This window comes from Streptomyces sp. NBC_00086, assembly GCF_026343255.1.
Taxonomy (GTDB): Bacteria; Actinomycetota; Actinomycetes; order Streptomycetales; family Streptomycetaceae; genus Streptomyces.
Window position 1 is genome coordinate 8,080,903 of sequence record NZ_JAPELZ010000001.1, and the last position, 111,452, is coordinate 8,192,354.

Annotated in this window: 105 protein-coding genes and 2 pseudogenes (2 of these 107 only partly in view); 44 read left to right on the forward strand and 63 right to left on the reverse strand. The window is 72.4% G+C overall.

Annotation, left to right across the window (positions count from 1 at the left end):
- From OG276_RS36510 to OG276_RS36520, 3 genes are all read right to left on the reverse strand, one after another.
- Positions 1-758, reverse strand: partial view of a glycosyltransferase family 2 protein gene (locus OG276_RS36510; protein ID WP_323182399.1) — the 5' portion only. The gene continues 151 nt to the left of window position 1, outside the view; the window shows 758 of its 909 coding nt (coding positions 1-758); it begins with the start codon at positions 756-758; its stop codon lies beyond the left edge, outside the window.
- A 58-nt stretch (positions 759-816) separates the two neighbouring features.
- Complete coding sequence (locus tag OG276_RS36515; RefSeq protein WP_266912216.1) at positions 817-2,238, reverse strand: Ig-like domain-containing protein; 1,422 nt, start codon at positions 2,236-2,238, stop codon at positions 817-819.
- A gap of 205 nt (positions 2,239-2,443) precedes the next feature.
- Positions 2,444-2,953, reverse strand: a complete 510-nt coding sequence (locus tag OG276_RS36520) for an FBP domain-containing protein (protein ID WP_266912218.1) — start codon at positions 2,951-2,953, stop codon at positions 2,444-2,446.
- 71 nt (positions 2,954-3,024) lie between these two features.
- Between OG276_RS36520 and OG276_RS36525 the strand changes: the two genes are divergently transcribed.
- The 3 genes from OG276_RS36525 (at position 3,025) to argG (ending at position 6,452) form a co-directional block, all read left to right on the forward strand.
- Positions 3,025-3,594, forward strand: a complete 570-nt coding sequence (locus OG276_RS36525) for a TetR/AcrR family transcriptional regulator (protein WP_266913430.1) — start codon at positions 3,025-3,027, stop codon at positions 3,592-3,594.
- Between the two features lie 73 nt (positions 3,595-3,667).
- Positions 3,668-4,843 carry a GDSL-type esterase/lipase family protein gene (locus tag OG276_RS36530; protein WP_266912220.1) on the forward strand — a complete coding sequence of 392 codons (1,176 nt, stop codon included), beginning with the start codon at positions 3,668-3,670 and terminating at the stop codon, positions 4,841-4,843.
- Between the two features lie 160 nt (positions 4,844-5,003).
- On the forward strand, positions 5,004-6,452 hold the full coding sequence (gene argG, locus OG276_RS36535; protein WP_266912222.1) for an argininosuccinate synthase: 1,449 nt from the start codon (positions 5,004-5,006) through the stop codon (positions 6,450-6,452).
- Positions 6,453-6,571: 119 nt separating this feature from the next.
- Here the strand turns inward: argG and OG276_RS36540 are convergent, their stop codons facing one another.
- Positions 6,572-6,850 (reverse strand): DeoR family transcriptional regulator, encoded by a 279-nt coding sequence (locus OG276_RS36540; RefSeq protein WP_266912224.1) that lies wholly within the window; start codon positions 6,848-6,850, stop codon positions 6,572-6,574.
- A 186-nt stretch (positions 6,851-7,036) separates the two neighbouring features.
- Between OG276_RS36540 and OG276_RS36545 the strand changes: the two genes are divergently transcribed.
- A complete protein-coding gene (locus tag OG276_RS36545) occupies positions 7,037-7,813 on the forward strand; it encodes a GntR family transcriptional regulator (protein WP_266912226.1) in 777 nt (258 codons plus the stop codon).
- 5 nt (positions 7,814-7,818) lie between these two features.
- On the opposite strand, the gene OG276_RS36550 is transcribed toward OG276_RS36545, so the two are convergent.
- Positions 7,819-8,382, reverse strand: a complete 564-nt coding sequence (locus OG276_RS36550; RefSeq protein WP_266912228.1) for a GNAT family N-acetyltransferase — start codon at positions 8,380-8,382, stop codon at positions 7,819-7,821.
- 134 nt (positions 8,383-8,516) lie between these two features.
- Here OG276_RS36550 and OG276_RS36555 point away from each other — a divergent pair, with 134 nt between their 5' ends.
- Together OG276_RS36555 and OG276_RS36560 are read left to right on the forward strand one after the other, a co-directional pair.
- A complete protein-coding gene (locus OG276_RS36555) occupies positions 8,517-8,723 on the forward strand; it encodes a hypothetical protein (RefSeq protein WP_266912230.1) in 207 nt (68 codons plus the stop codon).
- Between the two features lie 23 nt (positions 8,724-8,746).
- Positions 8,747-9,100 carry a VOC family protein gene (locus OG276_RS36560; RefSeq protein ID WP_266912232.1) on the forward strand — a complete coding sequence of 118 codons (354 nt, stop codon included), beginning with the start codon at positions 8,747-8,749 and terminating at the stop codon, positions 9,098-9,100.
- A gap of 68 nt (positions 9,101-9,168) precedes the next feature.
- On the opposite strand, the gene OG276_RS36565 is transcribed toward OG276_RS36560, so the two are convergent.
- The 4 genes from OG276_RS36565 to OG276_RS36580 all read right to left on the reverse strand — a co-directional run bounded on the left by OG276_RS36565 (position 9,169) and on the right by OG276_RS36580 (position 12,774).
- Positions 9,169-10,530 carry an MFS transporter gene (locus tag OG276_RS36565; RefSeq protein WP_266912234.1) on the reverse strand — a complete coding sequence of 454 codons (1,362 nt, stop codon included), beginning with the start codon at positions 10,528-10,530 and terminating at the stop codon, positions 9,169-9,171.
- Positions 10,531-10,620: 90 nt separating this feature from the next.
- Entirely contained in the window at positions 10,621-11,223 is a 603-nt protein-coding gene (gene thpR, locus OG276_RS36570; RefSeq protein ID WP_266913432.1) for an RNA 2',3'-cyclic phosphodiesterase, read from the reverse strand.
- Positions 11,224-11,323: 100 nt separating this feature from the next.
- Complete coding sequence (locus tag OG276_RS36575; protein WP_266912236.1) at positions 11,324-11,824, reverse strand: isochorismatase family protein; 501 nt, start codon at positions 11,822-11,824, stop codon at positions 11,324-11,326.
- A gap of 41 nt (positions 11,825-11,865) precedes the next feature.
- Positions 11,866-12,774 (reverse strand): GlxA family transcriptional regulator, encoded by a 909-nt coding sequence (locus OG276_RS36580; RefSeq protein ID WP_266913434.1) that lies wholly within the window; start codon positions 12,772-12,774, stop codon positions 11,866-11,868.
- Between the two features lie 150 nt (positions 12,775-12,924).
- On the opposite strand from OG276_RS36580, the gene OG276_RS36585 reads away from it, so the two are divergent.
- Positions 12,925-13,593, forward strand: coding sequence for an MBL fold metallo-hydrolase (locus OG276_RS36585; protein WP_266912238.1), 669 nt, complete (start codon positions 12,925-12,927; stop codon positions 13,591-13,593).
- A 123-nt stretch (positions 13,594-13,716) separates the two neighbouring features.
- The gene (locus OG276_RS36590; protein WP_266912240.1) at positions 13,717-16,242 is read left to right on the forward strand and encodes a discoidin domain-containing protein; all 2,526 of its coding nucleotides are present in this window, start codon (positions 13,717-13,719) and stop codon (positions 16,240-16,242) included.
- 135 nt (positions 16,243-16,377) lie between these two features.
- On the opposite strand, the gene OG276_RS36595 is transcribed toward OG276_RS36590, so the two are convergent.
- The 10 genes from OG276_RS36595 to OG276_RS36640 all read right to left on the reverse strand — a co-directional run bounded on the left by OG276_RS36595 (position 16,378) and on the right by OG276_RS36640 (position 28,385).
- Positions 16,378-19,725, reverse strand: coding sequence for a S8 family peptidase (locus OG276_RS36595; RefSeq protein ID WP_266912242.1), 3,348 nt, complete (start codon positions 19,723-19,725; stop codon positions 16,378-16,380).
- Positions 19,726-19,848: 123 nt separating this feature from the next.
- Positions 19,849-21,171, reverse strand: coding sequence for a cytochrome P450 (locus OG276_RS36600; RefSeq protein WP_266912244.1), 1,323 nt, complete (start codon positions 21,169-21,171; stop codon positions 19,849-19,851).
- A gap of 11 nt (positions 21,172-21,182) precedes the next feature.
- Positions 21,183-21,749, reverse strand: coding sequence for a carboxymuconolactone decarboxylase family protein (locus OG276_RS36605; RefSeq protein ID WP_266912247.1), 567 nt, complete (start codon positions 21,747-21,749; stop codon positions 21,183-21,185).
- 5 nt (positions 21,750-21,754) lie between these two features.
- Positions 21,755-22,750, reverse strand: a complete 996-nt coding sequence (locus OG276_RS36610; RefSeq protein ID WP_266912249.1) for a 3-oxoacyl-ACP synthase III family protein — start codon at positions 22,748-22,750, stop codon at positions 21,755-21,757.
- A 37-nt stretch (positions 22,751-22,787) separates the two neighbouring features.
- The gene (locus tag OG276_RS36615) at positions 22,788-24,038 is read right to left on the reverse strand and encodes a beta-ketoacyl synthase (protein ID WP_266912251.1); all 1,251 of its coding nucleotides are present in this window, start codon (positions 24,036-24,038) and stop codon (positions 22,788-22,790) included.
- Positions 24,035-24,283, reverse strand: coding sequence for a phosphopantetheine-binding protein (locus OG276_RS36620; protein WP_266912253.1), 249 nt, complete (start codon positions 24,281-24,283; stop codon positions 24,035-24,037). Before OG276_RS36620 ends, OG276_RS36615 begins: the two co-directional genes overlap by 4 nt.
- 197 nt (positions 24,284-24,480) lie before the next feature.
- Positions 24,481-25,530: a beta-ketoacyl-ACP synthase 3 gene (locus OG276_RS36625; protein WP_266912255.1), complete on the reverse strand. Its 1,050-nt coding sequence runs from the start codon at positions 25,528-25,530 to the stop codon at positions 24,481-24,483.
- Between the two features lie 491 nt (positions 25,531-26,021).
- Entirely contained in the window at positions 26,022-26,345 is a 324-nt protein-coding gene (locus OG276_RS36630) for a putative quinol monooxygenase (RefSeq protein ID WP_266912257.1), read from the reverse strand.
- A gap of 42 nt (positions 26,346-26,387) precedes the next feature.
- Positions 26,388-27,542: a hypothetical protein gene (locus tag OG276_RS36635; protein WP_266912259.1), complete on the reverse strand. Its 1,155-nt coding sequence runs from the start codon at positions 27,540-27,542 to the stop codon at positions 26,388-26,390.
- A 105-nt stretch (positions 27,543-27,647) separates the two neighbouring features.
- Positions 27,648-28,385, reverse strand: coding sequence for a TetR-like C-terminal domain-containing protein (locus OG276_RS36640; protein WP_266912261.1), 738 nt, complete (start codon positions 28,383-28,385; stop codon positions 27,648-27,650).
- A gap of 163 nt (positions 28,386-28,548) precedes the next feature.
- Here OG276_RS36640 and OG276_RS36645 point away from each other — a divergent pair, with 163 nt between their 5' ends.
- Together OG276_RS36645 and OG276_RS36650 are read left to right on the forward strand one after the other, a co-directional pair.
- The gene (locus OG276_RS36645; protein ID WP_266912263.1) at positions 28,549-29,976 is read left to right on the forward strand and encodes a cytosine permease; all 1,428 of its coding nucleotides are present in this window, start codon (positions 28,549-28,551) and stop codon (positions 29,974-29,976) included.
- A gap of 101 nt (positions 29,977-30,077) precedes the next feature.
- On the forward strand, positions 30,078-31,163 hold the full coding sequence (locus OG276_RS36650) for an IS630 family transposase (protein ID WP_266912265.1): 1,086 nt from the start codon (positions 30,078-30,080) through the stop codon (positions 31,161-31,163).
- Here the strand turns inward: OG276_RS36650 and OG276_RS36655 are convergent.
- From OG276_RS36655 to OG276_RS36670, 4 genes are all read right to left on the reverse strand, one after another.
- Entirely contained in the window at positions 31,160-32,596 is a 1,437-nt protein-coding gene (locus tag OG276_RS36655) for a GH1 family beta-glucosidase (RefSeq protein ID WP_266912267.1), read from the reverse strand. The two genes, OG276_RS36650 and OG276_RS36655, sit on opposite strands and share 4 nt — an antisense overlap.
- A gap of 112 nt (positions 32,597-32,708) precedes the next feature.
- A complete protein-coding gene (locus OG276_RS36660; protein ID WP_266913436.1) occupies positions 32,709-33,647 on the reverse strand; it encodes a carbohydrate ABC transporter permease in 939 nt (312 codons plus the stop codon).
- Between the two features lie 13 nt (positions 33,648-33,660).
- The gene (locus OG276_RS36665) at positions 33,661-34,623 is read right to left on the reverse strand and encodes a carbohydrate ABC transporter permease (RefSeq protein WP_266912269.1); all 963 of its coding nucleotides are present in this window, start codon (positions 34,621-34,623) and stop codon (positions 33,661-33,663) included.
- 151 nt (positions 34,624-34,774) lie between these two features.
- Complete coding sequence (locus tag OG276_RS36670) at positions 34,775-36,133, reverse strand: ABC transporter substrate-binding protein (protein ID WP_266912271.1); 1,359 nt, start codon at positions 36,131-36,133, stop codon at positions 34,775-34,777.
- A gap of 446 nt (positions 36,134-36,579) precedes the next feature.
- Between OG276_RS36670 and OG276_RS36675 the strand changes: the two genes are divergently transcribed.
- Positions 36,580-37,632 (forward strand): LacI family DNA-binding transcriptional regulator, encoded by a 1,053-nt coding sequence (locus OG276_RS36675; protein ID WP_266912273.1) that lies wholly within the window; start codon positions 36,580-36,582, stop codon positions 37,630-37,632.
- 53 nt (positions 37,633-37,685) lie between these two features.
- On the opposite strand, the gene OG276_RS36680 is transcribed toward OG276_RS36675, so the two are convergent.
- The 4 genes from OG276_RS36680 to OG276_RS36695 form a co-directional block, all read right to left on the reverse strand.
- The gene (locus OG276_RS36680; protein WP_266912275.1) at positions 37,686-37,895 is read right to left on the reverse strand and encodes a hypothetical protein; all 210 of its coding nucleotides are present in this window, start codon (positions 37,893-37,895) and stop codon (positions 37,686-37,688) included.
- 88 nt (positions 37,896-37,983) lie between these two features.
- Positions 37,984-39,768, reverse strand: coding sequence for a glycoside hydrolase family 6 protein (locus tag OG276_RS36685; protein ID WP_266912277.1), 1,785 nt, complete (start codon positions 39,766-39,768; stop codon positions 37,984-37,986).
- 16 nt (positions 39,769-39,784) lie between these two features.
- The gene (locus OG276_RS36690; RefSeq protein WP_266912279.1) at positions 39,785-41,317 is read right to left on the reverse strand and encodes a cellulase family glycosylhydrolase; all 1,533 of its coding nucleotides are present in this window, start codon (positions 41,315-41,317) and stop codon (positions 39,785-39,787) included.
- Positions 41,318-41,609: 292 nt separating this feature from the next.
- Entirely contained in the window at positions 41,610-42,527 is a 918-nt protein-coding gene (locus OG276_RS36695) for a LysR family transcriptional regulator (RefSeq protein ID WP_266912281.1), read from the reverse strand.
- Between the two features lie 117 nt (positions 42,528-42,644).
- On the opposite strand from OG276_RS36695, the gene OG276_RS36700 reads away from it, so the two are divergent.
- Both OG276_RS36700 and OG276_RS36705 read left to right on the forward strand, forming a co-directional pair.
- Complete coding sequence (locus OG276_RS36700) at positions 42,645-43,409, forward strand: SDR family NAD(P)-dependent oxidoreductase (protein WP_266912283.1); 765 nt, start codon at positions 42,645-42,647, stop codon at positions 43,407-43,409.
- Between the two features lie 90 nt (positions 43,410-43,499).
- A complete protein-coding gene (locus OG276_RS36705) occupies positions 43,500-43,712 on the forward strand; it encodes a 4-oxalocrotonate tautomerase family protein (RefSeq protein WP_243333154.1) in 213 nt (70 codons plus the stop codon).
- 9 nt (positions 43,713-43,721) lie between these two features.
- Here OG276_RS36705 and OG276_RS36710 read toward each other — a convergent pair whose 3' ends face one another.
- From OG276_RS36710 to OG276_RS36720, 3 genes are all read right to left on the reverse strand, one after another.
- The gene (locus tag OG276_RS36710) at positions 43,722-44,372 is read right to left on the reverse strand and encodes a metalloregulator ArsR/SmtB family transcription factor (protein ID WP_266912286.1); all 651 of its coding nucleotides are present in this window, start codon (positions 44,370-44,372) and stop codon (positions 43,722-43,724) included.
- Positions 44,373-44,455: 83 nt separating this feature from the next.
- The gene (locus OG276_RS36715) at positions 44,456-46,354 is read right to left on the reverse strand and encodes a M6 family metalloprotease domain-containing protein (protein WP_266912288.1); all 1,899 of its coding nucleotides are present in this window, start codon (positions 46,352-46,354) and stop codon (positions 44,456-44,458) included.
- A 147-nt stretch (positions 46,355-46,501) separates the two neighbouring features.
- Entirely contained in the window at positions 46,502-47,137 is a 636-nt protein-coding gene (locus OG276_RS36720) for a response regulator transcription factor (RefSeq protein ID WP_266912290.1), read from the reverse strand.
- 147 nt (positions 47,138-47,284) lie between these two features.
- On the opposite strand from OG276_RS36720, the gene OG276_RS36725 reads away from it, so the two are divergent.
- A complete protein-coding gene (locus OG276_RS36725) occupies positions 47,285-47,809 on the forward strand; it encodes a GNAT family N-acetyltransferase (protein WP_266912292.1) in 525 nt (174 codons plus the stop codon).
- Between the two features lie 46 nt (positions 47,810-47,855).
- Here the strand turns inward: OG276_RS36725 and OG276_RS36730 are convergent, their stop codons facing one another.
- The gene (locus OG276_RS36730; RefSeq protein ID WP_266912294.1) at positions 47,856-49,208 is read right to left on the reverse strand and encodes a transcriptional regulator; all 1,353 of its coding nucleotides are present in this window, start codon (positions 49,206-49,208) and stop codon (positions 47,856-47,858) included.
- Between the two features lie 139 nt (positions 49,209-49,347).
- Between OG276_RS36730 and OG276_RS36735 the strand changes: the two genes are divergently transcribed.
- Entirely contained in the window at positions 49,348-50,706 is a 1,359-nt protein-coding gene (locus OG276_RS36735; RefSeq protein ID WP_266912296.1) for a M64 family metallopeptidase, read from the forward strand.
- Between the two features lie 104 nt (positions 50,707-50,810).
- On the opposite strand, the gene OG276_RS36740 is transcribed toward OG276_RS36735, so the two are convergent.
- Complete coding sequence (locus OG276_RS36740; protein ID WP_266912298.1) at positions 50,811-52,364, reverse strand: hypothetical protein; 1,554 nt, start codon at positions 52,362-52,364, stop codon at positions 50,811-50,813.
- Between the two features lie 111 nt (positions 52,365-52,475).
- On the opposite strand from OG276_RS36740, the gene OG276_RS36745 reads away from it, so the two are divergent.
- Both OG276_RS36745 and OG276_RS36750 read left to right on the forward strand, forming a co-directional pair.
- Complete coding sequence (locus OG276_RS36745; protein ID WP_266912300.1) at positions 52,476-53,717, forward strand: cell wall metabolism sensor histidine kinase WalK; 1,242 nt, start codon at positions 52,476-52,478, stop codon at positions 53,715-53,717.
- On the forward strand, positions 53,714-54,385 hold the full coding sequence (locus tag OG276_RS36750) for a response regulator transcription factor (RefSeq protein ID WP_266912302.1): 672 nt from the start codon (positions 53,714-53,716) through the stop codon (positions 54,383-54,385). Before OG276_RS36745 ends, OG276_RS36750 begins: the two co-directional genes overlap by 4 nt.
- A gap of 15 nt (positions 54,386-54,400) precedes the next feature.
- Here OG276_RS36750 and OG276_RS36755 read toward each other — a convergent pair whose 3' ends face one another.
- On the reverse strand, positions 54,401-54,985 hold the full coding sequence (locus tag OG276_RS36755; RefSeq protein WP_266912304.1) for an SGNH/GDSL hydrolase family protein: 585 nt from the start codon (positions 54,983-54,985) through the stop codon (positions 54,401-54,403).
- A 197-nt stretch (positions 54,986-55,182) separates the two neighbouring features.
- On the opposite strand from OG276_RS36755, the gene OG276_RS36760 reads away from it, so the two are divergent.
- Positions 55,183-55,575, forward strand: coding sequence for a hypothetical protein (locus OG276_RS36760; RefSeq protein ID WP_266912306.1), 393 nt, complete (start codon positions 55,183-55,185; stop codon positions 55,573-55,575).
- Between the two features lie 6 nt (positions 55,576-55,581).
- On the opposite strand, the gene OG276_RS36765 is transcribed toward OG276_RS36760, so the two are convergent.
- Genes OG276_RS36765 through OG276_RS36775 form a run of 3 tightly spaced genes read right to left on the reverse strand, consistent with a single transcriptional unit; the run spans position 55,582 to position 59,008 of the window.
- Positions 55,582-56,325, reverse strand: a complete 744-nt coding sequence (locus OG276_RS36765) for an aspartate/glutamate racemase family protein (protein WP_266912308.1) — start codon at positions 56,323-56,325, stop codon at positions 55,582-55,584.
- Positions 56,326-56,359: 34 nt separating this feature from the next.
- On the reverse strand, positions 56,360-57,424 hold the full coding sequence (locus OG276_RS36770) for an aromatic acid exporter family protein (RefSeq protein ID WP_266912310.1): 1,065 nt from the start codon (positions 57,422-57,424) through the stop codon (positions 56,360-56,362).
- A gap of 36 nt (positions 57,425-57,460) precedes the next feature.
- On the reverse strand, positions 57,461-59,008 hold the full coding sequence (locus tag OG276_RS36775) for a DUF6056 family protein (protein WP_266912312.1): 1,548 nt from the start codon (positions 59,006-59,008) through the stop codon (positions 57,461-57,463).
- A 268-nt stretch (positions 59,009-59,276) separates the two neighbouring features.
- On the opposite strand from OG276_RS36775, the gene OG276_RS36780 reads away from it, so the two are divergent.
- Positions 59,277-60,821, forward strand: coding sequence for a hypothetical protein (locus OG276_RS36780; RefSeq protein ID WP_266912314.1), 1,545 nt, complete (start codon positions 59,277-59,279; stop codon positions 60,819-60,821).
- A 15-nt stretch (positions 60,822-60,836) separates the two neighbouring features.
- Here OG276_RS36780 and OG276_RS36785 read toward each other — a convergent pair whose 3' ends face one another.
- Both OG276_RS36785 and OG276_RS36790 read right to left on the reverse strand, forming a co-directional pair.
- On the reverse strand, positions 60,837-61,271 hold the full coding sequence (locus OG276_RS36785) for a hypothetical protein (RefSeq protein WP_266912316.1): 435 nt from the start codon (positions 61,269-61,271) through the stop codon (positions 60,837-60,839).
- Between the two features lie 184 nt (positions 61,272-61,455).
- A complete protein-coding gene (locus OG276_RS36790) occupies positions 61,456-63,588 on the reverse strand; it encodes a PIG-L family deacetylase (protein WP_266912318.1) in 2,133 nt (710 codons plus the stop codon).
- Between the two features lie 632 nt (positions 63,589-64,220).
- Between OG276_RS36790 and OG276_RS36795 the strand changes: the two genes are divergently transcribed.
- Together OG276_RS36795 and OG276_RS36800 are read left to right on the forward strand one after the other, a co-directional pair.
- Positions 64,221-65,444, forward strand: a complete 1,224-nt coding sequence (locus OG276_RS36795; RefSeq protein ID WP_266912320.1) for a glycosyltransferase — start codon at positions 64,221-64,223, stop codon at positions 65,442-65,444.
- Positions 65,445-65,749: 305 nt separating this feature from the next.
- Entirely contained in the window at positions 65,750-67,363 is a 1,614-nt protein-coding gene (locus tag OG276_RS36800) for an alpha/beta hydrolase (RefSeq protein WP_266912322.1), read from the forward strand.
- Positions 67,364-67,402: 39 nt separating this feature from the next.
- Here the strand turns inward: OG276_RS36800 and OG276_RS36805 are convergent, their stop codons facing one another.
- Positions 67,403-68,851 carry an FAD-dependent monooxygenase gene (locus OG276_RS36805; RefSeq protein WP_266912324.1) on the reverse strand — a complete coding sequence of 483 codons (1,449 nt, stop codon included), beginning with the start codon at positions 68,849-68,851 and terminating at the stop codon, positions 67,403-67,405.
- Between the two features lie 38 nt (positions 68,852-68,889).
- Here OG276_RS36805 and OG276_RS36810 point away from each other — a divergent pair, with 38 nt between their 5' ends.
- Positions 68,890-69,588 carry a TetR/AcrR family transcriptional regulator C-terminal domain-containing protein gene (locus OG276_RS36810; protein WP_266912326.1) on the forward strand — a complete coding sequence of 233 codons (699 nt, stop codon included), beginning with the start codon at positions 68,890-68,892 and terminating at the stop codon, positions 69,586-69,588.
- A gap of 24 nt (positions 69,589-69,612) precedes the next feature.
- Here OG276_RS36810 and OG276_RS36815 read toward each other — a convergent pair whose 3' ends face one another.
- The 3 genes from OG276_RS36815 to nadE all read right to left on the reverse strand — a co-directional run bounded on the left by OG276_RS36815 (position 69,613) and on the right by nadE (position 72,477).
- Positions 69,613-71,151: an MFS transporter gene (locus tag OG276_RS36815; protein WP_266913438.1), complete on the reverse strand. Its 1,539-nt coding sequence runs from the start codon at positions 71,149-71,151 to the stop codon at positions 69,613-69,615.
- A gap of 61 nt (positions 71,152-71,212) precedes the next feature.
- Positions 71,213-71,467, reverse strand: a complete 255-nt coding sequence (locus OG276_RS36820) for a hypothetical protein (protein WP_266912328.1) — start codon at positions 71,465-71,467, stop codon at positions 71,213-71,215.
- Positions 71,468-71,646: 179 nt separating this feature from the next.
- Positions 71,647-72,477: an ammonia-dependent NAD(+) synthetase gene (gene nadE, locus OG276_RS36825; RefSeq protein ID WP_266912330.1), complete on the reverse strand. Its 831-nt coding sequence runs from the start codon at positions 72,475-72,477 to the stop codon at positions 71,647-71,649.
- A 138-nt stretch (positions 72,478-72,615) separates the two neighbouring features.
- On the opposite strand from nadE, the gene OG276_RS36830 reads away from it, so the two are divergent.
- Together OG276_RS36830 and OG276_RS36835 are read left to right on the forward strand one after the other, a co-directional pair.
- Entirely contained in the window at positions 72,616-73,176 is a 561-nt protein-coding gene (locus OG276_RS36830; protein WP_266912332.1) for a PadR family transcriptional regulator, read from the forward strand.
- A gap of 86 nt (positions 73,177-73,262) precedes the next feature.
- Positions 73,263-74,999 carry an acyl-CoA dehydrogenase family protein gene (locus OG276_RS36835; RefSeq protein ID WP_266912334.1) on the forward strand — a complete coding sequence of 579 codons (1,737 nt, stop codon included), beginning with the start codon at positions 73,263-73,265 and terminating at the stop codon, positions 74,997-74,999.
- 131 nt (positions 75,000-75,130) lie between these two features.
- Here OG276_RS36835 and OG276_RS36840 read toward each other — a convergent pair whose 3' ends face one another.
- From OG276_RS36840 to OG276_RS36850, 3 genes are all read right to left on the reverse strand, one after another.
- Positions 75,131-76,249, reverse strand: coding sequence for a nucleotide disphospho-sugar-binding domain-containing protein (locus tag OG276_RS36840; protein WP_266912336.1), 1,119 nt, complete (start codon positions 76,247-76,249; stop codon positions 75,131-75,133).
- 121 nt (positions 76,250-76,370) lie between these two features.
- Positions 76,371-77,201 (reverse strand): SDR family oxidoreductase, encoded by an 831-nt coding sequence (locus OG276_RS36845; protein ID WP_266912338.1) that lies wholly within the window; start codon positions 77,199-77,201, stop codon positions 76,371-76,373.
- A 163-nt stretch (positions 77,202-77,364) separates the two neighbouring features.
- Positions 77,365-77,511 carry a hypothetical protein gene (locus OG276_RS36850; protein ID WP_266912340.1) on the reverse strand — a complete coding sequence of 49 codons (147 nt, stop codon included), beginning with the start codon at positions 77,509-77,511 and terminating at the stop codon, positions 77,365-77,367.
- Between the two features lie 59 nt (positions 77,512-77,570).
- On the opposite strand from OG276_RS36850, the pseudogene OG276_RS36855 reads away from it, so the two are divergent.
- Positions 77,571-78,415 (forward strand): annotated as a pseudogene (locus OG276_RS36855) (IS5 family transposase).
- Here OG276_RS36855 and OG276_RS36860 read toward each other — a convergent pair.
- From OG276_RS36860 to OG276_RS36875, 4 genes are all read right to left on the reverse strand, one after another.
- Positions 78,404-79,282, reverse strand: a complete 879-nt coding sequence (locus OG276_RS36860) for a MerR family transcriptional regulator (protein WP_266912342.1) — start codon at positions 79,280-79,282, stop codon at positions 78,404-78,406. The pseudogene OG276_RS36855 and the gene OG276_RS36860 sit on opposite strands and share 12 nt — an antisense overlap.
- Before the next feature lie 136 nt (positions 79,283-79,418).
- A complete protein-coding gene (locus OG276_RS36865) occupies positions 79,419-79,985 on the reverse strand; it encodes a GNAT family N-acetyltransferase (RefSeq protein ID WP_266912344.1) in 567 nt (188 codons plus the stop codon).
- 36 nt (positions 79,986-80,021) lie between these two features.
- Complete coding sequence (locus OG276_RS36870) at positions 80,022-81,653, reverse strand: MFS transporter (protein ID WP_266912346.1); 1,632 nt, start codon at positions 81,651-81,653, stop codon at positions 80,022-80,024.
- A 127-nt stretch (positions 81,654-81,780) separates the two neighbouring features.
- Positions 81,781-82,797: an NAD(P)/FAD-dependent oxidoreductase gene (locus tag OG276_RS36875; protein WP_266912348.1), complete on the reverse strand. Its 1,017-nt coding sequence runs from the start codon at positions 82,795-82,797 to the stop codon at positions 81,781-81,783.
- A gap of 103 nt (positions 82,798-82,900) precedes the next feature.
- On the opposite strand from OG276_RS36875, the gene OG276_RS36880 reads away from it, so the two are divergent.
- The 4 genes from OG276_RS36880 (at position 82,901) to OG276_RS36895 (ending at position 86,545) form a co-directional block, all read left to right on the forward strand.
- Positions 82,901-83,524 (forward strand): helix-turn-helix domain-containing protein, encoded by a 624-nt coding sequence (locus tag OG276_RS36880; RefSeq protein WP_266912350.1) that lies wholly within the window; start codon positions 82,901-82,903, stop codon positions 83,522-83,524.
- A gap of 191 nt (positions 83,525-83,715) precedes the next feature.
- Positions 83,716-84,648, forward strand: coding sequence for a trans-aconitate 2-methyltransferase (locus tag OG276_RS36885; protein ID WP_266912352.1), 933 nt, complete (start codon positions 83,716-83,718; stop codon positions 84,646-84,648).
- Between the two features lie 175 nt (positions 84,649-84,823).
- Positions 84,824-85,798, forward strand: coding sequence for a magnesium transporter CorA family protein (locus OG276_RS36890; RefSeq protein WP_266912353.1), 975 nt, complete (start codon positions 84,824-84,826; stop codon positions 85,796-85,798).
- 21 nt (positions 85,799-85,819) lie between these two features.
- A complete protein-coding gene (locus OG276_RS36895) occupies positions 85,820-86,545 on the forward strand; it encodes a M15 family metallopeptidase (protein ID WP_266912355.1) in 726 nt (241 codons plus the stop codon).
- Here the strand turns inward: OG276_RS36895 and OG276_RS36900 are convergent.
- Entirely contained in the window at positions 86,466-87,083 is a 618-nt protein-coding gene (locus OG276_RS36900; protein ID WP_266912357.1) for a TetR/AcrR family transcriptional regulator, read from the reverse strand. The two genes, OG276_RS36895 and OG276_RS36900, sit on opposite strands and share 80 nt — an antisense overlap.
- Before the next feature lie 194 nt (positions 87,084-87,277).
- Here OG276_RS36900 and OG276_RS36905 point away from each other — a divergent pair, with 194 nt between their 5' ends.
- On the forward strand, positions 87,278-88,741 hold the full coding sequence (locus tag OG276_RS36905) for an MFS transporter (protein ID WP_266912359.1): 1,464 nt from the start codon (positions 87,278-87,280) through the stop codon (positions 88,739-88,741).
- A 23-nt stretch (positions 88,742-88,764) separates the two neighbouring features.
- On the opposite strand, the gene OG276_RS36910 is transcribed toward OG276_RS36905, so the two are convergent.
- Entirely contained in the window at positions 88,765-89,868 is a 1,104-nt protein-coding gene (locus OG276_RS36910; RefSeq protein ID WP_266912361.1) for an SRPBCC domain-containing protein, read from the reverse strand.
- Between the two features lie 86 nt (positions 89,869-89,954).
- Here OG276_RS36910 and OG276_RS36915 point away from each other — a divergent pair, with 86 nt between their 5' ends.
- From OG276_RS36915 to OG276_RS36930, 4 genes are all read left to right on the forward strand, one after another.
- A complete protein-coding gene (locus OG276_RS36915; protein WP_266912363.1) occupies positions 89,955-90,470 on the forward strand; it encodes a GNAT family N-acetyltransferase in 516 nt (171 codons plus the stop codon).
- Between the two features lie 172 nt (positions 90,471-90,642).
- Positions 90,643-90,798, forward strand: coding sequence for a DUF6131 family protein (locus tag OG276_RS36920; protein WP_266912365.1), 156 nt, complete (start codon positions 90,643-90,645; stop codon positions 90,796-90,798).
- A 208-nt stretch (positions 90,799-91,006) separates the two neighbouring features.
- Positions 91,007-91,393: a DUF3618 domain-containing protein gene (locus OG276_RS36925; RefSeq protein ID WP_266912367.1), complete on the forward strand. Its 387-nt coding sequence runs from the start codon at positions 91,007-91,009 to the stop codon at positions 91,391-91,393.
- Between the two features lie 103 nt (positions 91,394-91,496).
- Positions 91,497-91,793 (forward strand): WhiB family transcriptional regulator, encoded by a 297-nt coding sequence (locus OG276_RS36930; protein WP_323182400.1) that lies wholly within the window; start codon positions 91,497-91,499, stop codon positions 91,791-91,793.
- Positions 91,794-91,896: 103 nt separating this feature from the next.
- Here the strand turns inward: OG276_RS36930 and OG276_RS36935 are convergent, their stop codons facing one another.
- The 3 genes from OG276_RS36935 to OG276_RS36945 form a co-directional block, all read right to left on the reverse strand.
- A complete protein-coding gene (locus OG276_RS36935; protein ID WP_266912371.1) occupies positions 91,897-92,241 on the reverse strand; it encodes an SH3 domain-containing protein in 345 nt (114 codons plus the stop codon).
- A 219-nt stretch (positions 92,242-92,460) separates the two neighbouring features.
- The gene (locus OG276_RS36940; protein ID WP_266912373.1) at positions 92,461-92,916 is read right to left on the reverse strand and encodes a hypothetical protein; all 456 of its coding nucleotides are present in this window, start codon (positions 92,914-92,916) and stop codon (positions 92,461-92,463) included.
- Between the two features lies 1 nt (position 92,917).
- Positions 92,918-93,460, reverse strand: coding sequence for a hypothetical protein (locus OG276_RS36945; protein WP_266912375.1), 543 nt, complete (start codon positions 93,458-93,460; stop codon positions 92,918-92,920).
- A 161-nt stretch (positions 93,461-93,621) separates the two neighbouring features.
- Here OG276_RS36945 and OG276_RS36950 point away from each other — a divergent pair, with 161 nt between their 5' ends.
- Positions 93,622-94,125: a hemerythrin domain-containing protein gene (locus tag OG276_RS36950; protein ID WP_266912377.1), complete on the forward strand. Its 504-nt coding sequence runs from the start codon at positions 93,622-93,624 to the stop codon at positions 94,123-94,125.
- Positions 94,126-94,228: 103 nt separating this feature from the next.
- On the opposite strand, the gene OG276_RS36955 is transcribed toward OG276_RS36950, so the two are convergent.
- The gene (locus OG276_RS36955) at positions 94,229-94,594 is read right to left on the reverse strand and encodes a PRC-barrel domain-containing protein (RefSeq protein ID WP_266912379.1); all 366 of its coding nucleotides are present in this window, start codon (positions 94,592-94,594) and stop codon (positions 94,229-94,231) included.
- 273 nt (positions 94,595-94,867) lie between these two features.
- Here OG276_RS36955 and OG276_RS36960 point away from each other — a divergent pair.
- Positions 94,868-95,338 (forward strand): annotated as a pseudogene (locus tag OG276_RS36960) (VanZ family protein); the annotation flags it as partial.
- A 382-nt stretch (positions 95,339-95,720) separates the two neighbouring features.
- A complete protein-coding gene (locus tag OG276_RS36965) occupies positions 95,721-96,788 on the forward strand; it encodes a mechanosensitive ion channel family protein (RefSeq protein WP_266912381.1) in 1,068 nt (355 codons plus the stop codon).
- 60 nt (positions 96,789-96,848) lie between these two features.
- Here OG276_RS36965 and OG276_RS36970 read toward each other — a convergent pair whose 3' ends face one another.
- From OG276_RS36970 to OG276_RS36990, 5 genes are all read right to left on the reverse strand, one after another.
- Positions 96,849-96,971, reverse strand: a complete 123-nt coding sequence (locus tag OG276_RS36970; protein ID WP_266912383.1) for a hypothetical protein — start codon at positions 96,969-96,971, stop codon at positions 96,849-96,851.
- Positions 96,972-97,062: 91 nt separating this feature from the next.
- Entirely contained in the window at positions 97,063-97,494 is a 432-nt protein-coding gene (locus OG276_RS36975; protein WP_266912385.1) for an ATP-binding protein, read from the reverse strand.
- A gap of 197 nt (positions 97,495-97,691) precedes the next feature.
- Complete coding sequence (locus OG276_RS36980; RefSeq protein ID WP_266912387.1) at positions 97,692-98,648, reverse strand: sensor histidine kinase; 957 nt, start codon at positions 98,646-98,648, stop codon at positions 97,692-97,694.
- On the reverse strand, positions 98,645-99,007 hold the full coding sequence (locus tag OG276_RS36985) for an STAS domain-containing protein (RefSeq protein ID WP_266912389.1): 363 nt from the start codon (positions 99,005-99,007) through the stop codon (positions 98,645-98,647). Before OG276_RS36985 ends, OG276_RS36980 begins: the two co-directional genes overlap by 4 nt.
- A gap of 9 nt (positions 99,008-99,016) precedes the next feature.
- Positions 99,017-99,943 carry a SigB/SigF/SigG family RNA polymerase sigma factor gene (locus tag OG276_RS36990; protein ID WP_266912391.1) on the reverse strand — a complete coding sequence of 309 codons (927 nt, stop codon included), beginning with the start codon at positions 99,941-99,943 and terminating at the stop codon, positions 99,017-99,019.
- A 183-nt stretch (positions 99,944-100,126) separates the two neighbouring features.
- On the opposite strand from OG276_RS36990, the gene OG276_RS36995 reads away from it, so the two are divergent.
- Positions 100,127-100,717: a hypothetical protein gene (locus OG276_RS36995; protein ID WP_266912393.1), complete on the forward strand. Its 591-nt coding sequence runs from the start codon at positions 100,127-100,129 to the stop codon at positions 100,715-100,717.
- Between the two features lie 97 nt (positions 100,718-100,814).
- A complete protein-coding gene (locus OG276_RS37000; protein ID WP_266912395.1) occupies positions 100,815-101,159 on the forward strand; it encodes an STAS domain-containing protein in 345 nt (114 codons plus the stop codon).
- Positions 101,160-101,198: 39 nt separating this feature from the next.
- Here OG276_RS37000 and OG276_RS37005 read toward each other — a convergent pair whose 3' ends face one another.
- Positions 101,199-101,642 carry an ATP-binding protein gene (locus OG276_RS37005; protein ID WP_266912397.1) on the reverse strand — a complete coding sequence of 148 codons (444 nt, stop codon included), beginning with the start codon at positions 101,640-101,642 and terminating at the stop codon, positions 101,199-101,201.
- 341 nt (positions 101,643-101,983) lie between these two features.
- Between OG276_RS37005 and OG276_RS37010 the strand changes: the two genes are divergently transcribed.
- Positions 101,984-106,009, forward strand: coding sequence for a HAMP domain-containing protein (locus OG276_RS37010; RefSeq protein WP_266912399.1), 4,026 nt, complete (start codon positions 101,984-101,986; stop codon positions 106,007-106,009).
- On the forward strand, positions 106,006-108,456 hold the full coding sequence (locus tag OG276_RS37015; protein WP_266912401.1) for a SpoIIE family protein phosphatase: 2,451 nt from the start codon (positions 106,006-106,008) through the stop codon (positions 108,454-108,456). The genes OG276_RS37010 and OG276_RS37015 overlap by 4 nt, the downstream gene beginning before the upstream one ends.
- Positions 108,457-108,506: 50 nt before the next feature.
- On the opposite strand, the gene OG276_RS37020 is transcribed toward OG276_RS37015, so the two are convergent.
- Positions 108,507-109,145 carry a peptidylprolyl isomerase gene (locus tag OG276_RS37020; protein ID WP_266912403.1) on the reverse strand — a complete coding sequence of 213 codons (639 nt, stop codon included), beginning with the start codon at positions 109,143-109,145 and terminating at the stop codon, positions 108,507-108,509.
- Positions 109,146-109,305: 160 nt separating this feature from the next.
- On the opposite strand from OG276_RS37020, the gene OG276_RS37025 reads away from it, so the two are divergent.
- Both OG276_RS37025 and OG276_RS37030 read left to right on the forward strand, forming a co-directional pair.
- A complete protein-coding gene (locus tag OG276_RS37025; protein ID WP_266912405.1) occupies positions 109,306-110,121 on the forward strand; it encodes an N-formylglutamate amidohydrolase in 816 nt (271 codons plus the stop codon).
- Positions 110,122-110,131: 10 nt separating this feature from the next.
- The gene (locus tag OG276_RS37030; protein WP_266912407.1) at positions 110,132-110,326 is read left to right on the forward strand and encodes a hypothetical protein; all 195 of its coding nucleotides are present in this window, start codon (positions 110,132-110,134) and stop codon (positions 110,324-110,326) included.
- Between the two features lie 21 nt (positions 110,327-110,347).
- Here the strand turns inward: OG276_RS37030 and OG276_RS37035 are convergent, their stop codons facing one another.
- Positions 110,348-111,001, reverse strand: coding sequence for a GNAT family N-acetyltransferase (locus OG276_RS37035; protein WP_266912409.1), 654 nt, complete (start codon positions 110,999-111,001; stop codon positions 110,348-110,350).
- A 194-nt stretch (positions 111,002-111,195) separates the two neighbouring features.
- Here OG276_RS37035 and OG276_RS37040 point away from each other — a divergent pair, with 194 nt between their 5' ends.
- Positions 111,196-111,452: the 5' end (the start) of a beta-glucanase gene (locus OG276_RS37040; RefSeq protein WP_266912411.1), read on the forward strand. The gene runs 442 nt beyond the window's last position; 257 of the gene's 699 nt are visible here — the first part of the coding sequence; the start codon lies at positions 111,196-111,198; its stop codon lies off the right edge, out of view.

Below are 111,452 nucleotides of genomic sequence, written 5' to 3' on the forward strand. Positions count from 1 at the left end.
GTGACGGCCGTCCAGATGCCGAGGTACGCCGGGATGAGGGGCGCGGGGAGGTTGCGGTAGGCGAGCCAGACGCGGTTGCGGGCGGCCAGCCGGTGGAAGAGCGCGTGCCGGGTGGGGCTGGTGACCGGGTGGTGCATCCGGACCTCCGCCGCGTACCAGCCGGTGCCGCCCTGCTCCCAGAGCCGGTACGCGAGGTCGATGCCCTCGTGGTACAGGAAGAAGTCGGGCCAGCCCCCGACCGCGTCGAAGGCGTCCCGGCGGACCATGACCACGCCCTCGGTCATGGTGGCGATGGTGCCGGGCCGCCCCGGATCGCCGGCGCGCAGCCGGGGCACCCAACGGCGCGGCGTCGTGGTGTCGTCGGGCCCGGTCAGCCGCGGCTGGACGTACGCGGCCTCCGGGCGCCGGCGGGCTTCGGCCACCAGCCGGGACAGGACGTCGGGCCGGGGGAAGGAGGCGTCGTTGTCGAGGAAGAAGAGGAACTCGCTGCCCGTGTCCCGCAGGGCGAGCGCGCCGCGGTTGCGGCCCTCGGGGATGCCGAGGTTCTCCGGGAGGGCGACGACGGCGGCACCGTCCACCGCGAGCCCGGGGACGCACCCGTTGCCGACGACGACGATGCGCAGGTCGACGTCCTGCTGCGCGAGGAGCGTCCGGACGGCCGCGGCCTCCTCGTCGGGACGGTCGTTCATCGTCAGCAGGACGACGTCGATCCCGGTCGCGGCGGGGGAGGGGACGCTGGGAGAGGAGGAGGCGGGCACGGACCGGATGTTATCGGAGCCGCCGCGCCCGCCCCCTCGGGGAAGTCGCCGGGACGGCTCAGGTGAGGGGCAGGAGCCGGGACGGTCCGTGCGCCGACGCGGGCGCGGGCGCGGAGGCGGGCGACGCGAGCGGTGCGTCGGTGGCGCCGCCCAGCGCGCTGCCGGCCAGCCAGGCGTCCCAGCCGAGGTTCCAGTCCCCGAACCCGTTGGCGAACGGGGCCATCGGCTCACCGCCGCTGTTCACCACCGACACCACGTCGCCCTCGCGCACCGTGTCGAAGAACCAGGCCGCGTCGGCCGTGCTCATGCCCGTGCAGCCGTGACTGACGTTCTCCTCGCCCTGCGCGTCGACCGACCAGGGCGCGGCGTGCACGTACTCCCCGCTCCACGTCACCCGGGTCGCGTAGAAGACGGGCAGGTCGTAGAACTCGCTCGTGCCGCGCTTGATGCCCACGCTGTCCCCGCGCATCCGTACCTTGCGCTCCTTGCCGAGCACGACCTTGATGCCGGTGCGGGTCAAGAAGCCCGCCTTGCCGGTGGTCACCGGGATGGTCCGGAGGGTCCTGCCGTTGCGCCGTACGGTCATCTCGTGCGCGGCGGCGTCGGTGAGCGCCTCGATCCGGTCCCCGATGGTGAACCGCAGGGATTCCGAGGGGCCGCCGTACTGCCGTTCCCCCACCGCGACCCCGTCGAGCCCGCTGACCACGTGCACCACGGCGTGGGCGGGCCAGTAGGTACGGGGCCGGTAGTGCAGGGTCGACTCGTCGACCCAGTGCCAGGCCCCCTCGACCGCCGGTTCCGAGGTGACCTGCAAGGCTCGCTCCAGGCGGGCGCGCGCGGCCGGGTCGGTGGCGGGGACGGGGTGGCTCAGGGAGGCCGTCACGATCTGCCCCGCCCCGTACGTGCCGGGCCGGGGCCCGAACTCGGCCGTGAGCCGGTCCTCCTGCGCCGCGGGCGCGGTCCGGAACGCCATGGTCACGCCGACCGGGGTGCCGGCCACGTCCTGGGCGCCGACCCGAACGGTGTAGGTCTCACCGGCCCGCAACGGCTCGGTGTTGGCCCAGTGGTGCCCGCGGGCGCCCAGTGCGCCGGCCACGTGCCGGCCGTGCCCGTCGTGGACGGTGACATTGGTGAGGAGGCCGGGTCCGGCGAGGGTGATCTCCAGGGGGCCGGCCGCGTCGGTGGGCAGGAGGACCGTGTGCGCCGCCGCCCGGGACGCGCCGCGGGACGAGGGGTCGCGCACCACGGAACCGGCTCCGCTGGAGGTGGCCCGGACCACCTGCTGCTCCAGTCCGCTGCACAGTCCGGCCCGGAAGGAGTCCATCGCGCACCGCCGGCCCCCGTCGTCCAGCACCCGGCCGACCAGCAGCTCGACGGAGCCGGCGTGCTGGCCGCCGGGCGGCCGCCCGTCACCGGACCGTGACGCCGACTGCGGCGCGGCGGCGACGACGAAGACCACCCCGGCCACCGCCCCGGCCACGCTCCACGTCCTGCTCCGTCGCCGGAGTCCTCCACGGTGTGTCGATGACAGCATGCGCGTCACGCAGCCCTCCCAGATCGCCTTCGGCCGGATGGCAGCATCAAAACGATTTCCGGGCAGCCTGATGATCATGAACTCGGCCCGTGGGGCCGAATGGGCACCGAAGAGGGCTCGTACGGAGTAGAGGAGGGGCGCTCTGGGTGCCTCAGGTCGTGACGTCGGCGAAGGCCGTGACATTGGCGACGAACGCGGCGAGGTTCGCGACCGTCCGCTGGATCTTCTCCTCCAGCGTCAGCGACTCGTGGAGCCGTGCGCCCGGGCCCGCGTCCTTCTTGCCCCGTACGTAGAGCGAGCAGGCGAGGTCGCCGCAGATGTAGGCACCCACGGAGTTCCCCTGCTGCCCGGCCTTGCCCGCCTTCGGCGCGACCATCAGCGAGACGCCCCCGGTGTGGGTGGTCAGGCACAGCGAGCACATGCTGCGCCGCGCCTGGGAGGGGGCGGCGGCGGACGTGCGCAGCGCGAGCGCGACCGGGCGGCCGTCCAGCTCGGTGGCGAGGTAGGCGCGCTCGGGGGCCTTGGGGTCCCACCAGCCGAGGAAGTCCAGGTCGTCCCAGGGCCGTTCGGCCAGATCACGGGGTACGGACAGGCGCTTGGCTTCGCCCTTGGTGCAGTTCACGAAGGCACTGCGGATCTCTTGCTCGGTCAACGGCTTCATGAGTGGCAGGCTAATTTCCCTAAAGCCTTTAGGCAAATGCATAATGGCTGTCGCCAGCTAGGAGGCACATGATGGTTCGAGTGGGACTCACCGCGGAGCGGCTGACCCGGGCGGGTGCGGAGCTCGCCGACGAGGTCGGCTTCGAGCAGGTGACTGTCTCGGCACTCGCCCGGCGGTTCGACGTCAAGGTCGCGAGCCTCTACTCGCACCTGAAGAACTCGCAGGACCTCAAGACCCGGATCGCCCTGTTCGCGCTGGAGGAACTGGCCGACCGGGTCGCGGCCGCCCTCGCCGGGCGGGCCGGCAAGGACGCCCTCGCCGCTTTCGCGGACGCCTACCGGGACTACGCCCGCCAGCACCCCGGCCGCTACGACGCCGCCCGGCTCCGGCTCGACCCCGAGACGGCGGCCGCCAGTGCGGGCGTCCGGCACGCCCAGATGACGCGGGCGATCCTGCGCGGCTACGACCTGACGGAGCCGGACCAGACGCACGCGGTCCGGATGCTCGGCAGCGTCTTCCACGGCTACGTCAGCCTGGAGCTGGGCGGCGGCTTCAGCCACACCGCGGTGGACCCGCAGGAGTCCTGGGACTGGATCGTGGACTCGCTCGACGCGATGCTGCGCGGGCCCGTGACCCCGTGACCCCGTGATCCCGCACCCCCGCACCCCCGCATCCCTGTAATTCCGTAACCCCGATCATCACGAGGCTGAGGCGATGACAACCGACCACGACTGGATCACCACGCCCGTCACCGAGGGCCTCCTGCGCGGCGCCCTCGACGTGGAACGCACCGCGTACGGCCTGCTGCCCCACCGGCTGCCCGCCCGGCTGCGCCCGCAGATCCCCGACGAGCAACTGGCCACGGCCGAGGTCCGCCCGTCCGGCGTGCGCCTGGTCTTCCGTACCCGGGCCACCGTGATCGAACTGGACGCCCTGCCCACCAAGAGGGCCTACCGCGGCTTCCCGGCCTCGCCGGACGGCGCGTACGACCTCGTGATCGACGGCGTGCTCACGGCCCGGGCCGCGGTCCCCGGGGGCAGGGTCCGCACCCTCGACCTGGCCACCCAGGCCGTGGAACTCGAAGAAGGTCCCCCCGGTACCGCCCGCTTCGCGGATCTGCCCGCACGGGACAAGGACGTGGAGATCTGGCTCCCGCACACCGAGATCACCGAGCTGATCGCCCTGCGCACCGACGCCCCCGTCACGCCGGCGCCGGAGAGCGGGCGCAGGGTGTGGCTGCACCACGGCAGCTCCATCAGCCACGGCTCGAACGCGGAGCGTCCGACCGGCACCTGGCCGGCCCTGGCCGCGGCGCAGGGGGCGGTGGACCTGGTCAACATGGGATTCTCCGGCAGCGCCCTGCTGGACCCCTTCACCGCCCGCGCGATGCGCGACACCCCCGCCGACCTGATCAGCGTCAAGATCGGCATCAACATCGTCAACCTGGACGTGATGCGGCTGCGCGCCTTCGCCCCCGCGGTCCACGGCTTCCTCGACACCCTCCGCGAGGGCCATCCGACCACGCCGCTCCTGGTCGTATCGCCCCTCCTGTGCCCGATCCAGGAGGACACCCCCGGCCCCCTCACCACCGACTTCAGCACCGGAACCCTGAGGTTCAAGGCCCTGGGCGACCCCGCCGAACGGGCCGCCGGACGCTTGACCCTCAACGTCATCCGCGAAGCGCTGGCCGGGATCGTCGCGCAGCGGGCGGCCGGTGACCCGCACCTGCACTACCTCGACGGCCGCGACCTCTACGGCGCCAAGGACCACGCGGAGCTGCCGTTGCCGGACGACCTGCACCCCGACCCTGCGGGCCACGTGCGCATCGCCGGGAACTTCGCCCGCCACGCCTTCGCCGCCGGGGGCCCCTTCGCGGCCGCCACGGTCTGAAAGAGCTGTCTCGCCCGGCGGGGCGGCCCTCTCCGGGCGCCCCGCCGGACTCGCCGCCGAACCGCCCGCGCGCCACAATGACGGCACGCCCGTCCGGTGTCCAGGAGCTTCACCGGCCCGCCATTTTGCATGAACATGCATCATCGCGCATACTCATCCCATGTCAAAGGTTCTCACCTCCCTGCCCACCGGCGAGCGCGTCGGTATCGCCTTCTCCGGCGGCCTCGACACCTCCGTCGCCGTCGCCTGGATGCGCGACAAGGGTGCCGTCCCCTGCACCTACACCGCCGACATCGGCCAGTACGACGAGCCCGACATCGCGTCGGTGCCCACGCGTGCCACGGCGTACGGCGCCGAGATCGCGCGCCTGGTCGACTGCCGTGCGGCGCTCGTGGAGGAGGGCCTGGCGGCTCTCGCCTGCGGTGCGTTCCACATCCGCTCCGGCGGCCGCGCCTACTTCAACACGACGCCGCTGGGCCGCGCCGTGACCGGCACCCTGCTGGTCCGCGCGATGCTCGAGGACAACGTGCAGATCTGGGGCGACGGGTCGACCTTCAAGGGCAATGACATCGAGCGGTTCTACCGCTACGGCCTGCTCGCCAACCCGCACCTGCGCATCTACAAGCCGTGGCTCGACGCCGACTTCGTCACCGAGCTCGGTGGCCGCAAGGAGATGTCGGAGTGGCTGCTCGCCCATGAGCTGCCCTACCGCGACAGCACCGAGAAGGCCTACTCCACCGACGCCAACATCTGGGGTGCCACCCACGAGGCGAAGACCCTGGAGCACCTCGACACCGGTGTCGAGACCGTGGAACCGATCATGGGCGTCCGTTTCTGGGACCCCTCGGTCGAGATCGCCACCGAGGACGTGACCATCGGCTTCGAGCAGGGCCGCCCCGTCACGATCAACGGCAAGGAGTTCGCCTCCGCCGTCGACCTGGTCATGGAGGCGAACGCCATCGGCGGCCGCCACGGCCTGGGCATGTCGGACCAGATCGAGAACCGGATCATCGAGGCGAAGAGCCGCGGCATCTACGAGGCTCCGGGCATGGCCCTGCTGCACGCCGCGTACGAGCGCCTCGTCAACGCGATCCACAACGAGGACACCGTCGCCCAGTACCACAACGAGGGCCGGCGCCTCGGCCGCCTCATGTACGAGGGCCGCTGGCTGGACCCGCAGGCGCTGATGATCCGCGAGTCCCTGCAGCGCTGGGTGGGTACGGCGATCACCGGCGAGGTGACCCTGCGACTGCGGCGCGGCGAGGACTACTCGATCCTGAACACCACGGGCCCGGCGTTCAGCTACCACCCGGACAAGCTCTCCATGGAGCGCACCGAGGACTCGGCGTTCGGCCCGGTGGACCGCATCGGCCAGCTCACCATGCGCAACCTCGACATCGCCGACTCCCGCGCGAAGCTGGAGCAGTACGCGGGCCTCGGCATCGTCGGTACGACCCACCCGGCCCTGATCGGCGCCGTCGAGGCGCCGGGATCCGGCCTGATCGGTGCCATGCCCGAGGGCGGCGCCGAGGCCATCGCCTCCCGCGGTGAGGTCTCCGGCGACGACGAGCTGCTGGACCGCGCCGCGATGGAGTTCGGCACCGACTAGTCGCTGCCGGCGGCAGGATGCGGAGCGCCGCCCGTGGTCCCCGGAGGGACCGCGGGCGGCGTTCTCTTTTGACCGGGACGCAGGTCGGGCCGCCGATCGGAATGCCGTCGGGACGCCGGTCAGGAGGCCGTGGTCATCCACGGGGCGACCGCGCCACCGCGGACCCGGCGCACCTCACCCTCGGCGTCCAGGAGCCGGAGATCGCGGTGGACGGTCATCGCGCTCACGTCCAGTTCGCGGACGAGCCGTTCGAGGGAGACGTACCCCTCACGGCACGCGGCCTCGACGATGTGGCGCTGCCGGGAAGCGGCGGTCAGCTTGCCCGTCGCCAGACTGATCCGGCGCGCGTGACCCCTCGTGGTCGTCTCCCCGGAGTCGGCGTCCCGTCGGCTGCTCATCCCGTGCGCTTCTCTCCGTCTGCTGATGGACCAGATGTAGACCAAAACTAGACCATCGCGCAGGCGTGGAACTCGGTCAAAGGTCCCGTGATGACGGGCCTGCGGAACGAATCGGCCCACACGGGACTCATCCTTCTGGTCCATTCCTGGTACGGAAATGGACGGGCCGAGGTGAATACTGGAGGGGTGAATCAGCCCCTCGACCTGCGGCCCGTTCTCCGGGACGGGTCGCGGCCCGTCCACGTGCAGGCGCGCGACGCGATCGCCGATGCCCTCGCCGCCGCCGCTCTCGCGCCCGGCACGCGCCTCCCCTCCGAGCGTCACCTCTGCGAGCGCCTCGGCGTCAGCCGGGTCACGCTCCGCAAGGCGCTGCACGCGCTACAGGGGGAGGGCCGGGTCGGGTCGGCGGAACGGGCGGGCTGGCACGTCGCCGGCGGGGTCGGGCCCGCCCCGGCCTTCGAGCACACCGCGGGGATGACCGGCGGGCTCAAGGCGTACGGCCGCGGGCTCGGGTTCGCCCCGACCGCGCGCGTGCTCGCGGCCACGCTGCGCCCGGCGGACTTCGAGGAGGCGGAGACCCTCCAGGTGCTGCCCGGGGCGCGGATCCTGGAGCTGGATCGGGTACGGCTCTTCGACGACGCGGTCATGTGCCACTCCGTCACCCTCGTACCGGCCGAGCGCGCCCCGGGCATCGGCGACGCCGACTACACCACCGCTTCGCTGTACACCGAGCTCACCGCGCGCGGCATCGTGCCCACCCGCGCGAGCTACGCCGTCCACTCCGCCCTCGTCCCGCCGGGCGAGGCCCCCCTGCTCGACCTGCCCGAGGGTTCTCCCGTACTGCACATCGAGCAGCTCACCTACGACCAGCACGGCCGCCCCTGCGAGTCCAACCGTGTCGTCTACCGCGCCGACCGCTACCGCTTCCACACCGTCCTGACGGTCGTTCCCGGACGGGACTGAGCCGGTCAGGCCGCCGAGCGCCGTACGTGCAGGTGGCCGTCGAGCGGATAGGCGGGCGGCGCGGCCGGAAGGATCCCGTCGAACCCGTAGCCGGCCTTCTCCGCGACCCGGCAGGACGCCGCGTTGTCCACCTGGTGGAGGAGTTCCAGCCGCTCCAGACCCTGGGACCGGAAGGCGTCGAGGGACCAGGCCGTGACGACCTCCAGGGCGCGGGGAGCCACCCCCCGCCCTCGGGCCGAGGCCGAAGTCCAGTACCCGACCTCGGCGGAGGCCTTGCCGGGGGAGAGCTCCTTCACCGCCACGCTGCCCACCAACCGCTCCTGCGGCACTCCGGGCGCGGCCTCCAGCACGGCGAAGCCGAGCCGCGCACCCGCCGCCCACCCCCGCTCCTGGTCCCGCACCCACCGCAGCCCGTCCTCCTCGCTCTCCAGCCAAGGACCCCAACGCCGCAGCACGGGGTCCCGGTGGATCTCGACGAGCGCGGCAACGTCCGCCGCCCGCCAGGGACGCAGGGAGAGGGCGGGAGCGGTGGCCGTCGGGGCGGCCGTCAGTGTGAGGTGAGGTGGCACGGTCGGATCCTAAGGGGCGCCGGGCAAGGGCCGGTTGGCGGCCGGGGTGGGGACCTTCGCCCCTGGCAGGGGATCAAGCCGGCCGTAGCGTGGAAGAAAGGGAAATCTGGTCGGTTCAGGGAGAGGCGAGAGCGATGACCGAGGTGCAGTGGGAGATCGGCTCGTACCGGATGACGGTGTCGCTGCCGGAGTCGGACGCTCCGTGGGCGACAGAGGGCACGAAGGGGCTGAGGAACATCCGCCCCGTGTTCCAGGGGCGGGGACCCGAACCCCGTCCGCTCCCCGAAGTCGAGACCGGGATGAACCCCGCACTGCTGGGCGCGCTCGGCAAGGGATTCTGACGGCGTCCTGGCAGGATCGCGGCATGGAACGTGTGCTGGGAATCGGTGGATACTTCATGCGGGCCGCAGACCCGGCGGCCCTGGGCGCGTGGTACCGGGACTGCCTGGGGCTGGACTCGGACGAACACGGTCTGTGGCGCCAGGGAGCCGGACCGACGGTGTTCGCACCGTTCGAGTCCGGGACCGACTACTTCGGTTCCCCCGCACAGCAGACCATGCTCAACTTCCGGGTCCGCGACCTGGACGCGATGCTCGCGCAGCTGCGCGCGAAAGGGGCGGATGTGGCGCCCGAGATCCAGGACATGGACGGTGTCGGCCGGTTCGGCTGGGTCACCGACCCCGAGGGCAACCGGATCGAGCTCTGGCAGCCCGCCTGACCACGTCTTCTCGCGGAAGACCTTGCTCGGGCGGGCTGCGGGTGCCTCGCGGCGGGCGCGCCCGCCTCTCAGGAGGCGGCTGTCGTGGCCGGCTCGCGGGTGGCCGTTTCCGGCGCCGCGTCCGGTGCGGGCGCCGGGGCCGGTGCCGGCGCCGGCTGCGTGGCGTATACGGCCTCCGCCGGGAGGTGGCGTTCCAGCCGGGTCAGGGCGAGCGCGGCGCCGAGCGCGGCGACCGTCAGGAAGGCCCAGGGCAGCCGGCCGTCGAGGGCGAGCAGCCCCGTGAAGAGGGACGGGGCCAGCGCGGTGGCCAGGGAGTACGACAGCTGGTAGGTGGCCAGGTAGCGGCCGCGTACGGCCTCCGGTGCGGCCGAGACCGACAGGGCGCCGCCCGAAGGGCTGTGGACCAGCTCGCCGACCGTGTAGACCACCACGATGACCAGCAGGGCGACCAGCGTCGCGGTCTGCCCGGGGCGGACCGTGCCGAGCACGATCTGCCCCACGAAGGCGGCGGCGAAGAGCAGCGCCCCGAGGGCCGCGGAGCGGGTGCGGCGGGCTCCGGAACGGCGGACCCGGCTCGCGATCAGGACGCCGACGCCCGCGCAGAGGGCGGTGTTGACGGTGAAGGCCGCTCCGGTGAGGGAGTCCGGTCCGTGCAGCCAGGTGGTGATGTAGAGCGGGAAGAGGACGGACAGGGCCGCGTACCCGAGCGCGGTCAGGAAGTTGGCGGCGGTCAGGCCCAGGAAGGGCCGGTCGGCGAGCACCATGCGGTAGCCCGCGGGCGGACGCTTGGCCGAGCCGAGGGGGCCGCTTGCGCCGGGCTCGCCGTTCGCGCGGTCCCGTACCGGCTGGTCCCGTACCGGCTTCACGCCGCTGACGAGCAGTCCGGCGAGCGCGAAGGCGGCCGCGTTGCCCCACGCGGTGTAGGTGAACCCGTCGGTGCCCCACAGGGCCAGTACCCCGGAGACGACCAGGGCGCCGGCGCCCATGCCCGCGTTCTGCAGGGCCCGGATGGAGGCCTGGAGCCGGTCGCGGGCGCCGCCTTGGGCCACTTCACCGATGAGGGACTGCTGCACGATGGGGAAGGACCGGTCGGCGAGGGCCGTGACCAGCGCGACGGCGGCGAAGGCGGGCAGTGACCCGGCGAACGGGTAGAGGGCGAAGCCGAGTGCCCGGATCGCGTAGAGCAGCAGGTTGACCTTCCTGGCCCCGAAGCGGTCGACGGCCGAGCCGGCGAGCGGCATGAAGGCGAGTCCTGCCAGGCCCGTCGCCGTCAGCACGATGCCGACGAGGGCGAAGGAGAGCCCCGTGACGTGGTGGAAGAAGACGAGCGAGAAGGGGATGTACATCCCGATCCCGATCGCGCTGATTCCCACTCCGAGCAGCAGTGAGCGTTCGCCCGCCACCCGTTCCTCGCGCATGCCCTTGACCACGTCGAACTCTCCCCCGAATAGATTGACGAAAAGTAGCTTAGCGGTAAGTGGCTTAGCGTCAAGAGGTATTCGCGGGTCGCGCAGGGAGGTCTACCGACCTTCCTGTGCGGGGTCCTGCCCGCCGAGGTTCCACGCCTCGATGTCGCGGTAGTGGATCGGTCCCGGGCCGCGGCCGATGTTGCTGCCGACCAGGTGCAAACGCTCCGTCCGCCAGCGGCGGCCCGTGAACCCGCCGAGTCCGGCGGCGGCCTCCACGGCCGAGGAGGCGTCGTTCCGGCGGGCGCGGGCCAGCGTCAGATGGGGGCGCAGCGGCCGGTCTTCGAAGGGGATGCCGCAGTCCTTGACCACGGCGCGCACCTCGGCGGCGAGCCGGTGCAGCCCGTCGAGGTCCCCGTCGATCCCGCTCCACAGCACCCGCTCGGCGAAGTGGCCGCCCCCGCGCAGGGTCAGGCGTACGGGACTGCGCGCCGCCGCGAGCTCCGCGAGCGGCGGCCGCAGGAGGGGGACGACCTCGACCGGAAGTTCACCGAGGAACGCCAGGGTGATGTGCCAGTCCTCGATGCGGTTCCACCGCATGTGCGGGTACGCGGCGTAGGCCGGCCCCAGCTCGCGCGCGAGTTCCTCCTTCGCGTCGTCGGGCGGGGCGAGGGCGATGAACACGCGAACGGTCGCGGGCCGGGCCTGCTCGGTCACGGCGTCCAGGGCGTCCACGGCATCCACATCGTTCACAGGAGACTTTGTACAGTGCTTCGGGCGGTCCGGGCGGTCCGGGCGGTCCGGGCGTTCATCGCGGTCAGGTGTAGTCCGCCGTGATGTGCACGTCGCCGAAGCGGGGGAAGATCCGCTCCACGGTGAACTCGTGCTCGTCGGCGGCGAAACCGGACATGGCGTCGGCGACGAACTCCAGCTCGTAGCCGTGGTCGCTCGCGGCCCGCGCCGTGGACTCGACCCCCATCGTGGTGACCAGTCCGCCGAGCACCAGCGTGTCCACGCCCAGGGCGCGCAACCGGTCGTCCAGGCCGGTGCCGTGGAAGGCCCCCACGGTCTGCTTGACGATCAGAACGTCGCCCGGCTGCACCAGCCCGTCGGCGAAGCCGCTGCCCGGCGGCTGCTCCGCGACCCCCGGCCGGTCCACTCGGACGAGCACCACCGGGCGCCCGTCCGCCCTGAAGGCCTCGGCCAGCCGGAGGCAGCGGGACAGCACCTCTTCACCGGAGTGAGGGGCGACCGGCAGGTCGATGATGCGGGGCATCAGGTCGATGAGGATCAGCGCGGAGGTCACGGGAACGATCATAGGACAGGGAGGTCTCGGCGCCGGGGGCCCGGCGCCAGGCCCTACGGCGTGCTCGTGAAGGAGCGGCGGTAGGCCCGGGGCGGAACTCCCCTGCGCCGCACGAACTGTTCCCGCAGGACCGCCGCACTGCCGTAGCCCACCCGGCGGGCGATCTCCTCGACGGGCAGGTCCGTGCTCTCCAGCAGCTCCTCGGCGCTGCTGAGCCGCAGGTTCCGCAGCCAGGCGTGCGGGGTGGTGCCGGTCGCGGCGGTGAAGCGGCGGGCGAAGGAACGCTTGCTCATCACGGCGCGGCGGGCCAGTTCCGTGACGGGAAGCGGCTCGTGGAGGTGGTCGCGGGCCCAGGCGAGCACCTCGGAGAGCCGCTCGTCCCGGCAGTCCTCGGGGACCGGCGCCGCGAGGTACTGGGCCTGCCCGCCGTCGCGGTGCGAGGGCAGCACGATGTCCCGGGCGACGGCGTTGGCCATCGCGGCCCCGTGCTCCCGCCTCAGCAGGTGCAGGCACAGGTCGAAGCCGGCGGCGGCGCCCGCGCCCGTGACGATCCGGCCTTCGTCGATGTACAGGGCGTCCGGTTCCACGGCCACGTGCGGATGCCGGTCGGCCAGCAGTTCGGCGAACCGCCAGTGCGTGGTGGCCCGCAGCCCGTCGAGCAGTCCGGCCTCGGCGAGCGCGAACGTGCCCACGCAGTGGGCCGCGAGCAGGGCGCCGCCCCCGTGCGCGGCCACCAGCGCGTCCAGTACCGCCGGGCCGGGCGGCGTACGGAAACCGGCCCCCGGCAGGGCGATCACCAGATCGGCGGCCGCCAGCCGGTCGAGGCCGTGCTCGATCGCGAGCGGCACGCCGAAGTCGGTGGGAACCGGCCCGGGCCGCTCGGCGCACAGGACGAAGTCGAAGCCGGGCACCCCCTGCCCGTGCGGGCCGAAGACCTCGGTGACGATCCCGACGGCGAGCATGCCGACACCGGGCGGGACGTACGCGGCGACGGTCTTGAAAGGGGGCACGGGGGCAGTCTGCCACCGTGCTGATCATCGTGGCACGAATCCTGCGATCACTGGCAGGTGTGCCACTCGTGCGTCCCCCGCCGCCGCGGAAGGATTGCAGCCATGACGAACACGACGAAGAACTCCACGGCGAAGAACTCCACGGCGAAGAACGACACGGTCACCGCGCAGGACCTCCCCGCCGACGCACCGCTCGGCCGCAGCGCCGTCTACAAGGTCCTCACCACCGGCTACGTCGGCTCCACCGGCCCCGGAGTCGCCGCCACCGTCTCCTACGTGTCCGACGCCGGCCGGCACTTCATCTTCGACCCGGGCATGGTGGCGAGCCACGCGGACATCCTCGGTCCGCTCGCGGAACTGGGCCTGGGCCCCGAGGACATCACCGACGTGGTGCTCAGCCACCACCACCCGGACAACACCATGAACGTGGGCCTGTTCGGCCGGGCCCGGGTGCACGACCACAAGGTGGAGTACCAGGGCGACCAGTGGACGAACCGGGACGCCGAGGGCTACGAACTCACCCCCTCCCTGCGCCTGATCCGTACGCCGGGGCACAGCCACGAGGACATCACGCTGCTGGCCGGAACGGAATCGGGCGTGGTGGCCTTCGCCGGCGACCTGTGGTGGCACGAGCAGGGCCCCGCCGACGACCCGGTCGCCCCGGACCGCGAGGTACTGGGCGCCTCCCGGCTGCGGGTGCTCGCCGCGGCGGACCTGATAGTGCCCGGCCACGGAGGCCCGTTCGCCGCCGGCGCCGCCGTGCCGCTCTAAGCAATCCCTCCCGGATCGCGCCGGTGGATGCGGTTTTGCGTCAACTCTCCGCTCATTTGGTCGAGTTACCGTCACCCTGACCTATCTTCCATGGGGCATACCGGTTCGCCCCAGGAGGTCAGATTGCAGTCCAGGCGCTTCCTCGCCTTACCCCGTGCGCTCCGCAGATCCCGGCTGCTCATAGCCTTCGGTCTCGGCGCGCTGCTGATCGGCTTCACGCCGTGGCTCGGGGTCGCGAGCCCCACGCCCACCCCCGGGCCGGTCGGCGAGCAGGCGGCGCAGCAGTCGCCGCACCACGGCGTCGCCCCGGCGAACGCCATGGAGCCGACGGCCCCCGTCCTCGACCGGACGGGATGGACGGCCGCGGCGAGCGACGAGGAGACGGCAGGGGAGAACGGCCGCGCCGCGGGGGTCCTCGACGGTGACACCGGCACCCTCTGGCACAGCAAGTGGTCGGGGACCGCGGCCCCCTTGCCGCACAGCATCACCATCGACATGCACCGTACGGCGGTCGTCTCGGCGCTCGTCTACACCCCCCGCACCAACGGGGCCAACGGACGCGTCGGCGAGTACACCCTCAGCGTCAGCGCGGACGGAGCGAACTGGCCGGCCCCGGTCGCCAGTGGCACGCTCGCGGACGACGGCAGCGCCAAAACGCTCGGGTTCGCCCCGCAGGGGGCCCGGTTCGTACGGCTGACGGCGCTCACCGAGGCGGGCGGCCGCGGCCCCTGGACCTCCGCCGCCGAGATCAACCTGCTGGGCGACCCGGGCACCCCGGAGTCCACCGTGGACCTGCCCCGGACGGGATGGACGGCCGCGGCGAGCGACGAGGAGACGGTCCGCGAGAACGGCCGCGCCGCGGGCGTCCTCGACGGCGACACCGGCACCCTCTGGCACAGCAGGTGGTCAGGCACCCCGGCGCCCCTGCCGCACAGCATCACCATCGACATGCACCGCACGGCCGCGGTCTCCGCCCTCGTCTACCACCCCCGCACGAACGGACCCAACGGCCGGGCCGGCGCCTACACCGTCACCACCAGCACCGACGGAACCGCCTTCGGCACACCGGTGGCCGCGGGCACCTGGCGCGACGACGACACCGTCAAGACCGCCACCTTCACCCGCACCGCGAACGCCCGCTTCGTACGGCTCACCGTGACCACCGAAGCCGGCGCCCGCGGCCCGTGGACCTCCGCCGCGGAGATCCGCCTGAGCGGGCCGGCCAGCCCCGCCGTCCACGGATCCTGGGGCCGGATCACCGGCTTCCCCCTGGTCCCCGTGGCCACCGCCGTCCTGCCCGGCGACAAGCTCCTGGCCTGGTCCGCGTACGCGGTGGACCGCTTCGGCGGCAGCAACGGCTACACCCAGACCGCGATCCTCGACCTGAAGACGGGCAAGGTCACCCAGCGCCGCATCGACAACACCGGGCACGACATGTTCTGCCCCGGCATAGCCATGCTGGCCGACGGCCGCGTGCTGGTCACCGGGGGCAGCAACGCGGAGAAGGCCAGCATCTACGACCCCGCCACCGACGACTGGTCCGCCGCGGGCAACATGAACATCCCCCGCGGCTACCAGTCCATGACGCTGCTCTCCACCGGCGAGGCCTTCGTCCTGGGCGGATCCTGGAGCGGACCCGCGGGGGACAAGGCCGGTGAGGCCTGGTCGCCGGCGACCGGCACCTGGCGCGGACTCCCGGGCGTCCCCGCCCTCCAGGCGTCCACGGCCGACCCCGCCGGACCCTACCGCGCCGACAACCACATGTGGCTGCACGCCACTTCGGGCGGCAAGGTCCTCCAACTCGGCCCGAGCAAGCAGATGAACTGGATCTCGACCACCGGTACGGGCAGCATCACCCCCGCAGGCACCCGGGCCGACAGCGCCGACGCCATGACGGGCAACGCCGTCGCCTACGACATCGGCAAACTGCTCACCCTGGGCGGCTCGCCCGCCTACCAGAACACTCCCGCCACGCGCCGCGCCTACACCGTGAACATCACCGGCAGCCAGGTCGAAACCGCCCGTACCGGAGACATGGAGTACGCCAGGGCCTTCGCCAACAGCGTGGTCCTGCCCGACGGCAAGGTGCTCGTCTTCGGCGGACAGAGCCATCCGGTGCCGTTCAGCGACGCCACCTCGGTCCTGACCCCCGAACTGTGGGACCCCTCGACGGGCGCCTTCACCCCGCTCGCCACCATGGCCGTCCCCCGCAACTACCACAGCGTGGCGAACCTGCTGCCGGACGGGCGGGTCTTCTCCGGCGGCGGCGGCCTGTGCGGCGACTGCGCCACCAACCACGCCGACGGGGCGGTCTTCACACCGCCGTACCTCCTCAACCCGGACGGATCGCCGAAACCGCGCCCCGAGATCACGGGAGGGGTCCCCACCAGGACGTCACCCGGTACCTCACTGACGGTCTCCACCTCCACCCCGGCGGCATCCTTCGTCCTGATGCGAGCCGCAGCCGCGACCCACTCCACCGACAACGACCAACGCCGGGTCCCCCTCGCCTCCACGGCCACGGGAACAGGCACCTACACCGTGTCCGTACCCGCCGACCCGGGAGTGGTCCTGCCGGGGACCTACATGCTCTTCGCCCTCGACGCCCAGGGAGTACCGAGCACGGCCCGGTTCCTCACCATCTCCTGACCCGCGTACGGTGCTCCGCCGGCCGGATCGCAGCGATCGCAGCGAGCGGCGTTCCGCCGGTGCGCACCGGCCCGGCACCGCTCCGGCCCGGCACCCGCGAGGTGCGGGGCCGGGCCGGAGCGGCGTGCGGGCGGGTCAGGGAGCGAGGAGGTAGGCGTTCGTGATCGTCTCCTGCACCGTGTTGCCGGCCTTGTCCCTGAGGTACACCTGGAACGACGCGGCCTTGGCCGAGGCCGGGTGCTGCACGGTCACCGACCGCGCGCCCTGCGCGTCCGTCGCCACCGCGAGGAAGCTCCAGGTCGTACCCCCGTCGTAGGAGACCCGGACCGTCAGTACGGCGACCTGCCCCTGCGCGGCGGCCGCGCCCGCCAGCACCAGCGGAACCTTCAGCGCACCGCCCGCCGGCGCGGTACCGCGCAGGCTCAGCTTCGGCGCGAGCCGCACCGTGGACAGCGGCAGCTTCACCGACTGGTCCGTGGCCGGGCGGGCCGAGGTGAACGTCCAGCTCGCCCGTACCTTCGTGCTGGTGGCGGTGTCCTCGGCGGACCGGGTCGCCTCCTTGGTCAGGCGGTACACGGCGGATCCGGCCGGGACCTCGGCGCTGATCCAGCCGTGGGGATCGGTCTCCGCGAGGACCTTGCCGCCGGACTCCAGCCGGGTGAAGCCCCCGGTGGAGATGGACGAGCCCTCGTGACCGGCGCCGTCGTGGAACAACCCGACGTTGGCGTCCAGGTAGTCCCCGGTCCGCCACGCTCCCTGCTCCTCCCCGGCCTTCAGGTCGGGGCCGATCACGCCGGTGTTGAAGTTCAGCGCGTAGCGCTTGCCGGGCTGGTAGGACACCTGGTTCTGCGAGTAGATCATGCGTGCCTCGCCCCGGGAGTCGACCTGCGAAGCGACCCAGCTCCAGCGCACCCCGGCGGTGCTGACGTACTGCGTGCTCGCCAGCGGCAGGCTCATCTCGGACGGGTCCGTGATGCCGGAGGTGTAGCCGTCGTCACCGGTCGGCGTCGCGTGGATCAGACCCTTCACGCCGGTGACCGAAGCGCCGAAGCCGAGCTTCACCTCGGCGACGTCCGCCGGGGTGAGCTTGCGGTCGAGCCCGTCGAACCAGGTGCCCTTGCGGTTGAAGGCCAGCCGGTAGTCGACGTTCTTGCCCGCCGCCCCCGGCGTCTTCCACAGGCCGTTGTATTGCGCCCGCAGGGTGGTCGCGGCCGGGCCCAGGTGCTGGGTGAGGATCCGGGTGGTGCCGTCGGTGGCCCACATGTCGGACACGCCCGCGGCCTCGTCGTAGAACCCCGCGTACCCGCTCACCAGCTTCGCCGACGGATCCGGCGGGGTGACGGCGAACGGCTTGGCCTTGCGGGAGTCGAAGGTGACCGTGGCCCTTCCGGTGACCTTCAGGACCGGCTGGACGAAGAAGCCCAGGGTGGAGTCCGGGCCCCAGACGACGCCCTCCAGCAGGTAGTCGCCCTTGGGCAGCCGCTGGACGACGGTGCCGCTCGGGTCGTACGGGACCTCGAAGCGGCCCTCCATGCCCGTGCCGAGCTTGGTGACCGTGGTGTAGTACGTCGACGGGTTCGCGCCGTTGACGTCCAGGTGCTTCAGGGTGACGTCGTAGGACTCCACCTCACGCTCGACCACGAGGCCGGTGCGCACTTCCTGCCCGCCCCCCGAGGCCAGCACGGTGCCGCCGAAGGCCCCGTCCACGGAGCCCTTGCGGGTGTCGGCGGTGACGGTGGTCGTCGCGGTGCCCCCGGCGGGGACGGTCAGCTGGGCGTCCTTGACGGTGAACATCCCGGCCGGGGCCGGGCGGCCGGACTGGTCGGTGCCGGACGTGCTCAGCTTGAGCGTGACGGGCCGGGTGCCGTGGTTGCGGTAGATGAGGGACCTGGTCGCCGGCTTGTCGTCGGCGTGCGGCCAGGAGTGCGTGCCGAAGGCGAGGGAGCCGGGCGCGGCGGCGACGACCGCCTTGACGGCCCGTGCCAGGTCGGTGCGGCCCGCGCCCTGCTGGTAGGCGTTGAGCGCCGGGTTGGGCCGGGCCGAGCCCGTCAGCAGGGCCTTGATCATGGCCGGGCTCCAGTCCGGGTGCTGCTGACGGACCAGAGCCGCGGCGCCCGCGACGTGCGGGGTGGCCATGGAGGTGCCCGACATGCTGACGTAGCCGTCGGCGGGCCCGGGATCCGGGCTCTGCGTGGTGTGGGCGGCGGTGATCTCCACGCCCGGGGCGGTGATGTCCGGCTTGAGCGCTCCGTCGGCGCTCGGGCCCCGGCTGGAGAACTCCGCGAGCTGGTCCTGCTTGTCCACCGCGCCGACCGTGAGCGCCGCGCGGGCGCTGCCGGGCGTGCGCAGCGTGCCGGACCCGGGACCCTCGTTGCCCGCGGCGACCACGAACAGGGCCTTGCCGGAAAGCTGGGCGACCGCCTCCTCCATGGGGTCGACGCCGGGCTCGTCGGGGGAGCCCAGACTCATGTTCACCACGGTCGCACCCTGGTCCACGGCCCACTGCATGCCGCTGATGATGCCGGAGGAGTCGCCGAAGCCGTCGTCGCCCAAGACCTTGGCGTCCAGGAGCTGCACGCCGGGCGCCACACCCTTGTACCGGCCGCCGGACCGCGCGCCCGTCCCGGCGATCGTGGAGGCCACGTGCGTGCCGTGCCCGTACCGGTCCGCGGAATCGGGCGAGCTGCTGAAGTTCCGCTGAGTCGTCTCCACCCCCTTGAGGTCGGGGTGGGTCTCGTCGACCCCCGTGTCCAGGACGGCCACCTTGACGCCCTTGCCGGTGTAGCCCGCCTGCCACATGGCGGGCGCGCCTATCTGCGGCACGCTCTTGTCCAGGGCCGCGCTCACCTTGGCGTCCAGCCACAGGTGGGCGACGGGCGGCACCGGGGCGGCGCCCGCCACGCGGGCGTTCGTCCGGCCGGTGACCGCCGCCCACAGGGCCGCGGCGTCGGACTTCGACGCGTTGAACGCCTCGCCCGCCACCGCGGGCAGCGGGCGGCGCTCGCGCGCGACCGCGGCGAGCGTGTCTCCCGAGGCACCGAAGGTCTGGGCCCCGGAGGCGTCCCGCCGGTAGCCGGCGATCAGCGGCAGCGTGCTGCGGCGCGCGTCGTCGTACCCGTCCTTGACCAGCAGCGCCACGTCGAACAGCCGCCGGTCCAGTACCCCGTCGGCGACCAGGCGCAGCGCGTCCTGCGGAACGACGTACGTGTGCGCGCCCTCGCGCCGCACCGAGAAGGCCGTCCCCTCACGGCCCGCGCCCCGAACGAGCCGCTCGACGCTGCCGTCGCCCTTGACGACGACCCGGTCGCCGGTGATCAGGGTCACCGTCGCCGACGGCTTCGCGTCCGCCTTCGGCCTGCCCTTTGCCGAAACCCCCGTACCGTCCGGCGCCGGCTGAGCGCCGGCCGGTACGGTCCCCGCGATCAGTGCCCCGGTCACCGCCGCGGCGAATGCCGCCGTCCTGGCTCCCCTTGCGAATCCCACCCGTGTTCCCCCGTGTTCGTGTGCATGCCGATCGTGTCGGCTACCACGCGACCAGGGCCCGTCCGGTTCTCCGTGGGCTCCGATAAATCCGGACAACAGCCTGGTGGTTGGCCGGATCGGATATCACCAGGCGACGGGGAGCTCCCGCAACCCGTAGACGATGGTGTCCCGTTGGAACACGAGCTGCTCCTCGGGTACGGCCAGCCGCAGACCGGGCAGCTCGCGCAGCACGGTCTCCAGCATGATCTGGAGCTCGACGCGTGCCAGGGTGTGGCCCAGGCACTGGTGCGGACCGTGGCCGAAGGCCACGTGCCGGCGAGCGTCCCGGGTCACGTCCAGCTCGGCGGGACACGAGTGGTCGCCGTCCCGGGCGTCCGGGACGTCCGTGGCCTGGAGGGCGCCGAAGAGCTCCGGCTGCCGGTTGGCGGTGGACAGCATGCAGATCACCCCGTCCCCGGCCCGGACCGCCGCTCCGCCGACCGTGACGTCCTCGGTGGCGGCGCGGCCGAGGCCGAGGTGGATGATCGTGAGGTAGCGCAGCAGTTCCTCCACCGCCCCCGGGATCAGGGCCGGTTCGGCCCGCAGCCGGGCGGCCTGCCCGGGGCGGCGCAACAGGGCCAGGACGCTGAGCGCCGCCATGTTGGTGGTGCTCTCGTGGCCGGTGATCAGGAGCATGAAGCCGAGCGAGGCCGTTTCCCGCGCGGTCAGGTCGGGCCGGACGGCGAGCCGGCTGAGGATGTCGTCCCCGGGATCCTGCCGCTTCCGCTCGGCCAGCCCGGCCAGGTAGCCCATCAGCTCGCGGTGGGCCTCGGCGGCCCGTCCGGGGTCGGTGGTGTTGTCGAGCAAGGTCCGGCTGAGCGACTGGAACAGCGCGTGGTCCTCGTACGGGACCCCCAGCATCAGGCAGATGACGAGGGACGGGACGGGCAGCGCGAAGTCCGCGACGAGGTCGGCGGTCCGGCGGCCGTCGGCGGTCATCGCCTCGACGGCGGCCTCGACCACGTCCGTGATGGCCGGGCGCAGTTCCTGGACCCGGCGGGTCAGGAAGTCCTTGGCGACCATCCTGCGCAGCCGGGAGTGCTCCGGGTCGTCCATCCGGATGAAGCTCGGCTGAGCGGTGGCCAGTTGGCGCTGGCCGGGGGACAGGAAGGGGAAGCCGGGGGCGCGCGCGTCGGCGCTGAAGCGGGCATCGGCGAGGACCGCCCGGACCTCCTGGTGGCCCGTCACGAGCCAGCAGGGGGTGCCGTCGGGCAGCTCGGCGCGGCTGACCGGAGCCTCGGCCGCGGCCTGCGTGTAACCGGGCGGCGGGTCGTAGGGGCAGGAGCCGTACGGGGCGGGCAGGGCGAGCGGGGCCGCGGCCGGACCTCCGGTGGCAGGGTCGGCGGAGGCGGAGGCGAAGGTGGAGGCGGTGGCGGAGGTGGCGGTAGGCGTAGCGGTGACGGTCATGGTGGCGGATCTCATCCGGAGGGGGTTCGGCCGCCGTCGGGCGGGGTGTGGAGGGCGCCGAGCGTGGCGCACATGGTGGCGCACTGCCCGGCGAGGATCAGCAGTTCGATCAGTTGGTCGGGGCGGAGTCCGCCCGCCAGCCGGTCCCACAGCGGCTGCGGCAGCGGCTCACCGGCCGCGAGCGCGTCGGAAGCTTCCAGCAGGGCCAGATCGGCCCCGGACCAGGGGTGTTCGGCAAGGGGTGAGGCGGTCGCCGCCACCTCCCGGGAGTCCAGTCCGGCGTCGGCGGCGACCGCGCTGTGACGGTCGAAGACGAAGGACCCGCCGCGCCGGTGCGCGGTGCGCAGGACGACCAACTCCCGCTGACGGCTCGTCAAAGTCCCTTCGTGGGTCAGGACCCGGGCGAGGGAGAGCCAGGCGTGCGCGAGTCCGGGATGGTGGGCGAGGGTGCCGAAGAGGTTCACCCGGCCGGGGCCGTCCTTGGCGGATCCGGCCAGCAGCCCGCGCAGCGCGGGCGTCCACTGCTCGGGCGGCAGCGGAGTGATGCGTACGGGGCGCTCGGGTGGTTCGGTGGTCATCGGGCTCACCACCTGCAGACGACGACGCCGGCGCTGGCCCCGCTCGCGAACCCGAACATGCCCACCAGATCGCCCGGGTGGAGCCGGTCCGACCGCAGGGCGGTGGCCAGTTGCAGCGGGATGGTGTTGGTGGCGACGTTGCCATGCGCGGGGAAGGTGGACAGGATCCGCGAAGGATCCACTCCCACCCAGCCGCACGCCACCCGGGTGAAGGGCACGGACGGCTGGTGCACGCAGACGAGGTCGAAGTCCTCGACGTCCACGCCGAGTTCGCGCACCGCCCCGCGCACCTTGGCCGGCATTCCGTCGAAGGAGGCGACGAGTCGCGCCGAGTCGATCTCCAGGCGGCCCATCCTGCGGTGGTTCGCGTACGGATTGGGCAGTGTCGCCGCCTGCCAGCCCCAGGAGTTGGCGAAGAACCGGCTCCCGAGGATCCCGGGCCGCGTGCTCGCGGCGACCAGTACCGCCGAGCCCATGTCGCCGGTGCTCAGGCTCGGCAGGGCGCCGAGCAACTCGTCCGGGTCGGTGACGTTCCAGCGGCTCTCCCGGGTGCTGACCTCGGCGCTGGTGATCAGCACCCGCCGGTACTGTCCGGTCCGGACGAAGGCGTCGGCCACCTCCAGTGCGTTCAGCACGCCGTTGCAGGCGTTCTTCAGGTCGAACACTGGGCAGTCCAGGCCGAGTTTGGCGGCCACCACATGGGCGGTGGCCGGTTCCTCCATATCGGCGAGGATGCCCGCGTACAGCAGCAGGTCCACCTTCCGGGCGGGGGTGCCGCTCTCCTCCAGCAGACTGCGGGCGGCGTGCACCGCCAGGTCGGAGGGCTGCTCCTCGGGCGGGGCCACCGTGCGCTGCTCCAGCCCGTACATGTGCCGGAGCACGCCCCGGGACATCGGGATGCCGGGGCTGCCCGCCCGGAAGCGGTCCTCGACCGCGGCGACGCTCTGGCGCTCCTGCGGTACGTGGACGGTGGCGTGGACGACGGCACTGTGAACGGCCAAGGGTACGAAGCCTTCTGCTGGTGGGGGACGGCGGCGGTCAGGGCGCGGTGAGGAGCAGCACCACGTTGTGCCCGCCGAAGCCGAAGGAATGGCTGACGGCGGCGCCGACCCGCTGCTCCCGCGCGGTGCCGGTCACGCAGTCGATGTCGTAGGAAGAGCCCGAACCGGAGCCGGACGCGGCCAGGTTGGCGATCGGCGCCACCCGGGAGTCCCGGATGGTGAGCGCGGTCAGCGCGGCCTCCACGGCACCGGAGGCGCCGAGACTGTGGCCGAGCACCCCCTTGGGGGCGGTCACGGTGGGGCCGTGCGGCAGGACGCGGGCGATGAGTTCCGCCTCGGTGCGGTCGTTGAGCGGGGTGGAGGTCCCGTGGGCATTGACGTGGTCGACGTCGGCCGGGGACAGTCCGGCCTCGGCGAGCGCCGCCCGCAGGGCCGCCTCGGCGTACTCCCCGCCGGGGGAGGGAGCCGTCGGATGGTGTGCGTCCGAGGTGAGGCCGGCTCCGGCGAGGTGCGCGTAACCGCGCCGCCCGCGAGCCGCCGCGTCCGCCGGCCGCTCCAGTACGAGCACTGCGGCCCCCTCGGCGATGACGAACCCGTCCCGGTCCGCCGCGAACGGCCTGGAGGCCAGCGCCGGCTGGTCCACCCGCCCGGACAGGGCGCCCATCCGGGCGAACCCGGTGGTGACCACCGGGGTCACGGCAGCCTCGGAGCCGCCGGCGATCGCGATGTCGCAGGCCCCGGAGAGCAGCAGGTCACGGGCGATGGCCAGGGCGGTGGCCCCGGAGGCACAGGCCGTCTCGGTGGCCAGGGAGGGGCCGTGGGCGCCGAGGTCGGCCGACACCTCGCCGGCGGCCATGTTGGGGATGAGCATCGGGATGAGGGAGGGGGAGACCAGGTCGGGTCCCCCCTGGTGGTGGCGCAGGGTCTGGGTCTCCAGATGGGGAGCCCCGGCCAGCCCCGAGCCGATCACCACGGCCACGCGGGCCCCGTCCCAGGTGGTGGGGTCGAGTCCCGCGTCGGCCACGGCCTCACGGGCCGCCAGGACCGCGAGCTGCGTGAAACGGCCCATCCGCCAGGCCTTGCCGCCGCCGATGCGGCCCTGTTCGGGGGTCATGGCGGGGATCCGGCAGGAGAAGTCGACCGGGCAGTCCTTGAGCTCGGGATCGGTGTCCGCCGTCGAGCGGCCCCGGAGCACCCCGGCCCAGGTGTCCTCACGGCCGATCCCGGCCGGAGTGATCAGCCCCAGGCCGGTGACGGCCACGGCGCGGGGGTGCGGGGAAGCCGTCACAGGGCGTCCTGCTCGGTCCGCTTGGAGTGGAGCACGGCCACGAGCTCGCCGATGGTCGTGCGCTTGGCGGCCTCGTGCTCCTCGACCTTCACGCCGAGCTCTTCCTGGAGGGCGAGGGCCAGTTCGGCGAGGGCGAGCGAGTCGAGGTCGAGGCTCTCCAGGGTGGCGTCGGGCAGGACGCTCTCGGGGGAGACTTCGAACTTCTCGGTGAGCACGGTGGTGAGGATGGTCTGGAGCGGGGGCATGGCGGGGTGTCCTTCCGGGACGGGTGATGAGGGGCGAGCAGGCATGGAGGGGCGGCCTGCAGGGGCGGCAAGGAGCCGGATCCGGGCCGGAGCCGAGGGCGAAGGGGGGCGGTGATCAGGGAGCGGCGGCCGCTTCTGCGCGGGTGTCGCGCACGCCGAAGGGGGCCCGGGAGCGCCCGGGAGTGAAGGAGCGGGCCTCAGGGCGCCGGGTCGATGCCGGGCACCGCGCGTTCGAGTCGTGGCCAGAGCACGGCAGCCGATCCCCAGGTGAGCCCGGCGCCGAAAGTGGTGAGCAACACGCGTTCCCCTGCGTGCAGTTCGCCGCGCGAGGCGGCATCGGCCAGGGCCAGCGGGATGGACGCGGCGCCGGTGTTGCCGACCCGCTCGATGTTGGTCACCCGACGCGGTCCGGGAACGGGCAGTCGCTCCCCGACGGCCTTCACGATGCGGGCGTTGGCCTGGTGGGCGCAGAACCGGTCCACGTCCTCGGGCGACCAGCCCGCGTGTTTCAGTACGGTCTGCGAGGACTGGGTCATCCGGGTCACCGCGTGCTGGAACACCTCGCGCCCCCGCATCCGGAAGTGCCGGTCGCCGGGACCGTAGGCGTCCGGGGCCGACCGCTCCCGTGCTCCGCCGCCGCGCACCTCGATCAGCTCGTCACCGGAGCCGTCGCTGCCGAGGTCGAAGGCGAGGATGCTGCCCGGTTCCCCGGAGCGGCCCCGGCGCAGGACGACGGCGCCCGCGCCGTCGCCGAAGACGATGCCGGCCGAGTGGTCCTCGGGGTCCAGCAGGGTCGAGTACAGGTCGGCCGCCACGAGCAGGACCCGGTCCGCGCAGCCGGACAGCAGGGCTCCGGCGGCGGTGGCGAGCCCGTACAGGAAGCCGCTGCAGGCGGCGTTCACGTCCCAGGCGGCCGCGCCGCCCAGGCCCAGACGGGTGGCGAGCTGCGGGGCCATGGCCGGCATGGGCCGGTCCGGGGTGGAGGTGGCCACGAGCACGGTGTCCACCGGGGCGCCGCCCGCCACGGCCAGGGCGCGGCGCCCGGCTTCGAGGGCGAGCTCGCCGGTGGACACTCCGGGGTCGGCCCGGCGCCGCTCGCGGATTCCGGTGCGGCGGTGCACCCAGGCGTCGTCGATGCCCCATGCCGAGGGGAGTCCGGCGTTGGCGACCACCCGGGGCGGAACGTATCCGGCGATGCCTTCCAGCACCGCCGCGGGCGGGGCGGGCCGGGTGGCAGGGAGCGTCAACTGGTCTTCTGGGCAAGGCAGGAGGGAAGTCACGCACGTCTCTCAGGAGGATCTCGGGGGAGCGGCACGACTGTAGGGCGGGTCAAGATCACGGCGGGCGCGGAGGCGCAGGGGAACGGATGTGCTGAACGCCCGCTTCGGCGTCATCTCCGCAGCTCAGGGGCGTGAAGGAAGAAACGTTACGGCCGATGGGCCATCGGGGGATCGCCCCAAAGGTTGAATTAAGTGCGGCTGACCAGGCGTTCTGCTGACGCCGGGGGAGCAGCCGCCCTCGGGACCATCAACCGCCTTTACGGGCCGGGGGCAACGGTGCGGAACGGGTGCCGCTGTTGAACGTGTTGCACACGCACCTCTCCCGGGCCGCTGCACGCTCCCTGGCACGAGACCGGGGAGGGCCGGGATGGCAGAGGAGGGCCTGGGCGGCCGGGGCGGGCCGGGGCGGGCCGGGAGAGGGAGCGGGCGTGATGGGCAGACCCGGGAGGGGGCGCCGGTCAGTCGACCTGGAGCTCGCCCATCCGGCTCCATCCGGTCGCACCCTCGATGGTGGTGCTGACGATCTCCGGCGTCCGGGTGACCAGGGGACGCATGGTCTCCAGGGCCGCACGGAAGTGCGCGGAGGTCACGTGTGCCTCCGCGGCATCGTCCTGGAACGCCTCGACCAGTACGTAGGTGTCCGGCTCTTCGAGGCTGCGGGACCACTCGAACCACAGGTTGCCCGGCTCGGCGCGGGTGGCCCGAGTGAACTCCGCGACCAGCTCGGGCCACTGGTCGACGTACTCGGACTTGACGGGGAATTTCACCACAATGAAGATCATTCGAGCATTGTAGGCGCGAGCCCGCCCGCGCCTATGGCGCCCTCAGCTCTGTCCTGGGGGCGCGGTCGTCCCCGTCCCCGTCCCTGCCTGAGGACCCGTCTGCGACCCCGGAGCCGGTGCGGGGAAAGCGGCGGCGGTGAGCGTCGCCGCGAGGTTCTCCTTGCGCATCCGCTGGTCGACGTAGAGCAGGGCGATGACCAGGTGCGGGAAGCTGAACTGGAACAGCGAGCTGATGACGCCGCCGAGCACCACGATGGCCCCGTAGACGAGGAAGCCGAAGGCCATCGTGCTGAGGTCCGGCGAGGGATCGCCCGCCTCCGGCAGGCTCGGGAAGACCGCGAACATCCCGACGAAGCCGAACGGCATCTGAATGACGTACCCGACGGCCATCGCCACGAGGTGCCCGAGTATCGAAACGCCGAACACCCTCCACCAACCGTCGCGGACCAGCTGCGAGGAGCGCCGCATGGCCGCGACGGGACCCAGTCCTTCGCACACCACCGCGGCGGGCGCCAGGCTGAACCGGACCACGAGCCAGATCGAGAAGGGCACGCACAGGAGCGAGCCGAGGAGGAGCAGGCCGAAGGCGGCCGACGGGCCGGAGCCGCCCCGGTCCGAGGACATGATGATCAGCGGAGTGCAGATCGCGTACAGCAGGAGCGCCGGCCCGCCCGCGATCAGCGCGGTGAGCAGGACCACGCCGAGCACCGACGGCAGCCGTGACCGGCTGCGGCGCCACATCGCGCCGAAGGTCGTGGGGCGGCCGAGCACCGCCTCCTGGATCAACGCGGGGCACAGGGCCATGAACATCGCGGCGCCCACCGTCGTCACGACGAGCATGACCACGCCTGCGGGTACGAAGGACAGGAAGAGGGCCGCCACGTCCGAGTCCTCGGGGCTCTCTCCCGGCGGGAGGTCGAAGACGGCGGAGAACCGGTCGTACAGGGTCGCGAAGGAGATCGCGAGGGTGGCGGCCACGAGCAGGATGCCGATGCCCTGGACCAGGGTCATGATGCCGATCAGGGGCTTCCAGTACCGCCGGAAGACACCGAAGGCCCCGTTGAGCACATCGCCCGTACCGAGCACGCGCAGGGGTATGACCCCCGGCTGCGGGGCCGGTGGTGGGCCCCAGCCGCCTCCCCACTGCGGCGGCACGGGCTGACCCGGGTGGTGATTCCAGCCGGTGTGGTGCGACATCGTTGTTCCCCCTCGAATGAAGGGCCACGGTAACCCGCCCGTGAGCGCGCCCTGTCAAGGCCCTCTGGTCCCCCGGTCCCCCGACCCGTCCCCGTCCCCCGGTCCTCAGCGGGCGTCCCCGCCGGCTCCGTCCAGGGGCACCACGAGTCCGATGGTCTCGGCCGCCACGGCGATGGCGTAGTCGAAGAACGCGGCCTCGTCCCGGACGCTGTCGTGGGTACGGCTGAAGACCTGGAACACCAGGAGTCCGATCAGGCTGCTCCACAGGACGATCCCGCGCTCGATGACGTCCGAGAACGGAGCCGGGGGCAGCCCGCCGAAGGCCTCCACGGCGGCCGGCAGCAGCAACGGCGGCCCGGGCACCGCGCGCCGGGGCGGGGTGAGTTCGCCGCCGGCCAGAGCCGCGCCCACGATGCCGGCGAGGACGCCGGGCGTGCGGGAGGCGGGCAGGACGGTGTCCTGCGGGGCGTGGTAGCCGGGTACGGGCGATCCGTAGATCAGCGTGAACTCGGCGGGGTGGTCGAAGGACCACTGGCGCAGTGCACGCGTGACGGCGAGCAGCCGCGCACCCGCCGACGCGCGGACCGCGGTGGCGGCCTCGTCGGCCCGCTCCATCGCGGCGCCGGACGCGTCGTAGGCATCGATCACCAGCGCGGTCAGCAGGTCGTCCCGGTGCGGGAAGAGGGCCCGCACCTCGGTGACGGCGCGATCGCAGTCGCGTGCGACGGAGTCGAGGGAGAGGCCTCCACCACCCAGCTCCGGCAGGTGCAGGCGCGCGGTCTTCTTGATCAGTTCTGACAGGATCGTGTCGCCGGATGTCGAATTCTTTGCGTGATCGCCCATGCCGAAACCGTACCGGTCGGCGGCAACTGCCTTGCGTGCGGCCTCCGTAGGGGATCCGCAGGGATCTGCCGGGATCCGGCCGAGGGGGCCCGACAGAACGCGACGCCCCACTGCGCTGATGTCGTCGTACGCGACTGCGCCCCGGGTGCGTGAAGATCCCTCCATGGGATCCACGGACAGGGGCACGCACTCGGACACGGACACGGACACGGACACGGACCGGCCCGGCCGGGTCGAGGCCCACGGCATCGACCCCGTTCCCGACGGGGAGCGTCACGGCCGGGCCCGCGAGCTGTTCCCCGTCTGGGCGGCCGCGAACGTGAACTACCTGAGCATGGTGGTCGGCGGCGCCCTGATCCTCATGGGCCTGAGCCTGGGTCAGGCCGTCGCGGTGATCGTGCTGGGCAGCCTGTTCTGGGCGCCGATCGGCCTGCTCGCCGTCTCCGGACCGGCCTCCGGCACGCCGAGCGAGGTGATCGCGCGGGCCATGTACGGCATCCGCGGCAACCGGGTGAACATCGCCGTCAACGGCTGGCTGCTCTGCATCTGCTACATCGCCCTCAACCTGGCCGCCGCCTCGGTCGCCGCCTTCGTCCTCGTGGAGAAGGCGGGCATCGACACGAACAGCGGGGTCAAGACCGCCGTCGTGGTGGTCATCGCCGCCCTCACCCTGGCCATCGGCGTCTACGGACACGCCACCATGGTGAGGCTCTACCCCCCGATCGCGATCGCCCTCACGGTCACGTTCGCCGTCGTCGCCGGGTACGTGTGCGCCGGCGCCGACCTCGGCCGACAGCCCGCCGAACCACTGACCGGCACCGCCCTGTGGGCCACTCTCGCGGCGGGGCTCACACTCATTGCCTCGGGCCCGCTCTCGTACACCAACAGCGCCGACTTCTCCCGCTACCTGCCGCGCACGACCTCCCCGAAGGCGGTCGCGGGCTGGACCGCGCTCGGCGGATTCCTGCCCGGAGTCCTCCTCACCTCGCTGGGCGCCCTCGCCGCCACCGTCGTGGACATGGCCGAACCGCAGGCCGGGCTGGAGAGCATCCTGCCCTCCTGGTTCTCGCCGGTCTTCCTGTTGGCGATCGTGCTCGGCACGATCGCCAACAACGCCATGACCGCCTACAGCTCCGGCCTCGCCCTCCAGGCCATGGGCGTCCGCGTCCGCCGCTCCGTCGGCGTCCTCGTCGACGGAGCACTCGGCGTCGTGGTGACCCTGTACGCGCTCCTGGTCTCCAACTTCCTCGACACGGTCGGCAACCTCCTCCAGCTGACCGTCGTCGTGCTGGGCCCCAGCACGGCCGTCTACGCGACCGACATCCTGCTGCGCCGCTGCCGCTACGACGGCCCCGCGCTCGCCGACGAGACCCCCGGCAGCCCCTTCTGGTACACCCGGGGCGTCAACTGGGCCGGAGCGCTGGCCCTGACGGCCGGCATCGCGGCGGCCGCCCTGTGCGTGGACACTCTGTACACGGGTCCCGTCGCCCGGGCCCTGGACGGCGTGGACCTCTCCCTGCCCGTCGGCATCGCCGTGGCGGCCTCCCTCTACGCGCTCCTGATGCACCGCTCCCTGCGGGCCCCGGCCTAGTGATCTGGTTGTGAGTTCGTTCGGCACCACGTGAGTCGTCTTCCGTACCACTTCGTGGATTCGGCTGACGGGTGCTGGTTGGCTTCGGTCTGCTGTGGTTTGTGGGTGACAGCAGGCTGGAGCCGCTGGTCCTGAGTGAGACCGAGCGGCAAGTGTTGAACAACTGGGTCAAGCGCCGCACGACCGCGCAGGGTCTGGCCCTGCGAGCACGGATCGTGCTGGCATGTGCGGACGGCGGAACGAACCTGGCGGTGGCCGCCCGACTGGGCGTGAACCGGGGCACCGTCACCAAGTGGCGGACCCGGTTCCTCCGGGACCGGCTGGACGGACTCGCGGACGAGCCCAGGCCCGGGGTGCCGCGGACCATCACCGACGCCCAGGTCGAAGAAGTGGTGGTCCGCACCCTCGAAGAGACACCCGCCGGTGGAACGCACTGGTCCAAGCGGGAGCTGGCCAAGGTCGTGGGGATCTCTCCGGCGAGTGTGCTGAGGATCTGGCACGCCTTCGGCCTGCAGCCGTGGCGGACCGAGACCTTCAAGATTTCCCCCGATCCGTTCCTGATCGACAAGATCCGTGACGTCGTCGGCCTCTACCTCGCCCCGCCGGCCAACGCGGTGGTGTTCGCGGTGGACGAGAAACCGCAGATCCAGGCCCTGGAACGGACCGCACCGGTGCTGCCGATGCTCCCCGGAGTCCCCGAGCGACGCACCTTCGACTACGTCCGCCACGGCACCGTCGATCTGTTTGCCGCCCTGAACACCGCGACCGGCAAGGTGATCACAAAACTGTCCGCGCAGCACCGGGCAGTCGATTTCCGGGACTTCCTCGACGAGATCGACCGCCAGACCGACAAGGGCCTGGCGGTCCACGTGATCTGCGACAACCTCTCCGCCCACAAGGCGCCGGTGGTGCACAAGTGGCTGCTCGCGCATCCCCGCTTCCAGCTCCACTTCACCCCCACCTACTCGTCGTGGATCAACCAGGTCGAGCGGTGGTTCGCCGAGCTGGAACGGCGCTGCCTGGAACGCGGCGTCTTCTGCTCCCTCGACGACCTCAAGACCGCACTCGAGAACTGGACCAAGGTCTGGAACGACGAAGCCCGGCCCTTCAAGTGGACCAAGACCGCTGACCAGATCCTCGACCGGATCTGCCGCTACTGCTCACGCATCTCCGAACCAGATCACTAGGAAGGGGCGTGCAGCTCGCCCGTCCGCGCCACGCGGGCGTACCAGCGCGCGCTCGACTTGGGTGTGCGCTTCAGGGTGTCGTAGTCGACGTGAATGGCGCCGAACCGTTTGGCGTATCCGTACGACCACTCGAAGTTGTCGAGCAGCGACCAGAGGAAGTAGCCGCGCACGTCCACCCCGTCGGTGATCGCCCGGTGCACGGCGTCGAGGTGGGCGTGAATGTAGGCGGCCCGCTGCGGGTCGTGGACCGTGCCGTCCGGACCGACCTCGTCCTCGTACGCCGCTCCGTTCTCGCTGACCACGAGCGGCAGCCCGGGATACCGGGCGGCGGTCCGGGTCAGCAGGTCGTACAGGGCGCTCGCGTCCACGGGCCAGCCCATGGCCGTACGTTCACCCGGGGCCCGGTGGAACCCCACGTCCGCCGCGCCGGGCCACGGCGAGTGCTCGCTGTTGCCGTGGCCGTCGTCCTGCGGCTTCTGGGCGTCTTCCGCGACGTGCGAGACGACCGTCGGGGTGTAGTAGTTGATGGCGAGCAGGTCCAGGGGCTGGTGGATGGCGGCGGCGTCGCCGTCGCGGACGAAGGACCAGTCGGTCAGGTGGGCGGTGTCCGCGAGCAGGTCCTGGGGGTAGGCGCCTTCGAGCATGGGGCCGAGCCAGATCCGGTTGCCGACGGCGTCGATGCGGCGGGCCGCGTCGCGGTCCTCCGCCGAGGGGGTCAGGGGGCGGACCTCGTGGAGGTTGAGGGAGACCGCGAGCTGCGAGTCCCCGGGCAGCGCGGCCCGTAGGGCCTGCACGGCGAGGCCGTGGCCGAGGTTGAGGTGGTGGGCCGCGCGCAGGGCGGCGACCGGACTGGTCCGGCCCGGGGCGTGCACGCCGGAGGCGTAGCCGAGGAACGCGCTGCACCAGGGCTCGTTGAGGGTGATCCAGCGCTTGACCCGGTCTCCGAGGGCGTCCGCGACGAGGCCCGCGTACTCGGCGAAGCGCTCGGCGGTCGCGCGCTCGGGCCAGCCGCCCGCGTCCTCCAGGTCCTGGGGGAGGTCCCAGTGGTAGAGGGTGAGGGCGGGTGTGACGCCGGCGGCGAGCAGCTCGTCCACCAGCCTGCGGTAGAAGTCGAGGCCCTTCTGGACCGCGGGGCCCCGGCCGGTCGGCTGGACCCGGGACCAGGAGACGGAGAACCGGTAGGCCCCCAGCCCCAGTTCGGACATCAGCCGGACGTCTTCGGGGAAGCGGTGGTAGTGGTCGACGGCCACGTCGCCGGTGTGGCCTTCGAAGACCTTGCCGGGGGTGTGGGAGAAGGTGTCCCAGATGGACGGGGTCCGGCCGTCCTCACGGGCGGCGCCCTCGATCTGGTACGCGGCGGTGGCCGTGCCCCAGAGGAAGCCGGACGGGAAAGAGCGGACGGCGGTGAGCGGCCGGGTCTCGGACGCGGTCATAGGAGAGCGCTCCCAACGCAAGTGTGGATGAAGTGGTGCCAGGAGAACTGGCGCCTGATGGCCTGGTGCCGGATGAGGAGACGTGTGCGGACGGGCGCCGGGCGGGAGCCGGTCAGCTCTTGACGGCGCCGGCGGTGATGCCGCCCACGATGTGCTTGCCGAGCACGGCGAAGACCAGCAGCAGCGGCAGCGTGGATATGAGGGCGCCGGTCAGGACGACGGCCTGGTCGACGGTGTGGTTGCCCGCGCCGAGGCCGGCCAGGGCGACCTGGAGGGTCGGATTCCCGTCCGGGGTCAGCGCGATGAACGGCCAGAAGAAGTCGTTCCAGGCCTGGACGAAGACGAGCATCCCGAGGACCGCCATCGCGGGCCGGGCCACCGGGAACACCACGTGCCAGATGATGCGCAGGCTGTGCGCGCCGTCCATCCTGGCCGCCTCCACCAGCTCCACCGGCAGCGCCTCGATGAGGTACTGGCGCATGAAGAACACGCCGAAGGCGGCGACCAGCGAGGGCAGGACGACGGACTGGAGCTGATCGACCCAGCCGAGATCGGTGACGATCTGGTAGAGCGGGATCACACTGAGCTGCGGCGGGATCGTCATGGTCGCCACCACCAGCGCCAGCAGGGCGCCCCGGCCCTTGAAGGGCAGCTTGGCGAAGGCGAAGCCGGCCAGGGTGGAGAACAGGACGGTGGACAGGGCCACGAGCCCGGCCACGATGGTCGTGTTGACCAGGGCCTCGCCCATGTCGACCTGGTTCCAGGCGAAGGCGAGGTTGTCGAAGAGCCGGGGGCCCGGCAGGAGCGGGGCCGGCGCCTCGACCACGCGCTCGCCCGTGTGGGAGGCGGCCACGAGGTTCCAGTACAGCGGGAAGAGCGAGATCAGGGCGGCCAGGCCGAGGAGGACGTACGTCAGAGGTCCCGCGTGGTGCTGCCGGCCCGCCGACTGGCGCAGCAGCCTGCGGCGCGGCGCCGCCGTGGTGGGCGCGGCCGTGGATACGGGCCGGCGTGTGGGAGTGGATGCGGGCGTGGGCGTGGGCGTGTCGAGCATGCGGGCCATGAGCTCAGCTCCCCGACTTCTTGCGCTTGTGGTTCGAACGGGTGATCAGCGTCTGGATGCCGCCGATGAGCAGGAGGAGCAGCAGCATGACCCAGGCGATGGCTGAGGCCTGGCCCAGCGCGCCGGTCACCCACCCCTTCTCGTACATGAGCAGGCTCAGCGTCTGGAACTGGTTCCCGCTGCCCCCGCTGATGCCGACGCTGCCGCCGAAGAGCATCGGCTCGCCGAAGAGCTGGGTGGCGCCGATGGTGGAGACGATGACCGTGAAGAGGATCGTCGGCCGGATGGAGGGGATGGTCACGGACAGGAACTGGCGCCAGCGCGAGGCCCCGTCCAGCGCGGCGGCCTCGTAGAGGTCCTGCGGCACGGCCTGCATCGCCGCCAGGTAGATGAGGGCGTTGTAGCCCGTCCAGCGCCAGGTCACGATCGTCGAAATCGCTATCTGCGCGGGCCACTTGGAGGAGTCCCAGGCAACCGGGTCGAAGCCGACCCAGCCCAGGACGGTGTTGATCAGGCCGTAGTCGGTGTTGAAGAGCTGGGCGAAGACGAGCGTGGCCGCCGCGATCGACGTGGCGTACGGGGCGAGTACCGCGACGCGGAAGAAGCCGCGACCGCGCAGCTTGTAGTTCAGCAGGTGCGCGAGACCGAGGGCCATCAGCAGCTGGGGAACGGTGGAGATCACGCCGATGGTGAAGGTGTTGGCGAGCGCGTTCCAGAAGAACTCGCTGGTGGCCAGGGAACTGTAGTTCTCCAGCCCCTTCCACTGGGCGCTGCCGCCCAGTTCGACGCGGTGGAGCGAGAGCCACCCGGTGTAGATCAGGGGGAACAGCCCGAAGGCCGCGAAGGTGAGGAAGAAGGGGGCGACGAAGACGTAGGGAACCGCCTTCAGGTCCAGGCGGTAGAGCGTGCTGCGCAGGCCGGCGGGCGGCGGGGAGCCGCCACTCGTCGCCCGTACGGAGGTGGCCACGGGGGCGTCCTTCCGGGTCGGTGCGTACGGGAGATGCGTACGGGAGGTCCGTACGGGAGATGCGTACGGATGGGGTGGGGACGGGAGGTGAGGTGCGGACGGGAGCGGCCCGCCGCCCGCAGGGGGCGTGACGGGCCGCGCGCGGCCTCCGCTACTGGTCGATCTTGTCGTCGACCAGCTTCTTGACGTTCTCCCAGGCCTTCGCCGGGTCGGTCCCGCGCTGCTCGATGTCGAGGATGCCGTTGTCCGTGAGGAAGGTCTTCACCTGACCGTCCCAGCGGCTGATCGGGGCGGGCGTGATGCCGGCCGCGGCCTCCGAGTAGATCTTGCCGACCGGGGTGTCACCGAAGTACGGCAGCTTGGCGTCCTGGACGGCCGCCGAGGTGAGCGTGTCCTTGGTGGAGGGGATGTTCCCGTTCACGCCGAAGACCTTGGCGTGCTGCGCCGGTGCGGTGAGCCAGGCGGCGAGCTCGGCCGCCTCCTTGGCGTGCTTGCCCGACTTCGGCACGGCGAGGAACGAGCCGCCCCAGTTGCCGGCCACGGGCGGCGCGGCGATGTCCCACTTCCCCTGGTTCTCCGGGCCCGCCTGGTCCTTGATGATGCCCGTCATCCAGCTGGGGCAGGCGACGGTGGCGAACTTCGCGTTCTTGAAGGCGGCGTTCCAGGTGCCCTTCTCGTCGAACTGGCGCAGCTTGGCCGTCAGTTCGCCCTTCGCGGCCGCCACGGCGGTGTCCCACGCCTTCTTCACGCCCGGACTGTTCTCGTAGTCCAGCTCGCCCTTGGCGTTGGCGTACTGCACGGGCTGGCTGGAGATCACCGCGTTGAACAGGCCGCTGGCGGAGTCGTGGAAGGCGGTCCCGGCCGGGGCGCTCTTCTTGTACGTCTCACCGGTCGCGATGAACTTCGCCCAGTCGCCCGCCCAGAGCTTGGCAACCTCCGTGCGATCCGTCGGGAGCTTGGCCTGGGCGAAGAGGTCCTTGTTGTAGCAGATGGCCATCGGGCCGATGTCCGTGCCGAGGCCGATGACCTTGCCGTCGGCCGTGGTGGCCTGCTTGACCTTCCAGTCGAGGAACGCGCCGACGTCGCCGCCGCCCGTCTTGGCGAGGTCGGTCCACTTGTCCGCCATGGCGGGACCGGTCGCCTCCGCGATGTAGCCCACCTCCAGCGCCTGGATGTCCGCGAGACCGCTGTCGCGGGAGAGCCGCAGCTTGAGCGTGTCCCAGTACTTCTGGCCGTCGGCGACGTTCGACTCTTCGATCTTGATGTTGGGGTGGGCCTTCTCGTACTCGGCGTAGAGCTTGGCGCCGGTGGTGTTGTCGTAGCCGAAGGAGCCGAAGGTTCCGATCCGCAGTGTGATCTGCTCGCCGCCCGCCGCGTCGCCCTTGCCGTTGTCGCCGTCGCTGCCGCAGCCGGTGAGCAGGGCCGTACCGGTCGCCATCACGGCGACCGCGGCGACCGCGTTGATGGCGGTGCGGCGTCCGCGTCCGTGTCTGCTGCTGGAAGTGCGCATTCCACTCTCCTCGTCCAAGGTGGTGCTCGTTGTGCGCCATGGGGTCCGGCGGGCTGTTCGCGGCTCGGCGAGGGCCCTGCCAGGACCTGATGTGAAGGTCGTTCTCGCATCCCAAGGTGGGAGCGCTCCCACGTCGTTGCCGGAAGGTTGCTGCTTGGTGGGTGCGGGTGTCAAGAGATGAACGCGAATTCGTGCCGCCAAGGCCTTCGGTGCGCGCCGCGCCCCGCATTCCGGTGTGGCCCCGTCGGGTTCTCGACGGGGTCGTAGCATCGGGGCGGGATCCTGAGTAGTGTGGGAGCGCTCCCACTCGGCTTCTCGTGCGCCGGACCGGCGTAACGTGTGCCGCGTGAGATGGGGGCGGTACCCGCTTCTTACCTGATCAGCCGTGCCCGGACCGGCAGGCACCGGCCCGGAGCGCGAGAGCGCACGAGGGGAGTTCGACAATCGTGACCGGACGGCAGAACGGCAGACCCACCCTGGAAGAGGTCGCGGCCCTGGCCGGAGTCGGCCGGGGCACGGTCTCCCGGGTGATCAACGGCTCGCCACGGGTGAGCGAGCAGGCCAAGGACGCCGTCGCCCGCGCCGTCGCCGAGCTGGGGTACGTCCCCAACCAGGCGGCCAGGGCCCTGGCCGGAAGCCGGACCGACGCGGTCGCCCTCGTCATCCCGGAGACCGAGGCCAGGCTGTTCTCGGAGCCGTACTTCCTCGACCTGATCCGCGGGGTCAGCGCCGAACTGGCCGAATCCGACAAGCAGCTGCTGCTTACCCTGGTCCGGACCGAGGCCGAGCGCCGGCGGTTCGAGGACTACCTCGCCGCCCAGCGGGTCGACGGCGTACTGCTGGCGTCCGTACACGGCGACGACCCGCTGCCGGACCGGATCGCCAAGCTGGGCCTGCCGGTCGTCATGAACGGGCGGCGCTCCGAGGCCGAACCCGTCGCCTACGTGGACTCCGACAACATCGGCGCGGGGCGGGCGGCCGTCGCCCACCTGGTGGGGCGGGGCCGGAGCAGGATCGCGACCATCAGCGGGCCGCTCGACATGTACGTGGCCCGCGCACGTCTGGGCGGCTACCGCGCGGGGCTCGCGGAAGCCGGGTTCGGGCCCGACGAGTCGCTGGTGGCGACCGCGGACTTCACCGAGGAGGGCGGCCGGCTGGCGATGCGCGAGCTCCTGGAGCGCGCCCCCGGCCTGGACGCGGTCTTCGCGGCCTCCGACGTGATGGCGGCCGGCGCGCGCGGGGTACTTCGCGAGGCCGGGCGGCGGATCCCCGAGGACGTGGCCCTGGTCGGGGTCGACGACTCCGCGGTGGCCCGCCTGATGGATCCGCCCCTGACGAGCGTGCGCCAGCCGATCGAGGAGATGGGCCGCACGATGACCCGGCTCCTGCTCCAGAAGATCGCGGAGGCGTCCGGAACCGGATCCGCGCCGGCGCAGGACCAGGGCGAGGAGCCGCGCAGGGTCCTTCCGACGGAACTGATCGTGCGGGATTCCTCCTGAGCTCGTCCTGCCTTCCGAGCTCCACTTCTTCCGGCCTCCAGCGGGAACACCCCTTACGGCGCGGGGCAGTCCTCGGTCGTCTTGACCACACCGAGGCTGACCTTGCCGGTCATGGCCTCGCCCGGATGCGGAGACTGGGTGCACACCTTCCACTGCGCGGGCCACTGCACGGGACGCTGGGATCCGCTCAGGTCCGTCATCTCGACGGTCGTCCCGGCGTCGACGGCCTGTAGGGCTGCCGCGGCCCGGGCTCGCGTGAGCACGCCGCGGCCGGAGCCGTACGGAATCCAGAGGTTTCCGTACGGCTCCGGCCTTTGAGCGGGGTGGGGCGGTCAGCTCACCGGCGCTGCGTCACAGCGCCGGGTGGGCGTTCTTCATGAGCTCCTGGAACTGCGCCGAGAACCACTGGCCCGACAGCGGCGCGTCGGGGAGGGACCCCGACATGCTGTTGCCGTTGCGCGCGTTGCCCGTGTACGTCGGGTCGCACATCCGGTCGAAGCCCTTGCCCTCGTTGTTCGGGATCTCCTTGCTCGCGCCGTCCGACTCGCCCGGCGGCTTGATCCACACGTAGGCGTCGATGCCCGCGGCCGGGGCGGCCTGCGGACGCTCGCCGAGGCCGGCGCCCGACTGGTTGCACCAGTTGCCGAGGTGGATGCGCCGGTCGTAGCGGCCGCCGTTGACGTAGGTGTCCACGCTCGTCAGCGCGCCGGGTCCGGTCGGCCGAGCGGTGCCGCCCCAGCCGTTGCGGGAGGTGTCGATCAGCATGCCGAGGTTCGTGTCGAAGCCCAGCGACACCAGCTTGGTCCGCATGGCCTGGGCGTACGAGAGCTCGTCCGTGTACCGGTTCCAGTCGACCCACTTCGACTGGCGTACGGAGGTGCCGTTGACGGAGTCCTCGATCTTGAAGTGGTCCTCCTTCAGGGCGCTGTAGTTGGCCGTGTTCACGATGAAGCCGTGCACCTTGGCGAGCGTGGAGCCCTCGGCGGTGGCCGCCTGCTTGAACATCTCGGCGGAGGAGCCGAAGTTGTCGTCCCAGCCGAGCCAGCCGTGGTGGCCCGCGTCCACGTAGTTGTAGACGTTGGCGATCGAGCCCAGCTTGTTGAGCGCGTAGCCGACACCCTTGATGTAGTTGCCGTTGGCCTTCATCACGTCGCAGTTGGCGGTGGCCGTCGGCCGCCCGGTGACGTTGGTGACCAGGTTCGGGAGCGAGTCGATCTCGACCGTGGTGACGATCCGCAGCCCCGCGTACTTGGCGTCGGAGAGGATGGCGGCGATCGGGTCGATGTACTGCGTCTTGTACTTGTCGATCTCGGTCGGGCCCAGCTCGCCGTTGGAAGCGAGGGCGGCGCAGTCCCGGCCGGGGAGGTTGTAGATCACCAGCTGGACGACGAGTTCACCGCTGCCCTTCTGCGCCAGCGCCGCGTCCAGGTGGGCGCGCAGCCCCATCGAGCTGCTCGAACCCGCGATGGCGGCGGTGCGGTCCAGCCAGACACCGGTGGGCTGGTTCGACACCTTGGTGCCGCCCGGCTCGGCGGCGGCCTTGGCGGACCATTCGGGGTTCACGTACACCTTGGCGCCGGCGTACGGGTTGTCCGCCTTGGCGCCGGACGGCGGCGGGGTGGTCGGCGGGGTCGTGGGCGGCGTGGTCGGGGGAGTGGTCGGCGGCTGGGTCGGGTCCGTCGCGCCGTTGCAGGTGACGCCGTTGAGCTTGAAGGTCGCGGGCACGGCGTTCGTGCCGGTGTGCGAACCGTTGAAGCCGAAGGAGGTCGAGCCACCCGTGGCCAGGTTCCCGTTGTACGAGAGGCTCTTGGCGGTCACGGCCGCCCCGGACTGGCTGATCGCGGCGTTCCAGCCCTGGGTGACTTGCTGACCGTTCGCGTAGGACCACTCCAGGGTCCAGGAGGCCACGGGGTCACCGGTGTTGGTGACGGTCACGTTCGCGCCGAAGCCGGTGTTCCACTGGTTGGTGATCTGGTACTCGACCTTGCAGCCCGCGGTGGCGGCGCCGGCCGAGGTGCCGAACACGGTGGCGGTGGCGCCCGCGGCGGTGACGAGGCTGAGGGCCGCCAACAGGGCGGTGCGCCTGGTCGTGCGGGACGTGGTGCGGGGAGTCGTGCCGAGTGCTGTGCGGCTCATTTTCGTGGAATGCCTTTCAGTTCAGGGTGCGCAGGTGGTCGCGCAGTCCGGTGCCGAATGCGGTGGGGGTGCCGTCGTACGAGGTGATCAGCGCCGGACCGGAGCTGCAGTTCCAGGTGTTCCAGGTCCAGCCGAGGTACGAGAGGGAGCGGTCGTCGAACCACTTCATGACGCGGTCGATGAAGGCGTGCGCGCAGGTGTTCTCGCCGATCTCGCCCGCCACGAGGGGGACCTTGGCGGCGACCGGGGCGAGGGTGGAGTCCCAACAGGATTCGCTGGAACAGGTGTTGAAGTTGTAGACGTGCCAGGCCGCGGCCAGATTGCCCGTCGGGTCGGTGGGGGAGTGGGTGAGCCACTGGCTCAGGTCGTTGGAATAGGCGATGCCGGGGACGAGCAGGAGATTGCGGGCGCCGGTCGCGCGGACGGCGTCCACCAGGTCCTGCATGCCGGCGACCTCGTAGCCGATGCCCGGACACGTACCGCCGTCGCGCCAGCAGGTCCACGCCTGGGCGGTGGTGGGGGTGGCCCGGTCCGGATAGGGCTCGTTGAACAGGTCGAAGACGACCCGCCGGTCGTTCTTGAAGGTGTTCGCCACCGAGGTCCAGAACGCCGGGGTGTACTGGGCGTCCGGCATCGGCTTCTGACAGGAGGCGTGCACGTCGGCGCACCCCGAGGAGTTGCCGGTGTACTGGCCGTACGTCCAGTGCAGCTCGACGACCGGGGTCATGCCGTGCGCGAGGACCCGGTCGACCAGTCCCTTGACGGCGGCGACGTAATGCGCGCCCCGGTACTCGGGCTTGATGTTGTCGAGGCCGAGCCAGCACTCCTCGTTGAGGGGAATGCGGACGGTATTGGCCTCCCAGTCGGCGATGGCGCGCACCGAGGCGTCGTCGACGGGCCCGTCGAAGATGCCGTGGCCCTGGACGCACATGAACTCGGCCCCTGAGCGGTTGACGCCGAGGAGGCGGCGAGTGGCACCGTTCTGGTCGGTGAGGCGGTTGCCGGTGACGCTCAGTTCGGGCGCCCCGGAGACGGGGTCGGTGGGTGTGGGGGTCGGGCCCGTGGGGGTGGGCGTGGGAGTGGTGGGTGTGGGTGTGGGTGTGGGCGTCGGAGTGGGGCCGGGCCCGGAGCCGGTGGTGCAGGTGGCTCCGTTGAGCGTGAACGCGCTGGGCGCCGTATTGGCGCCCGACCACGAGGCGATGAAGCCGGTGGTCACGCTCGCGCCGGCGCCGAGCGCGGCGTTCCAGCTCTCGTTCACGGCGGTGACGGCCGATGCGGTCTGGGACCACTTGGCGCCCCAGCCCTGACTGATGGTCTGGCCGGCCGGAAAGCCGAAGCCGAGGCTCCAACCGTTCAGCGCGGAGCCGTTGTTGGTGACAGTGACCGCACCCTGGAAGCCGCCGGCCCATTGGCCGACGACCGAGTACGTCACCGTGCACGAGGGTGAGGCCGCGGCTCCTGTGGCCGTACCCACGACGGCGAGCGCACAGCTCGCCATCGCGAGCGCTGCCGTTGTGAGCAGCGCGGACGTGCGTGGGGGGTGTCGCATGAGCGAGTCCTTGCAGCGAGGGCGCGCTGGTGACGGCGCGCCGACTGACGGATTCGCTCCCACTGGTTGGGGCCAGACCGTAGCGGCAACTCACGCCAAGCAACAGAGGGGTTGACGAAATTCGCCCGGGAACGGCTTCGACTCTTCACGGACCTTGACGGCGTTGAGTCCCGTCTGCACAGTGGGAGCGCTCCCACTGGTTCGGAGCTTGTTCACACGCTCCCCGTACACCGTCATTCCCGAGCCGAGAGGAGAACCATTCCCATGCCGAACCGGCGCCCGGGCCGCCCCCTCAGACCACTCGATCCACGCGTGGAGCTGCGAGGCGGCCGACGAGTTCCTCGACGAACGCCTCCAGGTGGGGCGGGCGGGCGCCGGTTCGGGTGGCGACGAACCACGTGCGGGTCAGCGGCTTCGCGCCCATGCGGACCAAGGCCAGATCGTGCGAGGCCGCGTAGGGGGAAGCCACCCAGTTGGGCAGGACGGTCAGGCCCTGGCCGCCCGCCACCATCTCGATCACCAGGTCGGTCACCACCGGCATCGTGGTGATGCGGGCCGGCCGCGCGCCGGCGGGGATCGGCAGTGGCATCGACGGGATGCGCTTCTGGTCGTAGAAGTCGTAGAGGACCAGGTCCTTGCCGTCGAAATCGCGGGCGGTCACGTGTGCGCGGGAGGCCCACGGGTGCGCGGCGGGCACCACCGCCACCATCTCGTCGTCGAACAGCCTGGTCAGGGACACCCGGTCCATCTGCAGGTCCGGCTTGGTCACCAGGGCCACGTCGACCAGGTCGGCGAGCAGGGCGGGGATCGGCGCGTCGTCGGCGACGGTCTCGATGCGGACCTCGATGTCCGGCTCGCGCGCCCGGAAGGCGCGCAGGACCGGCGGCAGCCAAGGGAAGGTGGTGCTGCACTGGGCGGCGAAGCGCACGCGCCGGTCCCGGCCGTCGCGGAGCTCCCGCAGATCGCGCGAGGCCGATTCGAGTTCCCCGAGGACGTGGCGGGCGGCGACCAGGAGCCGGCGGCCGGCGGCGTTGGGGATCAGCCGGCGGCCCTTGCGGTCGAAGAGCGGCATCCCGAGACGGGCCTCCAGTCGGGTCAGCCGCTGGCTCAGCGCCGGCTGGCTGACGTAGAGCCGCTCGGCGGCGGCGGTCAGGGAGCCGGCCTCGGCCGTGGCCTCGAGGAGTTCCAGGTCGCGCAGGTCCACATCCATAACGCTGGATTATCACATGCTTCATATTCCGTCGTGGTGTTATGGGTTGAGGGCTCCTAGGTTTCTGGTGTCGGCCACCGGGGCTCCCCGGCCGCCGCCCACGAAAGGGACACCTTCATGAGCGTCACCAGCACCAGCACCACCGCCCGTACCGCCACGGTCCTCGTCACCGGCTCCTCCAGCGGCATGGGCCTCGACATCGCCCGCGCCTTCCTGGCCGCCGGCGCGAACGTCGTGCTCAACGGCCGCGACCCCGACCGTCTCGCCAAGGCCGCCGCCGGTCTCGGGCATCCGGAGCGCACCGCCTGCGTCGCGGGCAGCACCGCCGCCCGGGAGACCGGCGAAGCGCTCGTCCGCACGGCGCTGGAGCGCTTCGGGCGGATCGACGTCCTGGTCAACAACGCCGGCACCTTCGAGCCGAAGCCCTTCACCGAGGTGACGGAGGACGAGCTCGACGGCTACCTGACGGGGAACCTCAAGGGCACCTACCTCACCACGCAGGCGGTCGTACGCGCCCTGCGCGCCCAGGGTGAGGGCGGCAGCATCGTCAACATCGGCACCGTACTGGTGGACCACGCGCTGGCCGGTTTCCCGGCCTCCGCGCCCGTGGTCAGCAAGGGCGGCGTGCACGCACTGACGACGAGCCTCGCGGCCGAGCTCGCCTCCGACGGGATCAGCGTCAACCTGGTCGCACCGGGCATCATCCGCACCCCCCTGCACGCGGGCGCCGACGTGGACGCCTACGGCGGTCTCGCCCTGCAGGACCGTGTCGGCGAGGTCGCCGAGATCTCCGACGCCGTGCTGTACCTCGCGGGCGCCGGGTTCGTGACCGGCCACTCCCTGCGGGTGGACGGCGGCCACGTGACCGGCCGTCGCATCTGACGCTCCTCGTCGCTGCGACCGCCACTGCCACTGCCACCCCCTCCCCCTCCCCCTCCCCCTCCACCTCCGCCACGAGAAGAAGGAGTCCCCGTGCCGTACGTCAACGTCAAGATCACCCGTGAAGGCGCCACCGCGTCGCAGAAGGCCGAGCTCATCGCAGGCATCACCGACCTGCTGGTCAAGGTCCTCGACAAGGACCCGGCGACCACGTTCGTCCTCATCGACGAGGTCGCCCTGGAGGACTGGGGTGTGGGCGGCGTCCCGACGGACGAGTACCGCCGCCGCAACCGTCCCCGCGGCTGACCTTCGGAGTCAGGCCGGGCGCAGGTCCGCCGCGCACAGGTCCGGGCCGATGAAGGGCAGCAGCCGCACCGTGGCCCCGCCGCCCTCCAGCAGTCCGTCCAGGACGCCTTGATGGACGGCGCACACGACCTCGGGCCGGGCTCGGGCCAGTTCCCGGTACGGGCACTCGTGCAGCAGGACCCGCCGGGTGTCGGGGTCGGGCCCCGGCGCGTCCCTGGGCGCGAAGCCCATCCGGGCGGCCGCGGCGAACACCCGCTCCGCCGCCGGACCGCTCCCGGCCAGCCGGCGCCCCCAGCCGAGGCCGGCCTCGCGGGACGCGCCCGGACCGCCCCCGACGGCCTCGGCCAGGGCCTGGGCGAGCTCCCGGAAGGGGCTGTCCGCCGGTTCCTCCTGGGGGTCGGGCCGGGCGGCCGCGTACCGCAGTCGGGGCCTGCCGCGGCCCGCCCTGGCCGAGGCGGTGGCCGTGACCAGGCCCGCCGCGGCCAGGGCGGCCAGGTGGTGGCGGACGGTGGCGACCGACAGCCCCGTGGCGGCGGCCATGTCGTCCACGCCCAGCAGGCCGTCCGCCTCCCGCAGCAGGGTCATCAGTCGCCGGCGTGACGGTGCGGCCAAGGCGTGGTGGACGCGCTGGGCATCCGCCTCGCGGGACATTTCGGTCATGGCCCAAATATAATCGACGCCCATGGGTTAAAAGGGGAGGGGGAGGAGGGGGCGCAAGAGAGAGGAGGTCTCCTCCTCCGCCCTCAGGTGCCCGTCCGGACGGCGAGGGACCATTCGTTCAGCACCCCGGCGTTCGAGACGACCGCGTCGGTGATCCTGAGCTTCCAGCTCCCCGGCACGGAGTCGCCGATCAGCGGGGCGAGCAGCGAGGGCGGCTGCGAATCCAGCGTCACCCGCAGGTTCTTGGCGTTGCCGCCCGAGCGGTTGTGGATCACGGCCCGGCGGCCGCTCGGGGCCATCAGGACCACGCGCAGATCGCCGATGCGGGGGTGCTCGATGTCGATCGTCACCGTCAGGTCCCGGACCGTGCCCTGGCCCTGGAGGGTGATCGCGTCGGTCAGACCGCCGAAGTCGTCCTCGGGAATCGAGGCGCCGGGCGCCGACGCGCCCGTGACCAGGGTGCCCGCCACGCCCTGCTCGCCCGTCCGGAAAGTGAGCACCGGGCCCGGCGCGGAGACGGCCGAGATGGTCAGACCGGATTCGGTGCCGTCCCACCACAGAGACGCGGGGCGGCTGCTGTGCGAGACGGCGGTGCCCAGGGTGGGTCCGAACAGGTCGGCGCCGTCGCCCTGGTTCCGGTTGGTCTCCAGGTCCAGGTGGCCGTCGGCCTGGAGGAGCGCGCACTGGTAGTGACCCACCGCGGTGCCGTTCTGGAACTCGTTCGACCCCTTGATGTCGCAGTGGTAGACGGCGAGCCCGCTGGAGGTGAGCCGGGAGTCGAAGCCCGCGCGGGTGCGGTTCTCCACGAGGTAGTACTCGACGTCGCGCCGCTGCGGGTTCTGGTAGATCAGGGCCTCGTCGTACTCGCCCTGCCGGGCCTCGTAGAAGCCGGGCTGGGAGATGTCGACGTCGTGCGTCCAGTGCACGAGCCGCCGCAGGTAGACGCAGACCGCGGACGGGAGGAACCCGTCGCCCAGGTTGTTGCCCGCGGCCATCGCGCAGTACGTGCCCAGGCCCGCGCTGGAGAAGTCGTCGCCCTCGCGCTCCGCCGTTCCGTAGTCGTACAGGTCCGGCCAGCGGCACAGCAGGTGGCCGCTCTCGTGGCAGAAGGTGCCGATGCTCAGGTCGGCGGCCGTCTCGCCGATGCTCGTGACGGTGTACAAGTCCGTCCGCACGCTGCCGATCTGGGCGGGGAAGCGGGAGTTGTGCGGCCAGAGGTCCTCCCTGAATTCCGTCCGGCCCGCGTACATGATGCAGAGGGAGTCGACGACGCCCCGCCCGAGCGAGTCGAACCGGGTGAAGTCCACGCCGGCGTCGACGGCCGCCTGCAGGGCCTCCGGTACGAGCCGTCCGCGGTTCTGCGGGAGCCCGTAGGCGAGGCGGGGACGGCTCAAACGCAGCGGGCCGACCACGGTGTTGGTGAAGCGGAGCCGGCCGGTCGACATCGTGCGGAAGAACTCCTTGACCGAGGAGCTGTTTCCGTTCGCCGTGAAATGGGGGCTGTTCAGCAGTGCGGAGACCTCGTCGACCGTGACCTGCGTGGGCTTGTCCGGGAAGTCGACGAGGATCGTCAGCCCCTGGACGTCGCCCTCGCTGAGGACGAAGCCGGGGAGCAGGCCCTTGTTGGGGCCGAAGGTCAGGAGGGTGTCCGGATCGGTGGTGGCCCGGTCCTCCTCCGGGACCGTCTCCATCAGCCGTTCCTTCACCACGTCCCGCCGGTAGACCTGTCCTTCGCGCAAGTGCCGGGGCAGCCCCTCGGGCGCCGGCCGGGAAACCGGCGTGCCGCTGGAGACGAACCGGCGTCCGGCACCGCCGCCGTCGGTCTCGGCGAAGCAGTACAGGCCCCGGGTGTCGTCGTAGACGACCGAATAGCCGTCGAGCGTCTCGTACCGTGCGTACTTGTCGTCACCGAAGGCGACGAGCCGCACGTCACCGCCTTCCTCCTGGGCGAAGGTGAGGGTGTCGCCGAAGATGCCACTCATCGCAAAGCGCCTCCCGGATCCGGACACACGAAGGCTGTCGCCTTCAGTGTCCGGTGGATCCCGGGACGGGCACAGGGCAGAAGGACCCACGCCGGGCGGGGCAGGGATACCCCGGCCAGGAGGGTCGCCCCGGTCGGGGGCCCCCGGTCAGGAGGAGGCCGGGATGAGGTCGTGGGTCAGGGCGAAACGCGTCAGGTCGGCCCGCCGCCGCGAGCCGATCTTGTCGCGGAGCCGGTCCAGGTGGGAGTGCACGGTGTGCTCGCTGATGCCCAGCCGGACGGCGATGCCGTGGTCGGTCTCCCCGCGGGCGACCAGCTCCAGGACCTGCCGTTCGCGGTCCGTGACGTGGCAGGGGGGCGCCGCGTCCGGGACCGGCCCCACGGCGAGATCGGCGGAGACGTACGAGCAGCCGCCGGCGACCAGCCGGATCGCGGCGAGCAGTTCGCGCTCCCCGGCCCGCCGGCTCAGGCAGCCGCGGGCTCCGGCGCGCAGCGCGCCCCGGGCGTCGTCGGGCGGGCCGGAGGAGAGCACCAGGACGGCGAACCCGAGTCCGGCCAGCCGCGCCACCACCTCCGCCAGGCATCCGGGCGACAGCCGGAGGTCGACGAGCAGGACGTCCCCGGCCAGGGCCTCCCCGCGCTCCAGCGCGGCGGTCACCTCATCGACCGATCCGGCGCCCAGTACGAAGGCCGGGCCGTCGGCCGCTTCGAGCACGCGGGCCACGCCGTGGCGCAGCAGCGGGCAGTCACCGAGGACGGCGACCCGTCCCGCGTCCGCACTCATGCGCGCCCCTCTCGGCCTGGGCCCGCGCCGGTGGGAGCGCGGCCCCGCCCCTCCAGTCTTGGCCCTCCGGAGCCGTCCGGCATGCCGGACGCCCGGACGTCCGGCCGCCCGCCCGGGACGGTTTCCGCGGACTGTTATCGTCCGGTCATGCCCGAGCTGATCACACCCACCCCCCGTCTCTACGCCTCCTGGCTCGCCGCGCAGGAGGAATGGGGTCCCGACGCGCACATGGACGGCGCCGGGCTCGGCTCCGACGACGACGTGGACACCCCCGAGGGCTTCGCCGCCTGGACGGAGCGGCTGCGCCGGTACGGGGACCGCGCGGTGCCCCTCGAACACGGACGCGTCCACGCCACGTACTGGTGGATCGCCGAAGGCGACGAGTACCTGGGCGCCATCGACCTGCGGCACTACCTGAACGGCTTCCTGCTCGACGCGGGGGGCCACATCGGCTACAGCGTGCGCCCCTCGGCCCGCCGCCGCGGCCTGGCCACCTGGGCCCTGGGCGAGGTCAAGCACGAGGCCCGGCTGCTGGGGATCGACCGGGTGCTGCTCACCTGCGACCCCGGCAACGAGGGTTCGATCCGCACGATCGAGAGCAGCGGCGGCGTGCTGGAAGACGTCCGCGAGACCCTGATCGGCCCCAAGCGGCGCTACTGGATCGACCTCTAGACCTAGAGTAGACCTAGACCTAACCCCGGCCCCGGCCGCCGGCCCGCTACCGCGCCGCCGGACGGTGCGGGAACGCGGGCGCCGCGGGAGCAGGGCCCAGTGTGGTCGTGCCGGGAGCCGCGCGGTGGCCCAGGCCCGTGCGGTAGGCGTCCAGTGCCGCCTCGGTGCGGCCGGCCCGGCGCAGCAGATCACCCAGGAGCCGGCACAGGTCCGCGAGGTCGCCCGTCGCCCCGCTGCGCTCCAGCAGCGCCAGGGCCTGCACGTAGTGCTCCTCGGCGGCCTCGGGCTCGCCCCGCTCCTCGGCCATGAGGCCGAGCAGTCGGTGCGCGCCGCCCGCGTGGACGGCGCCGTGACTGTCGCCGAGGGCCAGCAGGGCCGAGAGCAGCCCGGCGGCCTCCTCGTACCGGCCGAGCCGGCGCAGTACGTCGGCCAGCTCGACCTCCACCTGGGCGGTGTACAGGGCCGCCCGCCCGGCCGAGAGCATGTCCCGCGCCGTACGCAGTTCCCGCTCGGCGGAGACGAGGTCCCCGTCCTGGGCCTGTACGTAGCCGCGCATCCAGTGGCAGTGCGCCAGGTCGGTCCGCAGCTGTAGCTGCCCGTAGATCGCCTGGGCCTTGGCCAGGGAGGCGTCGGCGTCGGCCACCCGCCCCTCGGTCAGGAAGGTCCGCGCGACCTGCCGGTGCATGCCCGCCACCAGGGCCGGGTCGGTGACCCGGGGGGCCAGTGCCAGGGCCAGCTCGGCGGCGTGGGCGGCCCGGGCGTGGGCGCCCATGTCGATGTACGGCCCGATGACCGCGGCGTAGAGCAGGAGCAGCGCCTCGGGGTCGGCCAGTCCGCTCGCCCCCAGTTCGTCGATGGTGGATTCCAGCAGGTAGCAGGCGTAGCGCAGCTCCCCGGCGAGCAGGTGCGCCACGGCGCGGCCGCGGATCGGGCGGGCCCGGCGGGGGAGCGGCTCCTCGGCCAGCAGGCGCTCGGCGGACTCGAAGTGGCCGATGGCGTCGGTGAGTTCACCCGTCTCCAGGGCGCAGTCGCCGAGTCCGAGCAGGGCCCCGACCCGCTCGTCGGTGAGGCCGAGCTCCTCCGCTTCGGCGAGCAGGCGCCGGTAGTGGACGGCGGCCTCGCCCGCCGCGCCGGAGGCCAGGAGCTGCTGGGCGTCGGTGAGGGCGAGGCGCAGCTCGGTGGCGAGCCCGGCGGGGCGTCCGGTGGTCAGTTCCTCGTAGGAGGTGCCGAGTCGTCCGGCCAGGAAGCGCAGGGCGGCCTCCGAGGGGCGCACCTTGCCCGACTCCAGGGTGGAGACATAGGCCGGGGTGTACGAGGGCTCAGCCAACTTGCGCTGTGTCAGGCCGAGTTCGGTGCGCATGCGCTGAACCCTGCGGCCGATTGCGGCCGGTTCGTCCATGGGATCCCCCTGGTTGCTCGAACTGCCCAGTATTCAGGGGGAGCAGGGCATTGCGCACCCGTCGTGCGCCGCCTAATTTAAGCAGCCGATTCAATCTGTTTACATTCATGCTTAACTCCCTTCACCGCAGGAGGACTTCATGCACCACGTCAGACGCCCGGCCGCCCGGGCGGTCCTGCGGGCAGCCGTCGCGGCGGCCTGCGCGACCGCCGCTTTGCTGGCCGCCGGGCCCGTCCGCGCGGCCGACGCCCCGGTCGTGCCGCGGCTGGTGGTGGAGATTCCGGGGCCGGAGCAGGGTGGTGACGCCGGATCGGGCCATGCCCGCGTCCCCGCACGGGCCGGTCAGGCGGCCGGTTCGGGCGCCCGGCTCTCCGAAGCGGAGCGGGCGGCCGACGGGGAGGTCGCCAAGCTCGTCGACAACGGACCCACCGGCGACCGGCTGGACGTGGTCGTCATCGGCGACGGCTACACGGCGGCCGAGCTGGGCAAGTTCCACACCGACGCCCGGGCCAAGTGGGCCGAGGTGACGGCCGTGGAGCCGTACGCCACCTACCGGAACCTCTTCAACGTCTGGACGGTCGACGCCGTCTCCCACGAGTCCGGAGTCTCCGGCGACCCTGACCGGGGGGCCGTCCGCGACACGGCCCTCGGCTCGTACTTCTGGTGCGAGGAGATCGAGCGGCTCCTGTGCATAGACCAGCCCAAGGTGGACGCCTACGTGGCCAAGGCGCCGGAGGCCGATCTGGTCATCGTCCTGGCCAACAGCGCCAAGTACGGCGGCGCCGGCTACAACGAACCCAGCGCCACCCTCGGCTACGAAGGCATCTCCACCGCCTCGGCGGACAACGCCAAGTCCGGCCAGGTAGCCATCCACGAGACGGGCCACTCGCTCGGCAAACTCGCCGACGAGTACTTCTACCCCGGGGTCCCGGACTACGAGAAGTACACGGGGCCGGAGCCCGCCGAGTCCAACACCTCCAAGCTGTCCGCCGACCGGATGGCCCGGCAGCGGGCCAAGTGGTACCGCTGGCTCGGCGAGACCTCTCCGGACGGCGGCGCCGTCGGCGCGTACGAGGGCGGCGGCTACTTCGCCACCGGGATCCGGCGGCCCACCGACAACTCGCTGATGCGGGTCCTGGGCAAACCCTTCAACCTCCCCGGCGTCGAGGCGATGATCGCCGGCTTCTACAAGCACGCGAAGGCCGTCACCCCGCTCACCCCGACGGACCGCACCCTGCGGACGGCGCACCTCGCGAAGGTGGCCGTGCCCCGGCTCACCGGCGGCGACGGCCGCCAGCTCCTGGTCCGCTGGTACCTCGACGGCCGCGAGGTCAAGCGGCTGGCGGGCCGGACCGACGTCACCGTCGCGGAGCTGAGGCTCCCCGACCGGCGCACCCACACCCTGTCGGTCACCGCCGAAGACCGGACCCCTTCGGTCCGCGACCCGGAGATCGCCCGCACGCTGCGCTCCACCGTCTACTGGAACGTCCGCAGGTAGCCCGACCCCCGGGGCGATGGCCGGGCGGGCGCGGCACGCACGGCGACGGCGGCGCGGGAGCCATCGCTCCCGCGCCGCCGTAGGTCGTCCCCGGTCCACAGCCCCTAGGCAGGCTCGCCCACGCGGTGGGCGGCCGGGGCGCCGGCCCGCTCGCCGCTCCGCGGCAGGCGGCGCCGCGCCAGGGCCATGGCGGCCACCGTGTACGCGCACAGCACCGCGACCCCCGCCCACCAGGGCAGCGGGAAGTATCCCGCAGAAGGCGCGTAGTGGGCGGTGACCTGCGGATATTCCACGAGGGTCTGCTGGACGGCGAAACCGGCGGCCGGAGTCACCCGCAGCAGCCACTGCGCGAGCCCGTCGCTCAGCAGGGGGACGGTGCACACGGCGTACGGGACCACGACCGCCGAGACGGCGACGAGGCCGGCGAGCCGGCGGCGCCGCAGCAGCGCGCCGAGCGCCAGGGCGAGTACGGCCGTGAGGGCGAGCGCAGCGGAGACGCCCAGGACCACCCGGGCTCCGGTGAGCACGGACAGCCCCACGACGGGCACCCCGTTCGACGCCAGGACCGCCGCGCCGACCGGCACCACGATGCCCACGGCGAGCAGCCCGGTCACGAAGGTCACGGCTCCCACGACAATGGCCCTCGCCCCGAACACCGCACGGGTGAGGGGCGCGGCGTCCCCCGGCCCGCGTCGGCCGGACCCGCCGTCGGCGAACCGTACGGCCACCACCAGCACGATGAGCAGGGCGAGGCTCAGACCGGTCAGCATTCCCTCCACGGGGCGCCCGCCCCAGGTGGCCGTGGGCGCGATGTCACCGGTGCCGACGACGGTGATGCTGCCGTCCTTCTCCACGGCCCCGGAGGGGTGATGCTTCTCCCAGTCGGTCACGTTCATCTCGCCGACCAGCCCGGCCCGCCAGCTCACGTCCGTGCCGGCGCCCTCCAGACGGACGTGGTCGAAGGAACCGGCGGCCTGGGTGAAGCGCACCTGCTCCGTGGCCCCGCCCAGGCCCACCGGCCGTAGCGTCAGGTCACCGGGAGAGGTGGCGAACAGGCCGACCTGCGCGGCCTCCGGCAGTCCGGGAACCTTCACCGCGGCCACCTTCGCCCACCGCTCGCCGTCGGAGGACTCGTAGCCCGTGACGGTGTCGCCCGACCGGGTCAGCCGCAGCCACAGCGGCGACCCGTCCGAGACCGCGGAGCTCTTGACGGCGCTCCCGGCGATGTCGTGCTCGTAGTCGTACTGCATCCGCACGCCGTGCTCGCCGGTGAGCATCAAGGCCGCGTACGAGGACCCCTGGCGGACGCCGTCCTTGATGATGATCCCGGCCTTCGCCCAGGGCACCAGACCCGGGACGATCCGGTCGTGGTGGGGCGGCGGATAGGTGATGGTGCCCGTCATGGACTTCATCCGGACCGTGATGCTGCCCTCGCGCCCCAGATCCCGGTGCATGAAGGCGAACTGGTCGCTGACCGCGGTGCCGTCCGGACCGGTGGGGTCCGTCGGGCACGGGCCGGAGCAGGACGCGTGGTTGCCGAACGCGTAGAGCAGCCCGAGGGCCAGGACCATCAGGGCCGCCGTGACCAGGGCGATCAGCCGGGCCGGACGCAGGAAGCGGGTCCACTCCTGCCGGAGGAGTTCGTTGTGTGTGAGCATGCTTCGGTTCTACGCAGCCGGTCGTAACGGGGTCCGAACCGTCGCTGTCATGACGCTGTTAGGTGCCGCCGGGCATGCTGGACGCCATCGGACGGGACGGGGAGAGAAGCCATGGCCACACTACGGAGCAGGACCGTCGGACGGCGGTTCACGATTCTCTACGCCGCGGTGTTCCTGCTCTCCGGGATCGGGCTGATCGCCCTGATCTACCTGTTCTCCCGCTCGGACATGACCGTGTCCGCTGCCCGGCAGCAGCCGCCGCCGGGCGGGCCGGCCACGGGCGTCGCACAGCACGTCCTCGACCTGGAACGACAACTCGCGGACGTACACGCCCAGCAGTCCAGGCAGCTCCTGTTCGGCTCGCTGATCGCGATCGTCGTGATGGCCGCCGTCTCGCTCCTGCTCGGCCGGATCCTCGCCGGGCACGTCCTGCGCCCGCTGCGCCTGATCACCGCGGCCACGCGGCGGATCTCCGCGGACACCCTGGACCAGCGGCTCGCCGTGGCCGGGCCCGACGACGAGGTCAAGGAGCTCGCGGACACGGTGGACGGCCTCTTGGCGCGCCTGGAGGCCTCGTTCGCCGCGCAACGGCGCTTCGTGGCCAACGCCTCGCACGAACTGCGCACTCCGCTGACGACGATCCGCGCTTCGCTCGACGTGGCCGTGGCCAAACCACTGCCCGCGCCGCAGACCCTCGCGCTCGCCGGCCGGGTGCGTACCGAACTCGACCGGGTGGACCGCCTGTTGGAAGGCTTCCTCGTGCTCGCCCGGGCCCAGCACGGCGTCCTGCCCGACCGGGTTCCCGTCTCGCTCGCCGGGCTGGCGGGAGAGGCGCTGGCCGCCAGGGCCGCCGCCGTCGCGGAGAAGAACCTGACCGTCGAGGACGGGCTGACGCCGCGGGCGTGGACACGGGGCAGCCCGGCTCTGCTGTCCCGGCTCGTGCAGAACCTGATCGACAACGCGATCGTGCACAACCAGGGGGGCGGCTGGATCCGGATCGCCACCGAGGACGGCGCCACCGGGGACGACGCCACCGAAGACGGCACCAGCGCGAACGGCACCGGCGCGGCCGACGGCCCCTGGGCCCGCCTCGTCGTCGAAACCGGCGGGGGTGTCCTCGACCAGGAGCAGGTGGACCGGCTGACGCAGCCGTTCGAGCGGCTCGGCACCGACCGGACCGGATCGCAGGAGAGTTCCGGACTGGGGCTGTCGATCGTCGCCGCCATCGTCTGCGCGCACGGCGGCCGCCTCGACCTCCGCGTCCGGCCGGAAGGCGGACTGAAGGTGACGGCCGCGATGCCGTCGGCGGCCGCCCCGAACGGCTCGGACGGCCTGATCGGGGGGACACCGTGAGGATCCTGGTCGTCGAGGACGCGCGCTCGCTCGCCGAGGTCGTCGCCGAAGGACTGCGGGACCAGGGAATGGCCGTGGACCTCGCGTACGACGGGCTGGCCGCCGCCGCCAAGCTCGACGTGAACGCGTACGACGTGGTGGTCCTCGACCGGGACCTGCCCGGCATACACGGCGACACGCTCTGCCGGATGATCACGGAGCGGGACGACCGCGCGATGGTGCTGATGCTGACCGCGGCCGGATCGCCCGGCGACCGGGTCAGCGGCCTCACGCTGGGCGCCGACGACTACCTCGCCAAACCGTTCCACTTCCCCGAACTGATCCTGCGCATCCGCTCCCTGGCCCGCCGCAGGCCCGCGGCCCGGCCCCGTACGCTGCGCGCCGCCGGAATCGAACTCGACCCGGTCCACCGCACCGCCCTGCGGGACGGCGCCCGCCTGGAGCTCTCCGTCAAGGAGTTCGCCGTCCTGGAGGCCCTGCTCAGGGTCAGTCCCGGCTTCCTGAGCGCCGAGGCCCTCCTGGAACAGGTGTGGGACGAGAACGCGGACCCGTTCACCAACACGGTCGCGGTCACCATGGGCCGCCTGCGCCGCAAACTGGGCGCCCCGCAGATCATCACGACGACCCCGGGCGTGGGCTACCGCATCGCCGGCCCCGCCCCGGCCTGATCGACAGGGCACCCCTCAGAGGGGGTTCAGCTCCCCGAGCCCCAGGGTGCGCAGGGTGTGGTTCGCCATCCGCAGGTGACCGACCGCGTTGGGGTGGGCGGCGTCGTCGAGCCAGGAGATCGGGTCCAGCGTGCCGTGGTGCTCCAGCCAGTGGGCCTCGTGGTCGACGAGCAGCGCTCCGGTCTCCTTCGCGATCTCCCGTACGGCCCGGCAGTACGCGGGGAGTGCCGCACGCCGCTCCCGGCCCGCGAGGCCGACCAGCGCCGGGGTGTGCAGGACCACCTGCGTGCGCGGGTCCACTCCGGCGATGATCCGGCGCATCGCCTCGTGGAACCGGGGCAGTCCCTCCTCGCCGGCGAGGCAGTCGTTCGTGCCGAGGGACACGGACAGCACGTCGGGCTCGAACCGGCCGATGAGGTGGTCGTGGAGCGAGAGCACGTCGGCCGCGCCCCATCCGGAGACTCCGGTGTTGACCACGACATCGGTGAGCCGGCGCAACTGCCACCGGACCCGCTCGTGCACGTGCTCGACCCAGCCGCGGGCCCCGTGCGTGTGCAGCACGGCCTGGGTGATGCTGTCCCCGGTCGTCACCCAGGTCATGGGGCTCTCCGTCAGCCGGATCATCGGTGTGTCCCTTCCACGTCCGGTCGCCCGCGCGCCTCCGACGGCGGCGGTGCTCCGTAGAGGGGTCATGCTGCCCGACCAAGATCATGCGTACAACGCCCGGCCGCTCCGAGGGCGCCCTGACCGGGGCGGATAATGTCACGGCACGTACCGAGCGGAGAGTTGAAGAAACGATGGCGCTGAACGAAGGCCGGCGGGTGAGGCTGGCGCAGGACGTCCGGCTGAGCGACTGGGTCGCGATGACGGAGGGCCCCTCGGCCACGGCGGGGGCCGTCGCCGGTTCGCTGTCTCTGGCGGCGGGCATCGAGGGCACCGTGGTGCGGTTGGTCGAGCACGACCTGCAGACTCCGGAGTCCCGCGAGTACGAGAGGCTCAAGTCGCTCCTGGACGCCTTCGGCGCGGGGATGCCGGCGGAGAGCAAGAAGCAGCTGGAAGAGAAGGTCGCCGGCCTGGAGCCCGCGTGGACCGCCTACCGGGCGGAGCCGATCCGGGTGACCGTCGAAGTGCGCTTCGACAACGGATTCATCCTCGACGACGCACGGGAAGACCTCTTCGCCCCCGCCTGACAGGGCTCATGGGGCCAGGGGGTGTCCGACCAGGCCGGGCTCCGGCCCGATCGGCAAGACACCCCCCAGGGCCGCGTCCACCGCCGCCTCGGCGTGCAGGCGGGCGGTGGGGAAGAGCGGTACGGGACTGTCCGCCGGGCCGATGAGCAGTTCGATCTCCGTGCACCCCAGGACGATTCCCTCCGCGCCCCCGGCGACGAGGTCCTCCATGACCCGGCGGTACGCGGCGCGCGATTCCTCGCGGACGACGCCGAGGCAGAGCTCCTCGTAGATCACCCGGTGTACGAGCGCGCGCCCCTCGGGATCCGGGACGCGGACGTCGAGTCCGCCCGCGGCCAGGCGGCCGCGGTAGAAGTCCTCTTCCATCGTGAACGCGGTGCCCAGGAGCCCGACCCGGCGCAGTCCGGCGCCGCGGACGGCGGCCGCCGTGGTGTCCGCCAGGTGCAGCAGCGGGACGGAGACGGCGGCCTCGACCGCGCCGGCGACCTTGTGCATGGTGTTGGTGCAGATCAGCAGGAGCTCCGCGCCCGCCGCTTCCAGCGAGCGCGCGGCATCGGCCAGTGCCTCGCCGGCTTCCTCCCAGCGGCCCTGGACCTGCAGCCGCTCCATCTCCGCGAAGTCCACGGAATAGAGCACGCAGCGGGCGGAGTGGAGTCCGCCGAGCCGCTCGCGGGTCCGCTCGTTGAGGATCCGGTAGTACTCCGCCGTCGACTCCCAGCTCATACCGCCGATCAACCCGATCGTCTTCATGCGCCCACCATAAGGGGAAATCCGTAATGCCCAGTCATCCATAAGTCGGCCTTTGGTCCTCTGTCGGTGGAACCTCCAGCTCGTCCAAGACCCGGTGCAAGGGCCGGCGCAGGGCAACGGCGACGGGCCGGGAGTCCGCGCGGGCGTAGGCTGCGAGCCCCTCGCGGGCGGCGGTCACGGCGGCCCGGGGATCGTCTCCCGACAAGGCCAGCTCGACGGCCCGCGCGGTGAGCGAGGCCAGCTCCGGAACCCGTAGCCGCGCCCGGGCCAGGTCGGGAGCGAGGTCCTCCCGGCCGGTGAAGGCGGCCACCTCCCCGGCCAGGGTCGCCACGTGCGCGGCCAGCCCGTCGGCGCCGGCGATGCGCCCGGCCCGCAGGCGTACGGAGCCGCGCTGACGGCGGCGCAGGGGGTTGAAGCGCAGGGCGCGTTCGGCTTCACGGGCGCGTGCGGCGCCCGCGTGCACCGCCTCCACATGGGCGTGCACCCGGGCCAGGTTGTCTTGGGCGGCGGCCTGCCCGCCGCCCAAGACCGCGGCGGTGCCGGTGAGGGAACGGCTCAGGCGGGCCCCGCAGTCGGCGGAGACTGCCGTCAGGACGCGCTGGGGGTCGGGCGGCCACAGCAGCGGGGCGAGGAGGATGGTGACGGCCGCGCCCGCCGCGGTCTCCCACACGCGGTCCAGTGCGTAGGAATCGGGGGAGGCGTTGGCGAAGACCAGCAGCGATGACAGCGCGACCTGGATGTTGAGGGCGCCGCCGGCCCGCAGGACCATGCCGACCCCCAGGCCCAGGGCCACCACCAGGGTCAGGGTGAGGGTGGAGGGCTGCCACAGGTTCAGGACGGCGATCGCGATCAGCACGCCCGCCACGACCCCCAGGATCCGCTGCAGCGAGGTGCCCAGGGCCGTCATCGGATCACCGCGCAGGGCCACCAGGGGGACGATCGCCGCGAACACCGGCGGCTGATCGGCGCCCAGCCACAGCGCGGCCTGCCAGGCGGCGGCCACGGTGACCAGGATGCGGGCGGCAGCCGGACCCTCGGTGCGCAGGAGCGCCCGGGCCCGCCCGCCTGGTCGTGCCGGGGAGTCGACGAGATCGGTCATCCGTTCCCTTCGGTGTGACCCCCCGGCACGGACGGTTCAGCGGCGGTGGATCCGGTCGATGCCGTACCACTTCGACACGCAGGCGGCGGCCCAGTCACGCTCGTAGGTCTTCGTGAAGAAGGGCTCGGCGAGACTGCCGATGTACAGGGGCTTGTAGGCCACGTCCGTCGCACCGCGCTCGACCTCGGCCTCGATGCGCGCGTTCTGCGCGTCCCAGGTGATCGAGCGGGCGACCGTCATGGTCGTGAGCCGCTGGACCTCCGGGACCAGGACGGCCACGGAGGCCAGCGCGAGGCCGCACGCCGCCAGCGCCCCGACCAGGAGGGCCGGGCCGGCGTTCCGGTGTGCCCGGAGCCGCCGTCCGCCCCACGCGCCCAGCAGGGCGCCGTAGCCGCAGAGCGCCAGCTCCATCGGCACCAGGTAGCTGGTCCAGGTACGGGCGTACGTCCACCCGGTCGGCCCGTAGCCGCTGCGCAGGCCCACCACCACGGCGAACGAGCCCAGGATCACCACGGGCACCGGCAGCAGCAGGAGGGCGATCAGCGTGCCGCGCGGAACGGTCCTGCGCGGCTCCCGCTTCTCGGGCTCGCCGCCGCCCCGGCGGGACCTGCCCAGGACCATCGCCAGACCCAGCAGCACGCCGACGGCCGCGGCTCCGAGGTAGGCCGGCCGGCCGGTGACGGAGTCCCACATGCGCAGCCAGTCGTCGAAGGTGGCCCGGAGCTCGCCCGCGGACAGCAGGGACTCCTTGGCCGGCTGCTGCGCCCGGCGCCACCGGGCGCCGGGGGAGGTGTAGAGCACGATCAGGCCGGTGACCAGGCCCGCGCACCAGACGAGGCACCAGGTGAAGGGCCGCCAGTTCCGGGCCAGTCCGAGCCGGGGCAGGCAGAGCAGCCCGACCAGGGTCGCGAGGAGACCGCTGACGAGCGCGAACGGCTCGCTCAGGGTGCCGATGGCGAAGGCGATGAGGAACGCGGCGACCAGACCGGTCACCCGGACGGCGGTACGGTGATGGTTGGCGGTCCGCAGGGCCAGCAGGAGCGCCCACACGCCGATGACGCTCGGCACGGTGTGCGAGATCGTGGCGGGGGCCCACAGCAGGGCCTGATAGCTGCGCGGGCCCGCGAAGTAGACCAGTGCCTGGATGACCAGGGCGCACGAGATCAGGACCAGCAGCCGGGGCCTGCCGCCGATGAACCGGACGAACTCGCGGCCCAGCAGCACCAGTCCCACGGTGAACGTCACGGCTATGACCGTGGGCAGGATCTTGGTCCCGACCAGTCCGTCGCCGTAGATGATCCCGCTCAGGAGGGCGTTGGTGATCCTGCCGTTCTGCGTCATGTAGAAGTCGGACGTGATGCCGAAGACGCCCATGTCGCGCGACTTCCACGCGGCGCACCAGTCGTCGGACGTGGGCCGCACGTAGAGACCGAGGAAGCATCCGACGGCGACCAGCGCACCGGCCGCCGCGACGAGCACCGCCCCGGTGGCGGCGAAGACCCCGCGCAGGGGCGGACGACGCCGGCCGGCGGTGTCCTCCACCCTCTCCCTCTCGGTCTCGCCCTGGTCCTCAACTGTGCTCATGTACCTGTCCTTCGCAGCGGAAGCCGGCCGTGAGAAGCGGCCGACGCGCCCACCGCCCGCGGTGACCCCGGGGCCCGCGGAAATCCATGATGTGCACGGCTCGCGGCCTCCGGCATCCTGGGTGCGCCAGGACGGGTACGGAGCCACGGGGCCCCTCCGCGCTCCCGGGTCACCCGCGCGGCGGGCCTTCCGTGGCAGCCTACGCGGGGCGCTCCCAGGATGGGGAATCAGGGTCCGTACGCACACGGGCCCGGCGGAGGGAGCGGCGATGCGAGGTGTCCGGCCCGGCCGTTGGGTGGTCGTCACGGCGGCCCTGGCGAGCGTCGCCGTCCCCGTGTGCACCTCGGGCCACCCACCCACCGGGCACCCTGGACACGCCGCCCGGTACGACACCGGGCACCCCAGCCGGTACGCCGGGCAGCGAGGCGGCGGGCAGCGAGGCGGCGGCCCGGCGCCGTTCGCCCTGCCCGTGGGCCACGGGGGCCGCCTGGCCCCGGAGCCCGGACACGCCCGCCCGGCGGCCCTGGAGGCTCCCACCGCCGGACTCCTGTCCAACACGACCGGCGCCGAGGGCGTTGCGCCGGCCCTCGCCGCGGACGCCCGCTACGTCCAGGGAAGTCACGTCCTGCGGCTCGCCTCCGGCCGGTGGATGTACCTTCCCGACGGCAAGACGGCCTCGGCCGTCGTCGTCGCTGGCCATCCGCCCGCCCGGCGGCAGATCGAACGCAGCCGCGCCTGGCTGGCCTCCGGCCGGGTCCCCGGCACCTCGACCGAGCGGCGCGCGGCGGCCGAACGGGCCCTGCTGGCCATGCGCGCCCTGCTGCGCCCCAACGGCGCCGTGGCGGCGGGCTGGAGCGACGGCTGGAAGTACTCCTGGCCGCGCGACTCCAGCTTCGTCTCGGCGGCCTTCGCGCACACCGGCCACGACGCCGAGGCCTACCGGATCCTCGGCTACAGCGCCGCGACCCAGCGCGCGGACGGCACCTGGGAAGCGCGTACGAAACTCGACGGATCCGGGCCGCCCGACGCCAGGAGCGCGCAGCTCGATGCCAACGGCTGGGTCCCCTGGGCCACCTGGCAGTGGTACCAGGAGGCGCCCCCGGCCACCCGCCGGGCCCGGCTGGCCACCCTCTACCCGATGATCCGCAAGGCGGCCGACCACGCGGCGGCCTCCCTGCGGGCGGACGGACTGCCGCCGGCGTCCCCCGACTACTGGGAGCTGACGACGGCCACCGCGAACATCGGCACGGCCGCCCCGCTGCTCGCCGGGCTCAACGCCGCCGCCGACCTCGCCCGCGAGGCGAACCGGCCCCAGGACGCCGACCGCTGGACCCGCGCCGCCCGGCGGCTGTCGGCAGGCATCTCCACGCGCTTCCTGCCCCTGGGGTACCAGCGCACCGTGGACGGACGCCACGGGCGGGACAGCGCGGTGGCCTTCATGGCGCCCCCCTTCAACGAAGCCCCCTCCGGCCTGGCCGGCGCGCTGGACACCACCTACCGGGAACTGCTCCTGCCCAACGGCGGGCTGACCCCCGGGAACGATCCCGGGGCCCGCTGGGGCGCGTACGCCTGGACACCCAGTACGGCCTTCTTCGCGCTCGCCTGGGCCGGTACGGGGCGGCCCGAGAAGGCCGGACGGGTCCTGGACTGGGTCCTTTCCAAGCGCAACGCGCTCGGTGAACTGTCGGAGAAGGTGGACGGGAAGGGCCGGCCCTCCTCGGTCGCCCCCCTCGCCTGGACGGGCTCCATCGCCGTCCTGGCCCTCGTGGCGCTGGAAGGCACAGGGCTCCCGACCCCGCCCCTGGGCCCCTAGTGCTGTGACCGGGGGTCAGACGGTCTGCGTGCCCTCGCCCGCCGGCGGTGCGGCGCGGAGCCGCTCCAGCGTGGCCAGGAGATCTCGGTAGGCGAGCCGTTCCGCCGCCAGCGCCCGTACGAGGGGGAGGTGCTGCGGTTCACGCCGCGAGCGGGCCGAGACCGCGGCGGCGCGGCGGACCTCCCTCGTACGGGCCACCTCGTTCCTGGCGTCCACGTACGCGGCGTCGAGCAGGCGGTGGTCGAGGACCTGGGCGAAGGCCCGGTCGGCCAGGACGTCGATCCGGTCGAGGTCCTCGGCGCAGCGCTCGGGGGCAGCTGCGGCACAGCCTTCGTCCAGGGCCCGGGACATCGATCCCAGAGTCGCCCCGAGCTCCGGGTACCCCCAGGCCGGCGCCGTGTCGTTCCCGCATCCGGTGGCGAGGAACAGCAGCACGGCGACGGAGGCCACGGCGCGGACCGGGCCCGGCCCCCTACGCCCGGGCGCGCGGGGAGGAGGGGCCGGGGGATCCATCCGTACGGGGGAGCACGCGGTCATGGGAGCCCCGATCACCGGTCGAGTGGGGTGGGACGGTGCCGGGTCCCGGCCTCGGCCGGGACCCGGCGCGGTCCGCCGCCATCGTCGCCCGCACCGCTCAGTGCTGCCACCGGGGACCCTCGGGGCGGTCGGCCGCCTCCTCCGGCGGCGGGACGGCCAGGTACCAGGGGGCGTAGGGCGGCCGGTTGCCGCGCGGCTTGGGGGCGCTCGGGGGAGGGGTCGTCAGGTGCAGACGGGCGTCCAGGCCGAGAACGGCGCCGATGGCCGAGCCGTCCAGCGGGGCCAGGGCCGCCGGGGCGCCCGTGTAGTACATCTGGGATTCGAGCCAGGCCGGTCCGCGGTCCAGGTCAGTGGAGGCGACCGTGCCCGAACCGGCGCGGCCCACGAGCAGGTCCCCCGCTACACCGACGGAGCCGTAGCCGCCGTGGCCGCCCACGGTGGTGACCCGGGAGAACGTCGGTCCGGTCGGGCGGGAGCCGGCCAGCGTCTTTTCGACGTTGCCCGAGCCGGGGCGTCGGAAGTACAGGGCGACTCCGTCACCCTCGGGAACCGCCGAGAGCGGTCCGGCGGTCCACGGCAGTCCGGTCCGTACGGGGGCGCCGAACGGGGCGTCCGGTGCGCGCTGGACCCAGGCCATCACGCTCTTGGTCGTGGGCACGTACACGTGGCGCCGGCCGGCCGTGTCCGTGGCGGTGACCGGGTCGCCCCAGAGCGGTTCCTTCGGGCGGCCGGAGCCGCCCAGGGATGCCCAGCCTCCGAAGGCGCCGCCGGCGGCCGACTGGGCGCAGGCGCGCAGGGTGCGCCGGGTATCGCGGACGTAGACGGTCATCCGGCCGGCACGGTCCAGGGCCACGGCCGGCGCGCTGATCGCCGAGCCGTCGGAGAGGTGGTCCGTGTCCGGGGTGCCCAGCGACCGCCACGGGGCGAACTCGCCGTCGGGCGCCGCCTGGACGGAGTAGACGACTTCGCGCTTGTAGTCCTGGGACTTGGTGCCCAGCGTGGTCCGGGTACCGAAGACCCCTACCCTGCCGTCCGGGAGCCGGACCGCCGTGGCGCCCGTGTCGATCCCGGTCCCGGCGAGGAAGCGGGGCCCCTGCCAAGGCGCCTTGAAGCCGCTGCGCGACCAGTAGGCCATCCGGCCGTCCAGCACGGTGAAGGCCCACAGCTTGCCGGGTGTGCCCTCGGTCATCCAGGAGCTGTTGGCGCCCCGGCTGTACCGGATGCTCCGGTTCCAGCCGGGCGTGTCGCCTTCGGGCCGGGTGGCCAGCTTGCGGTCGCCACAGCCGGCGGGGCTGCCGCACCAGTTTTTGAAGTCCATCCAGGCAAACGTCTTGAGGTAGACGAGCTTCTCCGCGGCGGTCTGCGGGTCGAGGGCCGGTGGCATGCCGGTGTTGGCGTAGCTCACGTAGTTCTGGATCGAGAAGTGCGGCCGATCCGTGGACTTCGCGTAGCGCTCGGCCGCGGCCTGCGCGAAGCGGGCGCCGTATATGTGGTCCTGGTGGTCGGCCTTGCCGGGGCCGGGCGTCGGGTCCTGCGTCCGAATGGTGGTGGGCCGGTACCGCGCGAAGACCGCCGCGATGGCCTCCACGACCTGGTCCTTGCTGTACGAGACCCCGGACTGCTTGACCGGCGTTTCCGAGCTCAGCTGGACGCCCAGCGAGGGGATCTTGTCGCTCCACAGCCTGCGCAGGCTGACCGGCACTTCCTCGCTGACCTTGCCGGCTTCCCGCAGCTGCATCCACACCAGGTTGACTTCGGGCCGCGCGACGAGGACGTCCACTTCGGCGCTCCCGCCGCCGACGGTGGGTATGGAGCGGCGCTGCCAGGCGCTGGCGCGGTTGCCCGTGGCCATCTGCGCGTAGGCGGCCCGTATGCCGTTCTGCCGGGCCTCCGCGTAGGCGGCGTGGTCGGGGGGGCGCACGGGGTCCTGCAGGGCACCCTTGTGGGCCTCGTTGTGGCCGTCGGACTCGCCGGCGGTGAGATAGACGGTGGTGACCTTGATGCCCGTCGATATGGCGCGGCTCACATCGGGGTTCATGAAGTAGAGGTCGTCGTCGGGATGCGCGACCACCTGGAGCACCGTGCCCTCGGTCACACTCGGGCGGTGCGCCGCGGGGGCCGCGGGCTCCGATATGGTCCCGTCGCCGTAGGCCCAGGTCGTCACCCCGACGGAGATGACGGTGAGCGTGGTGAGCACCGCCACGAGGCGGGTGCGGCGGGCCAGGGGCATCTGTGAAGCCTCGGGAATCGGTCGGGAGGGTGCGGAGTTGGGCTGCGGGGCGGGTCGGTGCCCCTTTGGTCCCACCGCTTTCCGGAGACGACCGGGCCCGATTATGCCTTCAGCGCGCGCGCCTGACACACCGTCATGTCCTATATTCCTCGACATGTGGCGACTTTCCCCCTACGGGCCAACTTGGGTAACTATGTCCATATTTCTCGGGAGTGAACTACCGCCCCGTACCCCGACGAACCGTGCCGCCCCCGCCGAGGTCGCAGGCCCGGCACATCCGGCTGTTCGCAGGGCTCGTCCCCTGGTGGCACAGGGGCGGTCTCGCCCCCGGCGCCTGACGCGGAGTCGACGGCCCGGTCGCGAGGCCTCCCTGGTGGTCGCGCGAGGAGGGGGGCCTTCCGTGTGATCGGATCCACACGACGGGCGTCCCCGCCCGAGGCCCTCGGACGGGCAGTCCGCCGCCGGCGCCTCCCTGAAATTTCTCGCGCGGTGCGCACCCGTCGCACCATGATCAACATACCGGGGCCAGGGGGGCTTGCGGCAAGACCCGGGGCGTGGCGGAGAATCACCGACCGAAGCCGGGGTCTCAGGGCCTTTGGTCCCTACCGATGTACCGAAACGGGAGTCGCCGAATGCGTGTGGTGTTGTCGACGTACGGGTCGCGCGGGGCCGTGGAGCCGATGGCGGGACTGGCGGTCCGGCTGCGGGAGTTCGGCGCGCAGGTGCGGCTGTGCGCGCCGCCCGACGAGGAGTTCGCCGTACGGCTGGCAGGGCTCGGTGTGGAGGTGGTGCCGACCGGCGGCCCGGTGCGCCCGCTGGTGACCTCGGTGACGCCGGGATCGGCCGAGGGGCTGGCGCAGCGGGCGGCGGATCTGATGGCCGCACAGTTCGACATCGTCGCCGCGGCGGCCGAGGGGGCGGACGTGCTGGTGGCGACCGGCCCACTGCCGGTCACCGCGGGCGCGCGATCGGTGGCCGAGAAGCTGGGGCTGCGGTACGTACACGCGAGCCACCAGCCGGTCAGCCTGCCGTCTCCCCACCGGCGGCCGCCCGCGCGGCGGGGGCAGCCGCTGCCGTCGGACGCCACCGACAACCAGGCGCTCTGGGACCTGGATGCCCGCATCGCGCACACCATGTTCGGCGAGGCGCTCGACACCCTGCGGGCGGCGGCCGGCCTGGCACCGGTGGACTCCGTCCGTGACTACGCCTTCACCGACCACCCGTGGCTGGCCACGGACCCGTTCCTCTCCCCGTGGCAGCCGACGGGACTCGGCGTGGTGCAGACCGGAGCGTGGTGCGCACCGGACGAACGCCCGCTCCCCGCCGAACTGGTGGACTTCGTGGACGACGGCCCCCCGCCCGTCTACGTGGGCTTCGGCAGCATGCCCCTGGGCGCCGTCGGAGAGGTCGCACGGGCGGCCGTCGAAGAGATCCGGGCGCGGGGCCACCGCACGGTCGTCTCCCGGGGCTGGGCCGGACTGACCCCGGCCGACACATGGGACGACTGTCTCCTCGTCGACGAGGTCAACCATCAGGCGCTCTTCCGCCGGGTGACCGCCGTCGTGCACCACGGCAGCGCGGGCACCACGACGACCGCCACCCTGGCGGGCGTGCCCCAGGTGGTGCTGGCGCAGGGTGCGGACCAGCCCTACTGGGCGGGCCGGGTCACCGACCTGGGCATCGGCGCGGCCCACGAGGGCCCGGCCCCCGCCGCCGGATCCCTGTCGGCCGCGCTGCACACGGCCCTGGCTCCCGAGACCCGCGCCCGGGCGGCCTCCGCGGCCGCCGCGGTCCGCACCGACGGGACGACGGTGGCCGCACGCCTGCTGCTCGAAGGGGTCGCCCCGACCGCTTGACCTCAAGTCCGATCGAGGTCCCGCCGTTGCTCCGGCGCGATCACCGGCGCACTGCCCGCCGCCGGCCGGGGCCCCGGGCGGGGGCCCCGGGCCGGGCCCGCCCTCATCCGGTCGGCCCAGTCGGACGGCGGGCCGAATCCGCAGGCCGGGGCCGTACGTTCCGCATCCCGTCGGGCACGCCGTCTATCCCGGCCCGCTGCGCGGATGGGAACCTGGGCCTGCCGCTCAGCCGAGCGCGGGCGCCCGCTCACCCCCGATCTCGTGGGCGCCCTTGCACCCACCCCGCCATCAAGGGAGTTCACCGCATGCAGACCCGTTTAGCCGATGACGCGCGCAAGCGAGTGGTGTGGGGGATAGCCCTCGTCCTGATCGCGGTCACGGCGCTCCTCGGGGTCAGGCCGGGGGCCGCCACGGCGACCGCCCTGCCCGCCCCGCCCGTACCCGCCCTCACCTGGGGCCCCTGTGCCGACGGCCAGGGCGACGGCTTCGAGTGCGCGACCGCCCAGGTGCCGCTGGACTACCGCAACCCCACGGGAAGCACGATCCCGCTGGCCGTCACCCGCCGGCTCGCGGCCGACCCGGCCCACCGCACCGGCGTCCTGGTGCTGCATCCCGGCGGACCCGGCAACTCCGGCGTGAACTTCGCCCGCAACAGTTACGCCGCGCTCCCCGCCGCCCTCCGTGACGGCTTCGACGTCGTCGGGTACGACATGCGGGGCGTGGCACGCAGCGGCCAGGTGGAGTGCTGGAACGACGCGGAGTACTCGGCCGCCGTCGACGCCGCGCGCGGCGTCCCCGGACCGGGAGCCCTGCAGACCGCCCTCCGGCAGGGCCAGGAGTTCGCCGCCGCCTGCCGGGAACGCGCCGGCGGCCTCGTGCCGTTCATCGGCACCGGGTCGAACGCCAAGGACCTCGACCTGCTGCGGCGCGCCCTCGGCGAGGAGACGCTCACCTTCTACGGCCGCTCCTTCGGCAGTTACGTCGGCACCGTGTACGCCGCCCAGTTCCCCCGGCGCGTGCGCGCCATGGTCCTGGACGGGGGCTACGATCCGCGCCGCTACGCCGACGTGCCGTACGCCTACGACGCCACGCAATTCACCGCGCTGGACGCGGCGGTCGGCCGGTTCCTCGACTGGTGCGCACAGAACGCCACCGCCTGCGGATTCGGCGCGGGCAAACCCCGCGAGGCCTTCGAACAGCTCAAGCGGGACCTCGACGCCGATCCGGTCATCACGCCGAGCGGACGCCCGGCCACCGGCTACACCCTCGCCTACCGCCTGATGTTCAACATCAACTCGGGCAAGGAGATCTGGCCCTACCTGGGCGAGGCGCTGGCCGCGGCCCAGGCGCACAAGACCTCCTTCCTGCTGTCGCCCCCCTCACCCGGGTCCTTCGACTTCCTCAACGTCAACCTCGCCGTCGAGTGCGCCGACCGGGTCTACCCGACCAGCCGGCTCCTCCTGGGCGGACTCGTCAGCGCGGAGGCGGCCTCGGCGCCCCTGCTCGGACCGCCCATCGGCCTGGGACCGCCCACCTACGACCACAACCACGCGCCCGCCTGCGCGCAGTGGCAGGCGGAACGCCCGAGCCGCTACGAGGGCTCCTACCGGGCCGCCGGATCCGCCCCGATCCTGGTCCTCGGCACGACCGGGGACCCGGACACCCCGTACCGCGATTCCGTGGCCCTGGCCGGGACCCTGGAGGCCGGACGGCTGCTGACCTTCGACGCCGAGGGTCACACCGCCTACAACCGGAGCGCATGCGTCAGCGCGCTCGTCAACGACTACCTGGCCACCCTGGCCCTGCCCGCACGGGGCACGGTCTGCGCGGACGAGACGCCCCCGGAGGCGCTCGGCCGACGCGCCACCGGGCCCGTGGAAGCAGACGAGACGAACGACGTGATCCCCACTCTGCGCTGACAGGGGGATCCGCCTCAGCCCCCCGCCTCGGCCCCCGCCTCAGCCGGCCGTCACCGGCGAGCCGGGGCGGGCCAGGCGGGCGAGGTAGCGGGCCAGTCCGGTCGCGTCCTCGCCCGCCCAGCCCACGTACCCGTCGGGCCGGACCAGGAAGAGCCCCTTGCCGTACGGCTCGTACGGTCCGATCCGGTGGACGTGCAGGAACTCCGCGCTCACGGGGGGCAGTTCGGCATCCGTGCCGACGGCCAGCAGGGTGAACTGCGGTCCCCGGAACAGGTCGAAGAGCCTGCGCCCGTCCGGCAGCGGGCCGTCGGGGGCCCGGTCCCCGGATTCCAGAGCGCCCGCGGCCCCCTCGGAGAGGGGGCCGCCCCGGTATCCCAGGCCGAGCTGGCGGGTGGCGCCGCCGCGTTCCTCCTGGCCGCGGTGGATCCGCGTGGACAGGCCCAGTACGTGCGCGGCGACGGGCTGACGCTCCTGCTCGTAGGTGTCCAGGAGCGCGGGGTCGGCTCCGTGGCGCAGGACCTGTCCGAGCTTCCAGCCGAGGTTGTAGGCGTCCTGCACGCTGGTGTTGAGACCCTGGCCGCCGGCGGGGGAGTGCACGTGCGCCGCGTCGCCCGCGAGCAGCACCCGGCCGTCGCGGAACCGGTCGGCCATGGCGGCGCGCGGCCTGAAGTCGGAGGCCCACCGGACCTCGGTGACGTCCTGCGCGTCCAGGTGGGTCAGGGCGGCGACCGCGGCGGGGACGTCGAGATCTGTGAGGTCGTCGGTCCGCGCGACGAACTGGTGCTCGTCGGTGCCGGGCAGCGGGCACAGCGCGGCGAAACCGCCGTCCGGGCCCGGGAACAGGTGCCAGTGGTCGCGGTCCAGCGCTCCGGGGCGCAGCCGGACGTCGGCCACGACCATCGGGGCGGGATCCACGGTCTCGCCGGTCATGCCGATGTCCAGGGCCTTGCGGACCGTGGAGCGGCCCCCGTCGGCGGCCACCAGGTAGGCGGCGCGCAGCACGCTGCCGTCCGAGAGGTACGCGCTCACCCCGTCGGCGTCCTGCTCGAAGCCGGTCAGGGCGGTGTCGAAGCGGACCCGGCCGCCGAGCCCGGTGAGGCGCTCGTACAGGATCTCCTGGGTGCGCCACTGGGGCAGGAGCCGGGCCCGCGGGTGCGGCTCGGTGTCCGTGGGGCCGCCGACGGCGGCGTCGCCGAGCATGTCGTGCTCGCCGACCGGCAGGCCGTCCTGCCAGATCTGCCCGAGGGGTGCGTGGGCGCTCGCCTCCCGCACCGCGTCCCCCACGCCGAGGTCGTCGAAGACCTCCAGGGTCCTGGGCTGAAGCCCCTTGCCCCGCGAGCCGGGGAAGAGGGTGCCGGCCCGCTCGACGACCAGCGCGTGGACGCCGCGGCGGGTGAGGTCCAGGGCCAGGGCCAGTCCCGTGGGGCCGGCGCCGACGACGAGCACGTCGGGAGCCCCGATTTCCTTAACGCTGTTAAGTTCGGTCATGGGCACGAGAATGTGCTTAACGCTGTTAAGTTGTCAAGGTGGTGAGAGAAGAACGAGAAGCAAAACCAGAACGGGTCCGGCTCGACCGGGCGACGGTGGCCGCCACCGCCCTGCGGCTGCTGGGCGACGTGGGCCTGGAGGGACTGACCCTGCGGGCCATCGCCAAGGAGCTCGACGTCAAGGCGCCCGCCCTGTACTGGCACTTCAAGGACAAGCAGGCCCTGCTCGACGAGATGGCCACCGAGATGTTCCGCCGGATGACGGCGGACCTGGACGCGGCCCGTCCCCCCGACGACTGGAAGCAGGCACTGGAGGCCGCGATGCGGGGCCTGCGGGGGCACCTGCTGCGCTACCGCGACGGCGCCAAGGTCTACAGCGGTACGCACTTCACCGACATCAGCTACGCCGCTCCGATGGAGGCCCACCTGCGGACGCTCGTCGCGGGCGGCTTCACGGCTGCCGGGGCGGCCCGGGCCTGGTTCACCGCGTACAGCTACACCATCGGGTACGTGATCGAGGAGCAGTCGATGGGCCCCCTGCCCGGCTCGGACGGGGAGGGCTACGACCTGGAGGCCCGCGCCGAACGGCTCGCCGGCTTCCCGCTGACGGCCGAGGCGGGCCCGGAGATGTTCCGCGATCAGGACGCCGGCTTCGAAGCGGGCCTCGCGGCGGTGCTCGCGGGCATCGCCACGACCCTGCTCCCGCCGGCCGCGCGGCCGGCCCCGCAGGGCCCGTAGGCCCCGTCCGTCGTGCCGGCCCCGTCAGGGCGCCGGGGCGGCGACCCCCGCGCCCCGGGCCTCGCGCCGGTGCGCGGGCGCCGGCGCGGTGATCATGAGGGCGGCCGCGGCGGCGCCCAGCAGCATGATGCCGGCCGCCCACCAGAGCGCGACCCCGAAGCCGTGCACCACGCCCTGGGCCTCGACCAACCGCTGCGCCGGGGACACGGAGGCGCCGTCGGCGGCCTGCGCCGGTCCCGCGCGGTGTGCGGCGACGTAGGCCGTCGCGGCCGTGCTCGCGATGGTGTTCAGGAGCGCCGTTCCGATCGCGCCGCCCACCTGCTGGGCCGTGTTGACCGTGGCGGAGGTGATCCCGGAGTCCTTGCGCGCCACGCCCTGGGTGGCCGTCGACATCACGGGCATGAAGACCAGGCCCATGCCGAACCCGAGGACCAGCATCGCGGGGAGCACGTGGGTCGCGTACGAGGAGTCCACTGTCAGCCGCGTGAGCAGGACCAGGGCCACGGTGGCCAGGAGCAGCCCGGGGACGATCAGCGAGCGGGGCGCGAGCCGGTCGAGGAAGCGCGCGGAGACCTGGGTCGCACCGGTGATGATCGCCAGCGTCATGGGGAGGAAGGCCAGCCCGGTCTTGACGGGGGAGTAGCCGAGGATCAGCTGGAAGTAGTAGGTCATGAACAGGAACAGGGCGAACAGGCCGATGGTCGCCAGAGCCATGGTGAGCAGGCAGCCGGCCCGCGTCCGGTCCCCGATGATGTGCGGCGGAAGCATGGGGTCGCTCGCCCGCGCCTGCCACCAGGCGAACGCGGTGAGCAGGGCGGCCCCGCCGGCGAGGAGGCCGAGGACCGGGCCGTCGGACCAGCCGCGCGGTTCGGCCTCGCTCAGCCCGAAGACGATGGCCGCGAGCCCGCCGCACCCGAGGATCGCACCCGGGACGTCGAGCTTCGCTCCCGTACGCCCCGTGCCGCGCAGGAAGGCGAAGGCGCCGAGGACCGCGACCGCGGCGATGACCACGTTGACGTAGAGGCACCAGCGCCAGTTCAGGTACTCCGTGAGCAGGCCCCCGGCGATCAGGCCGACGGCGCCGCCGCCGCTCGCGATCGCCGCGAACACGCCGAAGGCCTTGGCGCGTTCCCTGGGGGTGTCGAAGGTGGTGGCCAGCAGCGACAGGGCGCACGGCGCGAGCAGCGCCGCGAAGACGCCCTGCAGTGCCCGGGCCGCGAAGAGCATCCCGGGTCCGCTCGCCGCGCCGCCCAGGGCGGAGGCGAGGGCGAAGCCGCTCAGGCCGATGACGAACGCACGCCTGCGGCCGATGAGGTCCGCGAGGCGCCCGCCCAGCAGGAGCAGACCGCCGAAGGCCAGCGAGTAGGCGGTGATCACCCACTGCCGGTTGCCGTCCGACATCCCCAGATCGCGCTGGGCGGAGGGAAGGGCGATGTTCACGATCGTGGCGTCGAGCACGACCATCAGCTGGGCCAGCCCGATGACGGCCAGCGCCCACCAGCGCCGGGGATCGGGAGGTCCCGCCGGTGCGCCGCCGGCGGGCCGGGACGGGGCTTCGGGCATCGGGCCGGATGAGGTTCCGCTGGCGGACGTCATGCGGCCAGCCAAACACGGTTCGTGACGGTCAGCCCGCCTGGAGGTCCGCCGGTGGGACCCTGCGGTCGGGATCGGAGCGTCCGGAGCGTCCGGACCGGTGAGCGGGGAGCCGGGGTCGTCGGCGCTGGGCGCGGCCCCGGGCCGCACCCGCGCCGACCGGCGCGGACGCCGCCCGCTGCCGCCGGACATGGAGCCTGCGGATGGCGGCGTACGCGGCGACGGTGGCGAGACTCGCGGCGCACCAGGCGCCGAGGATCAGCAGGATCGTGCTGAGGACGGCCACGGGGACTCCTCGGGTGTGGAACGACACCACTACGACGAGCCGGGCAATTGTTGCTCGCCGTGACCGTCCAGTACCCCGGGGAGACGGAGTTCACGCGCCCGTCATGCCCGTTTCCGTCCCTCCCGCTCCGGACCTGGCCGCTCCGGTCCCGCCCGCCCCGGCGCCCGGCGCGGACGCCGCTACGGTGCGATCGGCAGCTGCCGCTTGTGCTCGGTCAGGCGGTAGCGGCGGACGATCGTCTCGAAGGGGCGCTCCCCGACCGGCTTGCCCTCCAGGAAGTCGTCGATCTCGTCGTAGGTGACGCCCAGCGCGTCCTCGTCGGCCTTGCCCGGGTCCAGGGTCTCCAGGTCCGCGGTGGGCGTCTTCCAGACCAGCTCGGCCGGTGCGCCCAGGACGTCGGCGCAGGCCCGTACCCGGCGCTTGGTCAGCCCGGTCAGCGGTACCACGTCGGCCGCGCCGTCGCCGAACTTGGTGAAGAACCCGGAGACAGCCTCGGCGGCGTGGTCGGTGCCGACGACCAGGCCGTCGTGCGCGCCGGCCACCGCGTACTGGGCGATCATGCGCTGGCGGGCCTTGATGTTGCCCTGCACGAAGTCCTGGTGGTGGGCGTCGCGGAAGACGGTCCCGCCGGCCAGTGAGGCGGACAGCGCCGCGTCGCTCGCGGGCTTCACGTCCACGGTCAGCACCCGGTCGGCGTTGATGAAGCCGAGGGCGAGCTGGGCGTCCCTCTCGTCGGCCTGGACCCCGTAGGGCAGTCGCATGGCGTAGAACGTCGCCTCGTGCCCGGCCGCGCGGACCCGCTCCACGGCGAGCTGGCAGAGCCTGCCGGCCGTCGTGGAGTCCACGCCGCCGCTGATCCCGAGGACCAGGGAGCGCAGGCCGGTGGAGGTGAGCCGCTCGGCCAGGAACGCCACCCGGCGCTCGATCTCCCGCTCGGCGTCGAAGGCGTCGGTGACCAGGAGCTCCCGGGCGATCTCCTGCTGCAGGGCGGTGGACGCCGGCTGGCTCACGGCTGCTCCTCATGATGGTTCGTCGGATCGCGGTGCGATGCGCTGTCCCGCCGACCCTAACCGAGCGCGCGGGTGAGCCGCGTCTCACCCTCGTGGCGGCGCTTGTCTATGCAACGAGTTGCATAGAAAGATCGGGGCATGGCACTTGAGCACGCGATCCTCGTCTCCCTGCTGGAACAGCCGGGTTCCGGATACGAGCTGGCCCGCCGGTTCGACCGGTCCATCGGCTACTTCTGGACCGCCACCCACCAGCAGATCTACCGCGTGCTCAACCGGATGGAGGCCGACGGCCGGCTCGACGTCCGCGAAGTGCCCCAGCTGACCCGGCCGGACAAGAAGGAGTACTCCGTCACCGCGACCGGCCGCGCCGCCCTCTCGGCCTGGCTCCACGAGCCGGTCCAGGCCGACACGGTCCGCCACGAGCTCGCCGTGAAGATCCGCGGCGCGGCCTTCGACGATCCGGCCGCCCTGATCCGCGAGGTCGAGCGGCACCACCGCACGCACGCCGACCGGCTCACGCACTACCTGGCGGGACAGCTCCGCGATTTCACCGGACCCGAGGCTCCGGCCCCGGACCCCTCCGACGCCGGGCGGGAACTCCAGCACGTCGTGCTCCGCGGCGGCATCGCCTACGAGCGCATGCAGCTGGCCTGGCTGGAGGACGTACTGGCCACCCTCCACCGCCTGACGGCCCCCTGAACCGGCGCCGCCGAGCGCTCCCTGCTCCTCCCTCTTTCTCCTGCTCCCTCGTCACCCCTCATCCTCCGACCGGAAGGCGAACGCCCATGAGCGACCAGCTGCTGTTCAACCCGCGCACCTACGACCCCGCGCACTTCGACCCCGAGACCCGCCGGCTGCTGCGCGCGACCGTCGACTGGTTCGAGGAGCGCGGCAAGCGCCGGCTGATCGAGGACTACCGCACCCGCGCCTGGCTGGGCGACTTCCTCGCGTTCTCCGCGAAGGAGGGCCTCTTCGCGACCTTCCTGACCCCGGAGCCGGCCGCCGGCCAGGACGGGACCGACAAGCGCTGGGACACCGCGCGCATCGCCGCCCTCAACGAGATCCTCGGCTTCTACGGCCTCGACTACTGGTACGCGTGGCAGGTGACCATCCTCGGTCTCGGCCCCGTCTGGCAGAGCGACAACGCCGCCGCCCGCGAGCGCGCCGCCCAACTCCTCGACGCGGGCGAGGTGTTCGCCTTCGGCCTGTCCGAGAAGACCCACGGCGCGGACATCTACAACACCGACATGCTGCTGGAGCCGTATGCCGACGGTGACGGTGCGGGCGGCTTCCGGGCCACCGGCTCGAAGTACTACATCGGCAACGGCAACGCCGCCGGACTCGTCTCCGTCTTCGGCCGCCGCACCGACATCGAGGGCCCGGACGGCTACGTCTTCTTCGCGGCCGACAGCCGCCACCCCGCGTACGACGTGGTGAAGAACGTCGTCGACTCCTCCAAGTACGTCAGCGAGTTCCGCCTCACGGACTACCCGGTCGGCGCCGATGACGTCCTGCACACCGGTCGCGCCGCCTTCGACGCCGCCCTCAACACCGTCAACGTCGGCAAGTTCAACCTCTGCACCGCCTCGATCGGCATCTGCGAGCACGCGATGTACGAAGCCGTCACCCACGCGCAGGGCCGCATCCTCTACGGCCGCCCCGTCACCGCCTTCCCGCACGTGCGGCGCGAGCTCACCGACGCGTACGTCCGCCTCGTCGGGATGAAGCTGTTCAGCGACCGGGCCGTCGACTACTTCCGCTCCGCCGGACCCGACGACCGCCGCTACCTCCTCTTCAATCCGATGACCAAGATGAAGGTGACCACGGAGGGCGAGAAGGTCATCGACCTGATGTGGGACGTCATCGCGGCCAAGGGCTTCGAGAAGGACACCTACTTCGCCCAGGCGGCCGTCGAGATCCGCGGCCTGCCCAAGCTGGAGGGCACGGTCCACGTCAACCTGGCGCTCATCCTCAAGTTCATGCGCAACCACCTGCTGGAACCGGCCGACTACGCCCCCGTCCCGACCCGCCTCGACGCGGCCGACGACGCCTTCCTGTTCCGCCAGGGCCCGGCCCGGGGCCTTGGATCCGTACGGTTCCACGACTGGCGCCCGGCCTACGACGCGTACGCCGCCGTGCCCAACGTCGCCCGGCTGCGCGAGCAGGCCGACGCCCTCTGCGCGTTCGTCGAGACCGCCGCCCCCGACGAGCGGCAGAGCCGCGACCTCGACCTCCTCCTGGCGGTGGGCCAGCTCTTCGCCCTGGTGGTGCACGGCCAGCTCGTCCTGGAGCAGGCCCGCCTGACCGGCCTGGACGAGGACGTGCTGGACGAGCTCTTCGGCGTCCTCGTACGGGACTTCTCCGCGCACGCCGTCGAACTGCACGGCAAGGACTCCGCCACCGCGGACCAGCAGGCCTGGGCGCTGGGAGCGGTCCGCCGCCCGGCCGTGGACGCGGACCGGTCGGCGCGCGTGTGGGCGCGGGTGGAGGCGCTGGCGGGTGCGTACGAGATGAAGCCCTGACGCCTGGCTCGATCTGGCTGACCGGGTCCCGGATCGCGTGCAAGTGATCGTCTGAGGATCGAGCCGAACCCGCACCTCCTACCCGCCGTAGGGGTGCGGGTTCGGCCGTAGGCCGTCCTGGGTTTCCCGCGCTAACCGATGGCCTCGAAGGAGGCGACGAGGTCGGTGGGGGAGGGCAGCGCGGCAATCTCCGCCCGAGTGGCGGCGGCCCCCTTGCGGAGGGCCTCGTCGGTGAGCAGGCGTTCGAGCAGACCGGCGTCCACCGCGTCGCCGGTCGTACGGAGGGCGAAGCCCAGGCCGGTCGCGGCATCGGTGTTCATGAAGTGGTCGGCGCCCTGCGGGAGGATCAGCTGCGGGACGCCCAGGGCGGCGGCGGTGAGCATGGTGCCGGCGCCGCCGTGGTGCACGATCGCGTCCGCGGTGTCCAGGAGCTGCGCCAGGGGCACCCACGGCAGCGCCCGGACGTTGTCGGGAAGCGTGCCGAGCGGGCCCAGATCGGTGTCGCCGACCGCGAGCAGGAACTCGGCGTCGACGGACGCCGCCTCGGCGATCACCCGGGTGACCGGGTCGACGCCCGCGAACGCGGTCACCACGGTCCCGAGGGTGACGGCGATTCGGGGCCGGGAGCCACGGGCCACGAGATCGCGCGGAATCGAACCGCCACCGTTGTGCGGCACGTACCGGACGCGCCAGCCCGTGCCGTCTCCGCCGAGGGAGGGCGGAACGACGTCGAGGACGGTGTGGGTGGCCGGGCCTTCCACCCCACGGGCCCGATACTCGTCCGCCAGCAGTCCGGCGAGCCGGCCGACCATGCCGAAGCCGGACATCACGCCGAAGTTGTGGACCACGGCCGGTATGCCGAGGGCCGCGCAGACCAGGGGAGCGGCGGCTTGGAAGGCGGCGTGGACGATGACGTCGGGCCGCCAGGCGGTGGCGAGTGCGAACAGGTCGTCGATGGTGACCCGCCCGTGTTCGGCGAAGCCGGCCGCGGCGATCCGCTCGGTGTCCTCTGGGCTGTTGCCGTCCGTGATGAACTGCAGGTCCGAGCCGTTCGAGGCACGCTTGAAGGCCTCCAATAGCGTCGAGCCGTCACCGATCCCCACGGTGGGCAGGCCGGACTGCCGCATCTGGTCGTACGGGGCCGAAACCGCGAACAGCACCTGGTGCCCGGCGGCCTGGAGCGCCTGGGCGGTCGGCACCATGGGGAACAGATGGCCCACCGAAGCGGGGCCGGTGAAGAGGACGCGCACGCTGACACTCCTTGGGTCGAACCGTGAATTTCTGCTCGTTCAAGGCCACTTGAGGGTTCTGGCACCTGTTCGAACGAATCCGCGCGCGCCTCGGTTTCCACTGACATGATCGAATTTCGGCCTATTGCGGCGGGCCCTGTACGAGGAGGCGGGCCGCAGCGTGGTCCGCGCGGTCCACCTCGTCCGACGCGTCGATGTAGCCGTAGGCGTCGTCGCCGACGGGGATCCGCAGCGGCGTGGGGCCCTCGGCGGTGACGATGTCCAGGACCCGCGCGGCGAAGTACTCCGGGGCTCCGGTCTCGGGGCTGTCCGCGAGGCCCCGGGCCCCTTCGAGCATCTCGCGGTTGGTGGCGTCGTAGGCGGGGACCCGGTGGGCGGCCTCGGCCATGGAGGTTCCGTAGCGCGTCGCGAACATGCCCGGTTCGATGACGGTGACGCGGATGTTGTGGGGCGCGGCCTCCATCGCGAGGGTCCGGCTCATGCCTTCGAGGGCGTGCTTCCCGGCGGTGTAGGCGGCCAGCCCGGGGAAGGCCATCCGTCCGACCACGGAGGAGACGTTGAGGATGTGGCCGTGCCCCTGGGCCCGCATCAGCGGCAGGACGAGGCGCGCGAGCCGCCAGGGGCCGACGACCAGGGTCTCCAACTGGTCGCGGAGTTCGGCGTCCGAGACCTCCTCGACCGCGCCGAACAGTCCGACGGCGGCGTTGTTGACGAGGACGTCGATGCCGCCCAGGCGCTCGGCCGCGATGCGGACGGCTTCCTCGCAGGAAGCGTCGTCCCGCAGTTCGAGCGGGATCGGGACGATCCGCCCGGGCCAGGCGGCGGCCAGATCCTCCAGGTCGGCGGTCTTGCGGGCGGTGACGGCCAGTTCGTCCCCGGCCCCGGCCGCCGCGGTGGCGAGGGCGTGCCCGAGCCCCGAGGAGCATCCCGTGATCAGCCAGCGTCGTCCCATGGTTCCCCCGTGATGGCCGAGTTGCTGCGGATGTTGACGGCAGTTCATGTTCGGGGCGGATCCGGTCCGCGGTCATCCCCGCTGCGGGGGCGCGCGGAGGCGCGCAGGCGCACGTCCGGGCCCGCGCACGCGCCGGGCGGGCCCCGCGGGCCCTCCGCACGGGTCAGGAGTCCGTGCGGAGGAAGAAGTGATGGCCCGCGAACGGGACCCCGTCGGGGAGTCGTTCGCTCCGGGGCCGGACCAGACCGAGCGTGAGCAGCGCCAGGCGTTCCGCGATCAGCGAGAGCGAAACGACGTAAGGGCCCGCCAAGGGTTCGCGGTCGGAGCGCTAGGCCGTTTCCTTCGGATCATCTGATCGTTGGTTGATGTGTGTCGTTAACTGATGCCCAGTGGGCACGGATTGAGCCGTTGCTGCCGGACCGGACACCGAAGCGGGGCGGACGGTGGCGTGATCACCGGCAGGTGATCGACGCGATCGCGTTCAAGTACCGCACCGGCACACCGTGGATGGAGCTCCCCGAGCACTTCGGCTCGTGGAAGGGCGCCCACAACCGCCTGCGGAAATGGGCCGCCGACGGCACCTGGGAGAAGGTCTTCACCGCCCTGCTCGCCCAGGCCGACGCCGAAGGCGACCTCGACTGGGTCGTCGCGGTCGACTCCACCGTCGTCCGAGCCCATCAGCACGCCGCCGGGGCCCGTCAAAAGGGGCCCCGGCCGGCGAGCCGGACGACCATGCCCTTGGACGTTCCCGCGGCGGGCTGACCACCAAGATTCACCTCGTCGCAGACGGCCGCTGCCGGCCGCTGGCCTTCGTCCTCACGCCCGGCCAGGCCGGTGATGCACCCGCGTTCACCCAGGTCATGGCTCGCTTACGGGTGCCCCGGCCTGTCGGACGGCCACGGACCACACCGGAGACGGTCCTGGCAGACAAGGCCTACTCGTCCCGCGGGATCCGGGCCCATCTCCGTCGGCGCGGGATCCGCGCCGTGATCCCGCAACCTGCCGACCAGGCCGCCAACCGCAAGCGCCGCGGCAGTGGTGGCGGTCGTCCTCCGGCCTTCGACCGTGAGACCTACAAGCACCGGAACACCGTCGAACGCTGCATCAATAAGCTCAAGCAGGGGCGCGGGCTGGCCACTCGATACGACAAGACCGCCACCATCTACCTCGCCGGACTCCACCTCGCCGCCATCTTCATCTGGTCAGCGAGGTGATCCGAAAGGAACCGCTTCGTCGCCGGCGCCGGTGGGCTCGTCGATCGGCCAGGCGATTTCCAGGCGGTTGCCCGGGTCGTCCGGTGTCCCGGTCCACCGGCGGTAGACCATCCGGGCCGGCCCCGCGAAGGCGAAGTCGTGCTCGGTGATCCAGTTGGCGACGGCGTCGTACGCGCCGAGGATCTGCGGGAACGCGGCGTCCGCTCCCTCGACCTCCGTGCAGGCGAGGGTGCTCTCGGGCAGCTCGCGCACGATCATGCCCTCGGGCAGGTCCGTGGGCTGCGCGCCGTCCTCCCAGAACGGCAGGCACGCCTCGACGAGCGTCTCGTTCTCGTTGTCGCACACTCCGTGGAAGCGGACGAAGGCGGGCCCGGTGAAGGTGAGCGGGCCGCGGCCGGCGACCTCGTACATCTCCTGATAGGCACCGCGAAGGAAGGCGTCGAGCCCGGAGTTGTCCAGGGTTGCCCCGCGGACGAGGATCCGTTCGGCGGCGCCCTGGCGGACGGTGACATGGTGGGTCATCTCTGCTCCTTCGGTCAGTCGGCTCAACAGGCTGTGGACCAAGGAACGCTGTACCTCCAGCCGCCGTTCGGCCGCCCGCAGACGCGCCTGCAGAGCGGCGACCAGCTCATCCTCGCCGCCACCGAGCAGCTGGCGCACCTCCTCGACCGGGATGTCCAACTGCCGCAGCGCCCTGATCGACTGCGCCGTACGCACCTGATCACGCCAGAAGTACCGGTAGCCACTCACCGGATCGACGAACGCCGGCACCAGCACGCCACTGGCGTCGTAGTGCCGAAGCGCGGTGACCGAGAGGCCGCTGGCCTGCGAGAACTGCCCGATCGGCAGCAGGTTTCTCTTGTCCATGGCATTGACTGTGCCGTCTCTCGTAACCCGAGAGTCAAGCCCGTCCTCGAATGATGGCTGCACCGCCATCGCCAAGATGCGCCCGGCCATCCCCACGCGCCGAAGTTCCGCGACGGCCTGATCCGAAAGACACGGCCTAGGCGAGCGGGGCCGTTCCTGCCGCGCCCGGGCCCGCCGCGCTGCCGCCGGCCCGGGCGGCGCGGCGCAGGCGGGACCTGGCCGGATCCTGAGGGGAGTACGAGGACGTGCCGGTGTGTTCGCGCGGGTTCGGGCGGACGAACAGGGTGACGGTGACCTTCTCGGTGAACCCGTTGCGCCGCATCATCGCCGCGGAGGACGCGTTGCCGCTCTCCACGTCGGTGATGATCCGGGACGCTCCCGCGGCGAAGAGCGCGGCGCAGCAGTGCTCGACCAGGGAACTCGCGACTCCGCGACCGCGGGCGCGTTCCTCCAGGGCGATCCACTCCAGGTAGCCCCAGTCCTCGCGCTCGTCGTAGGACAGTGATCCGAGGACGAAGCCGAGCAGTCCCTCCTCGTCGCGGGCGATCCAGCAGGCGTCCGGCTGGGCGTCCCAGTGCGCGGCCACCGAAGACAGTGACCAGGACGTGTAGGGCATCGCCTTCACGTCGAAGGCCCGGTAGCCGAGATCGAGAACGGCATCGAGGTGGGTCAGTCGCAGGGGGAGGGTCTCGACTTCACTCATGAACTCGATGATGACATAGGTGCATATGTCTGCCCGTCACCTGAGGGAGAGGGCCTCGGGGTCCGCCGTCGGATCCTGGGCGTACTCCAGGGCCTCCGCCTCCGCCTCCGCCGGCGTCTTCGGGCCACGGGCCAGGACGTAGAGGAACAGGACGCCCATGACGGCGACGCCCGCCCACATGGCCTGCTGCCAGCCCTCGACGAAGGACTGCCGGGCGGCGTGGACGAGGGCCTGCGCCTGGGGGCCCGCACCGTGCGCTGCCTCGACGGCGTTGGCGAGGCCCTCCCGCGCGGCGTCGGCGGCGCCCTGCGGGATGCCCTGGAGCCGCTCGTCGACGGCATCGCGGTAGCCGGCCGACAGGAGCGCTCCGAGCAGGGCCACTCCCAGCGCGGTGCCGAACTCGCGGGTGACGTCGTTGAGCGCGGAGGCCACGCCCTGGCGCTCCCGGGGCAGGGAGCCGGTGATGGCTTCGGTGGAGGGCGTCATCGCCAGGCCCATGCCGATGCCCATGGCGAGCATGCCGGGAAGGACGGACAGGTAGCCGCCGTCGACGGAGACGATGCCCGCCATGAGGGCGAGGCCGGCGCCGGCGAGCAGGATGCCGGCCGCCATGGCGCGGCGGGCACCGGTGCGCGCGGCCAGCCGGGGAGCCAGGCCGGAGGCCAGCATCATGGCCACGGCCATGGGCATCAGCGCGAGCGTGGAGATGAGGCCCGACCACCCGAGAACGGCCTGGAAGAAGGGGAAGAGCACCACGAAGATCCCCGCCTGCACACCGAAGACGGTCAGCAGGGTGAGGGAGCCGCCGGCCAGCCCGCGCTCGCGGAACAGCCGTACGTCGAGCAGGGCGGCGTCCCGGAGACGAACCTCCCGGACCACGAAGGCGACGGCGGCGAGCAGCCCGGCGACGAGGCCGGTCAGGGTGGTGGGATCGGACCAGCCGCGCTCCGGCCCTTCCTGGAGGGCGAAAATGAGGCCGGCCACGGCGACGACCGAGGTCAGCGCGCCGACGGTGTCGTACGCATGCCCGGGGGTCTCGCGGGAGTCGGGGATCACGCGCAGCGACATGACCAGGGCCACGACGGCCAGGGCGACGGGCAGCACGAAGAGGTAGCGCCAGTTCGCCACGTCCACGAGCGTCGCGGAGAGGAACATGCCGAGGACGCCGCCGCCTCCGGCGACCGCGGTCCACACACCGATGGCCCGGCCGCGCTGCTCCTCGGGGAAGGTGGAAGTGATCACGGCGAGGGTGATGGGCATGATCATCGCGGCGCCCACACCACTGAGCAGGCGTGCGGCGAGCATGACCTCCGTGGACGGGGCGAGGCCCGCGACGGCGCCGGCGACGCCGAAGACGGCCAGGCCGGCGATCAGCGTGGGCTTGCGGCCCAGCCGGTCCCCGAGTGCTCCGAGCGGGAGCAGCAGGGCGGCCAGCGTGAGGGTGTAGAGGTTGATGATCCACAGGACGGTGCTCTGCGAGGCGCCGAACTCGACGGCGAGGTCGGGCTGGGCGACGTTGAGCCCGGAAACCGAGGCGATGACGGCCATCAACGCGATGCATACGGTGATCAGGACGGTGCGCAGCCGGCGTGCGTCCGGCCGGTCTTGGCTGTCGGCGCCGCCGGGTCCTTCGGCGGCTGCCTCCCGTGGGGGCTGGTGCGAACTCATGGTTTCCTCCCGGAAAAGGGCATGCGGAAGGCAGCGCCGGACCAGGTCCGGCGCTGCCGGGGTGGGGTGGGGCGGGAGCGGGCGTTCGCGCGCCCGCCGGGCGTCGGGCGTCGGGCCGTAGTGGGCCTCAGGCGGTGGCGGTGGTCCCTGCCGGGGCGAGGGCCGCGACTGCCGCGTCGGTGTCGGCGACGGCGAGGAGCGCGTTGACGTGGGCGCCGGCCAGCGCCCCGGCCGCGGCGGAGGCCCCGACCTGGGCGATCGGGTCGGTGACGTTGCCGGCCACCCACACCCCGGGCACGTCGGTGGCGCCGGCCGCGCCGGAGATGAAGCGACGGCCGCCGCCGGGCAGTTCCTCCATCGGCAGGCCCAGGCCCGACAGTCCCTCGGTACGGGCCACGAGCGTGGTCGCCACCGCGAGGACGCGGCGGTCGACGACCCGGCCGTCGGCCAAGCGCACGCCGCGGATGCCGCCGTCGGCGTCCCCCACGACCTCTTCGACCGGGGTGTCGATGACGCGGATGGTGCGTGCGGCGAAGCGCGTACGTGTCTCTTCGTCCAGCTCGGTGCCGTCCGTGAAGTAGACGAGGTCGTCGGTGAGCTGACGGAACAACAGGGCGTGGTGGACCGATGCGGGGCCGGTGGCGAGGACGCCGATCGGCTCGTCGCGCACCTCCCAGCCGTGGCAGTACGGGCAGTGCACCACGCTGTGGCCCCAGTGCTCCGCCAGTCCGGGCAGCTCGGGCAGGACGTCGCGCAGACCGGTGGCCACCAGCAGGCGGCGCGCCGTCAGGACGCGGCCGTCGGTCAGGGTGACGGTGAAGCGCAGGTCGCCGTCGGCGGACGGATCGGCGTGCTCGGCGGCGCAGACCTCGCCGGAGACGACGAGGCCGCCGTAGCGGCGCACTTCCTCACGGCCCCGCCCGTACAGTTCCGCCGGCGGGGTGCCGTCCAGGCCGAGCAGGCCGTGCACGCCTTCGGCGGGCGCGTTGCGGGGGGTGCCGCTGTCGATCACGACGACCGAACGGCGGGAGCGGGCGAGCATCAGCGCGCCGTTCAGACCGGCGGCGCCGCCGCCGATCACCACGGCGTCGACGGTCCCGTCCGGCAGTGCGTCGGTCGCGTGGGCGGTGGTCGTCGCGGACATGGCGTCGGTTTCCCTTCGGGAGGTTTCGTGCCGGCCCCGTGGTCCGGGGCCGTCTGCGTACGACGCTAACCGCGACTTGCAGGGCGGGCATACAATGTTGCCTATGACGCAAGAAGACGGCGATCTGGACAGCCTGGTACGCAAACGCATCCGCGCGCTGCGGGTGGCGCAGGGCTGGTCCCTGGAGGAACTGGCCACGCGTGCCCGGCTCAGCCAGTCCACGCTCAGCCGCATCGAGAACGGCCAGCGCCGCCTGGCGCTGGACAGCCTGGTCACGCTCGCCCGCGCGCTCGACACCACCTTGGACCAGCTCGTGGAGACCGCGACCGACGATGTCATCACCAGTCCGATGATCGACGCCGCTCGCGGGCAGATGCGCTGGCCGATCAAGGGGGAACCGGGGATGACGGTCATCCGCCAGCGCATGACCGAGCCGCCACCCGACAACCCCTCCCGGATGCGCGCGCACCCCGGGCGCGAATGGCTCGTGGTCCTGTCCGGTACCGCGATCCTGTTGCTGGGGCACCGCCGCTTCCGCATCGAGACGAACCAGGCGGCCGAATTCCCCACGATGATGCCGCACGCGATCGGCGCCGAGGGGGGACCGTGCGAGATCCTGGGGATCTTCGACCGGGACGCCCGCCGCGGCCACCAGAGGGACAACGGCATCGGTGACGGGGGAGGCGACGGGAACGGCGAAGGCGCCGGTCAGGGGCCGGATCATTGACGAGGCGCGGGCGGGCGGCTCCTTGAGGTCCTCCATGTCCTCCATGTCCTCCAGGTCGGTCCTGGCTCCCCCTGCCCCGTACGGGTTGTCGGGCGCGGGCGTCTTGCGCGTCCTGGGGGCCCCGAGGCCATCTTCTTGCCTAACCGGCAAGATTGCATGCGGCAAGCGCATGGGCGTCCTACCGTGGATCCATGACCCACGCACAGCACGCACCGCAGCACGGCCACGCCCAGCACGCCGGCCACGGCCCCCACGGCCATGACCACGCCCAGGTCGACGCCCATGCCCACCACGACGCCCACGCCCACCACGAGGCCGACGGCCAGGCGGAGATCCTCGACCTCGACGCGGAAGTACTCGCCGAGCACATCGCCGACATCACCACCTGGCTGCCCCTGCACGAGCCCCCTCGCCACATCGTGGACCTGGGCTGCGGCACGGGAGCCGGCACCTTCGCCCTGCTCGACCGCTTCCCCGACGCGCACGTCACCGCCGTCGACTCCTCGGCGGCGCACCTGCTGCGCCTGCGCGAGAAGGCGTGCGCCCGAGGCGTCGAGGACCGCGTCCGCACCGTGCAGGCCGACCTCGACGAGACCGAGTGGCCCGAACTCGGTACGCCGGACCTGGTGTGGGCCTCGGCCTCGATGCACCACATGGCCGACCCGGACCAGGCCCTGCGCACGGTCCGGGAACTGCTCGCCCCCGGCGGGCTGTTCGCCGTCGTCGAGCTGGCGGGCTTCCCGCGCTTCCTGCCCGAGGGTGCCCCCGAAGGCCGGCCCGGACTGGAGGAGCGCTGCCACACCGCGAGCGAGTGTCACCACGCCGAGCACGTGCCGCACCGCGGCGCCGACTGGGGGCCGAAGCTCACCGCGGCCGGATTCGCCCTCGACGGCGACCGCGTGATCGACGTGAACATCGAGGGCTCCCGCAGCGAGGCGGTCGGCGCGTACGCCCTCAGCAGCCTGCAGCGCCTGCGCCGCAGCATCGTCGACACCCTCGTGCCCGAGGACCTCGCCGCGCTCGACCGGCTGCTCGACACCGACGGCCCGGAGAGCATCCTGCGCCGCGACGACCTCGCCGTGCGCACCGAACGCTCCGTCTGGGCCGCACGCCGCAAGAACTGACCCGTCCCTCTACGGCCGCCCCGTCCCCTCCGCGGCCGATCCGTCCCGCTCCACGGCTGCCGACCGCGTGCACCCACCGGCCGATGCCCACCGGCCGACTCCCCGAGGCGACCCCCGCCCGCGCGCGGGGGTGTCGCTCGCGGACCGGCCGGAGCCGTCCGCCTAGCCTGCTCGGGTGGCACGAACCCGGCTGTACCGCGATGGTGTCCTGGCCCTGGAGGGGTTCCCCACCCAGGACCTCTCCGCATACGCGGGGCGGCCGGACTGCCACGTCTGGCTGGACCTCTGCGATCCCACCGCCGCGGACTTCGACCTGATCACCGAGCAGTTCGGGCTGCACGAACTGGCCGTCGAGGACGCCCGGCACGCGCACCAGCGAGCCAAGCTCGACCGCTACCGCACGCACCTCTTCCTCAGCGCCTACGCCGTCTACACCGACACCCCCGACGGTCCCCTGCGGGCCCGGGAGATCTCCGCCTTCATCACCGCCAACGCCCTGATCACCGTCCGCGCGAGCGGCCACTTCGACATGGACCGCGTCGTCGACTACTGGGACGACTCCGCCGACCTCGCCAAGGAAGGCGTCGGCTTCCTGCTCCACGGACTGCTCGACTGCCTCGTGGACGGCCACTTCAAAGCCGTCCAGCAGCTCGACGAGCAGATCGAGGCCCTGGAGCAACTGCTCTTCGAGGACGGCCGCGACGAGGTTCGCACCGTTCAGCGGCGCTCGTACGACCTGCGCAAGGACCTGGTGCTCCTGCGCCGGGTCGTGCTGCCCATGCGCGAGGTCGTCAACACCCTGCTGCGCCGCGACCTGCACACCGTCAGCCCCGCGATGCTGCCGTACTACCAGGACGTCTACGACCACGTCCTGCGCGCCACCGAGTGGACCGAATCCCTGCGGGACCTGGTGAACTCGGTCATGGACACCAACCTCAACGTCCAGGGCAACCGGCTGAACCTGATCATGAAGAAGGTCACCAGCTGGGCCTCCATCATCGCCGTCCCGACCGCGATCACCGGCTTCTACGGCCAGAACGTCCCCTTCCCGGGGGACGGCACGCACACCGGCTTCCTGGTCTCCTCCGCGCTGATGCTCACCCTCTCGGTGGCCCTCTACCTCGGCTTCAAGCGGCGCGACTGGATCTGAGCCGTGCGCGATGATCACGGGATGAACGAGATCATCTTGATGTCGGACCCGAAGGTCGCGGCGATACCCGTCGAGGAGTGCGGCGAACGCCTCGTCGACGTCCGCCGCGGCGGCCATCTGCTGGTCGACGCGCGCAAAAAGGACCCGGCGGACGCCTTCGCGCACCTGCGGGAAGGCGTGCTGGCACGCCTGCTCGACGCCCAGCAGGCCCTGCCCCGCGGACTGCGGCTCCTGTTCGTCGAGGGGTACCGGCCGCCCTCGCTCCAGCGCGCGTACTTCGAGGAGTACGCCGGCCTGCTGCGGGCCGACAACCCCGGGTGGAGCGAGGATCGGATCCATACGGCCGCGAGCCGCTACGTCTCCCCGCCCGCGATCGCTCCGCACAGTGCCGGTGCGGCCGTGGACCTCACGCTCGCCGACGCCGACGGCCGCGAGCTGGACATGGGCACGCGGATGAACGCGGACCCGGAGGAGAGCGGGGGCGCCTGCTACACGCACGCCGCCGGCATCGGCGGGGAGGCCCGCGCCAACCGGGAACTGCTGGGCGCCACCCTCACCGCCGCCGGGCTGGTGAACTACCCGACGGAATGGTGGCACTGGTCCTTCGGGGACCGTTACTGGGCTCTGCTCACCGGGGCGACCGCGGCGCTCTACGGCCCGAAGGAGATCATTCCTGCGGCCGGCGCAGCAGCGGGGGAGCCGGGTGGGGCAGGGGACTCGCCGCGGCCGGGCTCAGGCCGTCCATGACCAGGGCCACGTAGCGGCGCCAGCCCTCCTCGGCGGGGTCCATGGTCCACAGCACGCTGACGAGCATGCCCATGATCCTCTTCAGATCGTCGGGCACGAGGTCGCCCCGGATCACCCCGGCCTGCTGCCCCCGGGTCACCAGCGGGTCGAGCGCGGCGAAGAACCGGGCGCTGACCTCCGCGGAGAGGACGCCGGCGTTCCGGGCGGCCGTCAGCACGTGGTGCTCGCCGGCCGCCGAGGCCAGGGCGGCTTCGAGTACGACGGTCAGGCCGCGGCGGGGGTCCTCGTCGGCCAGTCCGCGGTCGATGACGGGGAGGACGTCCTGGGCGAACTGCTGGTCGATCACGGCCCGGAGCAGGGCGGCCTTGTCGGGGAAGCGGCGGAAGAGCGTGGCGATCCCCACCCCGGCCCGTCGTGCGATCTCGTCGAGCGGGGCATCGGGTCCCAGCTCGGCGTACACGTCGCGGGCCGCTCTGACGATCTTCTCGATATTGCGCACGGCGTCGGCGCGCAGGGGTTTGGGGCTTTCGGTCGGCACACTGCCGACCATACAACTGATAGTCGACGATCGGATCAGGTTGACACGTCGTACACCCCGAACTGATAGTTGACTACTGATTGTGGTGCACGCCGACCTCGTGCCCACGCTCCGCCGGGCAGACCCCTCCGTACCTCGTGCGCCCCGTGCCGTCCGGCCGGCCGGGCCTGCGGCCCACGCCTTTAGGACCCTTCATGCAACAGCCGCCCACGGCCGCCCCCCGCACCGGCAAGGTGATCGCGACGCTCGCACTCGCGGGCATCGCCGCAGCCGTCATGCAGACACTGGTCACGCCGCTGCTGGCCGACTTGCCGAACATCCTCCACACCTCCCACTCCAACTCCGCATGGGTGGTCACCGCCACCCTCCTGGTCGCAGGCGTGTGCGTACCGATCAGCGGGCGCCTGGGCGACATGCTCGGCAAGCGCCGCATGCTCCTGGCCTGTTGCATACCGCTGATCGCCGGATCGGTGGTGTGCGCGCTGGCGGGCGGCGTCGTCCAGATGATCATCGGGCGCGGGCTGCAGGGCGTCGGCATGGGCATGATCCCGCTGGGCATCGCCCTGCTCCGCGACATCCTCCCCGCCGAGAAGCTCAGTTCCTCCATCGCCCTCGTGAGCGCCTCCATGGGCATCGGTGGCGGCATCGGCCTCCCGGTCTCCGCGGCCGTCGCCCAGTACACCAGCTGGCGCTTCCTGTTCTGGGGGTCCGCGGTGCTCGCCGGCTGTGTCGCCGTCATGATCGTGGCCTTCGTCCCCGATGTTCCGGCCGCCGCCAAGGGGCAACGCTTCGACGTGGTCGGCGCACTGGGCCTCGCGGCGGGCCTGGTGTCCCTGCTGCTGTTCGTGTCCAAGGGCGCCGACTGGGGCTGGGGATCCGCCACCACCCTCGGTCTGATCGCCACCGCCGTGGTGGTCCTGGCCGCCTGGGGGTGGTTCGAATGGCGCACCACCGACCCGCTGGTGGACCTGCGCACCACGGTCCGCCCGCGCGTCCTGCTGACCAACCTCGCCTCCGTCTCCATCGGCTTCGGCATGTACGCGAGCATGCTGGTCATCCCGCAACTGCTGCAGTTCCCCGCCGCCACCGGCTACGGCCTGGGCCAGTCCATGCTGGCGGCCGGCATGTGGATGCTCCCCGGCGGGCTCATGATGATGGCCGTGTCCCCCCTCGGCGGGAAGCTCACCAACTCCCACGGCCCCAAGGTCACCCTCGTGTGCGGGGCGCTCGTCCTGGCCGCGGGCTACGGCGTCGCGCTCCTCTTCTCCTCGACCGCCGTCGGGCTGATGGTCGCCGTCATGGTCGTCAACAGCGGGGTCGCCCTCGCCTACGGAGCCATGCCCGCTCTGATCATGAGCGCGGTGCCGCTGACGGAGACCGGCGCGGCCAACGGCTTCAACGCCCTCATGCGCTCGCTGGGCACCTCCGTCGGCGCCGCCGTCGTCGGTGTGGTCCTGGCCCAGATGACCACCACGGCGGGCGGATTCACCTTCACCTCCGAGGCGGGCTTCCGCACCGGCCTGCTGATGGGCGGCGGCTTCGCCCTGCTGTCCGGGGCCATCGCGGCCCTGATCCCCGCCCTGCGGCCGCAGCAGCTCGAACTGCGGGACCAGGCGGGCCCCACGACCGAAACGGCCCCCGCCTCAGTGAGCAAGTAGCGCCGGCGCGCAGCCCGTTCAGCTCATCGGGCCTCTTCGACGTACGACGCCAGGTGGGCCAGCGAGGAGGCGATGCCCGCCTCGTGGTCCGCCCGGTCGATGCCCGGGGGTACGTCCGTGGCGGTGAAGGTCACCTCGGTGCCGACGGCGGAGGCGGCGAGGTGCCAGGTCATCGTCATGGTGCCGGCGTAGGAAGGGTCGTCGGACTCGAACACAGCCTGCTGCACCACGCGTTCCGGCGGCACCAGCCCGGTGAACCGTACGTCGACCACATCGGTCGCGTCGGACGTCTTGCCCGGGCCCGCGCCGGGGCTTTCGGCGGGATCGAGGTAGGTGAGGACCATTCGGAAACCGCCGCCGGGCCGCGGGTCCCACTGCTCGATCCGCCCGCTCATCCCGTCCGGCGGGAGCCAGGCTTCGAGGGACTCGCGGTCGAGGAGGGCGGCGTAGACGGCCGCCCGCGGCGCGGCGACCGTCCGGGTGACGCGGTCGGTCCTGCCGGTGGGTCCGTCGCCGGCCAGGCCCCCGCGGGTCGGTGCACCGTCGGCGGGGGCCTCCAGGGTGCGGAGATGGGCGGTCACGGCCGCGGTGGTGCGCGGTTCGTCCCGGCTCGCCAGTAGGTCCAGCAGGGCTCCGCGCAGGACCGACAACAGCAGGGTGCGCTCGGCGAGCCCCTCGGGCGTGTCGCGGCGGTCCGGCGGCTGGGCGGCGGCGAAGACCTCCAGCCAGTCGGCGATCGTCCGCTCCGCGAACCCCGCCCAGGGTCCCGCGCCGTCGCCCAGCGAGCGCGCATAGCCCTCGACCCAGAGGGTGAGTACCTTGCGGTGCCCCGGGTCGGCCAGCCAGCTCCACACCAGTTCGCCCGTGCGTGCGAGCCCGTGCTCCGGCCGGGCCCGGTGCACGGCTTCGAGCATCCCCGTCTCGTCCTGCCGCGCCCGCGCGAGCAGCGCCTGCACCAGGGCGTCCTTGCTGCCGAACAGGAAGAGGAGGACGCGCGGACTGCTGCCGATCGCCTCGGCCAGGGGGCGCAGGGACATGTCCGCCAGCCCGTGGTCGAGCACGTGGGCGTAGGCCAGCTCCAGGAGCTGCTGCTTGCGGGCGGAGCCGTCACGGGCGGAAGGGGTCATCCGGACATTATGCTTTACTGAAACGGTCGTTTCAGTAGTTCGATGGCGCAGTGATGCAGTGCCGTCATGCGTGAGAGAGGGTCCCCATGAACGAGGTCCGCGCGGTGATCCGGCCCATGGGGGAGCCGGGCGATCTCGGCTGGGTGGTCATGGCCCACGGCGAGCAGTACGCGAAGGAATTCGGCTGGGACATCAGCTTCGAGGCCCTGGTCGCGCGGATCGTCGCGGACTACGCGGCCGGCCGCGATCCCTCCCGCGAGGAGGCCTGGATCGCCGAACTGGACGGCCGCCGGGTCGGCAGCGTGTTCTGCGTGGCCGGCAAGGAGGGCGACGAGCGCGAGCGGAGCACCGCCACACTGCGGATCCTCCTCGTGGACCCCGCCGCCCGCGGTCACCGCCTGGGCTCGCGCCTGGTCGCACAGTGCGTGGACTTCGCCCGCGAGGCGGGGTACGAGCGGATCCGGCTGTGGACGAACGACACCCTGGTGGCCGCGCGCGGGATCTACCTGGCCGCCGGCTTCCGGCTCGTGGAGGAGGAGCCGCACCACAGCTTCGGCGCCGATCTGATCGGACAGGTCTACGAGCTCGACCTGTCGGCCTGAACGGCGCCCCACCGGCCGGTCCCCGGCAGGGTGGCTCTCCCGGACCGGCGCGCGGCGAGCGCCGGCCGCCGTCGCCGACAGATAAGGACGGCGTCCGAGGGTAGACGCGGGCCGAGGCACAGCTGCGGAGCCACCCGGTTCGCCGCTTTCCCGACGCGCGAGTGAGGACATCATGCTTTTCGCCGGACTCATCCTCCTGCTCATCGGATTCCTGACCGGAATCTCCGTTCTGTGGACCATCGGCGTCATCCTGCTCGTGGTGGGGGCGGTGCTGTGGCTCCTGGGCTCGGTCGGACACGCGGTCGGCGGCCGACGTCACTACTGGTAGCCGGCGGCGGAACCGCCGGACCCCGGCCCACTGGTGGCCCGTCCCGTTCGGGGCGGGCCACCAGTCCGTTTCCGGGCCAACTCGCCCGTGTGATGCGCCCGTTGCCGGGTATCCGCGCAGCACACCCGTCAGGCGGACATCGCGGGGCGCACGGCGCCCGGCCGGCCCGCGGGTAGGCGGAGGACTCGAAGGAAAGGGAACCCCGACCATGACGACGACGATGACGAAGATGACGAAGAAGATGACGACGGCGACCGGATTGAACGCAAACAAGTCCGTCCCCGGCGCACGGGCGCTCCGCCGACAGGCCGCCCGGACCCGCAAGGAACTCGGCCGGACGGTCGAGGCGCTGGTCTCCAGGGCGGGCTCTTCGTCGCGGGTCCACGAGACCGCCGAGCGGCTGCGGGGGACGGCGGCGTCGCACGTCGGCCGCCTGGTGGAGGACAAGAACCTCGATTCCGTACGGGGCAAGGCCGTGCGGGCCGCGACCACGGCGCGGAGCCACCGGACCGCGCTGCTCACGGCGGCCGGCGTACTGGCCGCGGCCCTGCTCGCCCGGCGGAGCCGCCGGGCACGGCGGGGGCAGGCCGTTTGAACCAGGCGTTCCGGGTCAGACGCGATGGGATCACGTATCCGAATCCGGTCCGGATCCGCTCCGAATCCGGGCCGTCTCCGATGGAGGTTCCGAGGTGGGAAATGTGTCGCGTCTACCGGGTCGCGCCGAGCACCACTGGCTGTGGCAGGAGGACGCCGCCTGCCGGGAACTGGGCTCGCGGCTCTTCTTCCATCCCGCGGGCGAGCAGCGCGTGGAGCGGGAGGCGCGGGACTCGGCGGCGAAGGAGGTGTGCGCCCTGTGCCCGGTGCAGCCCGACTGCCTGCGGCACGCGCTGAAGGTGGGAGAGCCGTTCGGCGTCTGGGGCGGGCTCACCGCGCACGAGAGGCGCGGACTGCGTACGACGGGAGCGCGGAGGCAGGCACTGTCCTCCACCGCCTGAGCGCCTGCGCGCGTACAGGGACCCGCAAAGGGACCCGCAAAGGGAACGGCCCCCGAACTCCGGGGGCCGTTCCCTTTGCGGCCTTCCACCGCCCGGCGCGCTCTCAGCAGGGGCGGACCGGCTGGAGGTTGTGCACGTAGCGGGCCGAGACCCAGCCCTTCGAGCCGTGCAGGCGGTACCACACCGGGTTGCCGTCCACCCAGCCCCCGCGCTTCTGGCACACGAGGAGCACCCGCTCGTGCGGATGCAGCTTCTTCACCACGTCCGAGTACACGGTCGGCTTCTCGCGGACGTTCAGCGGTGCGCGGGACTCGACCACGCCCACGGGGCCGGACTTGACCTGCCCGTACCCGGCGGCGAGCCCGCCGGCCGCCCAACCGGCCGTGCTCAGCGGCCCGATCAGTACTCCGGCCGCCAAGGCGTACGTCAGCAATGCCTTCTTCACCATCGGATCCACTCTCCCTGTGTCGCCTGGCCTCGGGGCCGGCAGCTCGCGCGGCCGACGCCCCGACCGACTATCCACCGATCGGGCGGCGGATGGTCGGCGGCCCGTGGGGAACACGCCCCCGATGCTCCGGATGGCCCAGAGTCCTCCGCCGTGGCCGCCTGACGGGCGGCCACGGCGGAGGACCCAGGAGACCCGGATGGCGACACCGGGCCCCGGCACTCAGGTCGCGAGCAGCCGGTCCACCAGCGAGCGGTAGGCGCGCAGGGCCTGCCGCAGATCCTCGGTGGCGACCTGTTCGCCGCCGTTCCACCGCTTCTCCAGCCCGTCCCGGCGTGCGGACAGGGTGTCCGAGAACTTCAGCATGACCTCCGACACCAGGACGTCCGCGGACCGGACCGCCTCCCGCGGATCGTCCACGAACCGGCCCTGGATCTCGTTCCAGGTGGTGTGGTAGCGCTCCGCCTCGGCGTCTCCCAGGAACGGTTCTTCCTCGCTCTGAGACCCTCGATGTGATTCCGTCCCGCCGGTGGGCTCACCGGCGGGCCCGTTCGCGGGAGCCGCCTTGGGCGGTGCGGGCGGCGTGGGCGGCGGCGTGGGACGAGCGAGGTCCTCCGCCGTGAAGACGGGATCGGACACCGCCCCACGTCCGGACTTGTCCTCGTAGATCTTCTTCATGTCATCGGCTCCTCTGGTCGGAGAGCAGCTCCTCGAACAGGGCGCGGTAGTGCACCATCGCCCCGCGCAGCTGCTCCGTGGTCGCTTCGCCGGTACCGCCGCGCACCTTGGTCGCGTGGGCGGCCCGGTACTGCTCCAGCGTGTGGCCGTGCTCGACGGAGAGGTCACGCACCTGTTCCCGGTGCCCCTCCGTGGGATAGCCGCGCTCACCCATCAGCCGGGTCACGAGCTCGTCGGCCTCGTTCACGGAGCGTTCCGGCCCGTCCACGAACCGCTGCTGGACACCGGTCCACTCCTGCGCGTACTCCTGCCTGCGCTCGGGCGGCAGCTCCTTGATGCCGAGCCGGCCGTGCCGCTCCTCACGGGCCCGCAGCTCCCGCTCGGCGGCCTTCCTGTCCCCGCGTTCCTCTACGGTGCGCTCGTACTCCGGGCCGAACCGCCGGCGCAGGTGGCGTCGTCGGGACAGTGCCCACACCAGGGCGACGAGGGCGATCACGACGACCGCCGCCACGACGATGACGGCTATCAGTGCGTTGGTTGACATCTCCGGCCTCCGTTCGGGGGCTTTACGTCTCAGTCGGCGCGGTTGCCCTGCCGGCCGGCGGGCAAACCCGCACCGGCACCAATGCGGCCAAGGTTTGAACCCGCCCGCATCGAGCAGGCGCCCATGCGAAACGAATCCCCGAGACGGAGGAGGGACGTGGCATGACCGCGGACGCACGCGAGAACCAGGACGTCGTCGCCTTGATCCTCAAGGACCACCGCACGATGGAGGAGCTCTTCCGCCGTATGCGCAGCGTGGAGGCCGACAGGGCGGGCGCGCTCGCGAAACTCTCCGCGCTCCTCGTCGCGCACGGCGAGGCGGAGGAGGCCGAGGTGTACGGGGCCCTGAAACGGTTCAAGGACGTCGACAACGCGGAGGTGGACCACGGGACCGAGGAGCACGCCGAAGGGAACGAGGCCCTCCTGGCGCTGCTGGAGGTGTCCGAGGTGGGTTCCGACGCGTGGGACGGGCGCCTGGAGGACCTGGTCAAGGCGGTCACCCACCACCTCGACGAGGAGGAGCGCACCATCCTCAACGGAGCCCGCGAGAACGTCCCGGACGAGCGGAGGGCCGAGCTCGGGGCGGCCTTCCTCCGGGAGCGGGAGAGGCAGCTCGCCGCCGACTGCGGCAGCGTCGAGAACGTGCGCGCACTCGTAGGGGGATGACGGCCACGCTGGTGCGCCGGGGCCCGGCAAGCCGGCCCCGGCGTGCCGCGGGCACGGCACTGGGCCCGGACTCATCGAGTCCGGGCCCAGTCGCGTGCACGCGTCAGATGATGCGGCCGCCGAAGCCGCCGATGGAGTAGTAGGTCCCGAGCTCCTCGCGGTAACCGACGTCGTCGAGGTGCTTCTCACGGTGGAACTCCGGAGCGTCCTTGATCTGCTCCTTGGTGCCGTCGACGTAGACCTTCTCCCGCTCCACGTCGACGATGATCACCGTGCTCGCCGGGAGCAGGACCTCCTTGCCGAAGATCCACATCCCGGTGTCCACGACCAGGTAGGCGTCACCGGCCTCGTCGGAGTGCTTGTCGACCTTGCCGATGCTGCCGTCGGTCGCCTCGACCGTGTAACCGATCAGATCGGTACCGGTCAGGTGGCCCGCGGTCGACCGGTAGCTCCACACATGCTCAGTCACGCGAAAACAACTCCTTCGCCAGACAGGGGGCGACGAGGCTGGGCCTGCCGTCCCTCTCTTTCGATGTCGTACGGGGCACTGTCGGCGCCCCGCGCGAACTCGCCTGCCCCGGCTTCGCCCGTTCATTCGCTCCCGCACCCGATGGTGTGGCGGCCCGACGGTCCGTACCCGGCCCTCACTTCCGGGCGAGTACAGGCCCCTTCACAGGGCAGACGAGGCGGCATGACATGGAGACACGCGCTGCGGCGCGGTGAGGGGACCGACAGCGGAGCCGTGCCAGCCGGTTGGCGACGACGCGATCCGGTGCACCCGGCCATCCGGGCGCTGGCCATGGTGGCGGCCTTCGTCGGGACCGTCCTGTTCAGCGTGGTCCTGGCGCGGCTCACGCTGGAACCGTCCGCCGCCTCGGTGGACCTGGTGCACAGCAACGTCCGCCCCGGCCATTCGATCAGCGCCTACCTGGACGGGGCGTCGACCTTCGAGGCGGTGCGCCAGCTGGGCGGAAACCTGCTGCTGGGCCTGCCGTTCGGTGTGCTCCTGCCCGTCCTCATGCCGCCGGCCCGGGGACTGCTGCGCGTCGCCGCGGTGACGGTCTGTCTGATGACGCTGGTCGAGCTGATCCAGGGCGCCCTCGTCACGGGACGCGTCTTCGACATCGACGACGTCATCCTCAACACCGGCGGAGCCCTCCTGGGCTACCTGCTGATCGGCCGCAGGCTGGGCCGGGCCGTGCACCCGCGCCGCAGGCACTGGTGGCACCGCAGGCCCCGGCCGGGCACGGCCGTGCCATCGCCGAGGCCGGAGCCGGAGCCGGAGGCGGTCTCGAAGCCGGAGCCGAAGGCGGTCCCGAAGCGGGCCTCGAAGCCGGAGCCGAAGGCGGCCTCGAAGACGGTCTCGAAGCGGGCCTCGAAGCCGGAGCCGAAGGCGGCCTCGAAGGCGGCCTCGAAGCCGCGTCTCGCGGGCTGGCGAAAGGCCCTCCAGCGCGAGAAGTGACCCCCGCGCGCGGGCCGGAGCGACCTCGGCCTCCCCCCGGAGCAGGACCCGCGGCCGACGGGCTCCCCGTGTCAGGTCCCCGTCGTGGGGCAGGCGCGCGGGAGTCCGTGCCGCTTCCACCCACTGGGGAGACATGAACACCGTCCTTCGCCTCCTGACCGTCCTCGGGGGATCGATCCTGGTCACCGCCGCGGCCGGCTGGGCCGTCGACCGACTGCTCCGCCGCGCCGCCGCGCGACACCCCGAAACGCCGCTGTGGAACCTGCTGCGCCGCTGCCGCCACGCCCTGCAGATCGTCCTGCTCGCCGCCCTGTTCAAGGGCGCCTACCGGCAGACGCAATGGCCGCCGCTGCGGGACAACGCCGCCGCCGTGGGCCGGATCCTGTCGCTGGCCCTGATCGGCGCGGGGGCCTGGCTGATCGTGACCGTGGCCTCCGCCGCCGTCGAGTCGGGGTACGCCCGGTACGCCACCGGCACCCGCGACCCGGCCCGCGTACGCCGGGTCCGTACCCAGGTGACGCTGATCACGAGGGTCGTGACGGTCGTGGCGGCCGTGATCGCGGTGGCCGCGATGCTCCTCACCTTCCCGAGCTTCCGCGCGCTCGGAACCTCCGTGCTCGCCTCCGCCGGGATCATCGGCATCGTGGCCGGCGTCGCGGCCCAGTCCACCCTCGGGAACCTCTTCGCGGGTTTCCAGATCGCCTTCGGCGACCTGGTGCGCATCGGGGACACGGTCGTGGTCGCCGGCGAGTGGGGGGTGGTCGAGGACGTCACCCTCACCTTCCTCGCCGTACGCACCTGGGACGAACGCCGCATCACCATGCCCGTCTCGTACTTCACCACCCGGCCCTTCGAGAACTGGTCGCGCGGCGGAGTCCAGATGACCGGCACGGTCTTCCTCCACTGCGACCCCGGCGCGCCCGTGGACCTCATACGGGACAAGGTCCACGAGATCCTGCACGACTGCCCGGAGTGGGACGGCCGCGGCTGGGACCTCGCCGTCACGGAGACCACGCCCTCCACCATCGTGGTGCGGGCCATCGTCACGGCCAAGGACGCCGACGACCTGTGGACGGTGCGCTGCGCCGTACGCGAGAAGCTCATCGCCTGGCTGGCGGAGAAGCACCCCGGCGCCCTGCCCCGCATCCTCCTGGACCGGGCTCCGGCGGCGCACGACACGAAGGACGGCCGCCCCTTCTGACGGAACTCCGGGCCGGAGCGGGCCCGTACGGCACCCGACCGGGGCCTACGGGCCACGGCACTAGCGGTGCCGGACGAGGGTGTCCACGAGGACGATCAGCGCGAAGGCGATGACGAGCAGGTGCACCCAGGAGGGCCCGATCGCCGGTGGCAGGGCCAGGGAGGTGAGCTGATGAGAGGTCATGACGCGCTCCTGCCCCCGGCGGCCGGATCGACGCCCCCCTCGCGGGAGGGCGCGAGACCGGAACCGGCGGGCGCGGCGGCCCCGGGCACGCTCAGCGGGCCGTGGGCCTGCCGGACACCAGACGGGCCGCCTCGATCTCGGCCCAGACGGACTTGCCCTGCTCATGGGCGTGCGTGCCCCAGCGGTCGGACAGCCGCTCCACGATGTGCAGGCCGTGGCCGCCCGGCATGCCGCGCCGCGGGGCCGGGTTCAGGAGGGGCAGGGCCGTCGTGCCGTCGCACACCTCGATGCGCAGCGTCTCCCCGGCCGTGAGGACGAGTTCCCGGCAGCCGTCCGCATGCAGGGAGGCGTTGGTCAGCAGCTCGGACACGAGCAGCAGGGCGTCCTCGGCGGTCTCGGTTCCGTCCCAGCCCCAGTCGCGCAGGGCCCGGCGCGTGAAGTCGCGGCCCTTGGCCACCGCGCCCCCGACGCCCGTCAGGGCGAGACGGCGCCGCTGGCCTCCACCGGGAAGGCCGGCGCTCACTGGATCTCCCGTTTCCTGTCCGATGGTCTCCACCGTGCTCTCGCACCCCCGTGCCGACGCTGCCCTGTTCGCTGTTTGCCGTGCGTTGCTACCGGGACCCGCCGACGAGATCGTGGCCGGTGTCCCGGACTGTCCGTATGCCCCCGAGCGGCCCGGGGACACCCGAGCCCGCCCCCGAGTGTAGGTGACCTCAGGTGTCAGGGCGTTGCCATGTGGAGTCGCAGCGTGAAGCCGCCGTCCAGGGCACGGACCTCGACGAGATCGCAGAGCTGGTGGATCATCCACAGGCCGCGGCCGCCGTCGGCCGAGGCCAGCGAGGGGCGGCGGCGCCCCGCGAGGGGGTCGGCCAGGCGGCCCGCGTCGTGGATCTCGGCGACGACTCCCGCACCGGCGCCGGTGGTCGTCCACAGGCGCAGCGTGCCCTTCCCGCCCCCGTGGGACAGGGAGTTCGCCGCGGCCTCGCTGACGGCCAGGAGCAGATCGCCGCGGCGCGCCGGGGTCAGCGCGGTCCCGCGGGCCCAAGTCTCGGCGTACTCGCGCACCTCGGCAAGTCCTCCGTGGGCGTACGCGAACCGGAGCGCCTCGCCCTCGGGTTCGGGCAGCGCCCGGTCGCAGTCCGCCGAAACCCGCGCGGCGTCGGTGTACGCCGGGCTCGGCAGGTCCAGGCCGCCCTCGATCAGCGTGGGGTGCGTACGCCGGGCGTCGGCCAGCACCTCGGGCGCCAGGCCCCGTACGTCGTACGGGCACAGGACGGTGGCGTGCCGGCCGGCGAAGGCCGTGTTGATGAGGGCCTCGTGCCGGGTGGCCTCCAGGACCTCGGCGGGGGAGCGGCCGGGCCAGATCGGCTCTCCGACGATCCGGGCCGCCCGGCTCGCGTGCAGGTCGGCGAAGTCCTGCAAGCCGGCCAGGATGCGGCCGGGATTGCGGCCCAGCTCCGTCATGTCCGTCCAGGTCACGCCCGCCGCGCTCGCGCCGAGGCTCTCGCGCAGGGCGTCCAGATGCGGGCCCGGTACGGCGACGAGGACCGGTTCGTCCGCCGACAGGGCGGTGCGCACGAAGGCGCCCACGCCGGACACGTACGTGTCGAGGTCCCGGTAGAAGAGGGCGGGATGGACGAAGGCCCCGGGCCCGGCGGGCTCAGGAACAGTGATCATGCTGCGACCTCCAGCGCGGCGCATTCGTCCGGGAACATCTCCACGACCTTGCGGAGCGAGTAGGGCGGGTCGTGGAGCAACAGGCGCCGGCCCTGCCCGCTGAGGGCGGCCGCCGCCCCTACGAGGGCGGCGACCGCGGCCGTGTCGAGGAAGACCACGGCGGAGAGGTCGAGGTGGACGACGGGGCCGGGAATCGCGGTCACCGCGCCGAGCGCGGCGGACAGGCACTGCCGGGTGTCCAGGTCGCAGCTGCCGCTCAGGCGCGCGCCCGGACGGTCCTGCCACGGCCGGGCGGTCAGCGGCGCCGGCGCGACCGCGCCCGCCTCCGCTGCCGCCTCCGCGCCGGATGGGGTGTTCATGGTCCCTTCCTACACCGCGAGCATGCCGGTGCGCAGCCGAGCCAGGGTCCGGGACAGGATGCGGGAGACCTGCATCTGCGAGACGCCGAGCTCGGCGCCGATCTCCGCCTGGGTCTTCTCCTGCCCGAAGCGCAGCTGCAGGACGAGCCGGTCGCGTTCGTCCAGCTGCTCCAGCAGGGGTGCGAGGGTGTGGAACTCCTCGAAGAGTTCCATGCCGGGATCGACGGCGCCGTGGCGTTCCGCCGCCGGCCGGGCGCCGCGGCTCGCCGCGGACGACGTGTCGCCGTCGACGGCGGTGGCGTCGAGGGAACTGCTCGTGTAGCCGTTCGCGGCCACCAGCCCCTCGATGACCTCGTCGTCGGACAGCTCCAGGTGCTGGGCGAGCTCCTTGACCGTCGGCGCCCTGCCCAGGACATCGCTCAGGGCGTCCTGGGCCTTGGCGAGTTCCGTGCGCAGCTCCTGCAGGCGGCGCGGTACGTGCACGGCCCAGGTGGTGTCGCGGAAGTAGCGCTTGATCTCGCCGGTGATGTACGGGAGGGCGAGGGTGGAGAACTCGACCTCGCGCTCCGTGTCGTAGCGGTCGATGGCCTTGATCAGGCCGATGGTGCCCACCTGGATGACATCGTCCATGTCGAGACCGCCACCGAGCACGCGGGCCCTGAAGCGCCGCGCGGCGAACTGGACGAGGGACAGGTTCATCTCGATCAGGGTGTTGCGCGTGTACTGGTACTCGCGCGTTCCCTCCTCCAACGTGCGCAGCCTCGCGAAGAAGAGCCGCGAGAGCTCCCGGGCATCACCGGGTGCCATCTCCCGCGCGTTCTCCACCCGGAACAGGTCCGCGTCCTGCGTGGGCGCTCCCGCGGACTCCTGGTCACACGCGGGTACTTCAGCGTCTGCTGCACGAATGGGGCCTACAACGGTGGCCGAGCGATACATGGTGGCCGCTCCCTCCCGATTGACTGACGGCTGCCGGGTGCGCTTCTGCCCCGCCTGCGAGGGTCTACACACTTCGAAGCCGTCGATTCTTTTCGAAGGTGCGCGGCTCTTTCCGAAGCTGCGCGGCGCGGCACTGCCGAGGGTACCCACGGTGCCCTGCGGGGCGCTGGATAGCGTGGGGGCATGGCGATGACGGGGAAGCGACGGGTCCTGTACCGGCAGGGGAGCGGGTTCTGGCGGATGACGGCCAAGTGGGCCCTGTTCTTCGGGGCCCTGACCCTGCTGGACGGCGGGCTGCTCCGGTCCTGGGGCGATGGCCTGGTCTGGCCGATGATCGGGATCCTGCTGTGGGCGCCGATCGGGGTCGGCGCCGTTTGGTACCCGAGGAAGGACCAGCAGGTCGAGCTGACGACGCGTGGACTGCGGATACGGCGCAAGCGGCTGCCGATGGAGCAGGTGAACCTGCTGCACGTGGCGCGGCTGTGGCTGGAGGGGCGGTCGACCGCGGACCGCCAGCCGGTGCGGGAGTGGCGACGGTCAGACCGGGCGGTGTGGGTGCCGCTGCGGGACGGCGGGGCGTACGGCGTGGAGTTCCGCGACCCGGCCGCGTTCGCCGAGGTCTTCGGCGACTTCGCGGTCGAGGCGTGCGGCGGGCCCGACATCGTCCGGGCACGGGCCGCGACGGAGACCTACCCGGATCCGCGCCCGCGGCCGCCGCGCCGCACCTCCGATGACGGCGGTTCCTGGCCGGACTTCCTGGACGTCTTCAACTGAGGGCCGGGACGCACGCCGAGGGCAGCGGCGTAGGCGGAGCGGCGAGCAGGCATACTCCCTTGCAAGGACGTACGACTGACGATCCGGGGAGGCGGACATGACCGGAACAGGGGACGGATACGGGCAGAGCGTGGTCGGGGACGGCTACCCGGCCGGGCCCGGCTGGGTGGTGGTGGCCCGGGGAGAGCTCGACCAGGACACGCTGGTTCCCTTGGAGGAGGCGCTCATCGCGGCCGCCGGCCTGCATCCGCTGGTGGTTCTGGACGCCGGCTCCATCACCTTCGGGGACTCCTCGTTCCTGAACCTGCTCCTCCGGCTGCACCACCTCACGACCCTGCGCATCGCCGCTCCCGGCGAGCAGTTGCGGAGGCTGTTCGCGGTGACCGGGGCCGATACGGTCCTGTCCCTGCACGCGAGCGTCGAGGCCGCCGTCGGGGTGTGAACCCCGCGCCCACGGCTCCCGCGCACGCGATTCCCGTGCCTACGACTCCCGCGCCCACGGCTCCCGCGCATGCGGGTCCGGTCCGCCGCCGGGCCGGAAGCACGCGGTGATCGCCTTTCCGCCGTGGCACGCGTGGACGTCCAGGGAATCGGCCAGCGCCGTGACGATCCCCAGCCCGCGGCCCGACGTGGCATCCGGGTCGGCAGCGGGCTTCCGGTGCCGCGGCAGCCGCGGATCGGCGTCCGCGACGCTCACGTGCAGGCAGCTCCCGTCCCAGGTCAGCACCAGGTGCGCGGTGCCGACCGCGTGCAGGTGCGCGTTGGTGACGAGTTCGGAGACGCAGACCAGCACGGAGTACCCGGTGTCGGCCGCCGAATCGCTCCACGGCAGCGACGCCAGGTGGCCCGCCGTCCACTCCCGCGCCGCCCGGACGCCCTGCGAGACGGGAAACGAGCGGGCCCAGCCCACAGCCTTGACCGCCATCACCTTCACCCCGTTTCCTCCGTTGTGTGCGCATGTCACCGGTTCGTCTACCCGGAACCTTCCGGAGTACCCCGGACCCTGCCAAACCGCCGCGCCCCAGGCTTCGTTCGGGCCGAGTGAGGAGGCCTGCGGCCCGTCTGCCCTTACCGCAGGCGGGACGCAGGGTCCCCGGTGTGATCGACCGTGCCTTATGGTCCCTTCGGCGGCGCTAGCCTTCACCGGACCGGTGGTGCGGCGAAGACGGATCCCCGCGGAGTCGGGGCGCATCGGTGCGCCCGGAAACCGGGGTCCTTCTTGTCCCGTTCGTCGGAGTGTCGGTTTCGAGTGTGAGGTTGGGGCGGATGGCCGAGCGGGCGGGTACGGGTTCGGCGGGCGGGGTGCCCCCGCTCCCCGGTGAGGGCGGGATCGGGGAGGCGGAGCTGCGCAGGCTGCTGGCCGGGCTGACCGCCGTACGCGACGGGGACTTCCGTACGAGGCTGCCCGATGCGGCGGACGGGCTGCTCGGGGAGATCGCCACCGTCTTCAACGGGATGGTCAACCAGCTGTCCCTGTTCACCTCCGAGGTGACGAGGGTGGCCCGCGAGGTGGGCACCGAGGGCACGCTCGGCGGTCAGGCCGACGTGCCCGGGGTCGGCGGCGCCTGGCTGGACCTCACGGATTCGGTCAACTTCATGGCCGGAAACCTGACGGCCCAGGTGCGCTCCATCGCCCAGGTCGCGACCGCCGTGGCCAAGGGCGACCTCTCGCAGAAGATCACCGTCACCGCGCGGGGGGAGATCCTGGAGCTGAAGGAGACCATCAACACGATGGTCGACCAGCTCTCCGGATTCGCCGGCGAGGTCACCCGCGTGGCCCGGGAGGTCGGCACCGAGGGCCGGCTCGGCGGCCAGGCGGACGTCAAGGGCGTCTCCGGTACGTGGAAGGACCTGACGGAGTCGGTCAACGTCATGGCCGACAACCTGACCGCCCAGGTGCGCTCCATCGCCGAGGTCACCACCGCCGTGGCCCAGGGCGATCTGACGCAGAAGATCCGGGTGGACGCCCGCGGGGAGATCCTGGAGCTGAAGGAGACCATCAACACGATGGTCGACCAGCTCTCCGCCTTCGCCGACGAGGTCACCCGCGTGGCCCGCGAGGTCGGCACCGAGGGCAACCTGGGCGGCCAGGCCACGGTCCGGGGCGTCTCCGGCACCTGGAAGGACCTCACCGACAACGTCAACGTCATGGCCTACAACCTGACCGGCCAGGTGCGCTCCATCGCCCAGGTGGCCACCGCCGTCGCCCGCGGCGACCTCTCGCAGAAGATCATGGTGGAGGCGAAGGGCGAGGTCGCCGCGCTGGCCGGGGTCATCAACACGATGGTCGACACGCTGTCCGCCTTCGCCGACGAGGTCACCCGGGTGGCCCGCGAGGTGGGCACGGAGGGCCGGCTCGGCGGCCAGGCACAGGTGCCCAACGTGGCGGGCACCTGGAAGGACCTCACCGACAACGTCAACTCCATGGCCAACAACCTCACCGGCCAGGTCCGCAACATCGCCCTCGTCACGACGGCCGTCGCCAACGGCGACCTGTCGAAGAAGATCGACGTGGACGCCCGCGGAGAGATCCTGGAGCTGAAGACCACCATCAACACGATGGTCGACCAGCTGTCCGCCTTCGCCGCCGAGGTCACCCGCGTCGCCCGCGAGGTGGGCAGCGAGGGCCGGCTCGGCGGCCAGGCCGAGGTCGAGGGCGTCTCCGGCACCTGGAAGCGCCTGACGGAGAACGTCAACGAGCTGGCCGGGAACCTGACCCGCCAGGTCCGGGCCATCGCCGAGGTCGCCAGCGCGGTCGCCGAGGGCGACCTGACCCGCTCGATCACGGTCGACGCCTCGGGCGAGGTCGCCGAACTCAAGGACAACATCAACTCCATGGTCGGCTCGCTCCGCGAGAGCACCCGGGCCAACCAGGAGCAGGACTGGCTCAAATCGAACCTGGCCCGCATCTCCGGCCTGATGCAGGGCCACCGGGACCTGGCCGCCGTCGCCGAACTCGTCATGGACGAGCTGACGCCGCTGGTGGCCGCCCAGTACGGAGCCTTCTACCTCGCCGAGGACCGCCCCGACGGCACCGTGCTCACCCTCGTCGGCTCCTACGGGCGTTCCGCCGCCGCGGAGGAGGGCGCCGCCTTCGCCCTCGGAGAGTCCCTGGTCGGACAGGCGGCCCGCAGCCGCCGGATCATCGCCACCGACCAGGTCCCCGGCGGCTACGTGATCTCCTCCGGGCTGGGCCACACCACCCCGGGCAGCCTGATCATCCTGCCGATCGTCGTGGACGACCAGATCCTCGGCGTGATCGAGCTCGCCTCCTTCACCGCCTTCAACCCCGTGCACCGCGACTTCCTGGCCCAGCTGATGGAGGCGATCGGCGCCAACGTCAACACGATCGTCGCCAACGCCCGCACCGACGAACTCCTCGGCGAGTCCCAGCGGCTGACCGGCGAGCTCCAGGCCCGCTCGGAGGAACTCCAGGTCCAGCAGGAGGAACTCCAGCGCTCCAACGCGGAGCTGGAGGAGAAGGCCGCCCTCCTCGCAAGCCAGAACAGCGACATCGAGGCCAAGAACCTGGAGATCGAGCAGGCCCGGCAGGAGCTGGAGACCCGCGCCCAGCAGCTGTCGCTGGCCTCCACCTACAAGTCCGAGTTCCTGGCCAACATGAGCCACGAGCTGCGCACCCCGCTCAACAGCCTCCTGATCCTCGCCCAGTTGCTCGCCCAGAACCCCGCGCGCAACCTCACCCCCAAGCAGGTCGAGTACGCCGGCATCATCCACTCGGCCGGCTCAGACCTCCTCCAGCTGATCAACGACATCCTCGACCTGTCGAAGGTCGAGGCCGGGAAGATGGACATCAACCCCGAGCGGGTGCACCTGCCCCAGCTCCTGGAGTACGTCGACGCCACCTTCCGGCCGATGACCACGCAAAAGAGCCTCGACTTCACCGTCACCACGGCCCCCGGCGCCCCCGACGACCTGCTCACCGACGATTCGCGGCTGCGCCAGATCCTGCGCAACCTCCTGTCGAACGCCGTGAAGTTCACCGAACGCGGCGGCGTCGAGCTCCGCATCGAACCGGCCGCGGCCCCCGAGATCCCCGCCGGACTCTCCCGGCGCGGTCCGATCCTGGCCTTCCGGGTGCGCGACACGGGCATCGGCATCCCCGAACAGCAGCTGGAGTCGGTCTTCGGAGCCTTCCAGCAGGCCGACGGCACCACCAGCCGCAAGTACGGCGGCACCGGCCTCGGGCTCTCCATCAGCCGCGAGATCGCCCAGCTCCTCGGCGGGGCCGTCACCGCGGAAAGCACCCCCGGCCAGGGCAGCACCTTCACCCTCTACCTGCCGGTCAGCCGCGCCGACTACGAGGACGCCTCCTCCACCGAGACCCCCCTGGCGCTCCCGCCCGGGGCCTCGCACCGTGCGCTGGCGGGGCAGGGCGGCCGTACCGGCAAGCCCGCGCTCCCGGAGCAGCGGCGGCCCCGACGCCTGCTGGTGATCGAGGAGCGGACGAACGGCCTGCTCTCCCTCGTCGCCGAGAGCGCCGACCGGGACTTCGCCCCCGACCACCGGACGGCGGGGGAGCGGGGCGGCATCCACGTGGTCCACGCGACGAGCTCCCGCGAGGCCGCCGCCGCCCTGGCGGCGCACTCCTTCCACTGCGTGGTCCTGGAACTGGACCTCCCCGACGGCGAAGCCCTCCGCTTCCTCGACGCCCTCGACGGAGACCCGGCCCTCGCCTCGCTCCCCGTCCTCGCCCACAACAACCCGCGGGTGCGGACCGGCCAGGAGGAATCCCTGCGCCGGCGGTCCGCTTCACGCCGCGTGGAACTGCTCTCCAGCCTGGACGAGCTGCGCGAACGCATCGCGCTCCACCTGTCCGCCGAACAGCCCGGGGACGTCCTGCCCCTGGTGCAGGGCGATGCGCGGACCCGGCACGCCGAGCACGTACTCGAAGGCGACCTGTCCGGCCGCACCGTCCTCGTCGTCGACGACGACGCGCGCAACCTCTTCGCCCTCAGCGGGGTCCTGGAACTGCACGGCATGCGCGTCCTGCACGCCGAGGACGGCCGCAAGGGCATCGACACCCTCGTCCGCAACCCGGGCGTCGACATCGTCCTGATGGACGTGATGATGCCCGAACTGGACGGCTACGCCGCCACCGCCGAGATCCGGCGCATGCCGCAGTACGTGAGCCTGCCCATCATCGCGGTCACCGCCAAGGCGATGCCCGGGGACCGGGAGAAGAGCCTCGCCGCCGGAGCCAGCGACTACGTCACCAAGCCGGTGGACGCCGACGACCTCATCGCCCGCATCCGGCGAAGGCTCAGCCGATGACCGCGGACACCCACCGGCACGACGATGCCCGCCGGCCGGAAGCCCCTGACGGCGATCGGCCCACGGGCCTCGTCCCGCAGCAGGCTCCGACGCCCCTGGGGCGCCTCGTCGCCACCGTGGAACGGCTGCGGCGCGAGGTGCTGGAAGCACAAGCGGCCGCCGACGGGCGGGCCTTGGTCGAACTGGCCAAGGGCATCCTGATCGGGCAGCTGAGCTGCACCCCGGCCGCGGCGGCCCGCCAGCTCGACGTGCTGTGCCGCGAGAGCGGGATGTCCCCCCTCGAACTCGCCGCCGACATCGTCAACCAGGCCTCCCGCGACCACGTCAGCGAGATCGCCGCCGAGTTCGTCGAACGCACGGCGACGGGTGCGGGTACGGGGGCCGGCGACGGCGGCGCCGACCCCGCCGGGCAGTCCTCCACGGTGTCCGTACGGCTGCGCACCGCCGAGAGCGGGGTGCTCGCCGTCGCCGCCGACACCCAGGCGGTCGCCGAGTCCCTCCTGGCGAACGCCCTCGGCCCCCTGGGAGCGGTAGCGGTGGCCGTGTGGACGGCGGTCCCCGACGGTTCGCTGACCCTCGCGGGCCACGCCGGCTTCCCGCCCAGGGACGCCGCCCGCTGGCGCCACGTCCCCCCGGGCGTCTCCACCGTCGCCCGCCTCGCGCTGGCGGAACGCCGGCTGGTCACCCTCCCCGACCTCGACCGGGCAGGGCTCCCCTCCGTCGGCCGCGCCGCGTGGCCCGATGGCGGGCGCATCGCGGTGCCCACGGGGACGGGCGGACGGATCCAAGGCGTCCTGGAGATCTGCTGGCCACGCCCCCTGGAGCCGCAGTCACCCCAGATCGAGCGGCAGGTCGAGGCCCTCGCCGAACTGTGCGCCCGCACCATGGACGTCTCGCCCCCGCGCGACCCCGCGGCCGCCGACGCGGTCCTCCCGGACGTCGCCGAGCTCATCGACCTCGCCGAGGGACTCCAGGACCCGGCCGTGGTCCTCACCCCGGTCCTCGACTCCGAGGGCCGCCTCGCCGACTTCCGGATCCGGCACACCGGCAGCCGCTTCGTCGACCCGGTCGGACGACCGCGCGGAGACGTCAACGGCGCCCTGCTGCTGGAGGCCTACCCCCTCGCCGCCGGCGAGAACGGACTCTTCGACATCATCGAGCGCGTGCACGCCACCGGCGAGCCCTTCCGCGCCGAACGCATGAGCCTGACCGCGCTCGTCGACCAGATCCCGCTCACCTCGGTCGCGAACATCAGCGTCAGCCGCCACGGCTCCGCCGTCCTGCTGATCTGGCGGATCCAGGACGAGACGGCCCGGCTGGCCAACCTCCTCCAGCACGCCCAGCGCCTGGGCCGGATCGGAGGCTTCGAGGAGAACCTCGTCACCGGCGAGACCACCTGGAACGCACAGCTCTACGATCTCCACGGACTCCCGCCCACCGCGCCCCCGGTCCGGCTTCGCGAACTCCCCGGCTACGCACACCCCGACGACTCCGCGGCCCTGGCCCGCTTCCTGCGCGCGGTGCTCCGCCAGCGCCACCCCGCCTCCGTCAACCTGCGCCTGCGCAGACCCGACGGAATCACCCGCCACATCCGGGTCGTCGCCGAGCCCGTCCTCGACGCGGACCAGCGGCTGCACGCCGTGCGCGGCGCCTACCAGGACATCTCCGCCCAGCACTGGACCGAGGTGGCGCTGGCCGCGACCCGCGACCAACTCGCCCACACCGAAGCCGAGTCCGCCGAGCGGAGCCGCCTGGCCCTCCAGCTCCAGCACGCCATCATGCCCCCCACCCCACCGGCCATCGAGGCCCCGGGCCTGCGGGTCGCCGTCCGCTACCGGCCGGCGGAGATCGAGGCGCTCGTCGGCGGAGACTGGTACGACACCGTGGTCCTGCCCTCCGGGCTCATCATGCTGTCGGTGGGCGACGTCGCCGGGCACGGCATCGAGGCGGCCACCGGCATGGTCGTCCTGCGCAACGCCCTGCGCGGCCTGGCCGTCACCGGGGCGGGCCCGGCCCAACTGCTGTCCTGGCTCAACACGGTCACCCATCACCTGGCCAAGCACGTGACGGCCACCGCCGTCTGCGGCCTCTTCGACCCGAGCACGAGGGTGATGCGCTGGGCCCGCGCCGGCCACCTGCCCCCCGTACTCGTCCGCGGAGGGGAGGCGGAGGCCTTCCCGCTCATCGAGGGCCTGCTCCTCGGAGCCCTGCCCGAGGTCACCTACGTCGAGCGGGAAGTGCAGCTCGAACCGGACGACACGCTGCTGATGTACACGGACGGGCTGGTGGAGCGCCGGGACTCCTCGGTGCAGGAGTCGCTCGGCCACCTGATGCACGTGGCGGCCGGCGCCGCCGGGGACCTGGACGGCCAACTGGACCGCCTCCTCGCCGAGAGCCGTTCCGACACGGACGACGACACGTGCGTGATCGGCATCCGGGTCGGCTGAGGGCCCTGGCCGGGCCCCGGCGGGCCCCGGCCGGGTCCGCCCCCGGGCGACTACCGGGCGGCGATCCGAACGGAGTCGACGATCACGTCCTGCCTGGGCGCCCCGTCGCCCCCGCCGTCCTTGGTCCCCCTCCTCGCGATCCCGTCCAGCACGTGCGCGTTGTGGGTGATCCTGCCGAAGGGGGTGTAGGCCGGGGGCAGCCGGGTGTCCTCGTAGACGAGGAAGAACTGGCTGCCGTTGGTTCCCGGCCCCGCGTTCGCCATGGCGACCGTACCGGCCGGATAGACGGCGCCCGTCAGGTTCTCGTCCGCGAAGCGGTAGCCGGGTCCGCCGGCGCCGGTACCGGTGGGGTCCCCGCACTGCAGGACGAAGATGCCGGCGGTGGTGAGGCGGTGGCACGTGGTCCCGTCGAAGTACTTCCGGCCGGCCAGGTACGCGAAGGAGTTCGTGGTGCACGGGGCCTTCGCCGTATCGGCTTCGAAGACCACGTCGCCGTGGTTCGTGCGGAGCGTGGCCGCGTACGGCCGCAGACGACCGACATCCGAGGACGGAGTCCCCACGTTCCGGGCCGCCTTCCCGTCCGGCGTGTACGTACAGGTGGAGGCGGCCGCGGCCGGCCCCGTGGGCCCGGTCACCAGCCCGGCGGCGAGTGCGGCGCCGGCGGCCACGCGGAGAACGTTCGAGAGCATGGGGTTCCAATCCAAGAGGAGGGACCGGATCTTGATACCGGTGTCCCGCGCCGCCCGGGGGCGAAACGCCGTGCGGGTCCTCCGATCAGCGGACCCGAGCGGCTCGCACACCCGACCGAGCACTCAGCCGAGCAGTCCATCGATCAACCGGGGAGCACATGTGAACCAGCGGCCCGAGCCCTTGCCCTTGGCCTTGCCCTTCGAGATCCTCCCCGGCGCCGGCACGTCGCCGGTGATCCTGCACGTGCCGCACTCCTCGCGCGTCATACCGGAGTCCGTCCGCCCCGGAATCCAGCTGTCCGACCGGGCGCTCGCACGGGAGCTCGACCACATCACCGACTCCCACACCGCCGAGATCGCCGCGGCGGCCGCGGCCGGCTGCGCCGTCACGCCGTGGCGGTTCGTCAACGGACTGTCCCGGCTGGTCGTCGACCCCGAGCGGTTCCCCGACGAGCGCGAGGAGATGCTCGCCGTGGGCATGGGGGCGGTGTACACGCACTCCACCCACCGGGAGCGCCTGCGCCCCGAAGGCTTCGACGTCCGGCCGTTGCTCGACCGCTACTTCCACCCGTACGCCGACGCGATGACCCGGGCCGTGGAGGACCGGCTGGAGGCCACCGGCCGGGCCGTGATCATCGACGTGCACTCGTACCCGACGCAGCCCCTCCCGTACGAACTGCACGGGGACGGCCACCGGCCGCCGATCTGCCTGGGCACGGACCGCTTCCACACCCCGGCCGCCCTTCTGGCCGCCGCCGAGAAGGCGTTCGCGGGCTTCGGCGGCACCGGACTCGACAGCCCCTTCGCCGGTACGTACGTGCCACTGAAGTACTACGGCAAGGACGACCGGGTCGGCGCGCTGATGGTCGAGATCCGCCGCGACACGTACATGGCGGAGCCCGGCGGCCCCGCCGGCGCCGGCCTCGCCGCGCTGGCGGCGGCTCTGACGGAACTCGTGGACGACCTGCTCCCGTGACCCGGTGCCGATGCGCGACTCCCACGTGGCGCCGGGGGGCGCCGGGCGGTGGATCGCGGGGCACCGAGGCCTGCCGTTCCGCCTCGACCTGACCGTGCTCCGGGCATCGGCCGGCTGCCGGCCGGTCGCGGGCGCCGCGATGACCCCGACCCCGTCACCGGACGCATCCGGCTACCGGGCGGCGTACGCTCTGGGCATCGCCTGACGTCCACACCGCCCGTTCAGCTCACTGAGCGGCGTCCGAAGGCTCGTAGGAGAGGCTCGCCATCGGGGAATGCGTGGTCCAGCCCAGCGAGGAGTAGAGCGCCTGCCCCTCGGAGGTGCCCACCAAGAGCCCGGTCTTCGCGCCGGACTCGTACGCGATGTTCTGCAGGGTGCGCATCACCAGGACGCCGAGGCCCTTGCGCCGGTGCTCGGCGGCGGTCGCGACCTGGTCGACCACGGCGTGCGCGCCGGCCCGGGCGATCTGGCCACGGGCGGCGAAGTGCCCGTCGAGGGTGCGGACCAGCACCCGGCTGACTCCGTCCCGGGTCCAATGGGTGAGCGTGTATCCGGCCGGCACTTCAGGGTGCTCCGGCGCGAGGTGGCAGGTCATCAGGAAGCCGGGACCGTCGAGCCTCCAGCCGGGCCCGACCCAGGGCAGGACCGTCTGGTCCTCGGCGAACAGCTTCAGCCAGGTGCCCGGCGCGCTCGTCGTGGCCACGATCTTGCGCACATCGGCCTCGGAGGGCTCGGGGAGCACGTGCCGGGCGACGTGGTGGGGCTGCCCGACGTCGATCGTCCACCCCCACGGCTCACCGATCGGGTCCGAGCTGCCGCGGGAGACGACCCAGCCGTCGATCCACATCTGCACGAGCTCGCTGATCCTGGTGTCCGGCATCGCCGCCCGCCCCCTGACTGGTAATGACTGATATGGCCAAGGAGACCTTACGTGCCGGGAGTTGGATTTGGCCATAGGGGCCGGCCGTCCGGTCAAGGGTGAAGTCGAACGTAAAGTATTCGCCCGATGACGATGAGTGACGAATCAGGTGTGCGGAGACTCCTGGCGGGCAGATAACCCCCATGCTCTCGGACATGATCGAACGGCTGCGGCTCCTGCCGCGCCCGCGCCGAACCCCCGTCTTCACCGCCGACTTCGCCTCTCCCACCCAGTGGATCGCCGGCCACTCGTGGGCCTATCCCGACGGCGGCCCGGTCAACCCGGGCGACAACAAACTGGACCACCTCACCGAAGACCCCGCCTACAGCCGGGCCGGGGTCTTCCGGGCGACACCGCGCCCCGACGGCGACTGGGACTGCGGGCTGCTCACCACCGAGGGCAGCGACGAGGG

Excerpts from the sequence above, each read along its gene's own strand:
- OG276_RS36520 (WP_266912218.1), bottom strand. The coding sequence starts at position 2,953 with ATGAAGCCGTTGACCGAGCAAGAGATCCGCAGTGCCTTCGTGAACTGC.
- OG276_RS36525 (WP_266913430.1), top strand. The coding sequence starts at position 3,025 with ATGGTTCGAGTGGGACTCACCGCGGAGCGGCTGACCCGGGCGGGTGCG.
- OG276_RS36530 (WP_266912220.1), top strand. The coding sequence starts at position 3,668 with ATGACAACCGACCACGACTGGATCACCACGCCCGTCACCGAGGGCCTC.
- argG (WP_266912222.1), top strand. The coding sequence starts at position 5,004 with ATGTCAAAGGTTCTCACCTCCCTGCCCACCGGCGAGCGCGTCGGTATC.
- OG276_RS36540 (WP_266912224.1), bottom strand. The coding sequence starts at position 6,850 with ATGAGCAGCCGACGGGACGCCGACTCCGGGGAGACGACCACGAGGGGT.
- OG276_RS36555 (WP_266912230.1), top strand. The coding sequence starts at position 8,517 with ATGACCGAGGTGCAGTGGGAGATCGGCTCGTACCGGATGACGGTGTCG.
- OG276_RS36560 (WP_266912232.1), top strand. The coding sequence starts at position 8,747 with ATGGAACGTGTGCTGGGAATCGGTGGATACTTCATGCGGGCCGCAGAC.
- OG276_RS36575 (WP_266912236.1), bottom strand. The coding sequence starts at position 11,824 with ATGATCGTTCCCGTGACCTCCGCGCTGATCCTCATCGACCTGATGCCC.
- OG276_RS36580 (WP_266913434.1), bottom strand. The coding sequence starts at position 12,774 with ATGCTCGCCGTCGGGATCGTCACCGAGGTCTTCGGCCCGCACGGGCAG.
- OG276_RS36585 (WP_266912238.1), top strand. The coding sequence starts at position 12,925 with ATGACGAACACGACGAAGAACTCCACGGCGAAGAACTCCACGGCGAAG.
- OG276_RS36600 (WP_266912244.1), bottom strand. The coding sequence starts at position 21,171 with ATGACCGTCACCGCTACGCCTACCGCCACCTCCGCCACCGCCTCCACC.
- OG276_RS36605 (WP_266912247.1), bottom strand. The coding sequence starts at position 21,749 with ATGACCACCGAACCACCCGAGCGCCCCGTACGCATCACTCCGCTGCCG.
- OG276_RS36620 (WP_266912253.1), bottom strand. The coding sequence starts at position 24,283 with ATGCCCCCGCTCCAGACCATCCTCACCACCGTGCTCACCGAGAAGTTC.
- OG276_RS36630 (WP_266912257.1), bottom strand. The coding sequence starts at position 26,345 with ATGATCTTCATTGTGGTGAAATTCCCCGTCAAGTCCGAGTACGTCGAC.
- OG276_RS36635 (WP_266912259.1), bottom strand. The coding sequence starts at position 27,542 with ATGTCGCACCACACCGGCTGGAATCACCACCCGGGTCAGCCCGTGCCG.
- OG276_RS36640 (WP_266912261.1), bottom strand. The coding sequence starts at position 28,385 with ATGGGCGATCACGCAAAGAATTCGACATCCGGCGACACGATCCTGTCA.
- OG276_RS36645 (WP_266912263.1), top strand. The coding sequence starts at position 28,549 with ATGGGATCCACGGACAGGGGCACGCACTCGGACACGGACACGGACACG.
- OG276_RS36655 (WP_266912267.1), bottom strand. The coding sequence starts at position 32,596 with ATGACCGCGTCCGAGACCCGGCCGCTCACCGCCGTCCGCTCTTTCCCG.
- OG276_RS36660 (WP_266913436.1), bottom strand. The coding sequence starts at position 33,647 with ATGCTCGACACGCCCACGCCCACGCCCGCATCCACTCCCACACGCCGG.
- OG276_RS36670 (WP_266912271.1), bottom strand. The coding sequence starts at position 36,133 with ATGCGCACTTCCAGCAGCAGACACGGACGCGGACGCCGCACCGCCATC.
- OG276_RS36685 (WP_266912277.1), bottom strand. The coding sequence starts at position 39,768 with ATGAGCCGCACAGCACTCGGCACGACTCCCCGCACCACGTCCCGCACG.
- OG276_RS36690 (WP_266912279.1), bottom strand. The coding sequence starts at position 41,317 with ATGCGACACCCCCCACGCACGTCCGCGCTGCTCACAACGGCAGCGCTC.
- OG276_RS36695 (WP_266912281.1), bottom strand. The coding sequence starts at position 42,527 with ATGGATGTGGACCTGCGCGACCTGGAACTCCTCGAGGCCACGGCCGAG.
- OG276_RS36700 (WP_266912283.1), top strand. The coding sequence starts at position 42,645 with ATGAGCGTCACCAGCACCAGCACCACCGCCCGTACCGCCACGGTCCTC.
- OG276_RS36710 (WP_266912286.1), bottom strand. The coding sequence starts at position 44,372 with ATGACCGAAATGTCCCGCGAGGCGGATGCCCAGCGCGTCCACCACGCC.
- OG276_RS36715 (WP_266912288.1), bottom strand. The coding sequence starts at position 46,354 with ATGAGTGGCATCTTCGGCGACACCCTCACCTTCGCCCAGGAGGAAGGC.
- OG276_RS36720 (WP_266912290.1), bottom strand. The coding sequence starts at position 47,137 with ATGAGTGCGGACGCGGGACGGGTCGCCGTCCTCGGTGACTGCCCGCTG.
- OG276_RS36725 (WP_266912292.1), top strand. The coding sequence starts at position 47,285 with ATGCCCGAGCTGATCACACCCACCCCCCGTCTCTACGCCTCCTGGCTC.
- OG276_RS36730 (WP_266912294.1), bottom strand. The coding sequence starts at position 49,208 with ATGGACGAACCGGCCGCAATCGGCCGCAGGGTTCAGCGCATGCGCACC.
- OG276_RS36735 (WP_266912296.1), top strand. The coding sequence starts at position 49,348 with ATGCACCACGTCAGACGCCCGGCCGCCCGGGCGGTCCTGCGGGCAGCC.
- OG276_RS36740 (WP_266912298.1), bottom strand. The coding sequence starts at position 52,364 with ATGCTCACACACAACGAACTCCTCCGGCAGGAGTGGACCCGCTTCCTG.
- OG276_RS36745 (WP_266912300.1), top strand. The coding sequence starts at position 52,476 with ATGGCCACACTACGGAGCAGGACCGTCGGACGGCGGTTCACGATTCTC.
- OG276_RS36755 (WP_266912304.1), bottom strand. The coding sequence starts at position 54,985 with ATGACCTGGGTGACGACCGGGGACAGCATCACCCAGGCCGTGCTGCAC.
- OG276_RS36760 (WP_266912306.1), top strand. The coding sequence starts at position 55,183 with ATGGCGCTGAACGAAGGCCGGCGGGTGAGGCTGGCGCAGGACGTCCGG.
- OG276_RS36765 (WP_266912308.1), bottom strand. The coding sequence starts at position 56,325 with ATGAAGACGATCGGGTTGATCGGCGGTATGAGCTGGGAGTCGACGGCG.
- OG276_RS36770 (WP_266912310.1), bottom strand. The coding sequence starts at position 57,424 with ATGACCGATCTCGTCGACTCCCCGGCACGACCAGGCGGGCGGGCCCGG.
- OG276_RS36775 (WP_266912312.1), bottom strand. The coding sequence starts at position 59,008 with ATGAGCACAGTTGAGGACCAGGGCGAGACCGAGAGGGAGAGGGTGGAG.
- OG276_RS36780 (WP_266912314.1), top strand. The coding sequence starts at position 59,277 with ATGCGAGGTGTCCGGCCCGGCCGTTGGGTGGTCGTCACGGCGGCCCTG.
- OG276_RS36790 (WP_266912318.1), bottom strand. The coding sequence starts at position 63,588 with ATGCCCCTGGCCCGCCGCACCCGCCTCGTGGCGGTGCTCACCACGCTC.
- OG276_RS36795 (WP_266912320.1), top strand. The coding sequence starts at position 64,221 with ATGCGTGTGGTGTTGTCGACGTACGGGTCGCGCGGGGCCGTGGAGCCG.
- OG276_RS36800 (WP_266912322.1), top strand. The coding sequence starts at position 65,750 with ATGCAGACCCGTTTAGCCGATGACGCGCGCAAGCGAGTGGTGTGGGGG.
- OG276_RS36805 (WP_266912324.1), bottom strand. The coding sequence starts at position 68,851 with ATGACCGAACTTAACAGCGTTAAGGAAATCGGGGCTCCCGACGTGCTC.
- OG276_RS36815 (WP_266913438.1), bottom strand. The coding sequence starts at position 71,151 with ATGCCCGAAGCCCCGTCCCGGCCCGCCGGCGGCGCACCGGCGGGACCT.
- OG276_RS36830 (WP_266912332.1), top strand. The coding sequence starts at position 72,616 with ATGGCACTTGAGCACGCGATCCTCGTCTCCCTGCTGGAACAGCCGGGT.
- OG276_RS36835 (WP_266912334.1), top strand. The coding sequence starts at position 73,263 with ATGAGCGACCAGCTGCTGTTCAACCCGCGCACCTACGACCCCGCGCAC.
- OG276_RS36845 (WP_266912338.1), bottom strand. The coding sequence starts at position 77,201 with ATGGGACGACGCTGGCTGATCACGGGATGCTCCTCGGGGCTCGGGCAC.
- OG276_RS36860 (WP_266912342.1), bottom strand. The coding sequence starts at position 79,282 with ATGGACAAGAGAAACCTGCTGCCGATCGGGCAGTTCTCGCAGGCCAGC.
- OG276_RS36865 (WP_266912344.1), bottom strand. The coding sequence starts at position 79,985 with ATGAGTGAAGTCGAGACCCTCCCCCTGCGACTGACCCACCTCGATGCC.
- OG276_RS36870 (WP_266912346.1), bottom strand. The coding sequence starts at position 81,653 with ATGAGTTCGCACCAGCCCCCACGGGAGGCAGCCGCCGAAGGACCCGGC.
- OG276_RS36875 (WP_266912348.1), bottom strand. The coding sequence starts at position 82,797 with ATGTCCGCGACGACCACCGCCCACGCGACCGACGCACTGCCGGACGGG.
- OG276_RS36880 (WP_266912350.1), top strand. The coding sequence starts at position 82,901 with ATGACGCAAGAAGACGGCGATCTGGACAGCCTGGTACGCAAACGCATC.
- OG276_RS36885 (WP_266912352.1), top strand. The coding sequence starts at position 83,716 with ATGACCCACGCACAGCACGCACCGCAGCACGGCCACGCCCAGCACGCC.
- OG276_RS36895 (WP_266912355.1), top strand. The coding sequence starts at position 85,820 with ATGAACGAGATCATCTTGATGTCGGACCCGAAGGTCGCGGCGATACCC.
- OG276_RS36905 (WP_266912359.1), top strand. The coding sequence starts at position 87,278 with ATGCAACAGCCGCCCACGGCCGCCCCCCGCACCGGCAAGGTGATCGCG.
- OG276_RS36910 (WP_266912361.1), bottom strand. The coding sequence starts at position 89,868 with ATGACCCCTTCCGCCCGTGACGGCTCCGCCCGCAAGCAGCAGCTCCTG.
- OG276_RS36915 (WP_266912363.1), top strand. The coding sequence starts at position 89,955 with ATGAACGAGGTCCGCGCGGTGATCCGGCCCATGGGGGAGCCGGGCGAT.
- OG276_RS36920 (WP_266912365.1), top strand. The coding sequence starts at position 90,643 with ATGCTTTTCGCCGGACTCATCCTCCTGCTCATCGGATTCCTGACCGGA.
- OG276_RS36925 (WP_266912367.1), top strand. The coding sequence starts at position 91,007 with ATGACGACGACGATGACGAAGATGACGAAGAAGATGACGACGGCGACC.
- OG276_RS36935 (WP_266912371.1), bottom strand. The coding sequence starts at position 92,241 with ATGGTGAAGAAGGCATTGCTGACGTACGCCTTGGCGGCCGGAGTACTG.
- OG276_RS36940 (WP_266912373.1), bottom strand. The coding sequence starts at position 92,916 with ATGAAGAAGATCTACGAGGACAAGTCCGGACGTGGGGCGGTGTCCGAT.
- OG276_RS36945 (WP_266912375.1), bottom strand. The coding sequence starts at position 93,460 with ATGTCAACCAACGCACTGATAGCCGTCATCGTCGTGGCGGCGGTCGTC.
- OG276_RS36950 (WP_266912377.1), top strand. The coding sequence starts at position 93,622 with ATGACCGCGGACGCACGCGAGAACCAGGACGTCGTCGCCTTGATCCTC.
- OG276_RS36965 (WP_266912381.1), top strand. The coding sequence starts at position 95,721 with ATGAACACCGTCCTTCGCCTCCTGACCGTCCTCGGGGGATCGATCCTG.
- OG276_RS36970 (WP_266912383.1), bottom strand. The coding sequence starts at position 96,971 with ATGACCTCTCATCAGCTCACCTCCCTGGCCCTGCCACCGGCGATCGGG.
- OG276_RS36980 (WP_266912387.1), bottom strand. The coding sequence starts at position 98,648 with ATGATCACTGTTCCTGAGCCCGCCGGGCCCGGGGCCTTCGTCCATCCC.
- OG276_RS36985 (WP_266912389.1), bottom strand. The coding sequence starts at position 99,007 with ATGAACACCCCATCCGGCGCGGAGGCGGCAGCGGAGGCGGGCGCGGTC.
- OG276_RS36990 (WP_266912391.1), bottom strand. The coding sequence starts at position 99,943 with ATGTATCGCTCGGCCACCGTTGTAGGCCCCATTCGTGCAGCAGACGCT.
- OG276_RS36995 (WP_266912393.1), top strand. The coding sequence starts at position 100,127 with ATGGCGATGACGGGGAAGCGACGGGTCCTGTACCGGCAGGGGAGCGGG.
- OG276_RS37000 (WP_266912395.1), top strand. The coding sequence starts at position 100,815 with ATGACCGGAACAGGGGACGGATACGGGCAGAGCGTGGTCGGGGACGGC.
- OG276_RS37005 (WP_266912397.1), bottom strand. The coding sequence starts at position 101,642 with ATGGCGGTCAAGGCTGTGGGCTGGGCCCGCTCGTTTCCCGTCTCGCAG.
- OG276_RS37010 (WP_266912399.1), top strand. The coding sequence starts at position 101,984 with ATGGCCGAGCGGGCGGGTACGGGTTCGGCGGGCGGGGTGCCCCCGCTC.
- OG276_RS37015 (WP_266912401.1), top strand. The coding sequence starts at position 106,006 with ATGACCGCGGACACCCACCGGCACGACGATGCCCGCCGGCCGGAAGCC.
- OG276_RS37020 (WP_266912403.1), bottom strand. The coding sequence starts at position 109,145 with ATGCTCTCGAACGTTCTCCGCGTGGCCGCCGGCGCCGCACTCGCCGCC.
- OG276_RS37030 (WP_266912407.1), top strand. The coding sequence starts at position 110,132 with ATGCGCGACTCCCACGTGGCGCCGGGGGGCGCCGGGCGGTGGATCGCG.
- OG276_RS37035 (WP_266912409.1), bottom strand. The coding sequence starts at position 111,001 with ATGCCGGACACCAGGATCAGCGAGCTCGTGCAGATGTGGATCGACGGC.